At 62.6% G+C, this 115,343-nt stretch carries 96 protein-coding genes (2 of these 96 cut by a window edge); 36 read left to right on the top strand and 60 right to left on the bottom strand.

The genetic code is table 11. The features are described 5' to 3' along the window. From IFT76_RS18440 to IFT76_RS18430, 3 genes are all read left to right on the top strand, one after another. Positions 1-233: the 3' end of an aminotransferase-like domain-containing protein gene (locus IFT76_RS18440; protein ID WP_192059707.1), read on the top strand. 1,171 nt of this gene lie to the left of the window's left edge; the window shows 233 of its 1,404 coding nt (coding positions 1,172-1,404); its start codon lies beyond the left edge, outside the window; its stop codon occupies positions 231-233. Between the two features lie 84 nt (positions 234-317). Next, a complete protein-coding gene (locus IFT76_RS18435; RefSeq protein WP_192059705.1) occupies positions 318-1,970 on the top strand; it encodes a VRR-NUC domain-containing protein in 1,653 nt (550 codons plus the stop codon). After that, complete coding sequence (locus tag IFT76_RS18430) at positions 1,967-4,216, top strand: ATP-dependent DNA helicase (protein WP_192059704.1); 2,250 nt, start codon at positions 1,967-1,969, stop codon at positions 4,214-4,216. The genes IFT76_RS18435 and IFT76_RS18430 overlap by 4 nt, the downstream gene beginning before the upstream one ends. A 95-nt stretch (positions 4,217-4,311) precedes the next feature. Here IFT76_RS18430 and nuoN read toward each other — a convergent pair whose 3' ends face one another. The 23 genes from nuoN to cspD form a co-directional block, all read right to left on the bottom strand. Continuing rightward, positions 4,312-5,796: an NADH-quinone oxidoreductase subunit NuoN gene (gene nuoN / locus IFT76_RS18425; protein WP_192059702.1), complete on the bottom strand. Its 1,485-nt coding sequence runs from the start codon at positions 5,794-5,796 to the stop codon at positions 4,312-4,314. A 7-nt stretch (positions 5,797-5,803) separates the two neighbouring features. Next, complete coding sequence (gene nuoM / locus IFT76_RS18420) at positions 5,804-7,336, bottom strand: NADH-quinone oxidoreductase subunit M (RefSeq protein ID WP_185793200.1); 1,533 nt, start codon at positions 7,334-7,336, stop codon at positions 5,804-5,806. 39 nt (positions 7,337-7,375) lie between these two features. Then, positions 7,376-9,229, bottom strand: a complete 1,854-nt coding sequence (nuoL, locus tag IFT76_RS18415; protein ID WP_122477737.1) for an NADH-quinone oxidoreductase subunit L — start codon at positions 9,227-9,229, stop codon at positions 7,376-7,378. Continuing rightward, positions 9,226-9,534: an NADH-quinone oxidoreductase subunit NuoK gene (gene nuoK / locus IFT76_RS18410; RefSeq protein ID WP_043190115.1), complete on the bottom strand. Its 309-nt coding sequence runs from the start codon at positions 9,532-9,534 to the stop codon at positions 9,226-9,228. The genes nuoL and nuoK overlap by 4 nt, the downstream gene beginning before the upstream one ends. Before the next feature lie 4 nt (positions 9,535-9,538). Beyond that, positions 9,539-10,036 (bottom strand): NADH-quinone oxidoreductase subunit J, encoded by a 498-nt coding sequence (nuoJ, locus tag IFT76_RS18405; RefSeq protein WP_049860090.1) that lies wholly within the window; start codon positions 10,034-10,036, stop codon positions 9,539-9,541. 9 nt (positions 10,037-10,045) lie between these two features. Then, positions 10,046-10,594, bottom strand: a complete 549-nt coding sequence (gene nuoI / locus IFT76_RS18400) for an NADH-quinone oxidoreductase subunit NuoI (RefSeq protein WP_122477739.1) — start codon at positions 10,592-10,594, stop codon at positions 10,046-10,048. Between the two features lie 11 nt (positions 10,595-10,605). Then, positions 10,606-11,613 (bottom strand): NADH-quinone oxidoreductase subunit NuoH, encoded by a 1,008-nt coding sequence (gene nuoH / locus IFT76_RS18395; RefSeq protein WP_122477741.1) that lies wholly within the window; start codon positions 11,611-11,613, stop codon positions 10,606-10,608. Then, entirely contained in the window at positions 11,610-14,327 is a 2,718-nt protein-coding gene (gene nuoG, locus IFT76_RS18390; protein ID WP_192059700.1) for an NADH-quinone oxidoreductase subunit NuoG, read from the bottom strand. Before nuoG ends, nuoH begins: the two co-directional genes overlap by 4 nt. 130 nt (positions 14,328-14,457) lie before the next feature. After that, a complete protein-coding gene (gene nuoF, locus IFT76_RS18385) occupies positions 14,458-15,816 on the bottom strand; it encodes an NADH-quinone oxidoreductase subunit NuoF (RefSeq protein ID WP_122477744.1) in 1,359 nt (452 codons plus the stop codon). Then, on the bottom strand, positions 15,813-16,310 hold the full coding sequence (gene nuoE / locus IFT76_RS18380; RefSeq protein WP_122477746.1) for an NADH-quinone oxidoreductase subunit NuoE: 498 nt from the start codon (positions 16,308-16,310) through the stop codon (positions 15,813-15,815). Before nuoE ends, nuoF begins: the two co-directional genes overlap by 4 nt. A 2-nt stretch (positions 16,311-16,312) precedes the next feature. Next, the gene (gene nuoC / locus IFT76_RS18375; RefSeq protein ID WP_122477748.1) at positions 16,313-18,100 is read right to left on the bottom strand and encodes an NADH-quinone oxidoreductase subunit C/D; all 1,788 of its coding nucleotides are present in this window, start codon (positions 18,098-18,100) and stop codon (positions 16,313-16,315) included. A gap of 79 nt (positions 18,101-18,179) precedes the next feature. Beyond that, on the bottom strand, positions 18,180-18,854 hold the full coding sequence (locus tag IFT76_RS18370; protein ID WP_122477749.1) for a NuoB/complex I 20 kDa subunit family protein: 675 nt from the start codon (positions 18,852-18,854) through the stop codon (positions 18,180-18,182). Positions 18,855-18,864: 10 nt separating this feature from the next. Continuing rightward, the gene (locus tag IFT76_RS18365; protein WP_043190089.1) at positions 18,865-19,278 is read right to left on the bottom strand and encodes an NADH-quinone oxidoreductase subunit A; all 414 of its coding nucleotides are present in this window, start codon (positions 19,276-19,278) and stop codon (positions 18,865-18,867) included. 597 nt (positions 19,279-19,875) lie between these two features. After that, positions 19,876-21,201 carry an isocitrate lyase gene (gene aceA, locus IFT76_RS18360; protein ID WP_192059698.1) on the bottom strand — a complete coding sequence of 442 codons (1,326 nt, stop codon included), beginning with the start codon at positions 21,199-21,201 and terminating at the stop codon, positions 19,876-19,878. Positions 21,202-21,484: 283 nt separating this feature from the next. Further along, entirely contained in the window at positions 21,485-22,240 is a 756-nt protein-coding gene (locus IFT76_RS18355) for a secretin N-terminal domain-containing protein (protein WP_122477753.1), read from the bottom strand. A gap of 121 nt (positions 22,241-22,361) precedes the next feature. After that, on the bottom strand, positions 22,362-22,787 hold the full coding sequence (locus tag IFT76_RS18350; RefSeq protein WP_192059696.1) for a GNAT family N-acetyltransferase: 426 nt from the start codon (positions 22,785-22,787) through the stop codon (positions 22,362-22,364). Beyond that, on the bottom strand, positions 22,780-23,949 hold the full coding sequence (locus IFT76_RS18345; RefSeq protein ID WP_192055319.1) for a ribosomal protein uL16 3-hydroxylase: 1,170 nt from the start codon (positions 23,947-23,949) through the stop codon (positions 22,780-22,782). The genes IFT76_RS18350 and IFT76_RS18345 overlap by 8 nt, the downstream gene beginning before the upstream one ends. Before the next feature lie 84 nt (positions 23,950-24,033). Then, on the bottom strand, positions 24,034-25,404 hold the full coding sequence (purB, locus tag IFT76_RS18340) for an adenylosuccinate lyase (RefSeq protein ID WP_122477758.1): 1,371 nt from the start codon (positions 25,402-25,404) through the stop codon (positions 24,034-24,036). Positions 25,405-25,493: 89 nt separating this feature from the next. After that, a complete protein-coding gene (hflD, locus tag IFT76_RS18335; RefSeq protein WP_122477760.1) occupies positions 25,494-26,114 on the bottom strand; it encodes a high frequency lysogenization protein HflD in 621 nt (206 codons plus the stop codon). Then, positions 26,111-27,232 (bottom strand): tRNA 2-thiouridine(34) synthase MnmA, encoded by a 1,122-nt coding sequence (gene mnmA / locus IFT76_RS18330; RefSeq protein WP_192059694.1) that lies wholly within the window; start codon positions 27,230-27,232, stop codon positions 26,111-26,113. Before mnmA ends, hflD begins: the two co-directional genes overlap by 4 nt. Before the next feature lie 59 nt (positions 27,233-27,291). After that, entirely contained in the window at positions 27,292-27,732 is a 441-nt protein-coding gene (locus tag IFT76_RS18325) for an NUDIX hydrolase (protein WP_192059692.1), read from the bottom strand. A 186-nt stretch (positions 27,733-27,918) separates the two neighbouring features. Beyond that, positions 27,919-30,147, bottom strand: coding sequence for an NADP-dependent isocitrate dehydrogenase (locus IFT76_RS18320; RefSeq protein ID WP_192059691.1), 2,229 nt, complete (start codon positions 30,145-30,147; stop codon positions 27,919-27,921). Between the two features lie 437 nt (positions 30,148-30,584). Continuing rightward, positions 30,585-30,860, bottom strand: a complete 276-nt coding sequence (gene cspD / locus IFT76_RS20910; RefSeq protein ID WP_122478252.1) for a cold shock domain-containing protein CspD — start codon at positions 30,858-30,860, stop codon at positions 30,585-30,587. Positions 30,861-31,083: 223 nt separating this feature from the next. Here cspD and clpS point away from each other — a divergent pair, with 223 nt between their 5' ends. After that, the gene (clpS, locus tag IFT76_RS18310; RefSeq protein ID WP_043190060.1) at positions 31,084-31,446 is read left to right on the top strand and encodes an ATP-dependent Clp protease adapter ClpS; all 363 of its coding nucleotides are present in this window, start codon (positions 31,084-31,086) and stop codon (positions 31,444-31,446) included. A gap of 29 nt (positions 31,447-31,475) precedes the next feature. Further along, entirely contained in the window at positions 31,476-33,746 is a 2,271-nt protein-coding gene (clpA, locus tag IFT76_RS18305; RefSeq protein ID WP_122477768.1) for an ATP-dependent Clp protease ATP-binding subunit ClpA, read from the top strand. A gap of 140 nt (positions 33,747-33,886) precedes the next feature. Here the strand turns inward: clpA and infA are convergent, their stop codons facing one another. The 3 genes from infA to aat all read right to left on the bottom strand — a co-directional run bounded on the left by infA (position 33,887) and on the right by aat (position 35,651). Then, positions 33,887-34,105: a translation initiation factor IF-1 gene (gene infA / locus IFT76_RS18300; protein WP_002553999.1), complete on the bottom strand. Its 219-nt coding sequence runs from the start codon at positions 34,103-34,105 to the stop codon at positions 33,887-33,889. Between the two features lie 99 nt (positions 34,106-34,204). Further along, complete coding sequence (locus IFT76_RS18295) at positions 34,205-34,912, bottom strand: arginyltransferase (protein WP_122477770.1); 708 nt, start codon at positions 34,910-34,912, stop codon at positions 34,205-34,207. Positions 34,913-34,970: 58 nt separating this feature from the next. Further along, entirely contained in the window at positions 34,971-35,651 is a 681-nt protein-coding gene (gene aat, locus IFT76_RS18290; RefSeq protein WP_192059689.1) for a leucyl/phenylalanyl-tRNA--protein transferase, read from the bottom strand. 404 nt (positions 35,652-36,055) lie between these two features. On the opposite strand from aat, the gene IFT76_RS18285 reads away from it, so the two are divergent. The 6 genes from IFT76_RS18285 to cysG are packed head-to-tail and all read left to right on the top strand — an operon-like array spanning position 36,056 to position 43,614. Continuing rightward, positions 36,056-38,536 (top strand): DNA translocase FtsK, encoded by a 2,481-nt coding sequence (locus IFT76_RS18285; RefSeq protein ID WP_244647974.1) that lies wholly within the window; start codon positions 36,056-36,058, stop codon positions 38,534-38,536. 37 nt (positions 38,537-38,573) lie between these two features. Beyond that, on the top strand, positions 38,574-39,197 hold the full coding sequence (gene lolA / locus IFT76_RS18280) for an outer membrane lipoprotein chaperone LolA (RefSeq protein ID WP_122477774.1): 624 nt from the start codon (positions 38,574-38,576) through the stop codon (positions 39,195-39,197). A gap of 21 nt (positions 39,198-39,218) precedes the next feature. Continuing rightward, entirely contained in the window at positions 39,219-40,544 is a 1,326-nt protein-coding gene (locus tag IFT76_RS18275) for a replication-associated recombination protein A (RefSeq protein ID WP_122477775.1), read from the top strand. After that, positions 40,541-40,915 carry a fluoride efflux transporter CrcB gene (crcB, locus tag IFT76_RS18270; protein WP_122477777.1) on the top strand — a complete coding sequence of 125 codons (375 nt, stop codon included), beginning with the start codon at positions 40,541-40,543 and terminating at the stop codon, positions 40,913-40,915. Before IFT76_RS18275 ends, crcB begins: the two co-directional genes overlap by 4 nt. 26 nt (positions 40,916-40,941) lie before the next feature. Continuing rightward, positions 40,942-42,222, top strand: a complete 1,281-nt coding sequence (gene serS / locus IFT76_RS18265; RefSeq protein ID WP_185793212.1) for a serine--tRNA ligase — start codon at positions 40,942-40,944, stop codon at positions 42,220-42,222. After that, positions 42,223-43,614 (top strand): siroheme synthase CysG, encoded by a 1,392-nt coding sequence (gene cysG, locus IFT76_RS18260; RefSeq protein ID WP_122477780.1) that lies wholly within the window; start codon positions 42,223-42,225, stop codon positions 43,612-43,614. A gap of 43 nt (positions 43,615-43,657) precedes the next feature. Here cysG and IFT76_RS18255 read toward each other — a convergent pair whose 3' ends face one another. Next, entirely contained in the window at positions 43,658-43,960 is a 303-nt protein-coding gene (locus tag IFT76_RS18255; protein WP_122477782.1) for an RcnB family protein, read from the bottom strand. Positions 43,961-44,390: 430 nt separating this feature from the next. On the opposite strand from IFT76_RS18255, the gene IFT76_RS18250 reads away from it, so the two are divergent. After that, positions 44,391-46,814 carry an autotransporter outer membrane beta-barrel domain-containing protein gene (locus IFT76_RS18250; RefSeq protein WP_192059685.1) on the top strand — a complete coding sequence of 808 codons (2,424 nt, stop codon included), beginning with the start codon at positions 44,391-44,393 and terminating at the stop codon, positions 46,812-46,814. A gap of 84 nt (positions 46,815-46,898) precedes the next feature. Here IFT76_RS18250 and IFT76_RS18245 read toward each other — a convergent pair whose 3' ends face one another. The 3 genes from IFT76_RS18245 to IFT76_RS18235 form a co-directional block, all read right to left on the bottom strand. Then, the gene (locus tag IFT76_RS18245; protein WP_192059683.1) at positions 46,899-48,080 is read right to left on the bottom strand and encodes an acetyl-CoA C-acetyltransferase; all 1,182 of its coding nucleotides are present in this window, start codon (positions 48,078-48,080) and stop codon (positions 46,899-46,901) included. A 185-nt stretch (positions 48,081-48,265) separates the two neighbouring features. Beyond that, on the bottom strand, positions 48,266-49,270 hold the full coding sequence (moaA, locus tag IFT76_RS18240; RefSeq protein ID WP_192059681.1) for a GTP 3',8-cyclase MoaA: 1,005 nt from the start codon (positions 49,268-49,270) through the stop codon (positions 48,266-48,268). 163 nt (positions 49,271-49,433) lie between these two features. Further along, positions 49,434-50,156, bottom strand: coding sequence for a pirin family protein (locus IFT76_RS18235; RefSeq protein ID WP_122477788.1), 723 nt, complete (start codon positions 50,154-50,156; stop codon positions 49,434-49,436). Between the two features lie 269 nt (positions 50,157-50,425). On the opposite strand from IFT76_RS18235, the gene IFT76_RS18230 reads away from it, so the two are divergent. Genes IFT76_RS18230 through IFT76_RS18220 form a run of 3 tightly spaced genes read left to right on the top strand, consistent with a single transcriptional unit; the run spans position 50,426 to position 52,516 of the window. Continuing rightward, on the top strand, positions 50,426-51,211 hold the full coding sequence (locus tag IFT76_RS18230; protein WP_122477789.1) for a sulfite exporter TauE/SafE family protein: 786 nt from the start codon (positions 50,426-50,428) through the stop codon (positions 51,209-51,211). Positions 51,212-51,256: 45 nt separating this feature from the next. Continuing rightward, on the top strand, positions 51,257-51,760 hold the full coding sequence (locus IFT76_RS18225) for a GNAT family N-acetyltransferase (RefSeq protein WP_192059679.1): 504 nt from the start codon (positions 51,257-51,259) through the stop codon (positions 51,758-51,760). A 57-nt stretch (positions 51,761-51,817) separates the two neighbouring features. Continuing rightward, the gene (locus IFT76_RS18220) at positions 51,818-52,516 is read left to right on the top strand and encodes a dihydrofolate reductase family protein (RefSeq protein WP_192055301.1); all 699 of its coding nucleotides are present in this window, start codon (positions 51,818-51,820) and stop codon (positions 52,514-52,516) included. 17 nt (positions 52,517-52,533) lie between these two features. Here IFT76_RS18220 and prpF read toward each other — a convergent pair whose 3' ends face one another. The 10 genes from prpF to IFT76_RS18170 all read right to left on the bottom strand — a co-directional run bounded on the left by prpF (position 52,534) and on the right by IFT76_RS18170 (position 64,266). Further along, positions 52,534-53,718 (bottom strand): 2-methylaconitate cis-trans isomerase PrpF, encoded by a 1,185-nt coding sequence (gene prpF / locus IFT76_RS18215; RefSeq protein ID WP_192059677.1) that lies wholly within the window; start codon positions 53,716-53,718, stop codon positions 52,534-52,536. 10 nt (positions 53,719-53,728) lie between these two features. Then, complete coding sequence (acnD, locus tag IFT76_RS18210; RefSeq protein ID WP_192059675.1) at positions 53,729-56,344, bottom strand: Fe/S-dependent 2-methylisocitrate dehydratase AcnD; 2,616 nt, start codon at positions 56,342-56,344, stop codon at positions 53,729-53,731. Between the two features lie 162 nt (positions 56,345-56,506). Further along, the gene (gene prpC / locus IFT76_RS18205; RefSeq protein WP_122477797.1) at positions 56,507-57,634 is read right to left on the bottom strand and encodes a bifunctional 2-methylcitrate synthase/citrate synthase; all 1,128 of its coding nucleotides are present in this window, start codon (positions 57,632-57,634) and stop codon (positions 56,507-56,509) included. Between the two features lie 41 nt (positions 57,635-57,675). Then, positions 57,676-58,563, bottom strand: coding sequence for a methylisocitrate lyase (gene prpB, locus IFT76_RS18200; RefSeq protein ID WP_122477799.1), 888 nt, complete (start codon positions 58,561-58,563; stop codon positions 57,676-57,678). Continuing rightward, positions 58,560-59,312 carry a GntR family transcriptional regulator gene (locus IFT76_RS18195; protein WP_244646817.1) on the bottom strand — a complete coding sequence of 251 codons (753 nt, stop codon included), beginning with the start codon at positions 59,310-59,312 and terminating at the stop codon, positions 58,560-58,562. Before IFT76_RS18195 ends, prpB begins: the two co-directional genes overlap by 4 nt. A gap of 130 nt (positions 59,313-59,442) precedes the next feature. After that, positions 59,443-60,519: an alkene reductase gene (locus IFT76_RS18190; protein WP_192059673.1), complete on the bottom strand. Its 1,077-nt coding sequence runs from the start codon at positions 60,517-60,519 to the stop codon at positions 59,443-59,445. A 33-nt stretch (positions 60,520-60,552) separates the two neighbouring features. Then, a complete protein-coding gene (locus IFT76_RS18185) occupies positions 60,553-61,116 on the bottom strand; it encodes a type 1 glutamine amidotransferase domain-containing protein (RefSeq protein WP_192059671.1) in 564 nt (187 codons plus the stop codon). 147 nt (positions 61,117-61,263) lie between these two features. Next, a complete protein-coding gene (gene ggt / locus IFT76_RS18180) occupies positions 61,264-62,991 on the bottom strand; it encodes a gamma-glutamyltransferase (protein ID WP_192059669.1) in 1,728 nt (575 codons plus the stop codon). A gap of 76 nt (positions 62,992-63,067) precedes the next feature. Then, positions 63,068-63,790, bottom strand: coding sequence for a GNAT family N-acetyltransferase (locus IFT76_RS18175; RefSeq protein WP_192059667.1), 723 nt, complete (start codon positions 63,788-63,790; stop codon positions 63,068-63,070). A 50-nt stretch (positions 63,791-63,840) separates the two neighbouring features. After that, positions 63,841-64,266, bottom strand: a complete 426-nt coding sequence (locus IFT76_RS18170) for a 3-isopropylmalate dehydratase (protein ID WP_192059665.1) — start codon at positions 64,264-64,266, stop codon at positions 63,841-63,843. A 195-nt stretch (positions 64,267-64,461) separates the two neighbouring features. Here IFT76_RS18170 and IFT76_RS18165 point away from each other — a divergent pair, with 195 nt between their 5' ends. Next, entirely contained in the window at positions 64,462-65,346 is an 885-nt protein-coding gene (locus IFT76_RS18165; protein ID WP_197975811.1) for an EamA family transporter, read from the top strand. 31 nt (positions 65,347-65,377) lie between these two features. Then, positions 65,378-65,911, top strand: a complete 534-nt coding sequence (locus IFT76_RS18160; RefSeq protein ID WP_122477809.1) for a DUF4174 domain-containing protein — start codon at positions 65,378-65,380, stop codon at positions 65,909-65,911. A gap of 44 nt (positions 65,912-65,955) precedes the next feature. Here the strand turns inward: IFT76_RS18160 and IFT76_RS18155 are convergent, their stop codons facing one another. Beyond that, positions 65,956-66,777, bottom strand: coding sequence for an aldo/keto reductase (locus IFT76_RS18155; RefSeq protein WP_192059662.1), 822 nt, complete (start codon positions 66,775-66,777; stop codon positions 65,956-65,958). 74 nt (positions 66,778-66,851) lie between these two features. Continuing rightward, positions 66,852-67,748 (bottom strand): LysR family transcriptional regulator, encoded by an 897-nt coding sequence (locus tag IFT76_RS18150; RefSeq protein ID WP_192059661.1) that lies wholly within the window; start codon positions 67,746-67,748, stop codon positions 66,852-66,854. A gap of 129 nt (positions 67,749-67,877) precedes the next feature. Between IFT76_RS18150 and IFT76_RS18145 the strand changes: the two genes are divergently transcribed. From IFT76_RS18145 to IFT76_RS18130, 4 genes are all read left to right on the top strand, one after another. Further along, positions 67,878-68,576, top strand: coding sequence for a CoA transferase subunit A (locus tag IFT76_RS18145; protein ID WP_122477814.1), 699 nt, complete (start codon positions 67,878-67,880; stop codon positions 68,574-68,576). 38 nt (positions 68,577-68,614) lie between these two features. After that, complete coding sequence (locus tag IFT76_RS18140; protein ID WP_192059659.1) at positions 68,615-69,271, top strand: 3-oxoacid CoA-transferase subunit B; 657 nt, start codon at positions 68,615-68,617, stop codon at positions 69,269-69,271. Positions 69,272-69,331: 60 nt separating this feature from the next. Next, positions 69,332-70,750, top strand: a complete 1,419-nt coding sequence (locus IFT76_RS18135; protein ID WP_122477817.1) for a short-chain fatty acid transporter — start codon at positions 69,332-69,334, stop codon at positions 70,748-70,750. Between the two features lie 166 nt (positions 70,751-70,916). Then, a complete protein-coding gene (locus tag IFT76_RS18130; protein ID WP_163007557.1) occupies positions 70,917-71,147 on the top strand; it encodes a hypothetical protein in 231 nt (76 codons plus the stop codon). Positions 71,148-71,177: 30 nt separating this feature from the next. On the opposite strand, the gene IFT76_RS18125 is transcribed toward IFT76_RS18130, so the two are convergent. The 3 genes from IFT76_RS18125 to IFT76_RS18115 form a co-directional block, all read right to left on the bottom strand. After that, positions 71,178-71,405, bottom strand: coding sequence for a hypothetical protein (locus IFT76_RS18125; RefSeq protein WP_192059657.1), 228 nt, complete (start codon positions 71,403-71,405; stop codon positions 71,178-71,180). 34 nt (positions 71,406-71,439) lie between these two features. Beyond that, on the bottom strand, positions 71,440-71,775 hold the full coding sequence (locus IFT76_RS18120) for a hypothetical protein (RefSeq protein WP_122477822.1): 336 nt from the start codon (positions 71,773-71,775) through the stop codon (positions 71,440-71,442). Positions 71,776-71,910: 135 nt separating this feature from the next. After that, on the bottom strand, positions 71,911-73,206 hold the full coding sequence (locus tag IFT76_RS18115; protein ID WP_122715514.1) for an Nramp family divalent metal transporter: 1,296 nt from the start codon (positions 73,204-73,206) through the stop codon (positions 71,911-71,913). A gap of 209 nt (positions 73,207-73,415) precedes the next feature. On the opposite strand from IFT76_RS18115, the gene IFT76_RS18110 reads away from it, so the two are divergent. After that, a complete protein-coding gene (locus IFT76_RS18110; protein ID WP_446731108.1) occupies positions 73,416-73,958 on the top strand; it encodes a hypothetical protein in 543 nt (180 codons plus the stop codon). 52 nt (positions 73,959-74,010) lie between these two features. On the opposite strand, the gene IFT76_RS18105 is transcribed toward IFT76_RS18110, so the two are convergent. The 3 genes from IFT76_RS18105 to IFT76_RS18095 form a co-directional block, all read right to left on the bottom strand. Then, positions 74,011-75,399, bottom strand: a complete 1,389-nt coding sequence (locus tag IFT76_RS18105; RefSeq protein ID WP_122796998.1) for an MFS transporter — start codon at positions 75,397-75,399, stop codon at positions 74,011-74,013. A 662-nt stretch (positions 75,400-76,061) separates the two neighbouring features. Then, positions 76,062-77,477, bottom strand: coding sequence for a GntR family transcriptional regulator MpaR (mapR, locus tag IFT76_RS18100; RefSeq protein WP_192059655.1), 1,416 nt, complete (start codon positions 77,475-77,477; stop codon positions 76,062-76,064). A 99-nt stretch (positions 77,478-77,576) separates the two neighbouring features. After that, positions 77,577-77,750, bottom strand: coding sequence for a hypothetical protein (locus IFT76_RS18095; RefSeq protein ID WP_192059652.1), 174 nt, complete (start codon positions 77,748-77,750; stop codon positions 77,577-77,579). 208 nt (positions 77,751-77,958) lie between these two features. Here IFT76_RS18095 and IFT76_RS18090 point away from each other — a divergent pair, with 208 nt between their 5' ends. The 3 genes from IFT76_RS18090 (at position 77,959) to glgB (ending at position 85,645) form a co-directional block, all read left to right on the top strand. Beyond that, positions 77,959-79,986, top strand: coding sequence for an alpha-1,4-glucan--maltose-1-phosphate maltosyltransferase (locus IFT76_RS18090; protein ID WP_192059650.1), 2,028 nt, complete (start codon positions 77,959-77,961; stop codon positions 79,984-79,986). A 95-nt stretch (positions 79,987-80,081) separates the two neighbouring features. Continuing rightward, positions 80,082-83,405 (top strand): maltose alpha-D-glucosyltransferase, encoded by a 3,324-nt coding sequence (treS, locus tag IFT76_RS18085; protein WP_192059648.1) that lies wholly within the window; start codon positions 80,082-80,084, stop codon positions 83,403-83,405. Beyond that, the gene (glgB, locus tag IFT76_RS18080) at positions 83,402-85,645 is read left to right on the top strand and encodes a 1,4-alpha-glucan branching protein GlgB (RefSeq protein WP_192059646.1); all 2,244 of its coding nucleotides are present in this window, start codon (positions 83,402-83,404) and stop codon (positions 85,643-85,645) included. Before treS ends, glgB begins: the two co-directional genes overlap by 4 nt. A 72-nt stretch (positions 85,646-85,717) precedes the next feature. Here the strand turns inward: glgB and IFT76_RS18075 are convergent, their stop codons facing one another. The 9 genes from IFT76_RS18075 to glgA all read right to left on the bottom strand — a co-directional run bounded on the left by IFT76_RS18075 (position 85,718) and on the right by glgA (position 99,090). Further along, on the bottom strand, positions 85,718-86,326 hold the full coding sequence (locus IFT76_RS18075; RefSeq protein WP_192059645.1) for a class I SAM-dependent methyltransferase: 609 nt from the start codon (positions 86,324-86,326) through the stop codon (positions 85,718-85,720). After that, positions 86,323-87,081: a PIG-L deacetylase family protein gene (locus IFT76_RS18070; protein ID WP_122477836.1), complete on the bottom strand. Its 759-nt coding sequence runs from the start codon at positions 87,079-87,081 to the stop codon at positions 86,323-86,325. The genes IFT76_RS18075 and IFT76_RS18070 overlap by 4 nt, the downstream gene beginning before the upstream one ends. Beyond that, positions 87,078-88,085: an acyl-CoA dehydrogenase family protein gene (locus tag IFT76_RS18065; protein ID WP_192059643.1), complete on the bottom strand. Its 1,008-nt coding sequence runs from the start codon at positions 88,083-88,085 to the stop codon at positions 87,078-87,080. Before IFT76_RS18065 ends, IFT76_RS18070 begins: the two co-directional genes overlap by 4 nt. After that, positions 88,082-90,244, bottom strand: a complete 2,163-nt coding sequence (glgX, locus tag IFT76_RS18060) for a glycogen debranching protein GlgX (RefSeq protein WP_122477839.1) — start codon at positions 90,242-90,244, stop codon at positions 88,082-88,084. The genes IFT76_RS18065 and glgX overlap by 4 nt, the downstream gene beginning before the upstream one ends. A 222-nt stretch (positions 90,245-90,466) precedes the next feature. Next, positions 90,467-90,817: a DUF2934 domain-containing protein gene (locus IFT76_RS18055; RefSeq protein ID WP_192055273.1), complete on the bottom strand. Its 351-nt coding sequence runs from the start codon at positions 90,815-90,817 to the stop codon at positions 90,467-90,469. A 14-nt stretch (positions 90,818-90,831) separates the two neighbouring features. Continuing rightward, positions 90,832-93,621, bottom strand: a complete 2,790-nt coding sequence (locus IFT76_RS18050; protein ID WP_192059642.1) for a malto-oligosyltrehalose synthase — start codon at positions 93,619-93,621, stop codon at positions 90,832-90,834. Next, positions 93,618-95,702 (bottom strand): 4-alpha-glucanotransferase, encoded by a 2,085-nt coding sequence (gene malQ, locus IFT76_RS18045; RefSeq protein WP_192059640.1) that lies wholly within the window; start codon positions 95,700-95,702, stop codon positions 93,618-93,620. Before malQ ends, IFT76_RS18050 begins: the two co-directional genes overlap by 4 nt. Then, on the bottom strand, positions 95,699-97,492 hold the full coding sequence (gene treZ, locus IFT76_RS18040) for a malto-oligosyltrehalose trehalohydrolase (protein ID WP_192059638.1): 1,794 nt from the start codon (positions 97,490-97,492) through the stop codon (positions 95,699-95,701). Before treZ ends, malQ begins: the two co-directional genes overlap by 4 nt. Positions 97,493-97,527: 35 nt before the next feature. Then, a complete protein-coding gene (gene glgA / locus IFT76_RS18035) occupies positions 97,528-99,090 on the bottom strand; it encodes a glycogen synthase GlgA (protein WP_192059637.1) in 1,563 nt (520 codons plus the stop codon). A 457-nt stretch (positions 99,091-99,547) separates the two neighbouring features. Here glgA and gnd point away from each other — a divergent pair, with 457 nt between their 5' ends. From gnd to nudC, 5 genes are read left to right on the top strand one after another with little or no spacing between them, the layout of a single operon-like run. Beyond that, positions 99,548-100,708: a phosphogluconate dehydrogenase (NAD(+)-dependent, decarboxylating) gene (gene gnd, locus IFT76_RS18030; RefSeq protein ID WP_425311959.1), complete on the top strand. Its 1,161-nt coding sequence runs from the start codon at positions 99,548-99,550 to the stop codon at positions 100,706-100,708. Beyond that, positions 100,705-102,213, top strand: coding sequence for a glucose-6-phosphate dehydrogenase (gene zwf / locus IFT76_RS18025; RefSeq protein WP_192059635.1), 1,509 nt, complete (start codon positions 100,705-100,707; stop codon positions 102,211-102,213). Before gnd ends, zwf begins: the two co-directional genes overlap by 4 nt. Continuing rightward, positions 102,210-103,037: a Cof-type HAD-IIB family hydrolase gene (locus IFT76_RS18020; RefSeq protein ID WP_192059633.1), complete on the top strand. Its 828-nt coding sequence runs from the start codon at positions 102,210-102,212 to the stop codon at positions 103,035-103,037. The genes zwf and IFT76_RS18020 overlap by 4 nt, the downstream gene beginning before the upstream one ends. 57 nt (positions 103,038-103,094) lie before the next feature. Continuing rightward, positions 103,095-104,909, top strand: a complete 1,815-nt coding sequence (locus IFT76_RS18015) for a glycoside hydrolase family 15 protein (protein ID WP_192059631.1) — start codon at positions 103,095-103,097, stop codon at positions 104,907-104,909. A gap of 31 nt (positions 104,910-104,940) precedes the next feature. Beyond that, complete coding sequence (nudC, locus tag IFT76_RS18010) at positions 104,941-105,771, top strand: NAD(+) diphosphatase (RefSeq protein ID WP_192059628.1); 831 nt, start codon at positions 104,941-104,943, stop codon at positions 105,769-105,771. On the opposite strand, the gene IFT76_RS18005 is transcribed toward nudC, so the two are convergent. Together IFT76_RS18005 and tkt are read right to left on the bottom strand one after the other, a co-directional pair. Beyond that, a complete protein-coding gene (locus IFT76_RS18005; protein WP_192059626.1) occupies positions 105,739-106,530 on the bottom strand; it encodes a TSUP family transporter in 792 nt (263 codons plus the stop codon). The genes nudC and IFT76_RS18005 overlap by 33 nt on opposite strands. Before the next feature lie 303 nt (positions 106,531-106,833). Next, the gene (gene tkt, locus IFT76_RS18000) at positions 106,834-108,903 is read right to left on the bottom strand and encodes a transketolase (RefSeq protein WP_192059624.1); all 2,070 of its coding nucleotides are present in this window, start codon (positions 108,901-108,903) and stop codon (positions 106,834-106,836) included. 227 nt (positions 108,904-109,130) lie between these two features. Here tkt and hemB point away from each other — a divergent pair, with 227 nt between their 5' ends. Continuing rightward, positions 109,131-110,105 (top strand): porphobilinogen synthase, encoded by a 975-nt coding sequence (gene hemB, locus IFT76_RS17995; protein WP_192059622.1) that lies wholly within the window; start codon positions 109,131-109,133, stop codon positions 110,103-110,105. Between the two features lie 9 nt (positions 110,106-110,114). Here hemB and IFT76_RS17990 read toward each other — a convergent pair whose 3' ends face one another. Next, a complete protein-coding gene (locus IFT76_RS17990) occupies positions 110,115-110,537 on the bottom strand; it encodes a DUF4174 domain-containing protein (protein WP_192059620.1) in 423 nt (140 codons plus the stop codon). 127 nt (positions 110,538-110,664) lie between these two features. Here IFT76_RS17990 and IFT76_RS17985 point away from each other — a divergent pair, with 127 nt between their 5' ends. From IFT76_RS17985 to IFT76_RS17965, 5 genes are all read left to right on the top strand, one after another. Further along, on the top strand, positions 110,665-110,994 hold the full coding sequence (locus tag IFT76_RS17985; RefSeq protein WP_192059618.1) for a hypothetical protein: 330 nt from the start codon (positions 110,665-110,667) through the stop codon (positions 110,992-110,994). A gap of 214 nt (positions 110,995-111,208) precedes the next feature. Further along, complete coding sequence (locus tag IFT76_RS17980) at positions 111,209-112,147, top strand: hypothetical protein (RefSeq protein ID WP_192059616.1); 939 nt, start codon at positions 111,209-111,211, stop codon at positions 112,145-112,147. 318 nt (positions 112,148-112,465) lie between these two features. Continuing rightward, positions 112,466-113,386: an aldo/keto reductase gene (locus IFT76_RS17975; protein ID WP_192059614.1), complete on the top strand. Its 921-nt coding sequence runs from the start codon at positions 112,466-112,468 to the stop codon at positions 113,384-113,386. 12 nt (positions 113,387-113,398) lie between these two features. Beyond that, the gene (locus IFT76_RS17970; RefSeq protein ID WP_192059612.1) at positions 113,399-114,700 is read left to right on the top strand and encodes an NTP/NDP exchange transporter; all 1,302 of its coding nucleotides are present in this window, start codon (positions 113,399-113,401) and stop codon (positions 114,698-114,700) included. Between the two features lie 82 nt (positions 114,701-114,782). Beyond that, positions 114,783-115,343 carry the 5' portion of a putative bifunctional diguanylate cyclase/phosphodiesterase gene (locus IFT76_RS17965; RefSeq protein ID WP_192059610.1) on the top strand. The gene runs 1,419 nt beyond the window's last position, so only the first 561 of its 1,980 coding nucleotides appear in the window; the start codon lies at positions 114,783-114,785; its stop codon lies off the right edge, out of view.

The following is a 115,343-nucleotide window of genomic DNA, read 5'->3' as shown; positions in this document are numbered from 1 at the left end:
CACGCAGCGCCGGTGGCGCCTGCGTGTGGGCGCGGGCGCGCTACCCAGTGGACATGCGCGGCGTCCACGAGGACCTGCGCAGGCAGCGTCTGCTGATCGCCCCGGGTGACATCTTCAGCCTGCAGGGCCATTGCCATCAACACCTGCGCCTCAATGGTTGCGGGCACTCGGCGGTGCAGTGGGAGCGCTGCGCCGCAGCGCTGGCAGTGGCCCTGAAAGCGCACGAGGTGTAGTCCACCATCGGTCCATTTCCGATTGCCTTGGCTTTTTTCTGTATGTATAAACAGTGGCTTTCATGACACTGGTTTGGCGAAAACGTGGCATTTGCAGCGCTCGAAGACCCTTTTTATTACCTGGCCAATTTCCGTCGCGTACTGGCGTGGCTGGAGCAACGCTACCTGGACGTGCTGGATACCGAGGAGCTGAGCTTCATCCAGCGTTTCGACGCGCTGCCGCAGCCGTCCCAGGCGCTGTTGGTGCGCATGATCATGCGCAAGGGCGAGATGTTCCGCGCCAGTCGCCTCGAGTACGCCGAGATCGGTTGTCCAGACCAAGCAGCGCGACCGCTGCTGGCCAGCGGTTATCTCACCGATCAAGCCCCGCTGACGCTGCAGCAGGTGGGCGAGGTGCTGCTCAAGCCGGAAATCGTCAGCTGTTTCGCGACCCACCTCGCCAAGCCATCGTTGCCCAAGCCGCAACTGCTGCTGGCCCTTGCCGAACACGACTGGCCCGTGCAGCCGTTTCGGGGCTGGTGTCCAACGTTGGCCGACACGCTCTACTGCCTGACGGTGCAGGCGCTCTGTGACCGTCTGCGGTTGCTGTTCTTCGGCAATCTGCATCAAGGCTGGACCGAGTTCGTGCTGGCTGACCTGGGGGTGTATCGCTACGAGGCAGTACAGCTGGCGCCCGAGTCACGGGGGCTGACCCATCGCGACGACGTGGCGGCCGGGCTGGCGCTGCATGCATGCAGCGAAGCGATCGAAGCCGGGCTGCCGTGTGAAGACATTCATCGCCAACTGCTGGCGGTGACCACGGACAAATCCTGGTTGCAGAGCCGTCGGCAGAAGCTGCTGTTCCGCCTGGGCTATGCCTGCGAGCGTCAGCAGGATCTGCAGCAGGCCCTGGTGGTGTACCGCAGCTGCGCGTTTGCCCAGGCCCGTGCGCGGATCATTCGCGTCCTCGAGTTGCGCGGTGAATACAGCCAGGCGCTGGAATTGGCCGAGCAGGCCAGCCTGGCCCCGCTCAATCCGGCCGAGGCGCAGCAACTGCCGCGCATGCTGCCGCGCCTGCGTCGGCACTTGGGTTTGCCTGCGCAACCCAAGCGCCAGGCCGCAAAGGTCGCGCGCCTGGACCTGACTCTGGTGCTCTGCGAACAGCGCCTGAGCGTCGAGCGGCGGGTCGCCGCGTCGCTGCACAGTGAAGATGCGCCGGTGCATTACGTCGAGAACACCTTGTTCAACGCCTTGTTCGGCCTGCTGTGCTGGAAGGCGATTTTCGCGCCGTTGCCCGGGGCATTTTTCCACCCGTTCCAGAACGGCCCGGCCGACTTGCATCAGCCCGACTTCCGCCAGCGTCGCAGTGCGCTGTTCGACGCGTGCCTGGGCGAGCTGGACGATGGGCGCTACAAGCACACCATCCGCCAGACCTGGCAGGAAAAACGCGGCCTGCAATCGCCTTTCGTGCACTGGGGCATGCTCGACGAAACCTTGCTCGAACTCGCATTGGGCTGTATTCCCGCGCAGCACCTCAAACACTGTTTCGACCGGGTGCTGGAAGACGTCAAGGCCAACCGCACCGGCATGCCCGACCTCATCCAGTTCTGGCCAGCCGAAGGTCGCTACCTGATGATCGAGGTCAAGGGGCCCGGCGACCGCTTGCAGGACAACCAACTGCGCTGGCTGGAGTTCTGTGCCCGCCATGCACTGCCGGTGCAGGTCTGCTACGTGGAGTGGGCAGGACAGCCCGCGTGAGCTACACCGTGGCCGTACGGGCCTTGTGCGAGTTCACGGCCAAGGTGGGTGACCTCGACCTGCGCTTCACACCTTCGCCGTCGGCTCAGGAGGGCATGCTTGGCCATCGCCGGGTGACCCAGGGCCGCGAGGCCGGCTACCAGAGCGAAGTCACCCTCAGCGGCCAATACCATGAGTTGCAGGTGCGCGGCCGCGCCGACGGCTATGACCCGGCGCTGAACCGCCTGGAAGAGATCAAGACCCACCGCGGCGACCTCGATCTGCAGCCCGACAATCATCGCCAATTGCACTGGGCCCAGGCCAAGGTCTATGCCTGGCTGATGTGTCAGCAACTGCAGCTGACGCGCATGGACGTTGCCTTGGTGTATTTCGATGTCGATTACGACAAGCAGACGGTGTTCAGCCAGCAGTGCCAGGCGCAGGATCTGGAAGCACATTTCGAACGGCTGTGTTCGCGCTTCCTGCAATGGGCGCGTCAGGAACTGGCCCGTAGCGCCGAGCGCGACGCGGCGCTGCGTGCACTGACCTTCCCCCATGCGGCCTTTCGCGTCGGTCAGCGCGAATTGGCGGAAACCGTCTACAAGGCGGTCAGCACCGGGCGCTGCCTGATGGCCCAGGCCACCACCGGTATCGGCAAGACCCTGGCGACGCTGTTTCCGTTGCTCAAGGCGATGGTCCCGCAGCAACTGGACAAGATTTTCTTTCTCAGCGCCAAAAGCCCCGGTCGTACCTTGGCGCTGGAGGCCGTGGCGCAATTGCATCGCCAGCCGGGGCTGCCGCTGCGTACATTGGAAATGGTCGCGCGGGACAAGGCCTGTGAGCACCCGGACAAGGCCTGTCACGGTGAATCCTGCCCATTGGCCAAGGGCTTCTACGACCGCCTGCCGGCAGCTCGCGAAGACGCCGTGCGCTTGCAGATCCTGGATCAGGCACAGGTGCGCCAGACCGCCCTGGCGCACCGGATCTGCCCCTACTACCTGAGCCAGGAACTGGCCCGTTGGGCAGACGTGGTCATCGGCGACTACAACTATTATTTCGACCTCAATGCCCTGCTGTTCGGTCTGGCTCAAGAGCGGCAGTGGCGTGTGGCAGTGCTGGTCGACGAGTCGCACAATCTGGTCGAGCGGGCGCGCGGCATGTACAGCGCCACCCTCGACCAGCGCACGCTGCAGGCGGTACGCGCGGCGCCGCCAAGCAAGCTCAAGAGTCCGCTGCAACGTGTGAATCGGGAGTGGAACGCGCTGCACGCCGAGCAATCGGGGCCATACCAGGCGCACGCGCGTCTGCCGGACAAGTTGATCCTGGCGCTGCTGCGCTGCATCAGTCTGATTGGCGACGAGATGAATGCGCAGCCTCAGGGCATCGATCCGCAACTGCTGGACTTCTATTTCCAGGCGTTGCAGTTCACCCGCGTGGCGGAGCTGTTCGACGAGCACTATGTATTCGACGTGACTCGCCGCGACAGTTCGGGCAAGCGTGTGCAGTCGCAGCTGTGCCTGCGCAATATCGTCCCAGCGCCCTTGCTGGGGCCGCGCATCGCCGCAGCGCGCAGTGCCATTCTGTTTTCCGCCACGCTCAGCCCGCGACGCTACTATGCCGACCTGCTCGGGCTGCCCAAGGACCATGCGTGGATCGACGTGCAGTCGCCGTTCAGTGCCGAGCAGTTGGAGGTGCGCATCGTCGATGACATCTCCACGCGCTTCAACCATCGGCAGGCGTCGCTGGGGCCCATTGTGGAACTGATTGCCAAGCAGTACCTGGCGCAGCCGGGTAACTATCTGGCGTTCTTCAGCAGTTTCGATTACCTGCAGCAGGTCGAGGCACTGTTGGCCGAGCGCTACCCGAACATCGAGCAGTGGGCACAGGCACGTAAGATGGATGAAGGCGCACGGCGTGACTTTCTTGCCCGCTTCACCTCGACCAGTCAGGGCGTCGGTTTTGCGGTGCTTGGCGGTGCGTTTGGCGAGGGCATCGATTTGCCCGGCAAGCGCTTGATCGGCGCCTTTATCGCTACCCTTGGATTGGCCCAGTTCAACCCGGTCAACGAGCAGATCAAGGGACGCATGAATACCCTGTTCGGTTCGGGGTACGACTACACCTACCTGTATCCCGGTTTATGCAAGGTAGTGCAGGCGGCAGGACGGGTGATCCGTGGTCAGGACGACAGGGGGGTGGTAGTTCTTATCGACGACCGCTTTGCCGAGGCGCGGGTCAAGAGCCTGTTTCCGCGATGGTGGGCGGTTTAGTTTTCGGCTATGTGGGAGCGGGCTCTGCCCGCGAAGAGGCCGCCACGGATACATAAAAAAACCCGCCGAAGCGGGTTTTTTCATGCAGCCGATCTTCAGCCTTTCACAACCACCGAACCCAACTGGAACCCGGCATGCTGCACCAGCTCCAGCAGCGGTTGTGGGTACACGCCCAGGAGGAAGGCGAGGGCGGCGATGGCCAGCAGCATCACGCCACCAGTGCGCTGTTCCCACTTGAGCGGGGCATCGGTGCGACGCAGGTTCTTTTCCATCAGGAACAAGGTCACCATCACGCGCAGGTAGTAGAAGACGCCGATGGCGCTACCGATCACCAGCGCACCGGTCAGCCACCACAGTTGCGATTCCACGCCCGTGGCGATGATGTAGAACTTGCCGATGAAACCGGCGGTCAGCGGAATGCCCGCCAGCGACAGCATCATCACGGTCAGCACCGCCGTCAGGTACGGACGGCGCCAGAACAGGCCGCGGTACTCGTACAAAGCATCGGCGTCGCGGCCGTTGTACGGCGACGACATCAGGGTGATCACGCCGAACGCACCCAGGCTGGTGATCACGTAGGTCACCAGATAGACGCCGATGGCTTCCAGGGCCAGGCCCTTGCTCGCTACCAACGCGATCAGCAGGTAACCGAAGTGGGCGATGGACGAATAACCCAGCAGGCGCTTGAGGTTGCTCTGGGTCACCGCCAGCAGGTTGCCGATCAGGATCGACGCCACCGCAATCACCGCCAGCACATCGCTGAGCACACCGCTGCTGGCTGCCGGCGACAGCTGGAACAAGCGCACCACCACGGCAAACACCGCGACCTTGCTGGCAGTGGCCAGGAACGCAGCGACAGGCGCCGGGGCGCCTTCGTACACGTCGGGTGTCCACAAGTGGAAGGGCACCAGCGACAGCTTGAACGCCAGGCCCACCAGCATCATCGCCAGGCCCAGTTGCGCCAGCGCACTCGGCACGCCGGTGGCGGCCAGGGCCAGGCCGATGCCCGAGAAGCTCAGGCTGCCGGCATCGGCGTACAACAGCGCCATGCCGAACAGCAGGAACGCCGAGCCCGCGGCCGACAGCACCATGTACTTGATGCCGCCTTCCAGCGAGCGCTTGTTGAAGAAGGCGTAGGCAATCAGTCCGTACGTGGGTACCGAGAGCAGTTCCAGGCCGATAAACAGGCCGGCCAGGTGCTGCGCGCAAACCAGTACCAGGCCACCCAGCGCGGCCATCAGGATCAGCAGGTAAAGCTCTTCACGGTTGCCGGGATAGCCGGTGGCGCCATCACCCAGGTAGGCGTGTGCCAGGGTCACGCAAGCCAGCGTGGCCACCAGGATCAGCGCCATGTACAGCGCGGCGAAGTTGTCCACCTGCAGCAACGGCGTCACGGTCATGGGCGTCAGCTTGAGCACCGGCAGGATCGACAGCAGCGCCAGGTTCAAGCCCGCACACGAGAGCAGGAAGGTTTGCGAATGGTTGCGCCGCCAGGCGATCGCCAGCATCACCGCAACGACGGTGACGGTGGTGATCAGCAGCGGCGCAAGCGCAACAAAGTGTTGAATCGTCAGGTCCATAGCGCTCTTACCGGGCCGAAGCGAGTTGAGTGAAGGCGGTGCCGAACCACTGCTGCACACCGGTCATGGTGGCGGCGGAGGTATCGAGGAAAGGCTGCGGGTAGACGCCAAGCAGAATCAGCAGGCCCGCAAGGCCCAGCACCATGATCAGTTCGCGATTGTCCATGCCGGCCAGTACCGCGTCCGACTTGGAGGGACCGAAGTAGGCTCGGTGAATCATGATCAGCGAGTACACCGAACCGAACACCAGCCCGGAGGTGGCGATGGCGGTGATCCACGGGGCGACGGTGAAGCTGCCCAGCAGGATCAGGAACTCACCGACGAAGTTGCCCGTGCCCGGCAGGCCCAGCGAGGCAGCAGCGAAGAACAGGCTGATGGCCGGCAGGTAGGCAATGCGCGACCACAGCCCGCCCATTTCACGCATGTCGCGAGTGTGCAGGCGCTCGTACAACTGGCCGCTGAGGATGAACAGCGCCGCTGCCGACAGCCCGTGGGCGAGCATCTGGATCACCGCGCCTTGCAGGGCCTGCTGGGTGCCGGAGTAGATACCGATCAGCACGAAGCCCATGTGCGAGACGCTGGAGAAGGCGATCAGGCGCTTGATGTCGCTTTGTGCGAACGCCAGGAAGGCGCCGTAGAAAATGCCCACCAGACCGAGGGTCATGGCGATCGGTGCGAACTCTGCCGAGGCATTGGGGAACAGCGGCAGGGCGAAACGCAGGATACCGTAGGCGGCGGTTTTCAGCAGGATACCGGCCAGGTCCACGGAACCTGCGGTAGGCGCCTGGGCGTGAGCATCGGGCAGCCAGGAGTGGAACGGCACCACCGGCAGCTTCACCGCGAAGGCGATGAAGAAGCCGAGCATCAGCAGGTATTCGACATGTTCCGGCAACTGCGCCTTGAGCAGGTCGCTGTAGTTGAACGTCATCACACCGGTGTTGCTGTAGTTGAACAGCACCAGGCCCAGGATCGCCACCAGCATGATCAGGCCGCTGGCCTGAGTGAAGATGAAGAACTTGGTGGCGGCGTAGATCCGGGTCTTCTTGCCATCCGAGGAACTGTGACCCCAGAGCGCGATGAGGAAATACATCGGCACCAGCATCATTTCCCAGAAGAAGAAGAACAGGAACAGGTCCAGCGCCAGGAACACACCGACCACACCGCCCAGAATCCACATCAGGTTGAGGTGGAAGAAGCCGACATGGCGCTGGATCTCTTTCCACGAGCACAGTACCGAGAGAATACCCAGCAGGCCGGTGAGCAGGATCATCAGCAGCGACAGGCCATCCAGCGCCAGGTGCACGCTGATGCCGAAGCGCTGGATCCAGTTGAGCTTGAACTCGTAGGCCCAGACAGGTTCCGCGCCGGGTGCAGGCGCCAGGGTGTAGTCGCCATTGGCCCACAGCCAGAGGCCGAGCGCGAGTTCCAGGGACATGGTCAGCAATGCGATCCAGCGGGGCAGGGTAGCGCTGCTGCGCTCCGCTACCCAGCACAGAAGGCCGCCGATGAAGGGGATCAGGATCAGCCAGGGCAAAATCATGACGGGCTCGTTTCCTTTCGCAAAGTCACAGGATTCATATCAGACCGCCGCCAGCACGACGGCGCCGAGCACCAGCACGGCGCCAGCGGCCATCGAAGCGGCATACCAGCGCAACTGACCGGTCTCGGTACGGCTCATGGCGTTGTTGCCGCCCTTGGCCGTACGCGGGATCAAGCCAATCACCTGGTCAACCGGGTCCTTGCGCAACAGGTGGCTGATCAGCAGGTAGGGTTTGACGAACAGCTTGTCGTAGATCCAGTCGAAGCCCCAGGCGGCGAACCACCAAGCCGACAGCATCCGGCCGATGCCGCTGTTGGCCACGGCCGTGGCAACGCGGCGCTTGCCGAGGAACAGCATGGCTGCCAGCAGGATACCGGCCAGGGCAATGGCGCCCGAGGCGATCTCCAGGCTGTGCTTGGCCTCGCCTCCGGCATGACCGACGCTCTGCGGCAGCACGCCCGCCAATGGCGGATGGATCCAGGCACCGATAAAGGTCGACAGCACGATCAGCACGCCCAGCGGCAGCCAGTGGGCAACGCCGTGGCCGGCGTGCGCTTCGGTCTTGGCTTCGCCATGGAAGGTGATGAAGATCAGGCGGAAGGTGTACAGCGAGGTCATGAACGCACCGACCAGGCCGGCGTACAGCAAGCCGTTGTTGCCGCTGGCGAAGGCTTCCCAGAGGATCTCGTCCTTGGAATAGAAGCCGGCCGTCAGCAGCGGGAGGGCCGCGAGGGCAGAGCCGCCGACGATGAAGCTGGCGTAGGCCAACGGCAGCTTCTTCCACAGCCCACCCATCTTGAAGATGTTCTGCTCGTGATGGCAGGCGACGATCACCGCACCCGAGGCGAGGAACAGCAGCGCCTTGAAGAAGGCATGGGTCATCAGGTGGAAGATCGCGCCGTCCCAGGCACCGACGCCCAGGGCCAGGAACATGTAGCCGATCTGGCTCATGGTCGAATAGGCCAGGATACGCTTGATGTCGGTCTGCACCAGCGCAGCGAAGCCGGCCAGGACCAGCGTGACCCCACCGACCACACCGACCAGATGCAGGATGTCCGGGGCCAGGGCGAACAGCCCATGGGTCCGGGCGATCAGGTAGACACCGGCGGTCACCATGGTGGCGGCGTGGATCAGTGCCGACACCGGGGTAGGGCCGGCCATGGCGTCTGCCAGCCAGGTCTGCAGGGGCAGCTGCGCGGACTTGCCCACGGCGCCGCCAAGCAGCATCAGCGTGGCCAGCACGATCCAGAAGTCACCGACCTTGAAATGTTCCGGCGCCCGCACCAGCAGTTCCTGGATGTTCAGGGTACCCAGTTGCTGGAACAGGATGAACAGGCCGATGGCCATGAACACGTCGCCGATGCGGGTAACGATGAACGCCTTGAGCGCTGCGTTGCCGTTGTTGCGGTTGCCATAGTAGAAACCGATCAACAGGTACGAGCACAGGCCCACGCCTTCCCAACCGAAGTAGATGAACAGCAGGTTGTCGCCCAGGATCAGGAACAGCATGCTGGCAATGAACAGGTTGGTGTAGGCGAAGAAGCGCGAGTAGCCTTCTTCACCGCGCATGTACCAGGAGGCGAACAGGTGGATCAGGAAACCCACGCCTACCACCACGCCGAGCATGGTGATCGACAGGCCGTCCAGGTACAGGGTGAAGTTGGGTTCGAACCCGTCCACCGCCATCCAGCGCCACAGCAGTTGGGTGTACACGCCACCCTCGGGCGGCGCGACGTTGAACTGCCAGATGACGTAGGCGGCAACCACCGCCGACAGGCCGATGGAGCCGACGCCGATCAGCGCCGAGAGGTTTTCCGAGAAGCGCCCGCGCGAGAACGACAGCAGCAGGAAGCCGATCAGCGGGAATACGAAGGTCAGAAAGATCAGGTTCATCCGCGCATCTCACTGGCAGCGTCGATGTCGAGCGTGTGGAAGCGGCGATACAGCTGCATCAGGATCGCCAGGCCAATGGAGGCCTCGGCCGCGGCCAGGGTGATCACCAGGATGAACATGATCTGTCCATCGGGCTGACCCCAACGTGCGCCCGCCACGATGAACGCCAGGGCAGAGGCGTTCATCATGATTTCCAGACTCATCAACACGAAAAGAATGTTACGGCGGACCATCAGGCCGACCAGACCAAGGGTGAACAGGATGCCGGCGACAGCCAGGCCATGCTCGAGAGGGATAGCGGGCATCTGTTTACTCCTTTTCCGTACGGCCGAGGTGGAACGCCGTCACGGCTGCAGCCAGCAGCAGCATCGACGCCAGTTCAACCACCAGCAGGTAGGGGCCGAACAGACTGATGCCGACCGCCTTGGCATCGACCGTGGTCTGGCCGATACCGGCAGCGCTGGGGTTGGCGAACAGCACGTACAGCAATTCGAGCAGCAACAAGGCGCCGAGGAATACCGGGCCAGCCCAGATACCCGGCTTGAGCCACACGCGTTCCTGCTGCACCGAGGCCGGGCCCAGGTTGAGCATCATCACCACGAAGACGAACAGCACCATGATGGCGCCGGCGTAGGCGATCACTTCGAGCACGCCGGCGAACGGCGCACCCAGGGCGAAGAAGGTCATCGCCACGGCGATCAACGAGATGATCAGATAGAGCAGGGCGTGTACGGGGTTGGTATTGGTGATCACCCTGAGGGTGGACACCACCGCGATACCCGACGCGAAATAGAAAGCGAATTCCATCTTTCTTCCTTAAGGGAGCAAGCTCTTCACGTTGATCGGCTGGGCTTCGTTCTGCGCGGCGCCCTTGGGCTTGCCGGCTACGGCCATGCCGGCTACGCGGTAGAAGTTGTAGTCAGGATTCTTGCCGGGGCCGGAGATCAGCAGATCTTCCTTTTCGTAGACCAGATCCTGACGCTTGAACTCGGCCATCTCGAAGTCCGGCGTGAGCTGGATCGCGGTCGTCGGGCAGGCTTCCTCGCACAGGCCACAGAAAATGCAGCGCGAGAAGTTGATCCGGAAGAAGTCGGGGTACCAGCGACCGTCCTCGGTTTCTGCCTTCTGCAACGAGATGCAACCCACCGGGCAGGCCACGGCGCACAGGTTGCAGGCCACGCAGCGTTCCTCGCCGTCGGGGTCGCGGGTCAATACGATGCGGCCGCGATAGCGCGGCGGCAGGTACACCGCCTCCTCGGGGTATTGCAGGGTGTCGCGCTTACGGAAACCGTGGCCGAACACCATGATCAGGCTGCGCAGCTGCGTGCCCGTTCCTTTTACGATGTCACCGATATATTTGAACATGGGTCAATTCCTCACTGAACCGTGCCGGCGGGCGTGTTCAACAACACGATCGCGGCGGTCACCAGCATGTTGATCAGGGTCAGTGGCAGGCAGAACTTCCAGCTGAAATCCATTACCTGGTCGTAGCGAGGGCGCGGGATGGATGCGCGCAGCAGTACGAACAGCATGATGAAGAACGCGGTTTTCAGTGCGAACCAGACGAACGACAGTTGCGGCAGAATTCCGAACGGACCGTGCCAGCCGCCGAAGAACAGCGTCACCAGCAAGGCCGAGATCAGGATGATGCCGATGTATTCACCGACGAAGAACATGCCCCATTTCATGCCGGCGTATTCGATGTGGTAGCCGTCGGCCAGTTCCTGTTCCGCTTCCGGCTGGTCGAACGGATGACGGTGAGTCACCGCCACGCCGGCGACGAAGAAGGTACAGAAGCCGAAGAACTGCGGAATGATGAACCACAGGTTCTGCGCCTGGTACTCGACGATGTCGCGCATGTTGAAGGAACCGGCCTGGATCACGATGCCCATCAGCGACAGGCCCATGAACACTTCGTACGACACGGTCTGCGCGGAGGCCCGCAAGCTGCCCAGCAGGGCGTACTTGTTGTTGCTGGCCCAGCCGGCGAACAGCACGGCATACACCGACAGACCGGCCATGGCGAAGAAGAACAGCAGCCCGATGTTCAGGTCCGCAACACCCCAGGTGGGGGTGATCGGAATGATCGCGAAGGCGATCAGCAAGGCACTCATGGCCACCACCGGCGCCAGGGTGAAGATCACCTTGTCGACGAAGGGCGGGTTCCAGTCTTCCTTGAAGAACATCTTCAGCATGTCGGCGGCAATCTGGAACATGCCGAACGGACCGACCCGGTTCGGGCCGTAGCGATCCTGCCACCAGCCCAGCAGGCGACGCTCGACGAAGCTGAGCAACGCGCCGCAGACGACCACCGCCAGCATGATGACCAAGGCCTTGACCACACCGATGATGATGTCGATCACTTCAGGGGTGAACCAGGTCATTGTGCTGCCTCCTGCAGGCCTTCGACGGATGCGCCGGCAAACGCCGGCGGGATGCCCGCCAGGCCAGCGGGCAGACCCACCAGGCCTGCGCCCAGTTCTTCACTGATGCGCAGCGGCAGGCGCAAGGCCCGGCCGGCGACGGTGAGGCTCAGCAGCGCGCCATCGTTGACGCCCAGACGATCCGCCTCGGATTTGGCCAACGCGACGTAGGGAGCCGGAATCCGCTCCTGCACCGGTGCGGAGCGGGAAGAGTTTTCTTCGCTGCCGAACAGGTGATAGAACGGCACTGCCTGCCAGGTGCCGCGAGCGGGCGAGAAGGCCGCCGGTACGCTGGCGAACCAGCCCAGGCCGTCGCCCTGGCTTTCGATCAGGCGTGTGCCTGGGTCACCGGCACGCAGATGGCCGCCCACTTCGTCCTGGAACTTGTTCCAGGCCTGTGGCGAGTTCCAACCTGGCGACCAGGCGAAGGGCACCTGCTGGCGCGGCTCGACCGAGCCCGAGTAGCCTTCCATGGAGAACGAGAAGGCGGTATCGGTATCCTGCGATGTCCGTGGCTCGTGCACGCTGATGTTGGCGCGCATGGCCGTGCGGCCGCTGTAGCGCAACGGCTCACGGGCCAGCTTCAGGCCCTTGATGCGGAACGAGGCCGAAGGCGCGGCATCGACGATGCGCGCCAGTGGTGCAGCGCTGTTGGCCACGGCAGCGGTTACGTGGTCGAGTTGGGTCCAGTCCACCGGCTGGTTCAGCAGCGTGCTGCGCAGCGCGTGCAGCCAGCGCCAGCCTTCGTGGATCAGAATGCTGGAATCCAGGTAGACCGGATCGAACACCTGGAAGAACCGCTGGGCGCGGCCTTCCTGGCTGACCAGGGTGCCATCGCCTTCGGCGAAGCTGGCCGCCGGCAAGACCAGATGGGCGCGCTCGACGGTACGGGTGTGCTGGTGATCGGCAACGATGACCACCTTGGCGGCGTTCAGCGCAGCGTCCACCTTGGCGGCATCGACACGGGTGTACAAATCGTTTTCCAGGATCACCAGTGCGTCGGCGTGACCGTCGATCACGGCTTGCAGCGCGTCGTCCACCGACTCGCCGCCCAGCATCGCCAGGCCCATGCTGTTGGCTTCCGGCACGATCAGGCTCAGCGAGCCGGCCTTGTCGCGACCCTTCAAGGCCTTGGCGATGTTGCCCGCAGCTTCGATCAGGGCGTTGCAGCCCAGCGAAGTGCCGCTGACGACCAGCGGACGCTTGGCGGCCACCAGGGCATCGGCAATGCGCTGGGCCAGCTCGAGGGCGTCGCTGTCCAGGCCGCTGACGGCGGGTGCGCTGGGATCGATCGCATGGGCCACGGCGAAGCCGATGCGCGCCAGGTCTTCGGGCGCGGCGTGCACGCATTCTTCGGCGACATCGTCGAGCTTGGTGTCGGTCAGACTGGCGATGAACAATGGATGCAGCTCATGTTGACCGATGTTCTTAACGGCAGCGTCGAGCCACGGTTGAACGCGCATGGCCTCAGCCATAGCCTCTGCCTTGCCCTTCACCGATTGACGCAGTGCCAGCGCCATGCGCGCGGCGGTCTGGGTCAAGTCTTCGCCCAACACGAACACCGCGTCGTGGTCTTCGACCTCGCGCAGGCTCGGGATCGGCAACGGGCTGTTCTGCAGCACCTGCAAGGCCAGGCGGATGCGCGACAGCTCGCCGGCTTCGATGCCGCTGTAGAAGTGCTTGGCACCGACCAGTTCCAGCAGGGCGTAGTTGCTTTCCAGGCTGGCCCGTGGCGAGCCGATGCCGACGATGTTGCGGCCGCGCAACAGCTCGGCAGCCTTGTCCAGCGCCTCGTCGAGGCTCAGCTTGCGGTTGCCTTCGGCCAGCAGCGGTTGCCGTGGGCGATCGGTGCGGTTGACGTAGCCGTAGCCGAAGCGGCCACGGTCGCACAGGAAATAGTGGTTCACCGAACCGTTGTAGCGGTTCTCGATGCGGCGCAGCTCACCGTAGCGCTCGCCCGGGCTGATGTTGCAACCGCTCGAGCAGCCATGGCAGATGCTCGGGGCGAACTGCATGTCCCACTTGCGGTTGTAGCGCTCGGAGTGCGTCTTGTCGGTGAACACACCGGTCGGGCAGACCTCGGTGAGGTTGCCGGAAAACTCGCTTTCCAGGGTGCCGTCCTCGACCCGTCCGAAGTAGACGTTGTCGTGGGCGCCGAACACGCCCAGGTCGGTGCCGCCGGCGTAGTCCTTGTAGAAACGCACGCAGCGATAGCAGGCGATGCAGCGGTTCATTTCATGCGCGATGAACGGGCCCAGCTCCTGATTCTGGTGGGTGCGCTTGCTGAAGCGGTAGCGACGCTCGTTGTGACCGGTCATCACGGTCATGTCTTGCAGATGGCAGTGACCGCCTTCTTCGCAGACCGGACAGTCGTGCGGGTGGTTGGTCATCAGCCATTCGACGACACTGGCGCGGAATGCCTTGGATTCGTCGTCTTCGATGGAGATCCAAGTGTTGTCGGTGGCGGGTGTCATGCACGACATGACGATGCGACCACGGGTGTCGTTCTCGTCGGTGTACTGCTTGACTGCGCACTGGCGGCAGGCGCCGACGCTGCCCAGCGCCGGATGCCAGCAGAAATACGGGATGTCGAGGCCCAGCGACAGACAGGCCTGCAACAGGTTGTCTGCGCCATCGACCTCGAGCGCTTTGCCGTCTACGTGGATAGTGGCCATGGTTCAAGTTCTTCGTTGGCCCGTTGTCAGCGGGCGTGGCTAATGGAAATCTTGTCGTTCGCCCGGCGCAGCCGGAAAGGGCGCGTCAACGGGCGATACCGGCGGCACGGGCCGCCGGGCGTGCCGTGAGTCAGGCGCCGGCCATGGTGGGAGTTGCCACCTGGGTCAGGCTGCCCGGCGTGACGGGCTTGATGCCCGCCTCGAACTCGGCACGGAAATATTTGATCGCGCTGCCCAAGGGCTCCACGGCGCCGGGCGCGTGCGCACAGAACGTCTTACCGGGGCCGAGAAAACCGACCAGGCCCAGCAGGGTTTCGATATCCCCCGGCTGGCCGTTGCCGGTCTCGATGGCGCGCAGCAGCTTGACGCTCCACGGCAGGCCGTCGCGGCAAGGGGTACAGAAGCCACAGGACTCGCGCGAAAAGAACTCTTCCATGTTGCGCAGCAGGGACACCATGTTGACGCTGTCGTCCACGGCCATGGCCAGGCCCGTACCCATGCGTGTGCCGACCTTGCCGATACCGCCGGCGTACATCTGCGCGTCGAGGTGCTCGGGCAGCAGGAAACCGGTACCGGCGCCGCCTGGCTGCCAGCACTTGAGCGTGAAACCGTCGCGCATGCCGCCGGCATAGTCTTCGAACAACTCGCGGGCGGTGATGCCGAACGGCAGTTCCCAAAGACCGGGGTTCTTGACCTTGCCGGAGAAGCCCATCAGCTTGGTGCCGTGGTCTTCACTGCCCGGCATGGCCAGCGCCTTGTACCAGTCGATGCCGTTGCCGACGATGGCTGGCACGTTGCACAGGGTTTCTACGTTGTTCACGCAAGTCGGCTTGCCCCACACGCCCACGGCGGCAGGGAAGGGCGGCTTGGAACGCGGGTTGGCGCGGCGGCCTTCCAGCGAGTTGATCAGCGCGGTTTCTTCACCGCAGATGTAGCGGCCGGCACCGGTGTGCACGAACAGCTCGAAGTCGAAGCCCGAGCCCAGGATGTTCTTGCCCAGCAGGCCGGCGGCTTTCGCTTCCTGTACGGCACGATTCAGGTGCTTGGCGGCGGTGGTGTATTCGCCGCGCAGGAAGATGTAGCCACGGTAGGCCTTCAGCGCGCGCGCGGAAATCAGCATGCCTTCGATCAGCAGATGAGGCTGCTGCTCCATCAGCATGCGGTCCTTCCAAGTGTTGGGCTCCATTTCATCCGCGTTGCACAGCAGGTAGCGGATGTCCATGGATTCGTCTTTGGGCATCAGGCCCCATTTGACACCGGTGGGGAAGCCCGCACCGCCGCGGCCCTTGAGGCCGGAATCCTTTACCGTCTGCACGATGTCGTCCTGCGACATGTCGGCAAATGCCTTGCGCGCGGCGCTGTAGCCGTCCTTGGCCTGGTACTCGTCGAGCCAGATCGGCTCGCCGTCGTCACGCAGGCGCCAGGTCAGCGGATGGGTTTCAGCGGCGCGGGCAATGGTGTTGGCCGGGCCGAACGAGGTGAGCTTCATACGTAGCCCTCCAGCAGTTGGGCCACGCCAGCGGGCTGGACATCGCCAAAGGTGTCGTCGTCGATCATCAGCGCCGGGGCCTTGTCGCAATTGCCCAGGCAGCACACCGGCAGCAGGGTGAAGCGGCCGTCGGCGGTGGTCTGGCCCAGGCCGATGCCCAGCTTGCTCTGGATTTCGCTGACCACCGATTCATGCCCGCCGATGTAGCAGACCATCGAATCGCATACGCGGATGATGTGTCGGCCTACCGGCTGGCGGAATATCTGGCTGTAGAACGTGGCCACGCCTTCGACGTCGCTGGCCGGAATGCCGAGCAGTTCGCCGATTGCGTACAGCGCGCCATCAGGCACCCAGCCGCGTTCCTTCTGGACGATCTTGAGGGCTTCGATGGACGCCGCACGCGGGTCCTCGTAGTGGTGCAACTCGTGCTCGATGGCCGAGCGCTCGGTTTCGCTCAGGGCGAAACGGTCTGTCTGGATGAGCGTGCTGTTCATGCTTAACGGTCCACGTCGGCCATAACGAAATCGATGCTACCCAGGTACGCGATCAAATCCGCGACCATGCTGCCCTTGATCACCGAAGGGATCTGTTGCAGGTGCGGGTAGCTCGGGGTGCGTATGCGGGTACGGTAGCTCATGGTGCCGCCGTCGCTCGTCAGGTAATAGCTGTTGATGCCCTTGGTCGCTTCGATCATCTGGAAGGATTCGTTGGCCGGCATCACCGGGCCCCACGAAACCTGCAGGAAGTGCGTGATCAAGGTTTCGATGTGCTGCAGCGTGCGCTCCTTGGGCGGCGGCGTGGTCAGCGGGTGATCCGCCTTGTACGGGCCTTCGGGCATGTTGCGCATGCATTGGTCGATGATGCGGATGCTCTGGCGCATCTCTTCGACGCGGACCATGCAGCGGTCATAGGCATCGCCGTTGTGCGCGAGCGGCACTTCGAACTCGAAGTTCTCGTAGCCCGAATACGGACGCGCCTTGCGCAGGTCGAAATCGCAACCGGTGGAGCGCAGGCCGGCACCGGTGACGCCCCACTCCAGGGCTTCCTTGGTGTTGTAGGCGGCGACACCGATGGTACGGCCCTTGAGGATGCTGTTCTGCAATGCAGCCTTGGTGTATTCGTCGAGGCGCTTGGGCAGCCATTCGACGAAGTCCTTGACCAGCTTCTCCCAGCCGCGCGGCAGGTCGTGAGCCACGCCACCGATGCGGTACCAGGCCGGGTGCAGGCGAAAACCGGTGATGGCTTCGATCACCGTGTAGGCCTTCTGGCGGTCGGTGAAGGTGAAGAACACCGGGGTCATGGCGCCGACGTCCTGGATGTAGGTACCCAGGAACAGCAGGTGGCTGGTGATGCGGAAGAACTCGGCCATCATGATGCGGATGGTGTCGACCTTCTGCGGCACCTTGATGCCGGCCAGCTTCTCGACGGCCAGCACGTAGGGCAGGTTGTTCATCACCCCGCCCAGGTAGTCGATGCGGTCGGTGTAGGGGATGAAGCTGTGCCACGACTGGCGCTCGGCCATCTTCTCGGCACCACGGTGGTGGTAGCCGATGTCGGGCACGCAGTCGACGATCTCTTCGCCGTCCAGCTGCAGGATGATGCGGAATGCACCGTGCGCGGAAGGGTGGTTGGGGCCCAGGTTGAGGAACATGTAGTCCTCGTTGGTCCCGGAGCGTTTCATGCCCCAGTCCTCGGGCTTGAAGCGCGCGGCTTCCTCTTCCAGCTGCTGCTTGGCCAGAGTCAGGCTGTAGGGGTCGAACTCGGTCGCGCGCGCCGGGTAGTCCTTGCGCAGCGGGTGACCTTCCCAGGTCGGCGGCATCATGATGCGCGACAGGTGAGGGTGACCGGCGAAGTCGATGCCGAACATGTCCCAGACTTCACGCTCGTACCAGTTGGCGTTGGGCCAGATACCGGTGATGGTCGGCAGGTTCAGGTCGCCTTCGTTCAAGGCCACCTTGAGCATGACGTCGCTGTTACGCTCGACCGACAGCAGGTGGTAGAACACCGTGAAGTCGCCCGCGCCGGGGATGGCGCGGCGATGGGTGCGCAGGCGCTCGTCCACGCCGTGCAGGTCGTAGAGCATGCTGTACGGCTTGGACACGTTGCGCAGGAACGTGAGGATCTCGACCAGCTTGGCACGGGCCACCCACAGCACCGGCATGCCGGTACGGGTTTCCTGGGCGAGGAACGCCTCGGGGCCAAAGCGCTGGTTCAGTTCGACGACCACATCTTGGTCGTCAGCCTTGTAGGGCGGGATATACAGAGCGGTGTCCGCTGTTGTCATGGTCTCGGTCGCTATCGGTCAACTACGGTGTGAAGCCAGGGGTTCTCGGCCTGCATCGGCAGGCGTGACAAACGCTGGATCAGACTTCGTCGGGGCTGCGCAGGTGGGTTACCGCAATACGCTGTTCGCGGCGCTGTTCCTTCTGCGACGGCATCTCGGCGCGGTAGACGCCTTGATCACCGACGACCCAGGACAACGGGCGACGCTCCTGGCCAATCGACTCCTGCAACAGCATCAGGCCTTGCAGGAATGCTTCAGGGCGCGGCGGGCAGCCAGGCACGTAGACGTCCACGGGGAGGAACTTGTCGACCCCCTGGACCACCGAGTAGATGTCGTACATGCCACCGGAGTTGGCGCACGAACCCATGGAGATGACCCACTTGGGCTCGAGCATCTGCTCGTAGAGGCGCTGGATGATCGGCGCCATCTTGATGAAGCAGGTGCCGGCGATGACCATGAAGTCGGCCTGACGCGGCGAGGCCCGAATGACTTCGGCGCCGAAGCGGGCGATGTCATGGGGTGCCGTGAAGGCCGTGGTCATTTCCACGTAGCAGCACGAAAGACCGAAGTTGTACGGCCACAGGGAGTTCTTGCGACCCCAGTTGACCGCGCCGCTGAGGACGTCTTCGAGTTTGCCCATGAAGATGTTCTTGTGAACCTGATCTTCTAGGGGGTCGGAAACAGTTTCCCTGGTGCCGATGGGATACTGCTCGTTGGGAGCATCGGGGTCGATCCGGGTGAGATTGTATTGCATTGCCAAAGCCTCATTGTTTCAGCTTCGCCTGCCGCTTGCGACGAGCTTCCGGTGCCCAGTCAAGGGCGCCCACTCGGAACAGGTAGACAAGACCTGCCAACAGAATTGCTATGAAAACGAGAGCTTCGACGAATCCGGTCCAGCCGCTTTCGCGGACGGACACAGACCAGGCAAAGAGAAAAAGGGCTTCGATATCGAAGATCACGAACAGCATCGCGACCAGATAGAATTTGGCGGAAAGGCGCAGGCGGGCGCTGCCGACCGGCAGCATGCCGGATTCGAAAGGTTCGTTCTTGCTGCGTCCGAAGGCTTTGCTGCCCAGCAGGCTGGAGAGCCCGAGCATGAACGCACACAGACCGGCAACACCGAGAAGGAAGATGGCAAAGCCCCAGTTGTGGGCGATGAGTCCTGTCGAATCGGGCATGCTGGTTTCCTTGGCAGGGGCCGGGGCCTCTGGGTTGAATGAAGTGTCGCAGTGACGATATGTCGCAGCAGAATCAATCGCGATGATTTTATGGGTAAAAGCCGGGCAAGTAAATTTCGGATCGCAAATTAATTCGTATCATTACGCACATAGGCTTATTCAATGTAGCTCACTGGCAGGATTTAGGTGGGTGAAACACGAAAATATCAAGCAGGCCAAGCTTTTACCGTGAGTACGTGAATATCTTAATGATAACTAATATCATTTAGCGTCTTGGATTGACCGTGCAAGTTGGCTCAATTAACTGTGCGCAGTGTTTTACCCGCTTATTCGGTTGCCGGCATTGCGCTGGATCAATCGGACGCATAAAAAAGCCGCCGGCAACTGCATGCGGCGGCTTTGGATTCAACACCCATCCCTGTGGAAGCGACGGTGACCCTGTGGGAGCGGGTTCTACCCGCGAAGGCGACGCTGCGGTCTGGCGGGTACACCGCGCCGAGTTCTTCGCGGGCAGAGCCCACTCCCACAGTTACCTCGCCGCACAGGCACCTTGACCCACAGACGCTGCGCCCTCGCGAGAGCAGCTTGCCTGGGGGATCAGTGGAACTGCTCTTCCTCGGTCGAGCCGGTCAGGGCGGTGACCGACGAGGCGCCGCCCTGGATCACGGTGGTCATGTCGTCGAAGTACCCGGTACCCACTTCCTGCTGGTGGGCGACGAAGGTGTAGCCCTTTTCGGCATCGGCGAATTCCTGCTCCTGCAGCTTCACATAGGCCGTCATGTCGTTGCGCGCGTAGTCGTGCGCCAGGCTGAACATGCCATGCCACATGTTGTGGATCCCGGCGAGGGTGATGAACTGATGCTTGTAGCCCATTGCCGACAGCTCGCGCTGGAATTTGGCGATGGTTGCGTCGTCCAGGTTCTTCTTCCAGTTGAAGGAAGGCGAGCAGTTATAGGAAAGCAACTGGTCCGGGTACTCGCGCTTGATGGCCTCGGCGAAGCGACGCGCCTCATCAAGGTCCGGCTTGGCGGTTTCGCACCAGATGAGGTCGGCATAGGGCGCGTAGGCCAGGCCGCGGGCGATTGCCTGATCGAGGCCGGCACGTACCTTGTAGAAGCCTTCGGGTGTGCGGGTGCCGGTCACGAACGGCTGGTCGTAAAGGTCGCAGTCCGACGTCAGCAGGTCCGCAGCGTTCGCATCGGTGCGCGCCAGGATGATCGTTGGCACACCAGCGACATCGGCGGCCAGGCGCGCAGCGGTGAGTTTCTGCACGGCTTCCTGGGTCGGCACCAGTACCTTGCCGCCCATGTGCCCGCATTTCTTCACCGAGGCCAACTGGTCCTCGAAGTGAACGCCGGCGGCGCCCGCTTCGATCATGTTCTTCATCAGTTCATAGGCATTGAGCACGCCGCCGAAGCCGGCTTCGGCATCGGCCACGATCGGTGCAAAGTAGTCGATATAGCCTTGGTCACCAGGGTTCTTGCCGGCTTTCCATTGGATCTGGTCGGCACGTCGGAACGAGTTGTTGATGCGCTTGACTACGGTCGGCACCGAGTCCACCGGGTACAGCGACTGGTCGGGGTACATCGATTCGGCCGAGTTGTTGTCTGCTGCGACCTGCCAGCCGGACAGGTAGATGGCCTGGATGCCGGCCTTGACCTGTTGCACGGCTTGGCCGCCGGTAAGCGCGCCCATGCAGTTGACGAAATCCTTGTCGGGGCGGAATGAAGGCTTGGCGCCCTGGGTCACCAGGTTCCACAGTTTCTCTGCGCCCAGGCGGGCCAGCGTGTGTTCGGGTTGGACCGATCCGCGCAGGCGCACCACGTCGGCGGGCGAGTAGTTGCGCGTCACACCTTTCCAGCGCGGATTTTCGGACCAGTCTTTTGCAAGGGCCGCTTCTTGTTGTTCGCGTGTCAGTGCCATGGAGATAAACCTCGTGCATAGGTTCGATGATGGGGTTGCTGCGCCAGGCGCTGCTTGTGCCGAACTGCCGGTCGGCCTTCACCTTGCGGTGCGTTTGCCAGCGTGGCAAAGGCGCGGATCAGTGAAGGCGAGGCCATCATGCCCCATGGATTTTCTGCACGTCAAACGTTTTGTAGTGGAATCTACTAAGCACTACATAAAGGCCAATTTCGCGACTGTGGAGTCATTTTTCGAGGCTGCGGTCGACGATTCCCGACAGGGGTGGCGCTGTCGCGCCTCAGGCTCAGTCAAGGGTGTCGACCTTGACTCGAACGGTAGTGTCGTTACGCCCCTGAGTGCTGTATTGCCGGGCGATGCCCTGTTGGTTGATGCTCGAATGCTCGTTCATGCCGGCCACCGTGATCCACTCGCCGAGCCGGCCGCTGAGGGTCGATTGCGTACTTTGCACGTTGACCACGTCGGCCCTTTCCTGGCTCAATCGATCATTGTTTGTAGCGATGTTGAGGTGCACTACATCACCGGTCAGGCTGGCTGTTACGTAGAAACCCTGGGTGACATCGCGGTACTCGGTCTGCGCTTGCAGGCGACCGTACGCGTCGGTGCCTGCAGTAGTTAGGGGTACGCTTTGGCCGATCTGGATCAGTGCCGGGCTGCCTTCGCTGGCCTGAACCTGCTGCACTCCGCCGCTGCGGTTGTCGGTACCGTACTGGATGATGCGCGTAGTGCCACCGCCGTTGACGCGATAGCCGCGCTGGTTGGCGGTGTTGCTGTCGCTGGTGTCGACACTGATCAGCAGGCGTCGCGCCGGCTTGTCCAATTGCTCGAGCAGCGCCGTGAGCTCGTCGAGCTTGTCGGGCTCGGCGTTGACCACCAGTTGGTTGCCGTAGGCTGCGACGCTGCCGTCTCGTCCCACCAGTTGTTGGGCGATGGGCAGGATATCGGCACTGGTGCGATAGTGAAGGGGCATGACCTGGGTAGCCGCCTGGGCACTGGGCATCAGGCACAACAGCAGGCTGGCGAGCAGAAGGTGCAGCGGCATGTCCGTGATCTCCGCATTGGATGTGCGGACAAGTATGGCATGCGCGCTGAATGTACAGGATGCAGCATATCAGCCGAACCACGTCGCCGCTTTCGCGGCCGACGGTCACGCTCACACGTGGTCAGCTTGGACTGCGAACCATGTTTACATGGGGCAGGCCGGCTTCGAGAAACTCACCGCTGACGACGCGAAAGCCATGGTGTTCGTAGAACGCCGTGGCATGCACCTGAGCGCTGAGTTTCTGCTCGTGCAGGCCCAGTGCATTGGCATGGGCGATGACCGCTTGCAGCAACTTGTCGCCCACCCTCAGGCCGCGCCAGTCCTTGAGCACGGACACCCGGCCGATTTCACCGTCGGCGAGCAGGCGGGCAGTGCCCACCGCATAGTCGCCTTCGACAGCCAGGAAATGCACCGCGCTCAGATCGTCCTCGTCCCATTCCAGCTCGGCCGGAATCGCCTGCTCGGCGATGAACACCGCCTCGCGAATGCGCCGGATGTCGCGATTGTCCTTGTGCCAGTCAGCCACGCGCACGCCAATGCTATTCATCGATGGCGAACCCCAGGCTCCCTTGCTTCACCAGCTCGCAGAGCAGCGCGCGACCCTGTTCGTCGTGCATCCAGGGGCCCAGGTTGTCGATGTGCAAGGCGTCGGCCGCGCAGATCAGCTTCAACAGATCGCGCAGTTCGCCGGGCAACAAGCGGCTTTGGCCACTGGCGAACAGCAACAGGTCTGCGTCGACTTCCGACCAGGCCAGGCGGGCGCTCGGGTTACGCACCAGCAGCGCACCCTGTTCCAGTTCGGCAAGCAGATCGGCCTCGGCCATGTCTTCGCCGGCAACCAGCTCCGGATAGCGCGGCTCGGTCATGAATTGGCCAAACCAGGTCAGCAACAGGCGCTCGTCGCTCATGTGCTCGGCCAGCAGGCGCTTGAGCCGATCCAGGGCGTCGTGCTGGATCTGGTGCGGGTCGGCCGCAGGCACTGCATCGGCGTCGCTGTAGCGCTCTTCGTCCGGCAGGAACTGGCTGAGGAAGTCGGTGAAGTGGGTCAGCACTTCGGCAGCGCTCGGGGCACGGAAACCGACCGAATAGGTCATGCAATCGTCCACGGCAACGCCGCAATGGGCCAGGCGCGGCGGCAGATAGAGCATATCGCCGGGCTCCAGAGTCCACTCTTCGCTCTGCTGGAAGTCGGCCAGGATGCGCAGATCCGCGTGATCGAGCAGCGGGCTCTGCGAATCGCACATCTGCCCTACCTTCCAGTTGCGCTTGCCCAGGCCCTGCAGCAGAAACACATCGTAGTTGTCGAAGTGCGGGCCCACACCACCGCCTGGTGCGGCAAAGCTGATCATGACGTCATCGATGCGCCAGCTGGGCAGGAAGCGGAAGTGCTCGAGCAGCTCGGCGACTTCCGGAACGAACTGGTCAACAGCCTGGACCAGCAGGGTCCACTCGGTTTCAGGCAGCTTGCTGAATTCATCCTCGGCAAAGGGCCCACGGCGCATTTCCCACGGCTGGGCGCCGTGTTCGATGACGATCCGCGACTCGACTTCTTCCTCGAGCGCCAGGCCGGCGAGTTCATCGGCGCTCAGCGGATTTTCGAAATCGGTGAAGGCCTGGCGTACCAGCAGGGGTTTCTTCTGCCAGTAGTCGCGCAGGAATTCAGCGGCAGTCAGGCCGCCCAGTATTTGAAGTGGGGTATTAGCTTTCATGTGTAACCTGCTGAATTATATTGCTTTTATAACTGGAATAAAAACGCCCGGCGAGGCCGGGCGTCAAAGCGTCGGTGGCGAATGTCAGACGCGCTTGGCCTGCGCTGCTGCATTGCCTATGTAGTTCGCCGGGGTCAGTTGCTTGAGTTCGGCCTTGGCTTCTTCAGGCATGTCCAGCCCGTCGATGAAGGTCTGCAGAGCTTGTGGGCCGATGCCCTTGCCGCGGGTCAACTCCTTGAGCTTCTCGTACGGGTTCTCGATGTCGTAACGGCGCATGACCGTCTGGATGGGTTCGGCCAGCACTTCCCAGCAAGCGTCCAGATCTTCAGCTATTTTCTGAGTATTGATCTCTAACTTGCTGATTCCCTTGAGACTGGCTTCGTAGGCGATCACGCTGTGGGCGAAACCGACACCGAGGTTGCGCAGCACGGTGGAGTCGGTCAAATCGCGCTGCCAGCGCGAGATCGGCAGCTTGCTGGCCAGGTGCTGGAACAGCGCGTTGGCGATACCCAGGTTGCCTTCGGAGTTCTCGAAGTCGATCGGATTGACCTTGTGCGGCATCGTCGAGGAACCGATTTCGCCAGCGATGGTGCGCTGCTTGAAATAGCCCAGGGAGATGTAGCCCCAGATATCACGATCGAAATCGATGAGGATGGTGTTGAAGCGGGCGATCGCGTCGAACAGCTCGGCAATGTAGTCATGCGGCTCGATCTGCGTGGTGTAGGGATTGAAGCCCAGGCCCAGTTCGTCTTCGATGAAGGCGCGGGCATTGGCTTCCCAGTCGATCTGCGGGTAGGCCGACAGGTGCGCGTTGTAGTTGCCTACCGCGCCGTTGATCTTGCCCAGCAGGGGCACGGCTGCCACCTGCGCGATCTGCCGCTCCAGGCGGTACACCACGTTCGCCAGCTCCTTGCCCAGGGTCGTCGGCGAAGCCGGCTGGCCATGGGTGCGCGACAGCATCGGCACGTCGGCGAAGCGATGGGCCAGCTCGCGGATCGACCCGGCGATCTGGCGCATCAGCGGCAGCATCACATCGTCGCGGCCTTCGCGCAGCATCAGCGCGTGGGACAGGTTGTTGATGTCCTCGCTGGTGCAGGCGAAATGGATGAACTCGCTGACCTTGGCCAGTTCCGGCAGCTTGGCCGCCTGCTCCTTGAGCAGGTACTCGATGGCCTTGACGTCGTGGTTGGTGGTGCGCTCGATTTCCTTGACGCGCTCGGCGTGCTCCAGGGCGAAATCACTGGCAAGCACATCCAGTACGGCGTTGGCCTCTGCCGAGAAAGCCGGTACTTCGGCGATTTGCGGGTGCGCGGCCAGGCGCTGCAACCAGCGCACCTCGACCAGAGCGCGGAAGCGAATCAGGCCGTACTCGCTGAAAATGGTGCGAAGGGCCTGGGTTTTGCCGGCGTAGCGGCCGTCTACAGGGGAAACCGCAGTGAGCGAAGAAAGCTGCATGGGTATTCTCGGACAGTCGGGCTTTGAAAAGGGCGCGAATTATACATGAAAAAAGCCGGTTGGGCGGCCCGGGCCAACCCTCCGGTCGTTCATCCGCGCATCAGGGGGTACAGCTCTCGCAACAGCTTGCGGCGGCTGATCACCAGCTGCCAGCGATGCCCGCCCAATTGTCGCCACAGGCGTGCGGCACGGATGCCGGCCAGCAGCAGGGCACGAATCTTGGAAGCGTTGTTGGGCTGCTGCAGGTGGCGCGTATCGCCATGCACCTGGATGCGTTGGCGCAGCGTGCTCAGGGTGTCCTGGTACAGCGCACCAGTGGCGGCGATGACGTTCTCATGGCCCTGGCCGAAGTGCTCGACCTGGTTCTGGATCTGCGGAATGCGCTTGCCGATGATCTCCAGCATCTCGCCGCGCTTGGCCAGCTGCCGCTCCAGGCCCAGCATCGACAGCGCGTAGCGCAGCGGCTCGCGCTGCAGGCTGCCGGGGTCTCGCTCCAGCGCGCTGGACAGCGCGCCATAACCTTCGCGCAGATGGCTGTCGTCGCCACCGAACACTTCAAGCGTGTTCTGCGGATCGACCACCAGCAGGCTGCCCAGCAGGCAGGCGACGTCAGCCTCGGCGGCGGAACCGGTCTTGGCGATACGGTCGACCAGCACCGCCGCCTGGAACACCGCGCCCAGGGCTACCAATTGTTCCTGCAGGTTGTTCATGGCTGGCTCCAGGGCTCGGCGACTTCGATGACGCCGCCACCCAGGCAGATTTCGCCGTCGTAGAACACCACCGACTGACCTGGGGTGACAGCCCGTTGCGGCTCGTCGAATACCGCGCGATAGCCCTCGGCGGTGCGTTCCAGGGTGCATACCTGGTCGCTTTGACGATAGCGGACCTTGGCCGTCAGGCGCCGCGGCTCGGCCAGGTCCACCGGGTTCACCCAGTAGATTTCCGAAGCGAGCAGGGCGCCGGAAAACAGCAGCGGATGCTCGTTGCCCTGGCCCACGATCAATTCGTTGGCGACCAGGTCCTTGGCCAGCACGTACCACGGGTCGTCACCGGCGTCCTTGAGGCCGCCGATACCCAGCCCCTGGCGCTGGCCGATGGTGTGGTACATCAAGCCGTGGTGACGGCCGATGACCTCGCCGCTGGTGGTCTTGATCTCGCCTGGCTGCGCTGGCAGGTACTGCTTGAGAAAGTCGCTGAAGCGGCGTTCGCCGATGAAGCAGATGCCGGTGGAATCCTTTTTCTTGGCGGTCGCCAGGCCGTGCATTTCCGCGATGGCGCGCACTTCGGGCTTTTCCAGTTCGCCTACGGGAAACAGCGTGCGAGCGATCTGCTCACCGCCGACGGCGTGCAGGAAGTAGCTCTGGTCCTTGTTCGGGTCCAGGCCCTTGAGCAGTTGCGTCTGCCCGTCGCTGTCGCGGCGACGCACGTAGTGGCCGGTGGCAATCAGGTCGGCGCCCAGCATCAGTGCGTAGTCCAGGAACGCCTTGAACTTGATCTCGCGGTTGCACAGGATGTCCGGGTTTGGCGTACGGCCGGCCTTGTACTCCTCGAGGAAGTGCTCGAAGACGTTGTCCCAGTATTCAGCCGCGAAGTTGGCGGTGTGCAGCTTGATGCCCAGCTTGTCGCAAACGGCCTGGGCATCCGCCAGGTCCTCGCGCGCCGTGCAGTAGTCAGTTCCGTCGTCTTCCTCCCAGTTCTTCATGAACAGGCCTTCCACGTGGTAGCCCTGCTCCATCAGCAGAAGGGCGGACACGGACGAGTCGACGCCGCCGGACATGCCGACGATGACGCGCTGTTTTGCGCAGTGGCGGGGAGCTGGCTCACGCATAGGGATTCGATGGGGCCTCTGAAAAGGACGCGATTCTAACAGGGTGCGTCGGAAAACGCTCAGGTGCGAATCAGCTCGAGGCTGTGCAGGGGGCCTGTCAGGTAGTCGTCCAGGCACTGCATGACCAGCTCACTGCGCAGTCGATGCCCTTGGGCGGCAAGCTCGTCGCGGTTCAGCCAGGTGGTACCGCTGATGTCTGGATCCAGCTCGCGCTCGGGGTTCAGGTGCAAGGGGCGGGCACTGAAGCAGATGCGCTGGTAGGTCACGCCGTTGCTGGGCGCCGTATACAGGTAGATGCCGACCACGCCGGTCAGCTCGACGTCCCAGGCAGTTTCTTCGAGGGTCTCGCGCAGGGCGGCTTGCATGAGGTTTTCGCCCGGCTCGAGATGGCCGGCAGGCTGGTTGAGCACTAACCGCCCACCTTTCATTTCCTCGACGAACAGAAAACGCCCGCGGTCCTCGATGATGGTGGCGACAGTGATATGCGGTTGCCAGGTCATGATGGAATCTCCCATTGATGGACCCCTCGTAGGAGCGGTCAGTGGCCGCGAACTGGGCACCGCGGTGCATCAGACAATACGCGTTGCTCCTTTCGCGGCCGATGACCGCTCCTACAAGGGGTCGCCTGCGCTTAAAAAGTCAGCCCCGGCACAGGGCCAGGGCTGGGGGTGTTACCGGTTCAAACCTTACACCAGCGAAGCGATCGCGGCGTTCAGGGTTTCGCTGGGGCGCATGGCCTTGCGGGTCAGTTCGGCATCGGCATGGTAGTAGCCGCCGATGTCCACTGGCTTGCCCTGCACGGCGTTGAGCTCGGCGACGATCTTCGCCTCGTTCTCGGCCAGGGTCTTGGCCAGCGGCGCGAAATGTGCCTGCAAGGCAGCGTCCTCGTTCTGCTCGGCCAGGGCCTGGGCCCAGTACAGTGCCAGGTAGAAGTGGCTGCCGCGGTTGTCGATGTTGCCGACCTTGCGCGATGGCGACTTGTTGTTGTCGAGGAATTGGCCGGTGGCCTTGTCCAGGGTCGCCGCCAGTACCAGCGCCTTGGGGTTGTCGTAGGTGCTGCCCAGGTGCTCCAGCGAAGCGGCCAGGGCCAGGAACTCACCCAGGGAATCCCAGCGCAGGAAGTTTTCTTCGACCAGTTGCTGCACGTGCTTGGGCGCCGAACCGCCAGCGCCGGTTTCGAACAGGCCGCCGCCATTCATCAGCGGCACGATCGAAAGCATCTTGGCGCTGGTGCCCAGTTCCATGATCGGGAACAGGTCGGTCAGGTAGTCGCGCAGCACGTTGCCGGTCACTGAAATGGTGTCTTGCCCGGCACGAATGCGCTTGAGCGAGAAAGCCATGGCATCGACCGGCGACATGATCTGGATGTCCAGGCCATTGGTGTCGTGGTCTTTCAGGTATTTCTGCACCTTGTCGATCATCACCGCGTCGTGGGCGCGTGCCGGGTCGAGCCAGAACACGGCAGGGGTGCTGCTGGCACGGGCGCGGTTGACGGCGAGCTTGACCCAGTCCTGGATCGGCGCGTCCTTGGTCTGGCACATGCGGAACACGTCGCCAGTCTCGACCTTCTGCTCCATGAGCACGCGGCCATTGCTGTCGCTGACGCGGACCACGCCGTCGGCGGCAATCTGGAAGGTCTTGTCGTGGGAACCGTATTCTTCGGCTTTCTGCGCCATCAGGCCCACGTTGGGCACGCTGCCCATGGTGGTCGGATCGAATGCACCGTGCTTCTTGCAGTCTTCGATGGCGGCCTGGTAGATGCTGGCGTAGCAGCGATCCGGGATCAGGGCCTTGGTATCCTGCAGCACACCTTCGGTGTTCCACATCTTGCCCGAGTCGCGGATCATGGCCGGCATCGAGGCATCGACGATGACGTCGCTGGGCACGTGCAGGTTGGTGATGCCCTTGTCGGAGTTGACCATGGCCAGGGCAGGGCGCGTGGCATAGACGGCCTGGACGTCGGCTTCGATCTGCGCCTGCTGCTCGGCGGGCAGCGACTTGATGCGCGAGTACAGGTCACCGATGCCGTTGTTCAGGTTGAAACCTACGTGCTCCAGCACGTCGGCGTGCTTGTCCAGCGCCTCCTGATAGAACTCGGCAACGATCTGGCCGAACATGATCGGATCGGAGACCTTCATCATGGTGGCTTTGAGATGAACGGAGAACAGCACGCCCTGTTTCTTGGCGTCCTCGATCTCGGCGGCCACGAAAGCGCGCAGGGCTTTTTTGCTCAGCGCGGCGCAGTCGATGATCTCGCCAGCCAGGACCTTGGTCTTTTCCTTCAATACGGTGGTGCTGCCGTCGCTGCCGACCAGCTCGATCTTGACGCTGCCGTCGGCTTCGATCAGGGCACTTTTCTCGCTGCCGTAGAAATCGCCGCTGCTCATGTGCGCAACGTGGGACTTCGAGTCGGCGGCCCAGGCGCCCATCTTGTGCGGGTGCTTGCGCGCATAGTTCTTGACCGACAGTGGTGCACGGCGGTCGGAGTTGCCTTCACGCAGTACCGGGTTCACGGCGCTGCCCTTGACCTTGTCGTAGCGGGCGCGGGTGTCCTTGTCGGCATCCGACTCGGCGCTGTCTGGGTAGTCGGGCAGGTCGAAGCCTTGGTCCTGCAGCTCTTTGATCGCCGCCTTCAATTGCGGTACCGAAGCGCTGATGTTCGGCAGCTTGATGATGTTGGCTTCAGGCGTGGTGGCCAGGGTGCCCAGCTCGGCGAGATCGTCCGGCACGGGTTTGCCGGCCTGCAGACGCTCGGGAAAGCTTGAAAGGATGCGCGCCGCCAGGGAGATGTCGCGGGTCTCGACGGCGATGTCCGAAGAAGCGGTGAAGGCTTCGATGATCGGCAGCAGCGAATAGGTGGCCAGGGCTGGCGCTTCGTCGGTGAAGGTGTAGATGATCTTTGAGCGGGTGGGCATAATCGAATTAACTCTCTTCTTTGCTGAGCGTGCACAGAATCTCGAGATGCGCAGGATAGGCGCTTTCGCTCGTTGTCATCAATGAGGCGAAAAATCGAGCATTGGTCGCGGTGATGTGGGATGCATCAGTAGAGCGTCAAGCGGTCGACCGGCAACAACGGCCCTCTCGCGACTCGCATGGGCGGTGCACGCGGGCGGACCGGTCCGACCAAGGTGACCCTGCGGTCACTGCGGCAGTATACCACTGGTCGCGGCGATGAATACTGTGTAGGGGGCACAAAGCTGGGCGGGTCGGCAACAGCCTGAAACGAAACAGGCCATCCGTGTGGATGGCCTGTCCGGGTGCACATTCGCAGCAATGACGGCGAGCAAGCGCTCACGTTGCCCGGCATGCGCCCGAGGAACGCTTGCTCGCGATCACTGTTCCTGCGCCGCGATCATGCGTTCGCGGACTCCCTTGCCTCTTCTTTGGTCGTCGCAGCGCTTGCTTGCGTGACTTCGGCCTCTACCGTCTTGATGGCCACGGCGTGCAGCCCCTTAGGTCCCTGTGAGATCTCGAAGGAAACGGCCTGGCCAGCCTTCAGCGTCTTGTAACCCTCCATGGCGATGGCGGAGAAATGGGCGAAAAGATCCTCGGTCTGACCGTCTTCGATAATGAAGCCGTAGCCCTTGGCATTGTTGAACCACTTGACTTTACCACTGCGCATACCCATATCCCTCTGCAAAGGACTCCAGCTCTGGAGTATCATCCACTTCGTGCGCAACACAACCGATTGAAAAAATTTGGTTGACTGCGCGGACCTTTCTTCCCCAATGTGGGTTCTACTGTTTGTAACACCGTTTTGCCGATAGTCAAGGTCATGCGGCGACCGAGTCAAAATTCGGTCACAAGGTCAACCCACCACTTCTATTCGCTCAACGATGAATCTTCTTTCCATGCATGCATTCAGTCAGATTCGACTAACCTTCAATCAAGACCGCCCGCAGTCGCACGAGGACGATTCGGCAGGCATTGCCGTCCAGGAATCCAAGCCTGCATTGCAGGCCCCACCGATGTATAAGGTGGTTCTGTTCAACGACGACTACACCCCGATGGATTTCGTCGTCGAGATCCTCGAGGTTTTCTTCAATCTGAATCGTGAGCTGGCGACCAAGGTCATGCTGGCCGTCCATACAGAAGGACGGGCAGTATGCGGATTGTTTACCCGAGACATCGCCGAAACCAAGGCCATGCAGGTCAACCAGTACGCCAGGGAAAGCCAGCATCCGCTACTCTGTGAAATCGAGAAGGACGGTTAACGCCGACCACTTGGGTATGAGGTGAAGCTATGTTAAACCGCGAGCTCGAAGTCACGCTCAATCTTGCCTTCAAGGAAGCGCGCTCCAAGCGTCATGAGTTCATGACCGTGGAACACCTTCTTCTGGCGCTATTGGACAACGAGGCAGCCGCCACCGTATTGCGCGCGTGCGGCGCCAATCTCGAAAAACTCAAACACGACCTGCAGGAGTTCATCGACTCCACCACGCCGTTGATCCCCGTGCATGACGAGGATCGTGAAACCCAGCCGACGCTGGGCTTCCAGCGTGTGCTGCAGCGTGCCGTGTTCCATGTACAAAGTTCGGGCAAGCGAGAAGTCACCGGCGCCAACGTGCTGGTGGCGATCTTCAGCGAGCAGGAAAGCCAGGCCGTGTTCCTGCTCAAGCAGCAGAGCGTGGCGCGCATCGATGTGGTCAACTACATCGCGCACGGTATTTCCAAGGTCCCTGGTCACGGTGACAGCTCCGAAGGCGAGCAGGAAATGCAGGACGAAGAAGGCGGTGATACCTCTTCGTCGAGCAACCCGCTGGATGCCTATGCCAGCAACCTCAACGAGCTGGCTCGCCAGGGTCGCATCGATCCACTGGTCGGTCGCGAGAGCGAAGTCGAGCGCGTCGCGCAGATTCTCGCTCGTCGCCGCAAGAACAACCCGTTGCTGGTAGGCGAAGCAGGCGTGGGCAAGACGGCGATTGCCGAAGGCCTGGCCAAGCGCATCGTCGATAGCCAGGTGCCTGATCTGCTGGCGAACAGTGTCGTGTATTCCCTCGACCTGGGCGCGCTGCTGGCCGGTACCAAGTACCGCGGCGATTTCGAGAAGCGCTTCAAGGCATTGCTCGGCGAGCTGAAGAAGCGTCCGCAGGCGATCCTGTTCATTGACGAGATCCACACCATCATCGGTGCGGGTGCTGCGTCGGGCGGGGTGATGGATGCGTCCAACCTGCTCAAGCCGCTGCTGTCCTCCGGTGATATCCGCTGCATCGGTTCGACCACCTTCCAGGAATTTCGTGGCATCTTCGAGAAAGACCGCGCCCTGGCACGTCGTTTCCAGAAGGTCGACGTGTCCGAGCCTTCGGTGGAAGACACCATCGGCATCCTGCGTGGCCTCAAGGGGCGGTTCGAGCAGCACCACAACATCGAATACAGTGACGAGGCCCTGCGTGCGGCCGCCGAGCTGGCGTCGCGCTACATCAATGACCGACACATGCCCGACAAGGCCATCGACGTCATCGACGAGGCAGGTGCCTACCAGCGCCTGCAGCCTGAAGCCAATCGAGTCAAGCGTATCGAAGTGCCTCAGGTCGAAGACATCGTGGCCAAGATCGCGCGGATTCCGCCGAAGCACGTAACCAGTTCCGACAAGGAGCTGCTGCGTAACCTGGAGCGTGACCTCAAGCTCACTGTGTTTGGCCAAGACGCTGCCATCGACTCGCTGGCCACGGCCATCAAGCTGTCGCGCGCCGGGTTGAAAGCGCCGGACAAGCCCGTGGGTTCGTTCCTGTTCGCCGGCCCTACCGGTGTCGGCAAGACCGAGGCTGCGCGCCAGCTGGCCAAGGCCCTCGGCGTGGAGCTGGTGCGTTTCGACATGTCCGAGTACATGGAGCGTCACACCGTATCGCGTCTGATCGGTGCGCCACCGGGTTATGTCGGGTTCGACCAGGGCGGTCTGTTGACCGAAGCCATCACCAAGCAGCCGCATTGCGTGCTGCTGCTCGATGAAATCGAAAAGGCTCACCCCGAGGTCTTCAACCTGCTGCTGCAGGTCATGGATCACGGCACCCTGACCGACAACAACGGACGCAAGGCGGATTTCCGCAACGTGATTCTCATCATGACCACCAACGCTGGTGCCGAAACAGCTGCGCGGGCCTCGATCGGGTTTACCCATCAGGACCACTCATCCGACGCCATGGAAGTGATCAAGAAAAGCTTCACGCCGGAATTCCGCAACCGCCTGGACACCATCATCCAGTTCGGTCGCCTCAGCCACGAAGTCATCAAGAGCGTGGTCGACAAGTTCCTCACCGAATTGCAGGCGCAGCTGGAAGACAAGCGTGTGCAGCTTGAAGTCACCGATGCCGCGCGCGGCTGGCTGGCGGCAAGTGGCTACGATGTGCAGATGGGCGCGCGTCCCATGGCGCGCTTGATTCAGGACAAGATCAAGCGGCCGTTGGCGGAAGAGATCCTGTTCGGCGAGTTGGCCGAGCATGGCGGGGTGGTGCACATCGACATCAAGGACGGCGAGCTGACCTTCGATTTCGAAACCACGGCTGAGATGGCATAACGGCTCGACGCGGCTTGCGCCGCTGCTACAGGGGTTTGTACGGTCTCTGCAGCAGCGGCGCAAGCCGCGTAGCTTTTGGTGTCCAAATCCCACGCACACAAAAACGCCCGGCAATGCCGGGCGTTTTCATGTGTCTCGGTTCAGCGAGCGCGGTAGGTGATGCGCCCTTTGCTCAAATCATAGGGCGTCAGTTCAACACGCACCTTGTCACCGGTGAGAATACGAATGTAGTTCTTGCGCATCTTGCCGGAGATATGCGCGGTTACGACGTGCCCGTTTTCCAACTCCACGCGAAACATGGTGTTGGGCAGGGTGTCGACGACAGTGCCTTCCATTTCGAAGCTGTCTTCTTTCGACATGCAGTAAAACCCTCGGTATCCAGTTGATGGCCCGGTGCAACTGCGCCAGGCAAAAGCGGCGTGCATTGTGCCCGAAAAAGGGGGCTCAAGCCAAGGGGTTCAGTTAAGTGTTACCCATCTCTGGTTGATAAGCAGCTCGATGGGTCGATATTGCGTCTTGTAATTCATCTTCTGGCAGTTCTTGATCCAGTAGCCCAGATAGACCGCATCCAGGTTCAATCGCCGTGCTTCCTCGATCTGCCACAGGATCGCCAGACGGCCCAGGCTGCGCCGCTCTTCGGTCGGCTCGTAGAAGGTGTACACGGCGGACAGCCCGTTGGGCAGCAGGTCGGTCACGGCCACCGCCAGCAGCCGGCCTTCCAGGCGAAATTCGTAGAAACGCGAAAACGGCAGGTCTCGGACCAGAAATGTCGAAAACTGATCACGGCTGGGCGGAAACATGTCGCCATCGGCGTGGCGCTGCTCGATGTAGCGCTGATAGAGGTCGAAATACTCTTCGCTGAAGCGGGGGGTGGCACTCGTCACCTGGACGTCGTGATTGCGCTTGACGATGCGTTTCTGCTGGCGCGAGGGGGTGAAGCCTGCCGTGGGAATGCGTGCCGGCACGCACGCGTTGCAGCGCTGGCAGTGCGGCCGGTAGAGGTGGTCACCGCTGCGGCGGAAACCCATTTCCGAGAGGTCGGCGTAGACGTGGACGTCCATCGGCTGGCTCGGATCGAGAAACAAGGTCGTGGCTTGCTCGTCGGGCAGGTAGCTGCACGAATGGGGTTGAGTGGCATAGAACTTCAGGCGCGCCAACTCAGTCATGATGAACCCTCGGAATGAAACCATTGCATCAAGTGTAAGCCAGTGCCGGAGAACTCGCCTAGCGCTGCCATGTCGCGCTATTGGGTTGGTCGAGGTATTGGCTCAGATAACCGGCGAACTGATCTCGGGCGATGCTTCGTGCGCCCAAGCTGTGCAAGTGCTCGGTGGGCATCTGGCAGTCGATCAGCACGAAACCGGCCTGCTGCAGATGCTCGACCAAAGTCACGAAGCCGACCTTGGAGGCGTTGTCGGTGCGGCTGAACATGGATTCGCCGAAGAACAGTTGGCCCATGGCCAGGCCATAGAGCCCACCTACAAGCGTCTCGCCGTCCCACACCTCGACCGAGTGCGCGTGCCCTTGCTCGTGCAGGGTGAGGTACGCGCGTTGCATGTCGCTGGTTATCCAGGTGCCGTCGGTGTAATCGCGCGGCCCTGCGCAGGCAGCGATGACAGCGGAAAAGTCCTGGTCGAAGGTTACCGTGAAGCGTTGCTGGCGCAGTACCTTGCGCAGGCTGCGTGACACGTGCAGTTCGGCGGGCATCAGCACGGTACGCGGATCCGGCGACCACCAGAGAATCGGCTGACCGTCCTCGAACCAGGGGAAGCAGCCGTGCCGGTAGGCCTGCACCAGCCGCTCGGGGCTGAGGTCACCACCGGCTGCCAGCAGCCCATTGGGCTCGCGCATCGCCTTGCTCAGGGGAGGAAAGACCAGTTCGTTTCGTTTGAGCCACGTCAGCATGGTTGTTCGCTACGGCAGGGGAGGGTGGTACCGGGGGCAGTGAGTTCATCCTGCCACGATCCGGTCGGCACGCCAATGCACGGCAGCAAGGCCGGGCAGTCAGGGCGACCGAGCTTTCATGTAACTTTTTCGGGCAATTGCAGTCCCATGTCACTGTTCTTCAAGATTGGCTCGTAAGGCCTTGTCGGCAAACACAAAGCACCGCTGAATCACATTTCGTGCGTCGCCTGATCCGAAGCTGAATGGCGCACGGCAAGCGACGCTTATATTGCAGATGCGCGAATTGCCGACAAAGCCGTACAATGCGATCTTTGCAGGGCCTGTTGTCCACCGATAGTGGCCATTTGCTGTATTTTTGTCATCCATCAGTTGCGCGCTTCGACAGGCGCAGGAAATCAAGCGTTTTGAAGAAATCCACTGCCTCATCCGCTCCCGCATCGGTGCCCGTCTGGCGCCAGCAAATGCATTATCGCCTCAAGGAAGGCGCACTGATCGCCATGGGCGCGCTGTGCCTTTATCTGTGGATGGCGTTGTTGACCTACGATCAGACCGATCCCGGCTGGAGCCACACCAGCAGCAACATGGACCAGGTGCAGAACGCGGCCGGCCGTGCCGGTGCGTTCGCCGCCGATATTCTGTTCATGGTGCTGGGCTATTTCGCCTATATCTTTCCCCTGCTGCTGGCGGTCAAGACCTGGCAGATCTTCCGTCAGCGCCACGAGCCCTGGCAGTGGAGCGGCTGGTTGTTCTCCTGGCGCCTCATCGGGCTGGTGTTCCTGATTCTCTCCGGCGCGGCCCTGGCTCATATCCATTTCCATTCCGCCGGCAGCCTGCCGGCGTCCGCCGGCGGCGCGCTGGGCCAAAGCCTGGGCAACCTGGCGCTCAACGCCTTGAACATCCAGGGCAGCACCCTGTTGTTCATCGCACTGTTTCTGTTCGGCCTGACCGTGTTCACCGACCTGTCCTGGTTCAAGGTAATGGACATGACCGGCAAGATCACCCTCGATCTGCTCGAGCTGATGCAGGGCTCGGCCAGCCGCTGGTGGGCGGCACGTGCCGAACGCAAGCAACTGGTTGCCCAACTGCGGGAAGTGGACGAACCGGCCTACGCTGCGCCCAGGGTCAGCGAGCCGCGCGATGTCGCCAAGCCCAGGCCGGTGCGGCCTGCGCCGGTGGAACCGACCCTGCAGAGCCGTCCGGTAGCACCCATCGCGCCGGCTGCAATGGCGGCGCCGGTCGCGGCCATTCAGCCCCTGCGGCCTGCGGTCCCGATCAAGCCGTTGAGTGAGGAAAGCACCCAGGGTGCGCCGAACGGCAAGCCGCCTGAGCAAAGCGCGCGGGTGCAGAAGGAGAAGCAGGCGGCGTTGTTCGTCGACAGCGCCGTGCAGGGCACCTTGCCGCCGATTTCCATTCTCGATCCCGCCGAAGAGAAGAAGGTCAACTATTCGCCAGAGTCGCTGGCGGCGGTAGGCCAGTTGCTGGAGGTGAAACTCAAGGAATTCGGCGTGGAAGTGACCGTTGACTCCATTCACCCCGGCCCGGTGATCACCCGTTACGAGATCCAGCCGGCGGCCGGCGTCAAGGTCAGCCGCATCTCCAACCTGGCCAAAGACCTGGCGCGTTCGCTGGCGGTGCTCAGTGTCCGTGTGGTCGAAGTCATTCCCGGCAAGACCACCGTCGGTATCGAGATTCCGAACGAAGACCGGCAGATCGTGCGTTTCTCCGAAGTGCTGTCCTCGCCCCAGTACGACGAGGCCAAGTCGCCTGTGACCATGGCGCTAGGCCACGATATCGGCGGCAAACCGGTGATCACCGACCTGGCCAAGATGCCTCACCTGCTGGTTGCCGGTACCACCGGTTCCGGCAAGTCGGTGGGGGTCAACGCGATGATTCTGTCGATCCTGTTCAAGTCGGGCCCGGAAGACGCCAAGCTGATCATGATCGACCCGAAGATGCTCGAACTGTCCATCTACGAGGGCATCCCGCACCTGCTTTGCCCCGTGGTCACCGATATGAAGGACGCGGCCAACGCGCTGCGTTGGAGCGTTGCCGAGATGGAGCGACGCTACAAGCTGATGGCGGCCATGGGCGTGCGCAACCTGGCGGGCTTCAACCGCAAGATCAAGGACGCCGAAGAGGCCGGGACGCCCCTCAGCGACCCGCTCTACAAGCGCGAAAGCATTCACGACGAGGCGCCGCTGCTCAAGACCCTGCCGACCATCGTGGTGGTCGTGGACGAATTCGCCGACATGATGATGATCGTCGGCAAGAAGGTCGAAGAGCTCATCGCGCGTATCGCGCAGAAGGCCCGTGCCGCCGGTATCCACCTGATCCTCGCTACCCAGCGACCTTCGGTGGACGTCATCACCGGCCTGATCAAGGCCAACATCCCCACGCGCATGGCGTTCCAGGTATCGAGCAAGATCGACTCGCGTACCATCATCGACCAGGGCGGTGCCGAACAACTGCTGGGTCACGGTGACATGCTCTACATGCCGCCGGGCACCAGCCTGCCGATTCGCGTGCACGGCGCCTTCGTTTCCGACGAAGAGGTGCATCGCGTGGTCGAGGCGTGGAAGCAGCGTGGTGTGCCCGACTACAACGAAGACATTCTGGCCGGCGTCGAGGAAGCCGGCAGTGGCTTCGAGGGCAGCAGTGGTGGCGGCGATGGCGACGACAGCGAAAGCGACGCGCTCTACGACGAGGCAGTGAACTTCGTGCTGGAAAGCCGTCGTGCGTCCATCTCGGCGGTACAGCGCAAGCTCAAGATCGGCTACAACCGCGCGGCGCGCATGATCGAGTCCATGGAAATGGCCGGTGTGGTCACGCCGATGAACACCAATGGCTCGCGCGAAGTGATCGCGCCGGGCCCGATGCGCGACTGATGCAACGCTCGCGCCTTACCTTAGAACGAGGATTCCCATGCGCCTGATTCGCATGCTGTTGGTTTCTGCCCTGGCCCTGGCCAGCCTGTCGGTACACGCCGACCAGAAGGACGTGGCGCGCTTGACGCAATTGCTGGAGAAATCCCAGACGCTGACCGCGCGTTTTTCCCAGCTGACCCTGGACGGCAGCGGTACCCAGTTGCAGGAGACCGCCGGGCAGATGGCCCTGCAGCGGCCTGGCCTGTTCAACTGGCACACCGACGCGCCGCAGGAGCAGCTGATGGTCTCCGACGGCAAGAAGGTTTCGCTGTGGGACCCGGACCTGGAGCAGGTCACCATCAAGACCCTCGACCAGCGCCTGACCCAGACCCCGGCGCTGCTGTTGTCCGGTGACGTGTCGAAGATCAGCCAGAGCTTCGACATCAGTGCCAAGGAAGCCGGCGACGTGATCGATTTCGTGCTCAAGCCCAAGACCCGCGACACCTTGTTCGATTCGTTGCGCCTGTCGTTCCGCAAGGGTGTGATCAACGACATGCAACTGATCGACAGCGTGGGCCAGCGCACCAATATCCTGTTCATGAACGTCAGGGCCAACGAGCCGATCGCCGCGAACAAATTCAAGTTCGACATCCCCAAAGGGGCGGACGTGATCCAGGAATAATTCGAGGTCGATTGCCGCCCCATGGACCTGTTTCGCAGTGATCCCATTGCCCAGCCGCTGGCCGCGCGTCTGCGCGCCAGCAACCTGGACGAATACGTCGGCCAGGAGCATCTGCTCGCCCGCGGCAAGCCGCTGCGCGAGGCACTGGAGCAGGGCGCCCTGCACTCGATGATCTTCTGGGGGCCACCGGGCGTGGGCAAGACCACCCTGGCACGGCTGCTGGCGAAGGTGTCCGATGCTCACTTCGAAACAGTGTCGGCGGTACTCGCCGGGGTCAAGGAGATTCGCCAGGCGGTCGAGGTGGCCAAGCAGCAGGCGGGCCAGTATGGCCGTCGCACGATTCTGTTCGTCGATGAAGTGCACCGTTTCAACAAGTCCCAGCAGGATGCGTTTTTGCCCTACGTGGAAGACGGTACGCTGATCTTCATCGGCGCCACCACCGAAAACCCTTCGTTCGAGCTCAACAACGCCTTGCTCTCGCGAGCCCGCGTGTATGTGCTCAAGAGCCTCGACGAGGCGGCGCTGCGGCGTCTGGTCGACCGTGCGCTGAACGAGGAACGCGGCCTGGGCAAGCGCCGACTGCGCCTGGGCGACGAGGCCTTTGCCATGCTCATGGCCGCTGCCGACGGTGACGGACGCAGGATCCTCAACCTGCTGGAGAATGCCTCCGACCTTGCCGAGGACGGCGAGGAAATAGGCGTCGAGCTGTTGCAGAGCCTGCTCGGCGATACCCGCCGACGCTTCGACAAGGGCGGCGAGGCGTTCTACGACCAGATATCGGCCTTGCACAAATCGGTGCGCGGCTCCGATCCGGATGCGTCGCTGTACTGGTTCGCACGCATGCTCGACGGCGGTTGCGACCCGCTCTATCTGGCGCGGCGGGTGGTGCGCATGGCCAGCGAAGACATCGGCAATGCCGATCCGCGGGCGCTGCCGCTGTGCCTGTCGGCGTGGGATGTGCAGGAGCGCCTGGGCAGCCCCGAAGGCGAGCTGGCGGTGGCCCAGGCCATCGTTTACCTGGCGTGTGCACCCAAGAGCAATGCCGTGTACATGGGCTTCAAGGCGGCGATGCGCGAGGCGGCCGAACATGGCTCGCTGGAAGTACCGCTGCATTTGCGCAACGCCCCGACCAAACTGATGAAGCAGCTGGGCTACGGCGACGAGTACCGCTATGCCCACGATGAACCCGACGCCTATGCGGCCGGCGAAGACTACTTCCCCGAGCAACTGAGTCCACGCCACTACTATCGCCCCGTGCCGCGCGGCCTGGAATTGAAGATAGGCGAAAAGCTCAAGCACCTCGCCAGTCTGGACGACAGCAGTCCGCGGCGACGGAGAAAGGCGTGATCCCGACCATTGTCGCGGTATCCCTGGGTGGGGTGGTCGGCACACTGCTGCGCCTGTTCACCGCGACCTACATCAATGCGAACTGGCCACGTCTGTTCTATACCGGTACGCTGGCCGTCAATATCATCGGTTGCCTGATCATCGGCTACCTGTATGGCCTGTTCATGATTCGCCCGGACATTCCGGTCGAGATCCGTTCGGGATTGATGGTGGGGTTCGTGGGTGGCCTGACCACCTTCTCGTCATTTTCGCTGGACACCGTGCGCCTGCTCGAAAGCGGCCAGGGACTGGTTGCCATGGGCTACTGCGCTGTGAGCGTATTCGGCGGCCTGCTGGCCACCTGGGCCGGCCTGGCACTGACTAAAATCTGACCAATACTGATAAACGAGAGACCGACATGCTCGATTCCAAACTGTTACGTAGCCAGCTTCAGGACGTAGCGGATCGCCTTGCCAGCCGTGGCTATGTCCTGGATGTGGCGCGCCTCGAGGCGCTGGAAGCCCAGCGCAAGACCGTGCAGACCCGCACCGAACAACTGCAGGCCGAGCGCAATGCGCTGTCCAAGTCCATTGGCCAGGTGATGAAAAGCGGCGGCGATGTCGACGCGCTGAAAGCGCAGGTCGAGTCCATCGCCGAGGAGCTGGGGCGCGGCAAGGCGGAGCTGGAACAGCTGCAGGGCGAGCTCGACGGTATTGCCCTGGGCATTCCCAACCTGCCCCACGAATCGGTGCCGATCGGCGAGGACGAAGACGGCAACGTCGAGGTCCGCCGCTGGGGAACGCCGACCACCTTCGATTTTCCGGTGCAGGACCACGTTGCCCTCGGTGGCAAGTCGGGTGGCCTGGATTTCGAGACGGCTGCCAAGCTGTCCGGTGCACGTTTTGCCATCATGCGTGGGCCGATTGCGCGCCTGCATCGCGCACTGGCGCAGTTCATGATCAACCTGCACGTCAGCGAACACGGCTACGAAGAAGCCTACACCCCGTACCTGGTGCAGGCCCCGGCCTTGCAGGGCACCGGTCAGTTGCCCAAGTTCGAGGAAGACCTGTTCAAGATCAGCCGTGAAGGTGAAGCCGATCTGTACCTGATCCCCACAGCCGAAGTGTCGCTGACCAACATCGTGGCCGGCGAAATCCTCGATGCCAAGCTGCTGCCACTCAAGTTCGTCGCCCACACGCCGTGCTTCCGCAGCGAAGCCGGCGCGTCGGGCCGCGATACCCGCGGCATGATCCGTCAGCACCAGTTCGACAAGGTCGAGATGGTCCAGGTGGTCGAACCGTCGAAATCCATGGAAGCCCTCGAAAGCCTGACTGCCAACGCCGAGCGCATCCTGCAGGCGCTCGAGTTGCCGTACCGGGTACTGGCCCTGTGCACCGGCGACATGGGCTTCAGTGCGGTGAAAACCTACGACCTGGAAGTCTGGGTGCCGAGCCAGGACAAGTACCGCGAGATATCCTCGTGCTCCAACACCGGGGATTTCCAGGCGCGGCGCATGCAGGCACGCTTCCGCAACCCTGAAACAGGCAAACCCGAGCTGGTTCATACCTTGAACGGTTCGGGCCTGGCAGTCGGTCGCACCTTGGTGGCCGTGCTGGAGAACTACCAGCAGGCCGACGGCAGCATCCGCGTGCCCGAAGTACTCAAGCCCTATATGGGCGGCCTCGAGGTCATCGGCTAAATGGAGTTTCTGCCGCTGTTCCACAAATTGCGCGACAGCCAGGTGCTGGTGGTAGGCGGGGGCGAGATCGCCCTGCGCAAATCGCGCCTGCTGGCCGAGGCTGGCGCGGTGTTGCGCGTGGTCGCTCCGAGCATCGACCCGCAGCTTGCCGATCTGGTGCGCGGCAGCGGCGGGCAGATGCTCGACAGGGGTTACCTGAGCAGCGATCTGGACGGCTGCGTGCTGGTGATCGCCGCCACCGATGACGAACCGCTCAACGCCCAGGTGTCGGCCGATGCCCGCGCGCGCTGTGTGCCGGTCAATGTGGTCGATGCGCCAGCACTGTGTACGGTGATCTTTCCGGCCATCGTCGACCGCTCACCCTTGGTGGTGGCAGTGTCCAGTGGCGGCGACGCACCGGTCCTGGCGCGGCTGATCCGCGCCAAGCTGGAAACCTGGATTCCATCCACCTATGGCGAGCTGGCCGGCCTGGCAGCGCGCTTTCGGCAGAAGGTCAAGGCGCTGTACCCGGATGTTACCCAGCGCCGTGCGTTCTGGGAGGAAGTGTTCCAGGGCCCGATCGCCGATCGCCAGTTGGCCGGGCAGGGCGCCGAGGCCGAGCGCATGCTCCAGGCGAAGGTCGACGGTGCACCGCCCCATGCCCCCGGTGAGGTCTATCTGGTGGGCGCTGGGCCCGGTGACCCGGACTTGCTGACCTTCCGCGCCCTGCGCTTGATGCAGCAGGCCGATGTGGTGCTCTACGACCGCCTCGTCGCGCCGGCGATCCTCGACCTGTGTCGTCGGGACGCCGAACGTGTGTATGTCGGCAAGCGTCGCGCCGAGCATGCCTTGCCGCAAGACCAGATCAACCAGCAACTGGTGGCCTTGGCCAAGCAGGGCAAGCGCGTGCTGCGTCTCAAGGGCGGCGATCCGTTCATATTCGGCCGGGGCGGCGAAGAAATCGAGGAATTGGCGGCCCACGGCATCCCATTCCAGGTGGTACCGGGCATCACCGCAGCCAGCGGCTGTGCGGCGTATGCCGGCATTCCCCTGACCCACCGCGACTATGCGCAATCTGTGCGTTTCGTCACCGGGCACTTGAAGAACAACACCAGTGATCTGCCGTGGCACGATCTGGTGTCCCCAGGGCAAACGCTGGTGTTCTACATGGGCCTGATCGGCCTGCCGATCATCTGCGAACAGCTGATTCGCCACGGTCGCGGCGCGGATACACCGGCGGCGTTGATCCAGCAGGGCACCACGGTAAACCAGCGGGTGTTCACCGGCACCCTGGCGGACCTGCCGCGGATGGTCGCCGAGCATGAGGTGCATGCACCTACGCTGGTCATCGTTGGCGAAGTGGTGGTGCTGCGCGAGAAGCTCGCCTGGTTCGACGGCGCGCAGTATCGCTGACGAGCACAGACCGGCGCCGACTGTCGCTGACAGGCGACAGCCATTACTTGGGAATGGGCTGGATGTCCTGAATCACCGCGTTGCTGCGTCGGACCAGTACGAAGTTGTCGCCGATCTGCACCCACTGGCTGTCCGGGTCGGGTTGCTTGAGCCCCGAGGATTTCCACCCGATGAAAGCTGAATCGGGTTGGGCATAGGCTGCCGGAACACGGTCGCCCTTGCCCAGGGAAACCAGCTCGGTGGCGTCGCCGGGCGGGCGGAATACCTCGATGGCAAGCGTGACAGGCGATGCGGCCGACAACAGCGCGCCGGTGATGCACAGCGAAGCGAACAGCATGCGGGTCATGGGGGAACTTCCTTTAATCAACCTATTGGCCAAGCTGCAACGATCAACGCGGAACCAGAGGCCACGCAATGTGGTGCACAGGTTCCGAAGAGACGGCTAGGCTTGACGTCTGCCAGTCTGAGATCTCGATTTTTCAACCGAATCGACCGTAGTATGCCAATTGTACAGCATGCCAAGCGTATTTGAAAAAGCTTCGACGGCAAGTAAGAAACTGCGCAAAGGCAACGTACGCAAGCTCCCATCTGTTCCAAAAATGTAACTTTGCATTGCATTGGCGAAGCATGGGAAATTTCCTCTATTTTTCTCCGCCTTGCGACGATTAAAGTTGTTGAAAAATAAATGCGTCATTTTGCGTGCGTGTCATGTATGGAATACAGGATGCCAGTGAGTACTGAATTTCGTCGGTTTTAAATATTGGTGGGCGGTTGAAATGGCTATAAAAAACAAAATTCTACAATGCTCTGGGCTGGCGTGGATGTTTGTGATGCCGCAGGATGTTATTGCTCTATCTGTCAATGGCCCTGATCCGTTGAATTTTAATATTCCCTTTAGTCCGACTATCGGGAATGGGTTGAATGTCGGTACGTATGGGTACGGACGAGTGAATATTACAAACGGCGCAAAAGTGACAAGTCATTCAGTGGGAGCTGGATCTGGTCAGCTGGGTGTTGACGCCGGTTCTGAGGGAGTGGTGGTTGTTTCCGGATCAGGTTCTCGCTGGAATAGTACAGGAGACACCAAAGTGGGGGTCAATGGTAAAGGCCTCCTGGTTGTAGATAGCGCGGCGCGTGTTTCTGTAGGTGAGTCGCTCGAGGTCGGAGTAGAAGGGAATTCGATCGGTAGCGTAGTGGTAAGTAATGGCAGCTCTCTATCTGTCGAGAACACGCTAGATGTCGGTGGGGAAGACTTTTCGCAGGGTAGCGTAAGCGTTACTGGAGGGAGCGTTATAAATGTTGTGGGGGCAGGTGTAGGCTCTATAACGCTCGGTAGAGCAAGCAACTCGGCTGGGGAGTTACTTGTTTCGGGGGGCGGCTCGTCCGTGAATGCGGCTGAAGTTACGGTTGTGGGTAAAGGTGGCAGTGGCATGCTCACGCTTCAGAATAAAGGTGAGCTAAACACCAATAAGCTGGTTTTGGCAGATGCCGCTGGTTCAAGCGGAGTGCTTTACATAGGTTCTTCAAACACTGACGCTCCGGCCGAAGCGGGTTCGCTGAACTCAACCGAGGGCGTTTGGCTCGGTGCCGGCGATGGCAGTATTGTTTTTAACCACACTGCATCGGATTATGAGTTTGCATCGGCTATTAAAGGAGGCGGTTCAGCGTTGATTGCAAATGGCCGAACGATATTGACCGGTGAGAGCACATACAGTGGGTTGACTAAATTAGTGGGTGGAGTGCTTGAGGCAGGAGGTATGAGTGTCTTCAGTAAGAACTCTGATTACACTGTATTTGAAGGCGGGGCCTTATCGCTCAATGGATACGGTCAAACGTTGGGAGGGTTGACCAATAGTGGTGTTGTTTCGTTGCAAGGGCCGCGTGCTGGTGCGGTACTCACAATTGATGGGGATTATACAGGAGGCAATGGATTGTTGATTTTCAACTCAGTGCTAAATGGCGATGAATCCGTGACGGATCGCTTGGTAGTCTTGGGGGATACTTCTGGTCTTACAAAAGTTAGCGTCAATAATTTGGGCGGATCAGGTGCCTCGACACTGAACGGGATAGAATTTATCACCGTCCAGGGCAAATCTTTAGCTCAGTTCGAGCAGGCCGGCCGAATCGTAGCCGGGGCTTATGATTATCGTCTCGTAAGGGGGGAAGGCGCCAATAGTGGGAATTGGTATTTGGACAGTGGAACTTCTGAGGTGCCAGAAATACCTCAGTCGCAAACTATTCGGCCTGAGGCGGGGTCTTACTCTGCAAATCTCGCGATGGCAAATGCTTTGTTTGAAATCAGGTTGGAGGATCGGCCCGGCTCGCGAGATTACACTGATCCACTGAGTGGCGAGCAAAAGACAACGCGTTTGTGGATGAAAACTATCAGGGGGTATGCCCATGGCGTAGATGTCAGCGGTCAGCTGAGTACTCACTCCGACCGTCAGGCTGTGATGATAGGTAGTGATATTGCATCAGGCGCGACAGGGAAAGGAGGAGGGTGGCGAGTAGGCGCATTGGCAGGTTATGGCAGCGGCACCAACGACACTGCATATAAACTTAATTCATACGACTCAAAAGGGCGAGTTTCAGGCTACTCAATAGGCGTTTATAGTACTTGGTACGAAGATGTCGTAGATGAAATGGGTGCTTATATCGACGGTGTATTTCAGTACAGTTGGTTCGATAATTCGGTAAAAGGTGAGGGTCTAAGTGGCGAGCAGTACAAGTCTCGTGGTCCCGTTGCTTCGGTAGAAGTTGGCCGTGTGATGGAAGTTTCCAAGTTTCGCGGTTTTTCATTTTATATTCAGCCCAAGGTGAAATTGGCTTGGTCCAGCATAAAAGCTGAAGATCACATTGAGCGGAATGGAACCGTGGTGAGATTTGGTAATGAGAGCGGTATTTCCACTCATTTGGCAGTGAGAGCATTTCTGAAAAATATAGATCGCGGCTCATCAGCAGGGACTGAGATCAAGCCCTACGTAGAGGCGGGATGGATTCACAGTGACAAGGTATATAGTGTCGATATGGATCGTGTGAAAATCTCCCAGGATGGGTATCGGGATGTCGGAGAAATAAAGCTGGGTGTGGAGGGTGAGGTAACTTCTCGACTTGGCCTGAGCGGGGCAGTTGGCCATCGATTCGGTGGCCGAAATTACAGTGACAGTGTTGCCGAGGTGAGTTTGACCTACGGGTTTTAGGTCGGTCGAACTACACCGAGGCTGAGCTTGCCAGTTTCCATCCATTCACCACACGCTGGCCAGTGCGTGTTGCCTGCTGCCGGGTCAGTCTCGCGCCAGAGCCAGGGCTACACCTTGCCCACCGCCAATGCACAGGGTGGCCAGCCCCTTGCTGGCATCGCGACGCAGCATCTCGTGCAGCAAGGTGACCAGTACCCGGCAGCCGGACGCCCCTATCGGGTGACCCAGGGCAATGGCGCCGCCGTTGACGTTGACCTTGTCGGCGTCCCAGCCCAGCACTTGGCCAACCGACAGCGCCTGCGCCGCGAAGGCTTCGTTGGCTTCGATCAGGTCCAGTTGCTCGAGGCTCCAGCCGGCCTTCTCCAGGCAGCGGCGAGTGGCCGACACCGGAGCGATGCCCATCACCGCCGGATCCACGCCGGCATTGGCATAGGCGGCAATGCGCGCCAGCACCGGCAGGCCCAGTGCCTGGGCCTTGGTCGCACTCATCAGTAGCACGGCCGCAGCGCCATCGTTGAGCGACGAGGCATTGCCAGCGGTGACGCTGCCGTCGGCTTTGAAGGCAGGCTTGAGCTTGCCCAGGCTTTGCGCCGTGGTGTCGGCACGGGGCTGCTCGTCTACAGCGAACTGCACGGGCTCGCCTTTGCGCTGGGGCACGGCAATGGGGGTGATTTCATCGACGAAACGACCCGCTTCGATGGCCGCCACGGCCTTTTGCTGGGACTGCGCAGCGAACGCATCCTGGGCTTCGCGGCTGATGCCGTACTGTTCGGCCAGGTTTTCTGCGGTAATGCCCATGTGATAGTCGTTGAAGACATCCCACAGGCCGTCCTTGATCATGCTGTCGACCAGCGCGGCATTGCCCATGCGCAGACCGGTGCGTGCGGCCGGCAGCAGGTAGGGCGCCAGGCTCATGTTTTCCATGCCGCCGGCGATGATCACCTCGGCGTCGCCGCAGCGGATGGCCTGGGCGGCCAGGTGCACGGCCTTGAGCCCTGAACCGCAGACCTTGTTCAACGTCATGGCCGGCACGGCGCTGGGCAGGCCGGCGAACATCGCCGCCTGGCGCGCGGGGTTTTGCCCGGCGCCCGCGGTAAGCACCTGCCCAAGAATGACCTCGTCGACCTGTGCAGGATCCAGATCGGTCTGTGCGATCAGTCGGCGAATCACCGCAGCGCCCAGCTCGACGGCGGGTACGCTCGCCAGCGAGCCCTGGAAACTGCCGACGGCGGTGCGTGTGGCGGCAACGATAACGACGTCTTGCATGAAGGAGTCCTCGGTAGGGCGGCCGGTGGCCTTGTTCTTGTAGGAAGCGGATGGCACCGCTCAACGTACCGGACACACAGCGACGGCACAGAGTGATTGTCGGCCCTGTGCACTGATTTGATAAGTTGCATTTTCAAACGGGTTTATAAGAAAAGCAGAACAATGCCACAGACCAGCGCCCGCACTCAGCCGCCAGTCATGTTCATGAAGCGCACTACCTGCACGTCATCGTCGAGGCGGAAGTTGTGGCTCCACGGCTTGAGCTGCATGGCCTGGATGATCGCCTGTTCGAGCACTTCCGGCTGGCCGGGATGATCACGCAGGACTTGCTTGAGGTCCGCCGAATGCTCGTTGCCCAGGCACAGCAGAAGGCGCCCTTCGACGGTCAGGCGCACGCGGTTGCAGGTCGCACAGAAGTTGTGGCTGTGCGGGGAAATGAAACCGATGCGCGTGCCCGGCGCCTGGGGGATGCGCCAGTAGCGCGACGGGCCCTGGGTGGAGTCGGCGGACGGCAGCAGCTCGTAACGCTCGGCGATGCGTGCGCGTACCTGATCACTCGAGTAGAAGGCTTCGGCGCGGCTGTGCTCGCTGATGGCCCCCAGGGGCATCTCCTCGATGAAGGAAATGTCCAGGCCGCGGTCGATGGCAAAGCTCACCAGGTCGACGACTTCGTCGTCGTTGCGACCCTGCATGACCACGCAGTTGAGCTTGGTATGGTGGAATCCGGCCGCGTTGGCCGCGTCGATGCCGGCAATTACCTTGTTCAGGTCGCCGGTACGAGTGAGCTCGCGAAAACGCGCTGGATCGAGGCTGTCCAGGCTGATGTTCAGGCGCTTGACGCCGGCGTCGAACAACGGCTGGGCCAAGGTTTCCAGGCGCGAGCCGTTGGTGGTCATGCACAGTTCCTGCAGGCCGGGCAGGGCAGCGATGCGTCGGCACAGGTCGACGATGCCCGAGCGCACCAAGGGTTCACCCCCGGTCAGGCGAATCTTGCGAGTCCCCAGGGCGACGAAGCTTGCGGCCACCTGCTCGAGTTCCTCGAGGCTGAGAATCTGCTGGCGCGGCAGAAACGTCATGTCTTCGGCCATGCAGTACACGCAGCGAAAATCGCAGCGATCGGTGACCGACAACCTCAGGTAATCGACTTTGCGGGCGAAGCCATCGTGCAGGGTGCGCTCAGGGGTGTGCATCGGGGGTACCAGTAAAGGGCATGACCATTTCGACTGCCAACGCCATGCAGGCGTTGCAAAAAAAATACAGACCTTGAAGGTACGCGCCACACCGGGGTCAAGCCAATCGCTTTTTTCAATGCGGTCATCGACAGGATTGATCGGCCCCCGGTGCACTGCCCGATCATGGCATCTGCGGCAACTCGTTGGGGCGCAGGTCGAATACCAGCACCTCGGCGTCGACCCCGTTGGTCAACCGCAGCACGGTTTCCTCGCGCAGGCGCACGCCATCCCCTTCATTCAGACGCTGGCCGTTGAGTTCGACGCTGCCCGTGGCGACGTGCACATAGGCGTAGCGGTTGTCCGCCAGCGTCAGCGTGGCCTGTTCCGCGCCGTCGAACAGGCCGGCGTAGACCCGCGCATCCTGGCGCACTTCAAGCGAGCCTTGCGCGCCATCGGGCGAGATGATCAGTTGCAGGCGGCCACGTTTCTGCTCGGGCGAGAAGTGTTCCTGCTGGTAGCGAGGCTCGGCGCCTGCTTGCTCGGGTACGATCCAGATCTGCAGGAAATGCACGGGGTCGACATCGCTGTGGTTGAACTCGCTGTGGGCCACGCCATGGCCAGCACTCATCAACTGCACGTCCCCTGGGCGAATGACCGAGCCGGTGCCCAAGGTGTCCTTGTGCGCCAGCGCGCCTTGCAGCACGTAGGAGAAGATCTCCATGTCGCGGTGCGGGTGCTGACCGAAGCCCTTGCCGGCGCTGACCCGGTCGTCGTTGATCACCAACAGGTCGGAGAAGCCCTGCTCCTGTGGGTTGCGGTAGTGGCCGAAGGAAAAGGTATGGAAGGATTGCAACCAGCCATGGTTGGCGAGACCGCGGTCCGAAGCTTTGCGAAGTGCGAGCATGGTGTTCTCCCGATTCTGGTGGGGGCGCAGCGTTGGAGGTGCTGTGCGATGGGTAAAGATTATGCGTTCGCCGCGCCGGGATAAATCGTTCCGGCAGCGCAGCACTGTCGCGCTCAGGTTGACAGTCATGAAGTGCAGGCTTGCTATGCGTGATCGAGTGGCGGTTATAAGCTAATGCTGCATAGTTATAATTGGCTATATCAGAAATTGTTATCCTGCCGCCCGGCTACCGCTCCCGCGATGCTGAATCTGATGTGTAGGACGTAAGAATGGACGTAGGTACCTGGGGTTTCACCGTGGCCGGGCTGGTGGTCGGTTTCATCGTCGGCATGACGGGTGTGGGCGGCGGCTCGCTGATGACGCCCATCCTGCTCTGGTTCGGCATCAATCCGGCCACGGCCGTCGGCACCGACCTGTTGTACGCCGCCATCACCAAGGCCAGTGGCGTCTGGGTGCATGGGCGCAACAAGAACATCGACTGGAAGATCACCGGCTGGCTGGCGCTGGGCAGCGTGCCCGCAGCGGCGCTGGTGCTCTGGTATCTGAAAAGCCTGGATGCCGAACCGCAGGCCATGGGCGCGGTGATCAAGCAGGCATTGGCTGCGGTGCTGTTCCTGACCGCGTTCGCCATCCTCTTCAAGAAGCGCCTGCAGGCCTTCGCCAGCCGCCATGCCGGCGACCGCTACAACCTCAGTGCCAGCACCCTCAACGGGCTGACGGTGATCACCGGCGTGGTCCTTGGTGTGATGGTTTCGCTCACGTCCATCGGCGCCGGTGCGCTGGGCACCGTGGCCCTGTTCCTGCTGTATCCGTTCCTGGCGACGCGGCGCCTGGTCGGCACCGAGATCGCCCACGCCGTGCCCCTGACCCTGGTGGCGGGCATGGGCCACGCCAGTATGGGCAACATGGACTGGTCGTTGCTTGGCCATTTGCTGCTTGGCTCGCTGCCGGGCATCTGGCTGGGCAGTCATCTGTCCGGGCGGGTGTCGGACGACATCCTGCGGCCTTGCCTGGCGGTGATGCTGCTGCTGATCGGTTTCAAGCTTGCTTTCTGAGCCCCTCCCACTGGCGCGGGTTATCTCATGTGCAGAGCAGATTCCATGAACGCGATAGACATTCGCCCAGTGCGATCGGATGAGGTCGCTGCAACCCTGGATTACGTCATGGCTGCGCGGGCCTCGATCTTTCCGCAGCTGGATGCCACGCAAGTGCCGGATGACCTGGCGCGCTTTGCCGAGGTTTACCTGGGCTCCGCCCAAGGCTGTTTTCTGCTGGCCTGGCAGGCGGGTCAGATCGTAGGCAGCATCGGTTACCTGCCCTACGACCAGCGCTTCAATCAGCTGCAGCTGCCGCTCGAAGCCACCGTCGAGGTCGTCCGGTTGTTCGTTTCGCCCAGCTGTCGTGGCGCCGGCGTGGCCAAGGCGCTGTATGCAGCGCTGCTGGCGCAGGCGCGTGCGGCAGGTGTGCGAACCCTGTACCTGCACACTCACCCATTCCTGCCCGGAGCCATCGCCTTCTGGCAGAAACAGGGGTTCGAGGTGCTCGACGTCGAGTCCGATCCCGTGTGGCAGACGACTCACATGCGCTGCGCCGCTTCAAGCTGAACCAACGGCCAGGGGCGCCGGTCGGTGATAGACATACCGAACGCCTTGGAGCCGCCAATGAAGCCTTATGTAATCTGCCACATGATGTCTTCCGTCGATGGTCATGCGCTGACCGACGGTTGGGCGCGGCCGTTCAAGAACGCCGCAGGTGAGCTGTACGAGCAGTTGGCCAAACAGTTCGAGTTCGATGCCTGGGCCTGTGGCCGGGTGACCATGCAGGAGATCGCCCACGACGAGGGTTATCCGTCCGGCCTGGCCACCGGGCCGATTGCGCGTACTCCGTATTTTGCCGATCGCGCGGCGAGCGCCTATGCCATTTCCATCGACCCGAAGGGCAAGGTCGGTTGGAAATCCAACACGGCGCTGGACTCGCACATCGTCGAAGTACTGACCGAAGGCGTCAGCGACGACTACCTGGCCTATCTGCAGTCGATCCAGGTGTCCTACATTTTTGGCGGCCAAGACACCCTGGACTTGAGTCGAGTGCTGGACATTCTCGGCCGTGAATTGGGCATCAAGCGCCTGGTCGTCGAAGGCGGACCGCACGTCAGTGGCTCCTTCGTGAATGCAGGGCTGGTCGATGAAATCAGTGTCCTGCTGCTGCCCTTGGTAGACGGCCGCGGCGAGCACCCGGCGTCGTTCGAGATCGACGCCGGGCAATGGCAGCAGCCGACCTACCTGGCCCTGGACAGTGCCGAAGTGCAGGAGGGCGGTGCGGTGTGGCTGCGCTACCGGCAGCAAGCACTGCCGGGCTGAAGGCCGGACGCGCTTAGCTAGGCCAGGGTCTGAGCGGGGACGCGTACCCAGCCCTCCATCAGGACTCGCGCGCTGCGGCTCATGATCGCCTTGGTCACTTGCCACTGGCCCGCGACTTCGTTGGCCTGGGCGCCGACACGCAAGGTGCCCGAGGGATGGCCGAAACACACCGTACTGCGCACGCCACCCCCGGCCGCGCGGTTGACCACGGTGCCGGGGATGGCCGCGGCGGTACCGATGGCCACCGCCGCAGTGCCCATCATCGCGTGGTGCAGCTTGCCCATCGACAGGGCGCGTACGGTCAGGTCGATATCGGCCGCGGCAACGGGTTTGCCGCTGGACGCGAGGTAGTCGGCCGGTGGCGCGACGAAAGCGACCTTCGGCGTGTGCTGGCGGGTCTTTGCATCCTCCAGGCGACTGATCAGGCCCATGCGCAGCGCGCCATGGGCGCGGATGGTTTCGAAGCGAGCGAGGGCCTGTGGATCGCCGTTGATCGCCTCCTGCAGTTCGCAGCCGTTGTAGCCCAGGGCGGCGGCGTCGATGAAGATGGTTGGAATGCCCGCGTTGATCAGGGTCGCCTCGAAACGACCCACGTTCGGCACGTCCAGCACATCGATAAGGTTGCCGGTGGGAAACATCGCCCCCGCCGCGCCCTCGGCCTCGGCAGCCGGATCGATGAACTCCAGTTGCACCTCGGCGGCCGGGAACGTCACGCCGTCGAGTTCGAAATCACCGGTTTCCTGCACCACACCGCCGCTCATGGGCACGTGGGCGATGATCGTCTTGCCGATGTTGGCCTGCCACACGCGAACCGTAGCGATGCCGTCGTGGGGGACGCGGGAAGGATCGAGCAGGCCAGTACTGATGGCAAAGGGGCCGACGGCGGCGGACAGGTTGCCGCAGTTGCCGCTCCAGTCGACGAACGCGCTGTCGATGGACACCTGGCCGAACAGATAGTCGACGTCATGCCCCGGCTGGCTGCTCGGGCTGACGATCACCGTCTTGCTGGTGCTCGAGGTGGCACCGCCCATGCCGTCGATCTGCTTGGCGTACGGGTCCGGGCTGCCGATCACCCGCAGCAGCAGGGCGTCACGCAGTGGCCCTGGCTGGCGCGCAGGCTCGGGCAGGTCGGCGAGGTTGAAGAACACGCCCTTGCTGGTGCCGCCGCGCATGTAGGTGGCGGGAATGCGAATCTGCGTCATGGAGCTGTCCTCAGTGAGCGCCGGCGGCATGGGGAGCAGGCGCGGTGGCCTGCAGGAAATCCTGGGCGAAGCGCTGCAGCACACCACCGGCTTCGTAGATCGAGACCTCTTCGGCAGTGTCCAGTCGGCAGGTCACCGGCACTTCCAGGCGCTCGCCATTGCGCCGTTCGATGATCAGCGTCACCTGCGCCTGGGGTGTCAGTCGGCCGATCACGTCGAACACCTCGGTGCCGTCGATACCCAGGGTCTTGCGGTCGGTGCCGGCAGCGAACTGCAGCGGCAGCACACCCATGCCCACCAGATTGGTCCGGTGGATGCGCTCGAAGCCCTCGGCGGCAATTGCCTCGACCCCGGCCAGGCGTACGCCTTTGGCCGCCCAGTCGCGCGAGGAACCCTGGCCGTAATCGGCCCCGGCAATGATGATCAGCGGCTGCTTGCGCAGCATGTAGGTTTCGATCGCTTCCCACATGCGCATCACCTGGCCTTCGGGTTCCAGGCGGGTCAGCGAACCTTGGCGAACCTTGCCGTTTTCCACCACCATTTCATTGAACAGCTTGGGGTTGGCGAACGTCGCGCGCTGGGCAGTCAGGTGGTCGCCGCGGTGGGTGGCGTAGGAGTTGAAGTCTTCTTCGGGCAGACCCATTTTGGCCAGGTATTCGCCCGCAGCGCTGTCGAGCATGATCGCGTTGGATGGCGACAGGTGATCGGTGGTGATGTTGTCCGGCAGCACGGCCAGGGGGCGCATGCCCTTGAGCGTGCGCTCGCCGGCCAGGGCGCCGTCCCAGTAGGGCGGACGACGGATGTAGGTGCTCGCCGGGCGCCAGTCGTAGAGAGGCGCGACCTTCGGCCCGGTGTTCTCGTGAATGGCGAACATGGGGATGTACACCTGGCGGAACTGCTCCGGTTTCACCGACGACTTGACCACGGCGTTGACTTCTTCGTCGCTGGGCCAGATGTCCTTGAGCCGAATGGGTTGACCCTGCGGGTCGAACCCGAGCACGTCTTTTTCGATGTCGAAGCGGATGGTGCCGGCGATGGCATAGGCGACTACCAAAGGCGGTGAGGCGAGGAAGGCCTGCCGGGCATACGGGTGGATGCGCCCGTCGAAGTTGCGGTTGCCCGAGAGCACCGCCGTGGCATACAGGTCGCGTTCGATGATCTCCTGCTGGATCACCGGGTCCAGCGCGCCGGACATGCCATTGCAGGTGGTACAGGCGAACGCCACGATGCCGAAGCCCAGGGTTTCCAGTTCCTCGGTCAGGCCGGCTTCGTCCAGGTACAGCGCCACGGTTTTCGAGCCCGGTGCCAGGGATGACTTCACCCAAGGCTTGCGGGTCAGGCCCAGGCGGTTGGCATTGCGCGCCAAGAGGCCGGCGGCGATCACGTTGCGCGGGTTGCTGGTGTTGGTGCAGCTGGTGATGGCGGCGATGATCACCGCGCCGTCCGGCATCTGCCCTGGCACGTCGGTCCAGGGGCCGGCGATACCTTGGGCGGCAAGGTCGCTGGTCGCCACCCGCGCGTGGGGGTTGCTCGGGCCGGCCATGTTGCGCACCACGCCCGACAGATCGAAGCTCAGGTCGCGTTCGTAGACGGCGGCGTCCAGGCTGTCGGCCCACAGGCCGGTAAGGCGCGCGTAGTCTTCGACCAGCTGCACTTGCTGCTCCTCGCGGCCGGTCAGGCGCAGGTAGTCGATGGTCTGCTGGTCGATGGCGAACATCGCCGCCGTGGCGCCGTATTCCGGGGCCATGTTGGAGATTGTGGCGCGGTCGCCCAGAGTCAGCTCGCGCGCGCCTTCGCCGAAGAATTCCAGGTAGGCACCGACGACTTTCTGCTGGCGCAGGTATTGGGTCAGGGCCAGCACCATGTCGGTGGCGGTGATGCCGGGTTGCAGCTGCCCGGTCAGTTCGACGCCGACGATCTCGGGCAGGCGCATCCACGAGGCGCGACCGAGCATGACGCTTTCGGCTTCCAGGCCGCCGACACCGATGGCAACCACCCCCAGCGCGTCGACGTGGGGCGTGTGGCTATCGGTACCGACACAGGTGTCGGGGAAGGCCACGCCTTCGCGAACCTGAATGACCGGCGACATCTTCTCCAGATTGATCTGGTGCATGATGCCGTTGCCCGGTGGGATGACGTCGACGTTCTTGAAGGCCTTGCGCGTCCAGTCGATGAAATGGAAGCGGTCTTCGTTGCGACGGTCTTCGATGGCGCGGTTCTTCTCGAACGCCTGGGGGTCGAAGCCGGCGCTTTCTACCGCCAGCGAGTGATCGACGATCAATTGGGTCGGCACCACCGGGTTGACCAGCGCCGGGTCACCGCCCTGGGAGGCAATCGCGTCGCGCAGGCCGGCGAGGTCGACCAGCGCGGTTTGGCCGAGGATGTCATGGCACACCACGCGCGCCGGGTACCAGGGGAAGTCCAGGTCGCGCTTGCGCTCGATCAGCTGGCGCAGCGAGGCGTCGAGTGTGGTGGGGTCGCAGCGTCGCACCAGGTTCTCGGCGAGTACGCGGGAGGTGTAGGGCAGGGTGGCGTAGGCGCCAGGCTGGAGGGCTTCGACGGCTTCTCGGGCGTCGTAATAGTCCAGTGGCGAGTTCGGCAGGGACTTGCGGTGTTGTGTGTTCATCAGGTCGGCTCACGGTGCAAGGCATGGTCAGGCATGGCAAAAGTTCGGCGGGGCGGCCTTCGCGGGCAGAGCCCGCTCCCACATAAAACCCAGCTCCAGATTCGGAGGATTGTGGGAGCGGGGCGGGCGGCGAGCCATCTACCCGCGAAGAGGCCCGCCAGGTCAGCGACGATCCAGGGGCACGAATGCGCGCTGTTCCACGCCGACATACTCCGCGCTGGGCCGGATGATCCGGTTGTTCGCGCGCTGCTCGAATACGTGCGCCGCCCAGCCCGTCACCCGCGAGCAAACGAAGATAGGTGTGAACAGTTCGGTGGCGATGCCCATGAAGTGGTAGGCCGAGGCATGGTAGAAGTCGGCGTTGGGAAACAGCTTCTTCTGTTCCCACATGGTCTTGTCGATGGCCTCGGACACCGGGTAGAGCACCTTGTCGCCGGCTTCTTCGCTCAGCTTCTTCGCCCAGCCCTTGATCACCTCGTTGCGCGGATCGTTGTCCTTGTACACGGCATGGCCGAAACCCATGATCTTGTCCTTGCGCTCCAGCATGGCCAAGGTGCCGCGCACCGCCTCCTCGGGCGAAGCGAACTTCTGGATCATCGCCATCGCCGCCTCGTTGGCGCCGCCGTGCAGCGGGCCGCGCAACGAGCCGATGGCGGCGGTCACGCATGAATACATGTCCGACAGGGTCGATGCGCAGACGCGGGCGGTGAAGGTCGAGGCGTTGAATTCGTGCTCGGCGTAGAGAATCAGCGATACGTCCATCACCTTGCTGTGCAATTCACTCGGCGACTTGCCATGCAGCAGGTACAGGAAGTGCCCGGCGAACGTCTCTTCGTCGCTGCTGCAGCTGATACGCACGCCATGGTGGCTGTAGCGGTACCAGTAGCACATCATCGCCGGGAAAGCCGCCAGCAGGCGGTCGCTCACGTGTTCCTGCTGGCCGAAGTTGCGCTCAGGCTCCAGCGTGCCGAGGAACGAACAGCCGGTGCGCATCACGTCCATCGGATGGGTGCTCGACGGAATGCGTTCGAGCACTTCCTTCAACGGCTGCGGCAGGTCGCGCAGGCTGCGCAGCTTGCCCTGGTAGGCAGCCAGTTCGGCAGGCGTGGGCAGCTCGCCATGCAGCAGCAGGTAGGCGACTTCCTCGAACAGGGCATGTTCGGCCAGTTCGCGCACGTCATAGCCACGATAGGTCAGCCCGGCACCGGGCATGCCGACGGTCGACAGGGCGGTCTGTCCGGCCACTTGGCCACGCAGGCCAGCGCCACTGAGTACTTTTGCTTCGGCCATGGGTTTTCTCCGATCTTGGATTTGTTATTGGAATGCAGTGATCATTTTTTCTGCGCAAACAGTGCGTCCAGCTTGCGCTCGAAGTCGTGGTAATCGATTGCCTCGTACAGCTCCATGCGAGTCTGCATGGTGTCGATGACATTCTGCTGAGTGCCGTCGCGGCGTATCGCGGTGTAGACGTTCTCGGCCGCCTTGTTCATGGCGCGGAACGCAGACAGTGGGTAAAGCACCAGGCCCACGCCAACGCCACCCAGTTGCTCGGTGGTGAACAGCGGGGTGGCGCCGAACTCGGTGATGTTGGCCAGAATCGGCGCCTTCACCCGGCTGGCGAACAGCTGGTACATCTGCAATTCGGTGATGGCTTCGGGAAAGATCATGTCCGCACCCGCCTCGATGCAGGCGGCGGCGCGGTCCAGGGCGGACTCCAGTCCTTCCACCGCCAGGGCGTCCGTGCGCGCCATGATCACGAAGCTGTCGTCGGTGCGGGCGTCCACGGCCGCCTTGATGCGATCGACCATCTCCTGCTGTGAGACGATTTCCTTGTTCGGCCGATGGCCGCAGCGTTTGGCGCCCACTTGGTCCTCGATGTGCATGGCCGCCGCGCCGAACTTGATCATCGACTTGACGGTGCGCGCAACGTTGAACGCCGACGAGCCGAAACCGGTGTCGACATCGACCAGCAACGGCAGCTCGCAGACGTCGGTGATGCGGCGCACATCGGTCAGCACATCGTCCAGGCCGGTAATGCCCAGGTCGGGCAGGCCCAGCGAACCCGCCGCGACGCCGCCTCCGGAGAGGTAGATGGCCTTGAAGCCGGCCCGCTGCGCGAGCAGTGCGTGGTTGGCGTTGATGGTGCCGACCACCTGCAGGGGTGACTCTTCGGCGAGTGCCTGGCGGAAACGTTGGCCGGGGCTGGACGGCTGATTCATGGTTGGGCTCCTGGGGTGTTGTTGTGGTTGGGTTCCAGGTAATGGCGCTCGATGTTGCGCTTGGACGCGGCGATGTGCCTGCGCATGAGCAACTCGGCCAATTCGCCATCGCGCTCGGCGATGGCGTCGAGAATACGGTGGTGTTCGGCAAAGGCCTGATGGGGGCGGTTGGGCGTGGCCGAGAACTGGATCCGGTACATGCGCACCAACTGGTAGAGGTCGTCGCACAGCATCTGCACCAGCGTGCTGTTGCCGCTGCCCTGGATGATCCGGTAGTGGAAGTCGAAGTCGCCTTCCTGTTGGTAGTAGCCGACGCCGGCCTGGAACGCGGCATCGCGCTCATGGGTGGCCAGCACCTCGCGCAGTTCGTCGATCTGCACCTGGCTCATGCGCGTGGCGGCCAGCCGGCAGGCCATGCCTTCAAGCGATTCGCGGATTTCGTAGAGTTCGATGAGTTCGGCGTGGTTGAGCGATACCACCCGCGCACCGACGTGCGGAATGCGCACCAGCAGGCGTTGGCCTTCGAGGCGGTGGATGGCTTCACGCAGGGGACCGCGGCTGATGCCGTAGGTGCGTGCCAGTTCGGGCTCGGAAATCTTGCTGCCAGGGGCTATTTCGCCGTTGACGATGGCCGCCTGGATACGTCGGAAGACGTTTTCCGAAAGCGTCTCGGTTTCACCCGCAACACTGGAAACGTGCGGAGCGTCATTGTTGGGCAGGACGTGCAACGAAACAGACGTGGCAGACATATTGTCGACACCTGGGCAGGTAGTGACAAAAAAATAGCCCTGTTTAAGCGGCTAGTCAATACGTCATAGGCGAAGTGTCGACAATCCTTGGTAGTGATCGGGGGCACTGGCCCCCGATACCGTGCTGCGCTCACTCGGCTGTGGGGTAGTCCACGTAGCCTTCGGGCCCCTGGCTGTACCAGGTTTCCATCACGTCCTTGTTTAGCCGCAAGCCTTCGGCGAACCGATGGGGCAGGTCAGGGTTGGCCAGGAACGGTCGGCCGAAAGCGATGGCGTCTGCTTCACCGGCGTCCAGCGCGGCCTGCGCTTTCTCATGGGTGTAATCGGAGTTGAGCACCAGTGTGCGGCTGAAGGCCTTGCGGATGACCGGATGCACGGGCGGGCGGTCGGCCTTGCCGAAGGTACCGTCGAGCGGTGGCTCACGCAGTTCCAGGTAGGCGATGCCGATCGTGTCCAACGCAGCGGCAGCAGCGGAGAACAGGGTTTCCGGATCGCTGTCGTTGACCCCTTGCGAATCACCATTGGGTGACAGGCGCACACCGGTACGTTCGGCACCGATGGTGTCGACAACCCGCTGTGTGACCTCTGTCAGCAGGCGGATGCGGTTTTCTACCGAACCGCCGTAGGCATCGTCACGGAAGTTGCTGTTGTCGCGCAGGAACTGATCGATCAAATAACCATTGGCCGCATGGATCTGCACGCCATCGAAGCCGGCACGCATGGCGTTCTTCGCGGCATGCTCGTAGTCGTCGAGCAACCGTGGAATTTCGTGGATGCCCAACGGACGCGCCTGCACATAGGGCTGCTTGCCATCGTAGGTATGGGTCTGACCTGGCGCAGTGGTTGCCGATGAGGAAACCGGCTGCGCGCCACCTAGGAAGCTGGGGTGAACAATGCGGCCCATATGCCACAGCTGCAGGTCGATGCGGCCACCGACCTCATGCACCGCAGCGGTGATCTTCTTCCAGCCCTCGACCTGCTCGTCGCTCCAGATGCCGGGCGCGTATGGCCAGCCCAGGCCTTCCTGAGTGATTCCGGTGGCTTCGGTGATGATCAACCCGGCGCTCGCACGCTGGGTGTAGTACTCGATCATCAAGTCGGTGGGTACATGGTTGCGCGTGGCACGGCCGCGGGTCAGCGGCGCCATCAGGATCCGGTGGGGCAGTTTCTGCGCGCCGACCTGGATCGGGTCGAATAAAGAAGGCATCTGGTCTCCCTGGTCTGTGGGTTGAAAGGCGGCTCAGGCGGTGGCGAGGGCTTTGATGATGGCGTCATTGAAGGCCGGGATATCCTTCGGGTTGCGCGAGGTGATCAAGGTCCAGCCGTTGGCCCCGCACTGCTTGACCTCTTGATCCACCCAGCCAGCGGCACCGGCGTTGGTCAGGTCGAGGCTGACGCTGGGGTACGAGGTCAGGGTTTTGCCGGGGATCACGCCAGCATTGATCAGCAGCCATGGACCATGGCAGATGGCGGCCACGACCTTGCCGGCATCGGCGAATGCCTTGACCAGTTGCTGGGCATCGGTGTCCTGGCGCAGGGTGTCGGCATTTACGGTGCCGCCGGGAATCACCAGGGCGTCGAAGTCGCTGGCGTTCAGGCCCTGGATCTTGCCGTCGGATTCAACGGTACGGTCTTTCTCGGTGTCCTGCTGGAAGGTCTGCACGGTGCCGCCTTCGCTCGAAGCGTGGGTCACGGTGGCGCCTGCTTCGCGCAGCGCTTCGAGAGGCTTGAGCAGTTCATCGCGTTCGATGCCGGTGTTGGCAGTGATGAACAGGACTTTCTTGCCTTGCAGTTGGGTACTCATGAAGGTCTTCCTCGGCTCAGTGGGTGCCTGGCACGCCAGGCGATCAGGAAATCTGAGCGCGGAGGAAAATGGAAAGTTCAGGCGGATTCTTCTTCGGTGCGGCGGGCGGGCAGGCCCGATTGCAGGCCTGCCTTTGCGTTTGCCGGCTCAGTAGCCTGCGGCAAGACCAGTGTTGCGGCGGGGATCGTTGGCGCCGTAGAAACGGTTGTTGGCCACCGGTTTGGCGCCCAGTGCCGGCGCGCCTACCAGGATCGCGGCCAGGTGATTGGCGTCCTGGGGCTCACCGAACTTGTGCCCCCAGCTTTCAAGAATCTTGCGGGTGTCAGGGCTGATGGCGAAGTTTTCCAGGTTGGTGACGTCGGGCATCCACTGCTGGTGGAAACGCGGCGCATTGACCGCCTGCTGGATGTCCATGCCGTAGTCGATGACATTGAGCATGGTCAGCAGGGTGGCAGTGATGATCCTGCTGCCGCCGGGCGTGCCGAGCACCATGACTGGCTTGCCGTCCTTGGTGACGATGGTCGGGCTCATGGAGGACAGCGGCGTCTTGTACGGCGCGATGGCGTTGGCCTCGCCCTGGACCAGCCCGTACATGTTGGCCACGCCGACCTTGGAGGTGAAGTCGTCCATTTCGTCGTTGAGCAGGATGCCGGTACCGCTGGCCATGACCCGCGCGCCGAACCAGCCGTTGAGGGTGTAGGTCACCGACACCGCGTTGCCCCATTTGTCGACGATGGAGTAATGCGTGGTGTTGCTGCCCTCATGGGGCGCCACACCCGGCTTGATTTCGGCGGAAACCCCAGCCTTGTTCGGTGCGATGCTGTCGCGCAGCTTGGTCGCGTAGTTGGCGTCGAGCAGGTGCGCGATGGGGTTCTTGACGAAATCCGGGTCGCCCAGGTAGCTGTTGCGGTCCACATAGGCGTGGCGCATGGCTTCGATCTGGTAGTGCATGCCCTGCGCCGAGCCATAGCCCAGCTCGGCCATCGGGTAACCCTGAAGGATGTTCATGATCTGGCAGATGACCACGCCGCCGGAGCTGGGCGGTGGCGCGGAAACCACATGGTAGCCACGGTAGTCGCACTCGATCGGGTCCAGTTCGCGGGTCTTGTACTTGTCGAGGTCGGCCTGGGTGATGATGCCCTTGCCCGCCTGGCTCGAATCGACGATGGCCTTGGCCACCCAGCCTTGGTAGAACCCGGCGTTACCCTTCTCGGAGATTTCCCGCAGGGTCCGCGCCAGGTCCTTCTGCACCAGCTTCTCGCCGGCCTTGAACGGCTGGCCCTGCTTGAGAAAGATCTTTGCCGAATCCTGGCTGTCCTTGCGGAAGTCCTCGGTGGCGGTTTCCAGCAGATCGATGTCGCCCTGGGCCAGGGTGAAACCTTCGTCCGCCAGTTTGATGGCCGGCGCCAGCAGATCGGCGCGTTTGAAGGTGCCGTACTTCTGCAACGCCAGCTCCATGCCCGACACTGTGCCGGGTATGCCTACCGACAAATGGCCATCGGTGCTCAGGCCCTCGATGACATTGCCGGCCTTGTCCAGGTACATGTCGGCGGTGGCGGCCAGCGGTGCCTTCTCGCGGAAGTCGAGGAAGGTCTTGCGGCCATCGGCCATCTGCAGGGTCATGAAGCCACCGCCGCCGATGTTGCCCGCAGCCGGGTAGACCACGGCCAGGGCATAGCCTACGGCCACGGCGGCATCGACGGCATTGCCGCCGTCCTTGAGCACATCCACGCCAATGTGGGTGGCCAGTTGCTGCGCGGTGACCACCATGCCGTTTTCGGCAGCGACGGGGGCGGGAGAGGAGGCGAACGTACAGGCGGGCACCAGCGCGAACGCAAGGGCGATCAGCGACTTGGGCAAGGGTTCGAGTTTCAAGAGGTGGCTCTCTTCTTCTGCGGATGGGGAGCAAAAAAGCGAATGGCTTCGCCAATCGCAAGAATAGCCGTGTTTCTCAATGTTGCTGGCGGCCGGCGGCCAACGCCGTCAGCTGCTGGCCGGCAGCATCGAAGTTATCCGTCGCCAGCCACCGCTCGAAGGCTGCGCGCAGCGCCGGCCATTCGCTGTCGATGATGGAAAACCAGGCCGTATCGCGGTTGCGACCCTTGTACACCAGCGCCTGGCGGAAGATGCCTTCGAAGCTGAAGCCAAGCCGTGCCGCGGCCTTGCGCGAGGGCTCGTTGAGGGCGTCGCACTTCCATTCGTAGCGGCGGTAACCCAGTTCGTCGAACACCCGGCGCATCAATAGGTACTGGGCTTCGGTCGACAGCGGGGTGCGTTTCATCAGCGGCGAGAACGTCACATGGCCGACCTCGATGACGCCATTGGCCGGGTCCATGCGCATCAAGGCCAGGGTGCCCACCGCGCGCTGGGTGCGCAGGTCGATCACCGCCCAGTGTTGCGGATCCTGGCTGGCTGCCGCGTGTTGCAGGTGACTGCGGTAGCTGTCCAGGTCGGCAAACGGGCCGACCGGCAGGTAGGTCCAGTCGCTGCCATCGGTCTGTTGGCAATAGCCGCTGAACAGGTCTCCGGCGTGGGCCGCAGCGTTCAGTGGCTCGAGCCGGCAATAGCGTCCTTCGATGACGTCGTGGGCCGGGCGAGCGCGGGGGCTCCACTCGGGAAGGGCGTGACCGACAGGCTGGTGGTGCTCGTTGCGGCTGTTATCGTTGCTGGGCATGACGACTCCTGATGAAGTGAGCGGGGAGAGGCAGAAGGGTGGCGCCGAACTCAGCGTGGGTCCAGGACGATGCCGAAGCCGCTCTTGGCTTCGCTGACGATACGCAGGTGCTGGCGCTCGCCGGGCTGCGCCTGCAGGCGCAGTTCGCGGTTCAGGCGGCCTTTGCTGCACAGCAGGCCACCCTGCTTGTCGGTGGTGATGCCGACGATGTGTTCGCCCGGTGGCAGGTGAAAGGTCGCCACTTCACCCACGGCCAGCAGCGCGGCGGGTTCACGGTCGATCAGCAGTGCCACGTAGCAGCCGCCGCCCAGCATGCCGATATCACGGTCCACCACCAGCTCGCTCGATGGCGACAGCGTTTGTTGCCAGGCCGACAGCCGTTCGGCCGGCACGGCTTTCAGGTGCTCCGAATCAGCGCGAAACGAGGTACAACCCGACAGGCTTGCCGCGGCCAGCATCATCCAGAACACACGCATCGTTCGATTCCTCATAGGGCACTGTGCTCCCACTCTAGCTCAAGCGAGAAGGGGTGCCGAACACTCGCAACGTGGCCAGCTTTAGAAAAGTTTTGAAACAGGTTCCCGCCAGGGTCCGCGATGGGCAAGAATGGTTGGGCTTATCCGTACGGACTGACCTGAACCTGTGGAGGTACCGTGGCACCTAGAGACCTGATGTTGGCCCTGGTCGTGATCGTTGTCTGGGGTTTGAATTTCGTGGTGATTCGCTACGGTCTCGATGGCTTGCCGCCGATGCTGCTGGGCGGCCTGCGCTTCACTTTGGTGGCGATTCCCGCGGTGTTCTTCATCCGCCGGCCGAACCTGCCACTGCGCTGGCTGATTGCCTATGGCGCGACCATTTCCCTGGGCCAGTTCGCGTTTCTGTTCGAGGCCATGGCCAATGGCATGCCCGCCGGCCTGGCCTCGCTGGTGCTGCAATCCCAGGCCTTCTTCACCTTGTTCTTCGCTGCGCTGTTCATTGGCGAGCGCCTGCGCGCCGCCAGCGTGGTGGGCTTGCTGGTGGCGGCTGGAGGACTGGCGATGATCGGCCTGGAAAGCGATCAGGCCACGCCGTTGATGGCGGTCTTGCTGACCCTGTGCGCAGCGTCGATGTGGGCGATGGGCAATGTCATCACCCGCCGCTTCGGCAACATCGACCTGGTCGCTCTGGTGATCTGGGGCGCATTGATTCCGCCCTTGCCGTTCTTCGCCTTGTCGCTGTGGCTGGAAGGTCCGGCACTGATCCAGCAATCGCTGTTGGGCATCGGCTGGAAATCCATCGGTAGCCTGGTCTATCTGGCTGCCGTGGCTACGGTGCTTGGCTACAGCTTGTGGAGCAAGCTGTTGTCGCGCTATCCGGCCGGCAAGGTAGCGCCGTTTTCATTGCTGGTGCCGGTGGTGGGCTTGAGTTCTTCGGCCTGGATCCTGGGCGAGCGCCTGGGTGCCCTGCAGTGGTGGGGTGGAGCGCTGGTCATGGTCGGGCTGTTGATCAACGTGTTCGGCAGCAGCCTGTTCAGCCGCCTGGGCACGGGTCGCACCGAGGCGAAATCTCTGCAATGATGAGGCCATCGATACGTCAAGGAGATGCAGCATGATGATCCGGTCGCTGACCCTCGCCACACTGTTCGCGTTCGCGGCGCCCTTGCTGGCCGCCGATGGCGACAGCCCTCTGGCCCAGGACCGCGGGAGGGCCCGGCCGCTGGTGGTCATTGCTCCCAGCTCGGTGGATCCCAACCTGCTGAAGCTGCGCAAGGCGCTGGAAGAACCCGCCAACCGCGACGGCTTCAAACAGCGCGGCATGGTCCTGTACACCGTGATCAATACCATCGGCCAGCGTGACGGCAAGGATCTCGACCCACAGGCCACCATGTCGCTGATCCGCGACTTAAAACTGGGTGCCGGGTCCAGCCAGAAGTTCGTGCTGTTGGGCAAGGATGGCGAGAAGAAGCTCGAACAGGCGGGTTACGTCGAGCCTTCACAGCTGTTCAGCACCATCGACCAGTTGCCGGCAGCGGAAAAGGACGCCAGTGCACCCGCGGCGGCAGTGCCTGCTGCACAGGAGCCCGCCAGCAAGCCGGGCAAGGCGGCCAAGCCGAGCAAGGCGCCGCAGCCGCTCGACGATTGATCCGTCAGCGCTCTACGCCGCGTTGCGGCCTCGGATTCCTGCGTTCAAACCATGTTGAGGCGCTGCTTGCGCAGGGGTGGTGGGTAAGCGGCATCCAGCGAGGCTAGATCTGCTTCGTCGAGCTTCACCTGCAGTGCCCCGGCATTCAGCCTTACATGCTCGGGCGTGGAAGCCTTGGGGATCGCGATCACGTTGTCGTGGCGCACCACCCAGGCCAGGCATGCCTGGGCCGGCGTGATGCCGTGACGCTCGGCTACCTGGCGCAAGGCGGGTTGGTCTAGCAGGCGACCGCCCTGGGCAATCGGACAATAAGCCATCAATGGCATCGCCTGCTTCGCGCACCACGGCAACAGATCGAACTCTATGCCGCGCTCTTCCAGGTTGTACAGCACCTGGTTGGTCGCGCATCCGGCGTCGTCCAGCTCGGTCATGTCATCGACATCGAAATTCGACACGCCCCAACGGCCGATCTTGCCCTGGGCCTGCAGCCGCTCGAACGCTTCCACCGTTTCGCTCAGGGGATACTGGCCGCGCCAGTGCAGCAGATACAGGTCGATGCGTTCGGTGTTCAGACGCTGCAGGCTGCGCTCGCACGCCTTGATCACGCCCTGGCTGCTGGCGTTGTGCGGGTAGACCTTGCTGACCAGCATGACTTCGTCACGACGCCCTTGGATGGCTTGCCCGACGATTTTTTCGGCGCCGCCTTCGCCGTACATTTCAGCGGTGTCGAGCAGGGTCATGCCCAGGTCGATACCTTGCTGCAGCGCGGCGATTTCCTGTTGCGCACGGGCAGGATCCTCGCCCATGCGCCAAGTGCCTTGGCCGATTCTCGCGACCGGCCTGCCGGCCAGGCTGATGCTGTTCATCGCAATGCTCCGTGGTTGATAACATGGTAAACGCGCCATCGCTGCAGGATTGGGCAGTGCGATGAAGCTGCGGTTCAACCCAGTCGGCGCTGCGCCGTGTGCTCCAGCAGCACCTCCATCAACGCGTGCGCGGCGGCCGACAGCTTGTGATCGGGCAGGCGCATCAGGCCGATGCGCCGTTCGATGCGCGGTGACTCCAACGGCACGCAGCGCGCACCCAGTTCATGCATCTGCTCGACACACAATGCCGGCACCGCGCTCACCCCCAGGCCGTGGGCAACCATGCGGCCGATGGTGCTTAACTGGTGGCTCTCGAATGCCACCGCAAGCTTGCCGTGCTGCTCGCTGATGGCGCTTTCCAGCAGCAGGCGAACCGCAGAAGGGCGCTGCAGGGCAATGAAATCATGAGCGAGCAGGGTCTCCCAGGTGAGCATCGGTTGCTCGGCCAGCGGTGAATCGGCCGCCACCACCGCCACGAACCGATCGGTGTAGAAGGGGGTGAACACCAGCGACGAGGTGCTTTCCGGCTCGAAGCCTATGCCCAGTTCGACCCGCCGATGGCGGACCATCTCCACCACGTGCTCGTTGATCACATCATGCACGGCAACATTGACCCTCGGGTGCCGGTCGCGAAAGATCCGCAGTGCTGCCGGCAGCAGGTTGCCGGCGAACGACGGCATGGCCGCGATGGACACTTTGCCCAACTGCAGGGTGAAGTGCTGGCGCAGCAGCTCTTCGGTATTGTCCCAGTCCGCCAGCAAGCGGCGGGCCAGTGGCACCAGCACCTCGCCTTCCGGCGTCAGGCTGACGCTGCGCGTGGTGCGGATCAGCAGCGCGCCGCCCAGGTCTTCTTCCAGGCCTTTTATCGTCAAGCTCAGGGCAGGCTGCGAGAGATGCAGTTTTTCACCAGCCTGGGCAAAGCTCAGGGCTTGGGCGACGGCGAGAAAAGCGCGCAGTTGTTTGACGTTCATCTATTTGCAAAACCAATCAATCCCCAAGAAAAACAAAATTAACAAATTACCACCGTGGGGAGAAGATACCGTCACGCTTGCCGTTGCCGACGTGACGGCGCCATAACAAACAAAACAAGGCGAACAATCATGGCTGGACTCGATAAACGAGTGGCAACCTATGCCCAGGCACTCGAAGGCCTGCGTGATGGCATGACCGTACTGGCCGGTGGGTTCGGCCTGTGTGGCATTCCGGAAAACCTCATTGCCGAAATCAAGCGACTGGGTGTCCGCGACCTTACGGTGGTGTCCAACAACTGCGGCGTCGACGGCTTTGGCCTTGGCGTGCTGCTCGAGGACCGGCAGATTCGCAAGATGATCGCCTCCTATGTCGGCGAAAACGCCTTGTTCGAGCGGCAGTTGCTCGATGGCGAGCTGGAAGTCGAACTCACCCCTCAAGGCACCCTGGCGGAAAAGATGCGCGCAGGCGGCGCCGGCATCCCCGCGTTCTTCACGGCTACCGGCTACGGCACACCGATAGCGCAAGGCAAGGAAATACGTGAATTCAATGGCCGCCAGTACATTCTCGAGCAGGCCATTACCGGCGACTTCGCCATCGTCAAGGGCTGGAAGGCCGACCATTTCGGCAACGTCATCTATCGTCACACCGCCCAGAACTTCAACCCGCTGGCGGCAAGCGCCGGGCGCATCACCGTGGTCGAGGTCGAAGAAATCGTCGAACCCGGTGTGCTCCTGCCCGAGCATATCCACACGCCAGGCATCTACGTCGACCGGGTGATCCAGGGCACCTTCGAGAAGCGCATCGAAAAGCGCACCCTCAAGGCCTGAGTCCTCCCATCTGCTCCGCTCCACAAGAGGTTTTCCAAATGGCACTTACTCGCGAACAGATGGCCCAGCGCGTGGCGCGCGAACTGCAAGACGGTTTCTACGTGAACCTGGGGATCGGCATACCTACCCTGGTGGCCAACTACGTGCCGCCCGGCATCGACGTCATGCTGCAGTCGGAAAACGGTCTGCTGGGCATGGGCGAATTTCCCACCGAGGCTACCGTCGACGCCGACATGATCAACGCCGGCAAACAGACCGTGACGGCCCGTGCCGGCGCGTCCATCTTCGACTCTGCGCAGTCGTTCGCGATGATCCGCGGCGGCCATGTCGACCTCACTGTGCTCGGTGCTTTCGAAGTGGACGTACAGGGCAACATTGCCTCGTGGATGATCCCCGGCAAGCTGGTCAAGGGTATGGGGGGGGCGATGGACCTGGTGGCCGGCGCAGAGAACATCATCGTCACCATGACCCATGCCTCCAAGGATGGCGAGTCGAAGCTGCTGCCGTTGTGCACGCTGCCGCTGACCGGTGCCGGGTGTATTCGCAAGGTACTCACGGACCTGGCCTACCTGGAGATCGAAAACGGCGCGTTCATTCTCAAGGAGCGTGCGCCCGGTGTCAGTATCGATGAGATCAAGTCGAAGACGGCCGGCAAGCTGATCATCGCCGACGACGTCGTTGAAATGAGTTTCTGATTACGTTCCACCACTGCCTTCAGCCGATCTCATACCTATAAGAACAAGGGAAACACCACCATGTCTGCACAACTTGAAGAGAGCCGCTACGCTCGCTTCGCCCTGCGTTGTTCGAGCTGGGCCGAGCGCTGGTTCCCTGATTCCTACGTATTCGCCGCCGTTGCGGTGTTGCTGGTGGCACTGGGAGCACTGGCCATCGGCGGCACGCCGACCGCAACGGCAACAGCCTTTGGCGACGGATTCTGGAGCCTGATCCCGTTCACCATGCAGATGGCCTTCGTGGTGATTGGTGGCTACGTGGTCGCCAGTTCGCCACCTGCGGTGAAGCTGATTGATCGCCTCGCGCGCATCCCTCGCAATGGCCGCTCGGCCGTGGCCTGGGTGGCGCTGATATCGATGGTGGCGTCGTTGCTCAACTGGGGGCTGTCGCTGGTATTCGGCGGGCTGCTGGTGCGGGCATTGGCCCGACGGACCGACCTGCGCATGGACTACCGTGCGGCCGGTGCGGCGGCCTACCTGGGGTTGGGGGCGGTATGGGCGCTCGGGTTGTCGTCGTCGGCGGCGCAGTTGCAGGCCAACCCCGCCAGCCTGCCACCGTCGATTCTGTCGATCACCGGTGTGATTCCGTTCACCCAGACGATTTTCCTCTGGCAGTCGGGTGTATTGCTGCTGGCACTGGTGCTGGTTTCGCTGGTGGTGGCCTACGCCACGGCCCCGGGCCCCAACTCTGCCCGGGACGCCGAGGCCTGTGGCATCGACCCGGCTTTCAGTCTGCCGCCCCTGAACAAGCGCAGTCGACCTGGCGAATGGCTGGAATACAGCCCGCTGATCACCATCTTTCTGGTATTGCTGGCCGCGGGGTGGCTGTTCCACGAGTTTTCCACCAAGCCGGCGATCACCGCCATCTCTGGGCTCAATACCTACAACTTCCTGTTCATCATGCTGGGCCTGCTGCTGCATTGGCGTCCGCGCAGCTTTCTGGATGCGGTGGCGCGTGCAGTGCCGACCACCACGGGGGTGCTGATCCAGTTTCCCCTGTACGGCTCGATCGCCGCGATCATGACCACGGTCAAGGGTGGCGATGCGCAGACCCTGGCCCACCACATCTCCACCTTCTTCGTACAGATCGCCTCGCACGATACCTATGCGCTGTTGATGGGCGTCTATTCGGCAGTGCTCGGGTTCTTCATTCCGTCGGGCGGTGGCAAGTGGATCATCGAGGCGCCCTACGTCATGCAGGTGGCCAACGAGCTGCAATATCACTTGGGCTGGGCCGTGCAGATCTACAACGCTGCCGAAGCCTTGCCGAATCTGATCAATCCGTTCTATATGCTGCCTCTGCTCGGCGTGCTGGGCTTGAAGGCGCGCGATTTGATCGGTTTCTCGTTCGTGCAGCTGCTGGTGCATGCGCCTTTGGTGCTGTTCCTGCTTTGGGCGCTGGGCACGACCCTGGCCTATGTGCCTCCCGTTGCACCCTGAGACAGGCGTGATCTGCGCGCGACGTTGATCGGGAATATGCTCCCGCCGAGCGATTGTTTGCGTAGTGGCTATTGCGAAGTAGCCAGCGCTCGGGGTACACATCTAGGTTGAATGGGATATGGGCTGGACGCCCACCCATCGTGAACCGATGAAGGGAGATCTTGAAATGCTTGATAACGGCGCGGGCGGGGGTCCGGACCAGGGTGAACAGGTCAGTCGGATCATTTCCCAGGAAATACGCAACCTGCATACCGCAGCGTCCAGGGACCTGGATCAGGCAGCGGTGCAGATCATTGGCAAGGTCGAGGGTTTCAGGGAGCAGGGTCTGATCAGTTCGGAGGTCGCTCGGCAGCTGATATTCGACGTGCGCAATGAGCGCAGCCGTATCAGCCGCTGAGCGAACGGTCAGCCGAGGTGGCGGCGTGGGTCAGCCGCCTGCTGTGTCGATATCGGCGTCGGTTTCTTCGTCGTCCGCACTGCCGGGGTCGACTTCAGGGTCCGATTTGAAATCGGGACTGAAGCGATTGCCTTCAGGGGTGGTTGGATCCCCGGCATCGTCAGGCTTGGGGTCGAGTGCCGGGTCGTTGGGGTGGTTGTTCTGCGAATCGTCGGTATCACGCTCGACCGTATTCGGTGCAGGTGTGTGTTCGCTCATGGTGTTCTCCCGAGGTGGCTGGATGCGTGGCCGATCAGCGCTTGCCGCCTTCGGACCCGGTGCCGTCGCCACCGTCCATGGTGCCCGAACCAGGCTTGGTCACCGCGCCGCCCATCGAACTGCCTTCGGGGTTGCCGGTGTTCTGCGGCTTGATGTCGGTGCTGGTGCCGTTTCGCGGCGCGGCAGTGCCGTCGGTATTACGATTGGTCATACCGCTATCGGTCCCCGCCGGCACGCCTACCGCTGAAGGTACGGTGCCCTTGGCGGCTGGGTTGGTCGGACCGGTGCTGTTGTCGGCCATGGCCGGTACGGCTGCAGCAGCCAACAAGCCTGCGAGCAACGCTGTGGTGATGTATTTCTGGCTTTTCATGGAGCTCTCCTTGTTCGTGAATGCTTCATGCATTGGGCTATGAGGGAGGCCAGGAGGTGCCCGCATGCCGACGAACGGCATGCGGCCAAACTTGGTGGGGGCGGCCGTCGGCCGCTCACAGGGGGGAAGGGGCGATCAAGCCAGCAATTGCATGCCCAGTTGGAACGCGACCCATACGGCCAGGATGGTGGCGAAGCCCAGCGCGATGTTTTCGAACCAGTTGTTGCGATATTTACCGAGCAGCTTCTTCTGGTTGGACATGATCAGCAGGCCAAGGGAAATCACTGGCAGGCCAATGATGTTCAGTGCATTCACGCCAATGGTCAGGGTCACGAAGTCGGGCATGCCGGGCAGCGACCACACCAGCGGCGTAACCAGGATGAACAGCATGAACCATTTGTGCATCGGGTCATGATGGAACTCCTTGCCATATTTCTCGCGACGCTCCGGACGGATGTGCTGGAAGGCATCGGTGATCAGCATCGGGAAGGCAGTGGTCTTGCCAGCGATGCTGGCGAACAGCGTGGCGAACACGCCGACGAAGAAGATCAGCCAGCCGCCGGTGCCGAAGAACATCTGCAGTGCCGAGCCCAGGTCATCCAGGGTTTTCACTTCGATGCCGTTGGGACGCAGGATTTCCGCACCCACCACCCAGATGGCCAAGTTGATGATGATGCCGACGAATACCGCGAACAGCAGGTCGTTACGCTGGATGCGTTTGTGTTCCGGGCCTACCCAGCCTTTCTGGCGCATCACGTAGGGGTGGACGAAGTTGGCGATCGAGCCGGCCACCGCACCGATCACCGATACCGCGACCAGCAGCGCGCCATGCACGCCTTCATCAGGTGGAATGCTGAAGCCGATAGTCCCGGCCAGGATGCCGCCCACGTCCGGTTTGGACATGATCGCCAGCGCCATGAACGCCAGGGTCATCAGGGCCAGCAGACCTTTCATGACGCCTTCGATGAGCGAATAGATGTTGCGCCCCACCAGCAGCCACACACCCAGTACCACGGCAAAGGACGCCAGCAGTGGCTGATTGATGTGGAGCAGGGTGGCCAATGCTTCGCCAGCGCCCTTGATCATGTAGGCGTTGGTCAAGTGGCCCATGATCAATGCGTAGCCCAGCATGAACCAGGCGAAGAATGGGTGCAGTTGTGCATAACCCTGCAGGATGGTCATGCCCTGGTTGTTGCACAGCTGGAAGCGGGCAATGATGTTGACGATGAGGAATCTGAGCAGCAGCGACACTGCCAGCACCCACATCATGGCATAGCCGTAGTTGGCGCCCGCTACGGAGGAGGTGATCAAGTCACCGGCGCCCAGCCATGACAACACGGCGATAATGCCCGGTCCGATGATCTTGGCAAGGCGGCCCATGCGAGTCGTGGGAGCGGCCGCCTTTTTTTCGAGCGAGTGGGTACTCGTCATTGGGTGAATTCCCTTTGTTGTTTTTGTGGATGGATCAGGGGGTCATTCAATCATGAGTTAGGATGTCATATGACCTGACAAGTTGCAAAAAGGTGTAAGGGGATATTTCACATTTTTACGCTTTTAGTGACCGTACCCGCCGGTCGGTTGCGCTGAACCAATCCCGCCGCAGGCTTTCCGATGAGCCTTACCGCAAAAGGAATGCAGCCATGTCGCAGATCATCGTCGATGACGTTCAGACGCCTGCCAAAGCCGACGCGGCAGCCGATGTGCTGATGTTCGGCAGCCCCAAGGATCGCCTGGACTTCTACCGCAAGGAGATCCAGTACGAAACCTCCATTCTTTCCAACCGCACCGACGCCTATCTGTCCGCACAGTCTTTCCTGGTCATTGCCTATGCCTCGTCCATGGCCAACCTGAACCCGGAGTGGGGCAAGCTGTTCACCTTGGTCGTGCCGCCGCTGCTGGCGCTGTTCGGCCTGGTCAGCTCGCTGCATGCCTGGCCGGGCATCCGCTCGGCCTACGACATCATCGACCATTGGCATTTCAAGCAGAGCCAGTTGTTGGACAGCGAGCCGGCGATGGGCGCGGCCTATGACGAGTCGCCGCTGTTCAGCGAGCGCGAGTCGAGTGAAAAGCGCTGGCGCGGAGCGTTGCTGTTCTCCATGAGATCGCCGTTCCTGTTCAGTGTGCTGTGGGTGTTGCTGGGTGTGTTCGCGGTGTATGCGCAGTACACCAATCCGGGCGGTTAGAACGAAAAAGGCCCCTGCATGTGCAGGGGCCTTCGGGTGATGCGGGGGTAGATCAGCGCACTGAACTGAAAGCCTCCTGGCGACTGCGCTCATACGCCTGCGAGTCCACTGCAGCGGCGCCTGGCTTGCCCAGCTCGTTCAACGGGATGCGATAGGTCTCCTTGGCACAGAACGCTGCCAACGCTGCGATGCAGCACACACCCAAGGCCAGTGAACCCACTACCATGGGAATGTTGGCGGAGCCCGGTGGAGCCATCGCGGCGAACAGCACCGGAAGCATGGCGGTGATCAGCGTGCCGACATTCTGCGAAATGGCCATGGCCGAGACGCGGTAGCGGGTTTCGAAAAGCTCAGGGTAGAAACTTGGAAACACCGCGTTGTAGCCCTGGTAGAACACGCCCCACATCAGAATCGACATGCCGATGGCCAGCGGTACGTTATGCACGCTGATCGCATACAGGTAGAAGAACGACAGGATGCCGGAGCTCAGTGCGCCACCGATGATCATCGGACGGCGACCGATCCGGTCCGAGAGGTTACCCACGAACGGGATCACGCATACCGCCACGATGTTGCCGATCACCGGGATCCACAGGTACACGCTCTTCGCGAAACCGATGCCGTAGGCCGGTTGCACCGCGTACGCGGCGCCGAAGATGGTCGCGACCACCGGGATCACGTTCATCAGCGCCATGCACATGACCAGCCCCATGTTCCGCCAGCTGTGCTTGAAAGCCTCCAGGACCGGCGACTTGGTGATGGTGGCGCGCGCTTCCTGAGTTTCGAAGGCTGGGGTTTCATTGACCTCGCGGCGAATGATGTAGCCGGCGATCAGCACCACGGCACTGAGCAGGAACGGAATACGCCAGCCCCACGAGTTGAACGCTTCGTCTGGCATGAAATAGGCCAACGGCAGGAAAATCGCTGCGGCAAAGATTTGTCCGGCCTGCACGCCCTGCAAGGTGAAACTGGCGTAGAAACCTCGCCGTCCGAACGGCGCGTGTTCCAGGACCATGGAACTGGCTCCGGATATCTCCCCTGCGACCGCGAAGCCCTGGATCAAGCGCAGCACCACCAGCATGGCCGGTGCCCAGAGGCCGACCTGGCTGTAGGTCGGCAGCAGGCCGACGGCCATGGTGGCGAAGCCCATCAGGAACATGCACAACAGCAATACGTTCTTGCGGCCGCGGGTATCGCCCCAGTGGCCGAGGAAGAACGCGCCGATGGGGCGTGCAACGTAGCCTACGCCGTAGGTGGCCAGGGAGGCGACGATGGCGACCTTGGGGTCGGTGTTGGGAAAGAAGATTTGCGGAAAGATCAACGCCGCGGCCTGGGCATAGATGAAGAAGTCGTAGTATTCCAGAGCGGAACCGACCCAACCGCTGGCGGTGGCCTTCTTGGTTTGCTGCGAGCCGTGCGATTCTGACTGAGCATGCGCCATGCTGTGTCTCCGTTGTTTTTATTATGAAGCATTGGAACCGTTGGCTTCGTTTTCACCCCGGTGCAGGCGACGCTGCGTGCGCTGGAGTGAGGCAAAACTAACTGGGTAGTTAATGTTTAGCAGTGGTGCCGAATGGGTGTCAATACGGCTGCATGCCAGGGTTGGAGCGGTCCGTGGGCCGGGCTGCATGCAAGACTGCCCCAAGTGGGTTCGGGTTTCAACCGACAGTGCCGGAATAGAGCGCTGCGCAGGCGCATGGAACGGGTTGCGCGCGGGCGTGATCGTTGCCTAGCTTGCTTGCTATTGTAGCCGCTGATCGCACACATTTGGTTTTGATTCAGCCCGATCTGCAGTGCTCCCGGACGCGGCTTGCGCCGCTGCTACAGGATCCGGGTTCCACCGCATCCCCGATCGGCCAAGAACCCGAATCCCCCGTAGGAGCGGTCAGCGGCCGCGAAGAGAGCGCCGCAGTACGTCTGTCAGGCCGAGACCCCAAATCCCCCGTAGGAGCGGTCATTGGCCGCGAAGAGAGCGCCGCGGTGCGTCTGTCAGGCCGAGACCCCAAATCCCCCGTAGGAGCGGTCAGCGGCCGCGAAGAGAGCGCCGCGGTGCATCTGTCAATGCACGGTGTGTCATTCGCTGCAGCTGCTTGCGCGCCCGGCTCAGGCCAACTCGCGGACCAGATTGCCCAGCGTCTGCATGGCGGCCAACTGAACCTTGCCCATCGGCGAGCCGTAGTTCAAACGAATGCAGTTGCCGAATCGGCCGCTGGCGGAAAAGATCGGGCCCGGCGCAATGCTGATGCCTTGCGCCAACGCCAGGCGAAACAGCTGCAGCGAATCGACTCTCGTCGGCAATTCGAGCCACAGGAAGTACCCGCCCTCGGGACGACTCACCCGGGTGTCCTCGGGAAAATAACGCGCGATGGCTGCCATCATTGCGTGCTGCTGGCCCTGCAGTGCACCGCGCAACCGATGCAGGTGTCGATCATAGCCGCCGTGTTGAAGGTAGTCGGCAATGGCCGCCTGACCCGGCACCGAAGCGCAGATCGAGGTCATGATCTTCAGGCGCTCGACCTTCTGCGCAAAGCGTCCGGCAGCGACCCAGCCGATCCTGTACCCGGGTGCCAGGCTTTTGGCGAACGATCCGCAATGCAGCACCCAGCCATCGCTGTCATAGGCCTTGGCCGGGCGCGGCGCGTGCTGGCCGAAGTACAGCTCGGCGTACACGTCGTCTTCGATCAAGGGCACCTGGTGTTCATGCAGCAGCGCTACCAGTTGACGCTTGCGCGCCTCTGGCATGCTTGCACCGATCGGATTCTGGAACGTCGGCATGCACCAGCACGCCTTGATCGGCAGGCGCTGCAGGGCCTTCGCCAAGGCATCCACGTCCAACCCGTCGCGCGGATGGGTGGGAATCTCCACCGCCTTGAGCTTGAGCCGCTCCAACACCTGCAGGCAGGCGTAGAACGCCGGTGCCTCGATGGCCACCATGTCACCTGGCTCGGTCACCGCCTGCAGGCACAGGTTCAGGGCTTCCAGTGCACCGTTGGTGATCAGCAGTTCGTCGACCGGCAGGTTGATGCCGGCGATGTTGTAGCGCAAGGCGATCTGCCGGCGCAGCTCGGGGCTGCCCGGCGACAGATCGGTGACCGTTTCGCGCGGGTGCATGGCTCGGCTGGTACTGGCCAGCGAGCGCGCCAGGCGCGGCAATGGAAACAGGTCAGGGCTGGGAAAGGCAGACCCCAGTGGCACCGTGTTCGGATCCTTGATCGAATCGAGGATGGAAAACACCAGCTCACTGACGTCGACATCGGTCGACTCGGCCAGCATCTGCGAGGTCGCCGAGGGCTCCTCCAGCGATCGTTCGGCCAGCGCATTGACGAAGTACCCGGAACGCGGCCGGGCGCGGATCATTCCGCGTCGCTCGAGCAGGTAATAGGCCTGGAACACGGTAGAGGGGCTGACACCCTGAGTCTGGCTGGCATGCCGCACGGAGGGCACGCGCTCGTCGGGCTTCAGCACGCCGGTGCGAATGAGCTCGGCGATGTGGTGGGCAAACTGCTCGTAGCGTTTCATGACCGGCCTGGGTCCATGGGCGAGGGCCGCACTATGCCACAGCGGTGCGCACAGCCGGCAGGCCATGCGCACATGGCTTGCCGGTGATGCGTGCCGGGTTCAGGCCTGGATCGGCGCAGGGTCGATGGGAGGATCGACAATCGGAGTGGGTGGCACGGTCGGTTGCACCGGGACACCGTCCGGATCGTCTTGAGGCACCGTGGGTGGCACGTCCGGCAGGGGAGGTTCGTCGATGTTCGGATCCGTTGATTCAGGCGGAAGAGGAAGGTTCATGGGGCGGCCTCTGGTAGGTAATGGACATATGCCTGTGGTAGACATCGTTTACAACGATTTCGGTCCGTCCAAGCGCGTTGCAACGTGTAAAAGCATATGAACTTTCCCTCGAGGCTTGGCTCCGAACCTAAGCGAAAGACAAACCCGGTTCACTTCACCGCTTGCACAAGCACAACAGCGTCCAGGTGACGCACAGGAGCGAGGCTCGATGACGGCTGATCAGACTTTCCAAGCGGACCAGAACGCGACCGACGAACAGACGCCAGACCACGTGCTGAGCCTGTCCCAGGCGCTGCTGCTGCCTCGGATCGTGATCGAAGACACGCAGCCTGTCATTGACGGTGGTCAGTTTGCCGTCAAGGCCATCGTCGGCCAGACGGTCACGGTCAGCACCAAGGTCTACGCCGACGGTCATGACAAGCTGGCCGTGGTCCTGCGCTGGCATGAGGCGGGCACCGACACCTGGCACAGCACTGCCATGCGCGAGCTGGGCAACGACAGCTGGGAAGCCGAGCTGGTCGTCGACAGCGTCGGCACCCATGCCTATTGCATCGACGCCTGGATCGACCAGTTCGCCAGCTACCGCTACGAACTGGAAAAGAAGTACGCCGCTGGCGTGACCATCGACCTGGAACTGGAAGAAGGCCGCGTGCACCTCGAGCAGGCCGCCAGCCGCAGCCAGGATACCCTGGCACGCCAACTGCGCCAGTTGCACGACGAATTGCAGGGGCTGGATCAGGACGCCAAGGTCGCGCTGCTGTTGCAGCGTGACACCCAGGCCCTGATGTCCCTGGCGGACTCGCGCGCGTTCCTCTGCTCCAGTGTCGAATATGCCCTGGACGTAGAACGCGAACTCGCGCAGTTCGCCAGCTGGTACGAGTTGTTTCCGCGCTCGATCACCGATGACAAAGCTCGTCATGGCACCTTCAATGACGTGCACAGCCGTCTGCCGATGATTCGCGACATGAACTTCGACGTGCTGTACTTCCCGCCGATCCATCCAATCGGACGCGCTCACCGCAAGGGCCCGAACAACTCCCTGACCGCCGGCCCGGACGATCCAGGCAGCCCTTATGCCATCGGCAGCGCCGAGGGTGGGCACGAGGCCATTCACCCGCAGCTGGGCACGCGGGAAGACTTCCGCAGGCTGGTGGCCGCGGCGGCCGAGCACGGTCTGGAAATCGCGCTGGACTTCGCCATCCAGTGCTCCCAGGACCACCTGTGGCTCAAAGAGCACCCGGGCTGGTTCAGCTGGCGCCCGGACGGCACCATCCGCTATGCGGAAAACCCGCCGAAGAAATACCAGGACATCGTCAACGTCGACTTCTACGCTGCCGACGCAGTGCCGGGCCTGTGGACCGAGCTGCGCGACGTGGTGTGGGGCTGGGTCGAGGAAGGTGTGAAGATCTTTCGCGTCGACAACCCGCACACCAAGCCGCTGCCATTCTGGCAATGGCTGATCGCCGATATCCGCAGCAAGGACCCAAGCGTGATGTTCCTTGCAGAGGCGTTCACCAAGCCAGCCATGATGGCGCGCCTGGGCAAGGTCGGTTACTCGCAGAGCTACACCTACTTCACCTGGCGCAATACCAAGCCGGAGCTGACCACCTATTTCACCCAGCTCAACCAGGCACCGTGGGCGCACTGCTACCGGCCGAACTTCTTCGTCAACACGCCGGACATCAACCCGTTCTTCCTGCACGACAACGGCCGCGCCGGGTTCCTCATCCGCGCGGCGCTGGCGACCATGGGCTCCGGCCTGTGGGGCATGTATTCGGGTTTCGAACTGTGTGAATCGGCGCCCATCCCTGGCAAGGAAGAGTATCTGGACTCGGAGAAGTACGAGATCCGCCCGCGTGACTTCACCGCCCCCGGCAACATCATTGCCGAGATCGCCCAGCTCAACCGGATTCGCCGTCAGAACCCGGCGCTGCAAACACATCTGGGCGTCGAGTTCTTTCAGTGCTACAACGATAACGTCCTGTATTTCGGCAAGCGGACCGCTGACCGCAGCAACTATGTGCTGGTCGCCGTGAGCCTCGATCCATACAACGTCCAGGAAGCCCATTTCGAGCTGCCGCTGTGGGAGTTGGGCCTGGACGACGATGCGGCCACCAACGGCGAAGACCTGATGACCGGGCATCGCTGGACGTGGCACGGCAAGAATCAGTTCATGCGGATCGACCCTGCCTATCAACCGTTCGGTATCTGGAGGATCACCCGCGTACAGCCGTAGGCAAGCGCCACGTTGTACGCCGCACTCGGTGTCTTACGCTGCTCCAGGCGATGTCCAGCCGCTCCAGACACGCTGCTCACTACAGGGAATCCACAATGGCGAAAAAGCCTCGGTCGCAAGCGTTCATCGATGATCCGCTCTGGTACAAGGATGCGGTTATCTATCAGGTCCACGTCAAGTCGTTCTTCGACTCCGACAACGACGGCATCGGTGACTTTCCGGGGTTGATCGCCAAACTCGATTACATCGCCGATCTGGGCGTCAATACCATTTGGCTGCTGCCGTTCTACCCGTCGCCACGTCGCGACGACGGCTACGACATCGCCGAGTACAAGGCGGTGCACTCGGACTACGGCACATTGGCCGATGTTCGCCGTTTCATCAGCGAGGCGCACAAGCGCGGCTTGCGTGTGATCACCGAGCTGGTGATCAACCACACTTCCGACCAGCACCCCTGGTTTCAGCGCGCGCGCAAGGCCAAGAAGGGCTCCAAGGCTCGCGATTTCTACGTGTGGTCCGATAGCGATGAGAAATACGACGGAACGCGAATCATCTTTCTCGATACCGAGAAGTCCAACTGGACCTGGGACCCCGTCGCAGGCCAATACTTCTGGCACCGTTTCTATTCGCACCAGCCGGATTTGAATTTCGACAACCCGCAAGTGATGAAAGCGGTCATCGACGTCATGCGCTACTGGCTGGACATGGGCATCGACGGCTTGCGCCTGGATGCCATCCCGTACCTGATCGAGCGCGACGGCACCAACAACGAAAACCTGCCCGAGACCCACCAGGTGCTCAAGCAGATCCGTGCCGAGATCGATGCCAATTACCCGGACCGCATGCTGCTGGCCGAGGCCAACCAGTGGCCAGAGGACACCCAGCTGTACTTCGGCGATGCTCACGGCGACAACGGCGACGAGTGCCACATGGCGTTCCATTTCCCGTTGATGCCACGCATGTACATGGCACTGGCGCAGGAAGACCGCTTTCCGGTCACCGACATTCTGCGCCAGACGCCTGCCATTCCAGCCAACTGCCAATGGGCGATCTTCCTGCGCAACCACGATGAACTGACCCTGGAAATGGTCACCGACCGTGAGCGCGATTACCTGTGGAACTACTACGCGGCCGACAGCCGCGCGCGGATCAACCTCGGCATTCGTCGTCGCCTGGCGCCGCTGCTCGAACGTGATCGCCGCCGGGTCGAATTGCTCAACAGCCTGCTGCTGTCCATGCCCGGCACACCGACCCTGTATTACGGTGACGAAATCGGCATGGGCGACAATATCTACCTGGGTGACCGCGACGGTGTGCGCACGCCCATGCAGTGGTCGATCGACCGAAACGGCGGCTTCTCGCGCGCCGACCCGGCCAGCCTGGTGCTGCCGCCGATCATGGATCCGCTCTATGGCTACCAGTCGGTCAACGTCGAAACCCAGGCCAACGACCCGCACTCGCTGCTGAACTGGACCCGGCGCATGCTCGCCGTGCGCCGTCAGCAGAAAGCGTTCGGCCGCGGTACCCTGACCATGCTCACGCCGACCAACCGCCGCATCCTGGCCTACGTGCGTGAATACACCGGCAGCGATGGCAAGACCGAGATCGTGTTGTGTGTCGCCAACGTCTCGCGTGCCGCCCAAGCGGCTGAATTGGATCTGTCCCCGTACGCCGGCATGGTGCCGGTAGAGATGCTCGGCGGCAGCGCCTTCCCACCCATCGGTCAGCTGAATTTTCTGCTGACCTTGCCACCCTACGGCTTCTATTGGTTCCTGCTGGCCAGCGAAACCCAGATGCCGAGTTGGCACGTCGAACCGGCCCAAAGCATGCCTGACTTCCAGACCCTGGTTTTGAAACAACGGATGGAGGAGTTGCTCGACGAGCCGTCGCGCAGCACTCTGGAAAACACCTCTCTGCTGCAGTACCTGCCCAAGCGGCGCTGGTTCGGCGGCAAGGATGTCGCCATCGACAACCTGCGCATCGCTTACGGCGTGCGCTTCGGCACGCCGCAAAGCCCGGTGCTCCTCAGTGAGCTGGAGGTCACTGCTGGTGGCCAGACCAGCCGCTACCAGTTCCCGTTCGGCTTCATTCCCGAGGAGCACAGCGGCTCGCCGCTGCCCTTGCAACTGGCGCTGTCGCGTGTTCGGCGCGGCCGTGAAGTCGGCCTGATCACCGACGCCTTCGTCCTGGAAAACTTCATCCACTCGGTGATCGAAGGGCTTCAGGTCGAGAAGACCCTGGCGACCGGCGAAGGCGAGATCCGCTTCCAGGCCACCGAGCATCTGACGGCCCTGAATCTCGACCAGACTTCGGTGATCCGCTACCTGTCGGCCGAGCAGTCCAACAGCTCGGTCGTGGTTGGCGGTAGCCTGGTGCTGAAGATGATTCGCCGCGTCAGCGGTGGCATCCATCCAGAGCTGGAAATGGGTGCCTACCTGACCGCCGCGGGCTACGCCAACATCTCGCCGCTGATGGGGTCCGTCAGCCGTGTGGATGCCAGCGGAACACCGCACTTGCTGATGATTGCCCAGGGTTACCTGAACAATCAGGGCGACGCCTGGGAATGGACCCAGAACAACCTCGAGCGCGCGATTCGCGACGAGATGGCCTTCGCCCATTCCGAACAAGGCCAGCGCTACGACGCACTGGGCGAGCTGGCAGACTTTGCCGGCATGCTCGGCCAGCGCCTGGGCGAGATGCACGTCGCCCTGGCGGCGTCCGGCGCCCAGGCCGATTTCCTCGCCCGGGTGAGCAACGAGAAAGATGCCCAAGGCTGGGCTACAAGCATCGTCAGCCAGGTCGAGCGGGCGCTGGGCCTGCTCGAGCAGCGCCGCGCCGAATTTGCCGAGCAGGACCAGGCTTTGGTGGCCGAACTGCTGGGCCGACGCGAAGAGTTGCTGGCCCAGGTCGAGCGCCTCAGCGCGCAGGCCACTGGCGGCCTGATCATGCGGGTTCATGGTGACCTGCACCTGGGCCAGATGCTGGTGGTGCAGGGTGATGCCTACCTGATCGACTTCGAGGGCGAGCCTGCACGGCCACTCGAAGAGCGCCGCGCGAAATACAGTCCTTACAAGGATGTAGGGGGCGTATTGCGTTCGTTCGACTACGCTGCGGCCATGGCGATCCGCAATGTACAAAGCACCGATGCCTCGGAGGAAGCGGCATCGGCGCGCCAGCGCGTGGCCCAGCGCTACCTGGCCGAGGCCCGCCATGCGTTCATCGGCGCCTACGACCTGGCGACCCAGGCCGTGCCACATCAGTGGCAGGACCCGGACGGCGCGCGCGCGGCACTGGATTTGTTCAGCCTGGAAAAGGCTGCCTACGAGATCGCTTATGAAGCGGAGAATCGCCCGAGCTGGTTGGCCGTGCCCTTGCACGGACTGTTCGGGCTCTTGAGTACGAGGGAGAATAAGCAATGAGTGCGCACAGCGAACATGGCAAGCGCGATTCCGGCGCGTTGCCGGCAAAAGCCGATATCGAGGCGCTGATCCGTGCCGACCATTCCGATCCGTTCTCGGTTCTGGGTGCCCATAGCGATGGCGGCACAGGCAGCTACATCCGTGCCTACCTGCCGACGGCCCTGAGCGTGCAGGTATTGGCCAAGGACGGGGGGCATCCACTGACGACCCTCGACCAGGGCGACGTGCCCGGGTTGTTTACCGGCCGTATCGAGCAAAGCCAACCCTACCTGCTGCGCGTGCAGTGGGCCGGGGGTGTGCAGGTCAGCGAAGATCCGTACAGCTATGGCAATCTGCTCGGCGACATGGACATCTACCTGTTTGCAGAGGGCAAGCATCGCAACCTGGGCAGCGTCTTCGGCGCCCAGTTCATTGAAATCGAAGGCGTGCAGGGCGTGCGCTTCGCCGTCTGGGCACCGAACGCCAAGCGGGTTTCGGTGGTCGGTGACTTCAACGTCTGGGACGGTCGCCGTCATCCAATGCGCCAACGCTTCCCGGCCGGCGTCTGGGAGTTGTTCATCCCCGGCCTGCAGCCTGGCGAACCGTACAAATACGAGATTCTTGGCCAGCACGGCATTCTGCCGCTCAAGGCCGACCCGATTGCCCTGTGCACCGAGTTGCCGCCGTCCACCGCCTCGCGGGTGGCCAAGCCGATGCAGTTCGCCTGGGACGACAACGCTTGGCTGGATATCCGCGCCGAGCGCCACGCCCTGGGTGCACCACAGTCGATCTACGAACTGCATGCCGGTTCTTGGATGTGCGAGCTCGACGAAGCAGGCGAGGTGGTTCGTCCCTACAACTGGCATGAACTGGCCGAGCGCCTGATTCCGTACGTACAGAAGATGGGCTTCACCCACATCGAGCTGCTGCCGATCATGGAGCACCCATTCGGCGGTTCGTGGGGTTATCAACCGCTGTCGCAATTCGCGCCGTCGGCCCGCTATGGCACGCCGGAGGACTTCGCGGCGTTCGTCAATGCCTGCCACAAAGCTGAAATCGGTGTGATCCTGGACTGGGTCCCGGCGCATTTCCCCACCGACGAGCATGGCCTGGCGCGTTTCGACGGCACTGCGCTGTACGAATACGACAACCCGCTGGAGGGCTTCCATCAAGACTGGAACACGCTGATCTACAACCTGGGCCGCACTGAAGTGCATGGCTTCATGATTGCCTCCGCGGTTCACTGGCTCAAGCAGTTCCATATCGACGGCCTGCGCGTCGATGCCGTGGCGTCGATGCTGTACCGCGACTATTCGCGCAAGTCAGGGGAATGGGTGCCCAACGAGTACGGCGGCCGTGAGAACCTGGAAACCATCGCGTTCCTGCGTCACCTCAATGACGTGGTGAAACAGGAAGCACCGGGGGCCATGGTGATAGCCGAAGAGTCCACCGCATGGCCGGGCGTGACTCAGCCCACACAGGAAGGCGGCCTGGGTTTCGACTACAAGTGGAACATGGGCTGGATGCATGACACGCTCAACTACGTCCAGAACGATCCGATCCACAGGCCGCATCATCACGGGCAGCTCAGTTTTGGTTTGGTGTATGCCTATTCAGAACATTTCGTGCTGCCGATTTCCCATGATGAGGTCGTGCATGGCAAACACTCGCTGATCGACAAGATGCCCGGTGACCGCTGGCAGAAGTTTGCCAACCTGCGTGCCTACCTGAGTTTCATGTGGACTCATCCGGGCAAGAAGCTGTTGTTCATGGGTTGCGAGTTCGGCCAATGGCGGGAGTGGAACCACGATCATCAGCTGGATTGGTACCTCACCGAGTACTCCGAACACAAGGGTGTTCAGCAGTTGGTCGCCGACCTCAACAGGCTGTACCGCGAAGTACCGGCACTGCACCAGCAGGACTGCCAACCCGAGGGCTTCCAGTGGTTGATCGGCGACGACGCCACCAACAGTGTCTTTGCCTGGCTGCGCTGGAGTGCCAATAACGAGCCGGTGCTGGTGGTTGCCAACTTCACGCCGGTTCCGCGCGAGGCCTACCGCGTAGGCGTGCCGTTCGGTGGCGAGTGGGAAGAGCTGCTCAACAGCGACGCCGAGCAGTACGCTGGCTCCAACTACGGCAACGGCGGCAAGGTCTTCGCCGAAGAGGAGGGCAGCCATGGCCAACCTCACGCCATCAGCCTCAACCTGCCACCGCTGGGTGTATTGATCCTGCGTCCTACGCGGGCCGATATCCAGGGCTGACGGTAATGAAAAGGGGCTCCTTCACGGAGCCCCTTTTTTTCGACTGAGTATCAAGTCTGCGTGTTCCAAGGGTCAGCGCAATCCCTCGTGCTGAGCGACGGTCGTCGACTCGCAGCTCCACAGTTCCAGTAGAAAATCACCCTCCCTGTGTTCCACCAGCCGGTGCATGCCCAATTCCGCGTGCAGCTGTTCGTGGACCTGCGTGGCCGTCTGCGGCGCACCCTCGATGCTCGCCAGCCAGTGACAAGCAACCACTTGGCCTCCGGGGTTCAAGCAAGCACGAGCTTTCTCGATGACCTGGCTGAGGTCGGTGCGACTCAGGTAGTAACCCAGTTCATTGAGCACGATGAGGTCGAAGCGCTCGCTTGGCCAGTCGGCGGGCAGGGCGGCCTGTCGCGCCTGGGCGTGGGCGATGTCGCTCAGGCGCGCCTGGGTCAGGCCCACCGCGCGGGTGTTCATGTCGCAGCTGAGCAGGGCGTCGCAGCGCGTGGCCAGTGCCAGGCTGGTCTCGCCGTTGGCACAACCGGGCTCGAAGATCGCGCCATAGCGCTCCTTCGGCAGGCAGGCGAGCAGCAATGCCCGCTTGCGCCGCTCGTACCAGCGATGACGCATGGCCCAGGGGTCGTCGTTGCCCTCGTAGAGCTTGTCGAAATACTGGTTGTCGACACTTTGTCCGCTCATAGAAACACCACCTCGAACGGCTGCAGCAACCGCTCCAGTACGTAGGGGGGCAGCACAGGCGCCAGGCCTATCTGTGGATCGCCTTCCAGCTGACTGGCGAAGGCATGCACCGCATGGCTCTTGCGCGCCACCATCACCTTGTCCAGCGGCAGCTTGCGCGCGCGCGACCACGGGATCCGATCGTCTTCGGGCTGCGCCCAGTGCCAGGTCCAGATCGGCAGTTCATGATGGCTCGCGCCAGCAGCCGCGGCCGCCGTTGCGCCCGCACGGCCTACCGCCTCATGGTCGGTGTGGCCATCGTTGCACCAAGTGCTGAACACCACATCGGTGGGCTTGAGGTAGCGCTGAATGAACTCGGTCAGGCGTTGCTCCTCGTGCGCCACACCGCTGTCGGCGAAGCCTCCGCGAATCCATTGCAGGCTGTGCAACGGCAAGCCCAACCGGTGCAGCGCCTCGGCGCTCTCCTGCGGCCGCACGGCGCTGAGGCGTTCGGCCGGCCACGTCTGCGAGCCCGGATGGCTGGCGCTCCCGTCGGTGACGGAGATGATCAGGATCTGCCGATCCAGCCCTGCCAGCAATTGCAAAAGCCCACCACAGCCGAGCACTTCGTCGTCCGGATGCGGGGCGATGATCACCGCCCGCGAGCCGGCCGGTACCAGGGTCTGGGCGTCGATCAATGGCAGTTCGGCCAAGTGCCGCGAGCCGCGCCAGGCCTGCAGGGGCGTGCCCTGGCCTACGATAGGGTTTTCTTTCATAAACTCCAGGTCCGCGTCGTGGGGGCGCCGAGCAACTGGCCCAGCGCAGCGAGGTCGCGCTCGGCATGGCTCTGTCGCAGGTATACCGGCAGATCGGCGATCAACCGGGCGAAATGAGGATCCTTGCAGTACGGGCCCGCGCCCAGGGCTCGGCCGACATGGCTGATGACGGTGACGGCGGTCTGTTCAGCCACCGCGCGGCACAGTCGCGCCGAATGCTCGAAGTGGCCATCGGGCTGCAGGTCGGCAGCAATGGCGGCCTGGCGCAGGACGGCAATGCAGGCCGCCAATGCCCGGTCCACTGCGCCCAGGTGCGCCAGTGCATGAGGTTCGGGCCGGGCATGGCAGTGCTCGGCCAGATAGCGCCCAAGCTCACGGGCAGCACCGAACCAGCACGCGGCGATGCCGATGCCGCCCAGCCAGAAACCGGGGCGGTTGAGGTAGCTTCCTGCGATTCCGACGTACCAGCCCTCGGCATTCTCCAGCAGGATCTCGACGCTGCCGGTGTTGGCCATGCCCACGGCGTTCCAGCCGTCGTCGGTGACGCACAGGTTGGCTTGGTCCATCGGCACCGCGACCAGTTGTTGCTGGCCATCGTCATCCCATGCCGTAAGCAGGCCATGGGTGACGACGCTGGCGCCCGAACACCAGGCCTTGCGGCCGCTGAGCAGCACGCGCTCACCTTCGTGGCGAACCATCACCCGTGCCTGGGGCGGCTCCGAGGCCCAAGTGCCCCAGATCGAGCCCTCGGGCGCGGGATCGGCGCCCAGTTCCTGCATGATGGCCAACGCGTCAGTGTGGCCTTCGTACAGTTTGCACAGGCCCAGATCATGCCCGGCCACGGCCGCCAGGCACTGCCAGCGCTGCAAAGTGTCGCCACCGGCGGGCAGCGGCAGGCTGTCCAGGCCCGAGGCGCACAGCCGCCGCAGTTCCTTGCCCAGCGCTGCAGTGTCGGCGTAACCCTGCGCCGGCCAGGTCAGAGCCTCGGTCAGGGTCGGTTTCATTCTTCGACATCCCGGTGCAGTTCGAACATCAGCATCGAGCGACCGGTCACCTGGAATTCGCTGCCGAATTCCAGACGCTCATGCTCGCCCAGGTCCGGGCGGTTGGTGTCGATGCGGCAATTCCAGTATTCACCTTCCGGTACTTCGGGAAGGGTGAAGTTGACGACGTCATGGTGAGCATTGACGATCAGCAGCAGGGTCGCATCGGCGCCCGGTTTGCGAATGCCACTGGGCTGCGCGCGGCCATCGAGCATCATCCCCAGGCAGCGGCCATGGGCGTCTTCCCATTGCTCGGCGGTCATCTCGTTGCCCAGCGGGTCAAGCCAGGTCACGTCCTTGACGCCGATGGCTTCGTTGTACTCGCCGACCAGAAAGCGATTGCGGCGCAGGATCGGGTAGCTGTTGCGCAGCTTGATCAGGCGTTTGACGAAACGCAGCAGGCCCTTGCCGTCTTCGTCGAGCTCCCAGTTGACCCAGCCGATCTCGCTGTCCTGGCAGTAGGCATTGTTGTTGCCACCCTGCGTGCGCGAGAACTCGTCGCCGGCGACGATCATCGGCGTACCCTGGGAGAACAACAGGGTGGTAAAGAAGTTGCGCATCTGGCGCAGGCGCAGTTCGATGATTTCCGGATCGTCACTGGGGCCTTCGACACCGTGGTTCCAGGAGACGTTGTTGCTGGTGCCGTCCTGGTTGTCTTCGTCGTTGTCTTCGTTGTGCTTGTCGTTGTACGACACCAGGTCGCGCAGGGTAAAGCCATCGTGCGCGGTGATGAAGTTGACCGAAGAATAGGGCCGGCGACCGCGCTGGTTGAACATGTCGCCCGAGCCGGTCATGCGCGCGGCGAAGTCGGCAAGCTGGCCGTCGTCACCTTTCCAGAACGCCCGTACGGTGTCGCGGAAGCGATCGTTCCATTCGGCCCAACCCGGCGCGAAGCCGCCCACCTGATAGCCACCGGGGCCACAGTCCCACGGCTCGGCGATGAGCTTCACCGAGCGCAGCACCGGGTCCTGGCGACAGGCGACGAGGAAGCTGTGCCGTTCCGAGAAGCCGTCGTGGTAGCGGCCGAGGATGGTTGCCAGGTCGAAGCGGAAGCCGTCGACGTGCATTTCCGAGGCCCAGTAGCGCAGCGAGTCGGTGACCATCTGCAACACGCAGGGATGGCTCAGGTCCAGCGTGTTGCCGGTGCCTGAGTCGTTGATGTAATAGCGCTTGTTCTCGGGCATCAAGCGATAGTACGAGGCGTTGTCGATGCCGCGCATCGACAGCGTCGGCCCTTGCTCGTTGCCTTCGGCGGTGTGGTTGTAGACCACGTCGAGAATGACTTCCAGGCCGGCGTCGTGTAGGTGCGCGATCATCTCCTTGAACTCGGCGATCTTGCCGCTGGCGATGTAGCGCGAATGCGGCGCGAAGAACGCGATGCTGTTGTAGCCCCAGTAGTTGTTGAGGCCTTTCTGCAACAGGTGCTGGTCGTTGACGAAGCCATGGATCGGCAGCAACTCGATCGACGTCACCCCCAGGTTCTTCAGGTGGTCGACCACTTCCGGCACGGCGAGGCCGGCGAAGGTCCCGCGCAGGGACTCAGGCACGGCAGGGTGCTGCATGGTCAGGCCGCGCACATGTGCCTCGTAGAAGATGGTCTTGTCCCACGGCACACTGACGCGATGGTCGCGGCCCCAGGTGTAGGCCGGGTCGATGACTTTGCTCTTCGGCACGAATGGAGCGCTGTCGCGTTCGTCGAAACTGAGGTCACCATCGGGATGGCCGATGGTATAGCCGAACAGGGCCTCGGACCACTTGAGTTCGCCTACCAGCTGCTTGGCGTAGGGGTCGATCAGCAGCTTGTTGGGGTTGAAACGGTGGCCGTTCTCGGGATCGTAAGGGCCATGCACACGGTAGCCGTAGATCAGCCCTGGGTGGGCGTCGGGCAAGTAGCCGTGGTAGATCTCGTCGGTGTACTCGGGCAACTCGATGCGCTCGATTTCCTCTTCGCCACTGGCATCGAAGATGCAAAGTTCGACCTTGGTGGCATTGGCGGAAAACAGCGCGAAGTTCACACCCAGACCGGTCCAGGTGGCGCCAAGCGGGAAGGGCAGGCCTTCGCGAATACGCGACGGTTCGGTCGGTTCTGGCGCGGGTGCAGCTTTCTTGTGCGGACTCATGGTCGATCCTTGCTCTTGGTTTGCACACATACGGCGCAGGCAGATGTCATAGCATCATCGGTGTCTTCAGAGTCGGGAGGTGCTGAGGCAGGCAACGGGTCGGTGAACGTGCCGTCCGGGTGACGGGCACGTGAAGTTCGGTAACTGCAGTCATCCAGCCCTGGGGCTGGACCGACGGAAGATGTGCCCGCGTGCCAGGTAGCGGCAGTACGCGGGCGGGTGTCACTTTGCAGCGGGCTTTTTCGGTGGACGCGGCTTCTTCGGTGCCGGTGGCTTGCCAGCACCGTCGGCCTTGGCGGCGGGATCCGCTGCTGCATCGGCTGGCTCAGCAGCCTTGCCCGGGGCCTTGGGTTTGGCAGCAGGACCCTCGCCAGCTGGCTTGGGCTTGGGCTGAGCGGCCGCCTTGGGCTTGGCCGCAGCTTTGCCCTTGGCCGGCTTGGAAGGCGCTAGCGCCTCGGCCTCGGCCAGTTTGCGTGCCATCTCCCAATGGCGCTCGTCCTGCCCTTCGGGCTGACCTTCGGATTCCCAGATCTGATAGGCGAATTCGCGGACTCGTTTATCGTCGGCACTCATTTCAACGCTCCTTATTACAGCTCACTTTGTAGGAAGAGATTGACGGGAAACTCTTTCAGCGCAGTGCTCACCAACAATTCCTTCTCTGCTGTGACTGCGTGGTCGGAGAAAAGTCCCTTCAATGTAGCCCCGGATTGCACCGATGGCAAAACGACACGGGTGTCGCCCCAAGCGCTGGCATTGATCAAAGGCGTCTGGGCATCGGCCAACAGGCCGCTGGCCAGACGGGGCACGATCACTATGGCCGTCGTGCCGTCCAGTACGCGAGCGAACGCGTGAATGCGATCGGCATGCACACCCTGGACGTCGAGCTTCTGGTAGCTGCCGTCCCGGAATAGCGCCGGGTGTGCGGCACGCGCCTGAAGCGTGCGCTGGATCATGGCCTGCTTGATGCGACCATCGTGCCAGTCTTGCAGCAATTCGCTGACCGCAGGGCGGGCATCGAGCGAATGTTCGCGTGCGGCGTAATCCACCGGACGACGATTGTCCGGATCGACCAGGCTGAAATCCCAGTACTCGGCGCCCTGATACAGATCGGGGATGCCTGGCACGGTCATGCGCAGCAGGGTTTGCACCAGGCTGTCCAGCGCGCCGCTGGGCGCAATGGTGCGACTGGCGGCGGCAATGGCATCGCGCAGCGGGCGACCCTTGTCGCTCAGCAGCAATTGCTCGAGAAAGTCGCGGCAGGCTGTTTCGTAGGCTTCGTTTGGCGCACTCCAGCTGCTGATCAGCTTGGCTTCGCGCAACGCCTTCTGCTGCCATTGGTACAGGCGCTCGGCGTAGGCGGTCAGGCCTTCGACGTCGTCACTGCGCAAGTCCAGCGGCCAGCTGCCCAGCAGTGCCTGGTAAAGCATCAGCTCGTCGCCACCACTCGGTGCATGGCCGTCGCCGAAGGCACTGCGCAGGGGCGCAGCCAGCTCCAGCCATTGCTGCACTTGCTCGACGTACCAGGGTGCGCGCTCGCTGAGCACGGCCAGGCGCGTACGGGTGTCTTCGCCACGCTTGTGGTCGTGGGTGGCAGTGGCCAGCAGATTGTCCGGGAAATGCTCGAGGCGCCGCTGACAGGCCTGGTCGAACGCTTCCGGGGTGCCGGCGAACAGTTCGGTCTCGAAACCGACGTCGTTGCGCGAAAGCAATACGGCAGAGCGGTAGAATGCAGTGTCCTCGACAGCCTTGGCCGCCGCTGGCGATGTCAGTTGCTGGAAGCGCACGCAGGCGTGGCGAATCAGCTTGCGTCGACGCCCGATGGGCAGCGCGCGCCAGCGTTCGCCTCCCAGCCAGCGCTGCAGGTAATCGAGTACCGGCCAGTCGGCCTCGCCCAAGGTGCCGCGTGCGCCGTCCATGGCCTTCTGGAAGAAGGCTTCGTCTTCAGCCGGGCGTCCGCACGGGTTGATATAGGTACGGTACACCGGGAAGTGCACGATCAGTTCTTGCAGCGCTCGGCGGATGGCGCCCAGGGTCAGGTCGCGGCTCATCAAGTCGCCGCGGGCCACTTGCAGCAAGGCCTGGGCCACGGACTCGAAATCGCCGGCGAGGGAACCGTTGAGTACCAGGTTGCGAGCCACGTGGGCTTCTTCGATGAACTCGCTGGGGCGGCCACTGACGCGGCTCCACAGCTCGCCCAGTGGCTGCTCGCCGTCAGGGTCATGCTGCAGCAACGACACCTGGTTCATGAACTCGTAGCCGGTGGTGCCATCTACCTGCCAGTCACGGTGCAGTGTTTCGCCTGCACCCAGAATCTTCTCGACGTAGATCGGTACGTGATCGATGCGCGCGGACTCCGGGCGCTGCTGCAACAGGGCGTTGACCCGACGTCGCAGTTTGCGCGAATAGCCACGCGGGTCGGCCAGGCCGTCGATATGGTCGATACGCAAGCCGTCCACCAGGCCTGCGCCGATCAGTTCGAAGATCTTCGCATGGGTCGCTTCGAACACCGCCGGCCGCTCGACACGCAGGCCGCCCAACTCGTTGACGTCGAAGAAGCGCCGCCAGTTGATGTCGTCACCGGCGGTGCGCCAGCTTGCCAGGCGATAGGATTGTCGCTCCAGCAGCTCGTGCAGGCGGTTGAAGCCTTCGTCGCTGGTAGCATCGAACTGGGCCAGGGAGGCTTTAATGCCATCGTTCAGGCCGCCGCTGGCGACACGGGTCGCCAGATCGGCTTGCAGCGCGCGAGCCTCGCCGTACGCGTCGTCGCTGCCATGCAGGTTGGCGAAGCGCGCGCCCAACTCGCTGACCGGTGCATTGCCCGACGCCGCCAGGATGTGCGGGTAGTCGATCGGGCAGATCGGAAAGCGATGCTCGTAGTGCTCGACGAAAAAGCTGCCTTGCTCGGCGTCGAACTTGAGCACCAGTTCACCGCCCTGCAGGGCCGCGCCGTAGTCACTGCCCAGAAAGGGCAACAGCAACTGGCCTTCGAGCAACGGGTCGGGCGAGTGCCACTGAATGTCGAAGAACTCCGAATACGGGCTGCGACGCCCCCACTCGAGCAGGTCGAGCCACCACGGGTTGTGCGCACCGCCCACGGCCATGTGATTGGACACGATGTCCAGAATGAAACCCATGTCCTGCTCGCGCAGCGCTGCGATCAGCCGCTCCAGCGCGGGCTGGCCACCCAGTTCGGGGTTGACCTGGGTCGGGTCGACGACGTCGTAGCCGTGCATCGAGCCGGGGCGGGCCTTGAGAATGGGAGACGCGTACACGTGGCTGATGCCGAGCCGGGAAAAATACGGCACCAGGCGAGCGGCATCATCCAGGGTGAAATCCTTGTGCAACTGCAGCCGAACGCTGGCCGTCATTTTTTTCATCGGTAACGCTCACTGGCTTGTTGGCGGGCGCAGGCCAGCAGCTCTAGGCGTCTGGCAGCGTCTTCATCGTCGAGAAGATTCTGGGCATGGGCGCTGTAGCGGCGGCGCCAATTGGGATGACTGTCTATGGTGCCCGGCAGGTTGGCCTGTTCCTCGATACCCAAGGCATCGTCGATCGGCAGCAATACCAGCGGAGCAGGGGTCTGGCCAAGGAAGCGGGTACTGGCGTCGATCATCGCATCGATGTTGTCCACGCCCTCCACCTGGCTCTGCTGCAGTTCGTGTGCAAGCACCTGGCGCAACGCGCGACGCTCGTGTTCGCGGGTCTCGCGCCAGTGTTTCTCGGTCGGCTCGTCGATCAGTTCCAGGTCGCGGTTCCAATCGATGTCACGCCCGCGCCACCAACCGTTGAGGGTCGGCAGGTCGTGGGTGGTCGAGGTGGCCAGGGCGTTGTCTGGCCACGCTTGATTCTCGATGAACACGCCGTCGTTCTGTTCGAACAGCAGCACGCGCATCCCCAGCATCTGCCGGGCTGCCAGCTTCTCACGCAAGCCATCGGGCACCGTGCCGAGGTCTTCGCCCAGCACCACGGCCTGGTGACGGTGGGATTCGAGCGCGAGCAGGCGCAGCATGTCGTCGATGGGAAACTGCAGGTAGGCACCTTCGCCGGGCTTGGCGTCGGCCGGAATCAGCCACAGGCGCTGCAGGCCCATGATGTGATCGATGCGCAGGCCACCGGCATGGGCGAAATTGGCCCGCAGCATCTCGATGAATGCGCGGAAGCCATTGCGCTGCAGACCCTCGGGCGAGAATGCCGAGATGCCCCAGCTTTGCCCCGAGCGATTCAGAATGTCAGGCGGCGCGCCCACGGTCAGGTCGGCGAGCAACTCGTCCTGACGGCTCCAGGCCTGGCTACCGGCGCCGTCGGCACCCACGGCAAGGTCGGCGATCAGACCGATCTTCATGCCGCTGCTGCGCGCCGCTTGCTGCACCTTGGCCAGGCAGCGGTCGATCAGCCATTGGCAGAATGCATGAAAGGCGATCTCATCGCTGTGGGCTGCAGCGAACTCGGCCACGGCCGTGCCGCGTGGGTCATGCCACTGCTGGGGCCACTGGCGCCAGTCCAGGCTTTCACCGCGAGCCTTGAAGTCGGCCTGCAAAGCCTCGTAGCGGCAGTGATTCTCCAGCGCTTCGCCACCGGTGTGGCGGAACGCGTTGAAATCCGCATTGAGGGGGTGTTCGTTCTGGCAGAAGCTGTCATAGAGCGCACGCAGCAAGCGCTGCTTGGCCCCGGCGGCAGCTGGCCAGTCGACCAAAGGCAAGGCTTCCAGCGCGTGCAGGGTATCGCCCAACCCGGAAGTTTCGATAGCGGTGCGCACGGCGTCTTCACCGAGCACCGCGGCAGGTGCCGCGTACAGGCTGTTGAGAAACAGCCGGCTCGAAGGCGAGTAGGGGCTGTAGCGCGTGTTGTCGCTGCTGCTCATGGCGTGCATGGGGCTGATCGCCAAGGCATCGGCACCGCGCTCGCCGGCACTGCGCACCAGCGTTTCCAGGGCTTGGGTATCGCCGAAGCCGCCATCACCGCTGCGGCGCACTGCGTACAACTGAACACCCAGCCCCCAGGCGTGGGCGGTGTCCTGGCCATAGGCGTCGGCGACGCTGAAGCAGCGTGGTGGCGCTACAGCCAGGGTGAAATGCTGCTGCTCGATGTGCACGTCCTGATAACCGACGGGCAACAGGCCGGGCAGTGCGCCGTTTTTGTCCAGGCTCAGCGACAGCGTGCTGCCGTCTTCCAGCTTGACTTCGCAGGCCGTACCCGGCTCGAAGAACCGCGCAAGATCGAGCGGCTGGCCGTGTTCGACCGTCAACAGTGGAGGCAGGCGATGCGACTGTGCCGTCTTGCGCAACTCGTCCAGGCTTTGCTCGACCTCTTGCACTGAATCGGCAGGATGGCCCAGGCCACGCAGCACCTTGCGCAGGACACCGTCGGCAACCGTCTGCGGCTTGCCATTGGCATCGGTCCAGTCGACGGCGATGCCGGCGCGCTCGGCAAGATCGTGGAGTTGGCGTTGTTCGGTCATACCGCTGTCTCCGAGTCACCCGCCGGAATCAAGCTGACCAGAGCGGTAAAGGCGGGCAGTCCTTGGGTCAGTACGGTGGTGGTGTCGTTCTGGGGCCGGCTGTCGAACAGCAGGTGTTCGGTCTGCAGATGGGCCGGCACGGTCGCCTCGCTCAGGTTCAGATCGATGCGCAACACGCTGCCATCGCCCATTCGCCATTTTGCCGTCACCGCCTTGTCGGCCAATACCTGCGCACCCAGTGACTGGGCACCATCGAGCCGCGGCACGATCTCGTCGCGGCGCAAGGCCAGCAACTGGCGATACAACTGCACCCAGGCCCCGTCCTGGCGGAACTGGAATTCGGCGAAGTCCGGCCGCGACGCTTCGAACGTGCTGGCAGCGTTCGGATCGGGAATCTTCGCCCGGGTTGCTTCGTTGGCGAAGGCGTCGAACGCGGCAAACTCGGCGCGACGCCCCTCGCGGACCGCTCCGGCCAATTCGCCGTGGTGATCGGTGAAAAACAGGAACGGCTCGTCGGCGGCCCACTCGTCGCCCATGAACAGCATGGGAATCATCGGCGACAGCAACAGCAAGGCAGTGGCGGCGCGCAGGGCCGGTTCGCTGCACAGCAGACTCAGGCGCTCACCCATGGCGCGGTTGCCGATCTGGTCGTGGTTCTGCAGAAACAGCACGAAGGCAGTGGGCGGCAGATGACCGCTGGGTTCGCCACGCGATTCGCCCTTCTGGTTGGTATCGCCCTGATAGATGAAACCCTGACTCAGGCACCGCGCCAGCTTTTCGGTCGACTGTTCGCTGAAGTCGGCGTAGTACGCCTCGTCTTCACCGGTCAGCAGTGCATGCAGCACGTTATGACCGTCGTCGTTCCACTGCGCGTCGTAACCCTGCTCGAGCAGATGAGCCTGGTTGTGCTCGTTCTCCAGCATCAGCCAGACGTGTCGATCGGCGCCGACCTGCTCGCGCAGGGTGGTGGCCATCTCCTGCAGGAAGGTCGGGTCCTGAATGGCATGCACGGCGTCGAAGCGCAGGCCGTCGAAACGGTATTCGAGCAGCCACATGGCCGCGTTATCGATGAAGAAACTTCTTACCTCATCACGACGGAAGTCGATGGCATCGCCCCACGGGGTTTTCTTGTCGTGGCGGAAGAAGCCCTTGGCGTAGCGGCCAAGGTAATTGCCATCGGGGCCGAAGTGGTTGTAGACCACATCGAGGATTACCATCAGGCCATGGCCATGGGCGCAATCGATCAAATGCTTGAGCTGTTCGGGTGTGCCGTAGGAGGCTTCCGGAGCATACGGCAGGACGCCGTCGTACCCCCAATTGCGTTCGCCGGGGAATTCGGCGATGGGCATCAACTCGATCGCGGTGACGCCCAGGGCTGCAAGGCGTGCCAGGTGGGACTCGACACCGGCGTAGCCGCCCAGCGCACCCACGTGCAGTTCATAGATGACCGCCTGGGACCATGGCCGGCCCAGCCAGCTGGTGTTCTGCCAACTGTAGGCCAGCGGGTCGACTACAAGGCTGGCTGAATGCACGTCGTCCTGCTGGGCGCGGGACGCCGGGTCAGGCACTGCCATCTCGCCATCGATATCGAAACGGTAGGCGGTACCGGCCGCGCACTTGTGTTCCAGGGTGAACCAGCCGTCGTTGCCGGCGAGCATGGGCAACGATTCGCCGTCGGCGATCTGCAGCCCGACCGAGAAAGCGTCCGGTGCCCACAATGCAAAGTGAGTGAGCCCGGAGTCCTGCATTACTGCACCGTGGGACCAGGTTTCAGTTTTCCGTGAAGGCATCGATGAAACCTCTTCCATTTATTGATTGATCGCCGTTATTTATGATTCGCAGAAGTCTTGCTGCCATGAACCAGCGCCTGATAAAGCTCGGCGTAAGGCTCCACCGCCTCGCTCCAGTTGAAAGGCTGGGTCATCGCGCGGCAGCGCATGGCGTTCAGCAGTTCGGGCTTGCCGAAGACATAAAAGGCGCGCGCCAGGGCGGCCTTGTAGCTCTCGATGGTCGACTCGCCGAACAGAAAACCGGTTACCCCGTCCTCGATGGTGTCGGCCAGGCCGCCGGTGTTGCGCGCCACGGGCAGCGAGCCGAAGCGTTGTGCATACATCTGGCTCAGGCCGCAGGGCTCGTAGCGTGACGGCATCAGCAGGAAGTCGCTGCCGGCGAACATGCGCCGGGCATCGGTTTCGTTGAAGCCGATGCGTACACCCACGCGACCCGGGAAGCGCAGGGCGAGCTCGCGCATGGCCTGCTCTTCCTCGGGCTCGCCGCGGCCGATGATGATCACCTGGCCGCCGTTTTCGACGATGAACTGTGTCACGCCTTCGGTAAGGTCCAGGCCTTTCTGGTAGACCAGGCGGGACACCACCGCGAACAGGGGACCATCAGATTCTTCGATTTCGAACAGCTTGCGCACGTGGGCCGCATTGACCGCCTTGCCTTCCCAGTCGTTCAGGCTGAACGGGCAGACCAGGTGCGGGTCGGTGGCCGACTCCCAGCTGGCGTCGATGCCGTTGGGAATGCCGCTGAGTTTGCCTTGCTGCGCCTTGCTGCTGAGGAAGCCTTCCAGGCCGCAACCGAATTCGGGTGTGGTGATCTCTTCGGCATAGGTGGCGCTCACCGTGGTGATGTGGTTCGCGTAGGCCATGCCGGCCTTGAGAAACGACAGCTTGCCGAAGAACTCCATGCCGTCCTGCTGCATCGCATGGTTGGGAACGCCCAGCTCCGGGCAGCAGCCGCGGCTGAACACACCCTGGTAGGCCAGGTTGTGGATGGTGAACAGGGTAGGCGTACGCAGACCACGCCAGTGCATGTAGGCAGGCGCCAGGCCGGCTGGCCAGTCGTGGGCGTGCACCAGGTCGGGCTTCCAATGCACCATGCCCTGGCCTGCGGCGATGTCGGCGGCTGCCAGGCCCAGGCGGGCGAAGCGGATATGGTTGTCCGGCCAGTCACGACCGTTGTTGGCGCCGTAGGGGGTGCCATCTCGCTCATATAGTTCTGGGCAGAGCAACACGTAGATGACCAGCCCGTCGGGCATGTCCATGCGGCCGATCTTGCACGGTGGCAGGGCGGCATGGCCGCTGAGTTCGCCGACCACGTGGATCGGGTTGTCGCTGTTGAGCACTTGCGGGTAGCCGGGAATCAGTACGCGAACGTCATGTACCTGACTCATGGCGCGTGGCAGCGCCGCCGACACGTCACCCAGGCCGCCGGTCTTGACCAGGTCGGCAATTTCCGATGTCACGAAAAGAACTTTTTGTTTGTGGACGCCAGACGGCGTCTGCAGTGCTTTGCTGGTAGGCGTGGGAACCTGCAAGTGGGCAGGTTCCGCCGCTTGCCTGTTGAAACGCTCTCCGTGGTTTTCGACAGCGGCACTGATCATTGTTCTCTCCCGTGCATTACGTACTTGTATGGCAGATCCTGACTCTAAAAAAAGCGCTGATCGATTAGCGCTTCCCGCTGACACACGCACAGGCGCCGCAGGCAACGGCGTTCCTGCCGCAGGCTGCAATGATTCACGGGATGGCAGGCTTGGCGGACAAGAAACATCAAATAACCTGCTCCCTATCCTGACCTGTCTGATTTGCAAAAAGTTTCGAGTTTTTTGCATCGGATTTCCAAGCGATACATCGCCTGTGGCCTGAGTGTAGGAGATCCGCCATTTTTTTGGGCCAGGCGCGCGACTGACGGCCGATAATTATTGGCACACTCGTACTACAGGCCTCTGCCAGAGGGCTTCCAGCGCACTTTGGCTGTGCGCCGAAAGCGCTTTTGCGCGGTCGTCCATGCCGGCCTCGCAAACCGTTGCGATTTGTGTCGGATCCCAGGTATGAACGTTGATGAAATCGACAAAAAAAGCCAAGTTTTGCCCAGCGTCGCAATCGACCAAAGGTATACTCGGAAACTTACCGGTATCGTCCGGGACTAACTTGGAAGCTCGATCGGGCAATACCCGTACAGGCTTTCAGGACAACACCGTTCAAGAAATATCTTCTTCAAGCAACATAGAGTGGAGCTCTCGCATGCAACTGGGAATCATTGGGCTGGGCCGCATGGGCGGCAACATCGCCAGAAGGTTGATGCGCGCGGGTCATCAAACGGTGGTCTTCGATCGTAATCAGGATTCAGTGCATGGCCTGGCCGGTGAGGGCGCCATCGGGGCCGCCGATCTAGCCGATCTGGTGAGCAAGATGGACACGCCGCGCGCGGTCTGGGTCATGCTGCCCGCCGGCGCTCCGACCGAGGCGACCATCGCCCAGCTGGGCGATCTGCTCGAGCCGGGCGACGTGATCATCGACGGGGGCAACACCTTCTACAAGGATGACATCCGTCGCGCACGCGAGCTGGCGGCACGCCAGTTGCACTACGTCGACGTCGGCACCTCTGGCGGCGTGTGGGGCCTGGACCGTGGCTATTGCATGATGATCGGCGGCGAGCCGGACATCTTCGAACGCCTCGACCCACTGTTCGACTGCCTGGCGCCGGGCATGGGCGACATCCCGCGTACCCGTGATCGCAACAGTTCGGACGATCGTGCCGAGCGTGGCTACATCCATGCAGGTCCGGCCGGTTCCGGGCACTTCGTCAAGATGATCCACAATGGCATCGAGTACGGCATGATGCAGGCCTTCGCCGAGGGCTTCGATATCCTCAAGACCAAATCCAGCAGCGAGTTGCCGGAAGATCAGCGTTTCGACCTCAACCTGGCCGATATCGCCGAAGTCTGGCGTCGCGGCAGCGTGGTGTCGTCGTGGTTGCTCGATCTGACGGCCGATGCCCTGGCCAGCGATCAGCAGCTGAGTCAATATTCCGGCGTCGTGTCGGACAGTGGTGAAGGCCGCTGGACCATCGACGCAGCGGTCGAGCAGGCCGTTCCGGTACCGGTGTTGTCCAGCGCCTTGTTCGCGCGTTTCCGCTCGCGTCAGGACGCGACCTACGGTGACAAGATCCTCTCGGCGATGCGCTTCGGCTTCGGCGGTCACGTCGAGGTTCCCAAATGAGTAGAGCGACCTCGAAAGTAGATGCCGCTCCACCGTCAACCCTGTTTCTGTTCGGCGCCCACGGCGACCTTGTCAAACGCTTGCTGATGCCGGCCTTGTACAACCTGAGCCGGGATGGACTGCTGGACAACGGCCTGCACATTGTCGGGGTCGATCACAACGAGGTGAGCGACGCGGACTTCGCCGCCAAGCTCGAAGCTTTCATCATCGAACAGGCGCGCGCCAAGGGCATCGACGAGCCGGAAAAAGTGCTGGATCCGGCGCTCTGGGCCAAGCTGCGCAAGCGCATCAGCTACATTTCCGGCGACTTCCTCGACGACGCCACCTACCAGGCGATTGCCGAGCGCATCGAAGTCAACGGTACCGGCAATGCCATGTTCTACCTGGCCACCTCGCCGCGCTTCTTCAGTGAAGTCGCGCAGCGACTGGGCAGCAGCGGGTTGCTCAAGGAGCAGCCTGACGCCTTTCGCCGGGTGGTGATCGAAAAACCCTTCGGTCACGACCTGGCGTCCGCCGAAGCGCTCAACGCCTGCCTGTTGAGCGTGATGAGCGAGAAGCAGATCTATCGCATCGATCATTACCTGGGCAAGGAGACGGTGCAGAACATTCTGGTCAGCCGTTTCTCCAACGGTATTTTCGAAGCGTTCTGGAACAACCACTACATCGACCACGTGCAGATCACTGCCGCCGAAACGGTCGGGGTTGAAACCCGTGGCAATTTCTACGACCAGACCGGCGCGTTGCGCGACATGGTCCCCAATCACCTGTTCCAGCTGTTGGCGATGATTGCCATGGAGCCCCCGGCGGCCTTCGGCGCCGACGCGGTCCGCGGCGAGAAGGCCAAGGTGATCGGCGCCATTCGCCCCTGGTCCAAGGCCGATGCCTTGAAGAATTCGGTCCGTGGCCAGTACACCGCGGGGCAGGGCGACAAGCCCGGCTATCGCGAGGAGCCCAAGGTCGACCCGCAGAGCAGCACCGAAACCTACGTGGCGCTCAAGGTCATGGTCGACAACTGGCGCTGGGTCGGTGTGCCCTTCTATCTGCGCACCGGCAAGCGCATGAGCGTGCGCGACACCGAGATCGCCATCTGCTTCAAGCCAGCGCCCTATGCGCAGTTCCGCGACACCGAAGTAGACCGGCTTAAATCCAACTACCTGAAGATCCAGATCCAGCCCGACGAGGGCATGTGGTTCGACCTGCAGGCCAAACGCCCCGGCCCGGCAATGGAGCTGGAGAACGTCAAGCTGGGCTTCGCCTACAAGGACTTCTTCCAGATGCAGCCGTCCACGGGCTACGAGACGTTGATCTACGACTGTCTCATCGGCGACCAGACCCTGTTCCAGCGCGCCGACAACATCGAAAATGGTTGGCGCGCCGTGCAGCCGTTCCTCGACGCCTGGCGCGAGGGCGGCAGCATTGCCACCTACGCGGCGGGCGAAGACGGTCCGGAGGCGGCGGACGAGTTGTTGGCACGCGATGGCCACCACTGGCATCGACTGGGATGAGTGCGGCTTCGGAACACCTCATCCAGTTCGTCCTCAGCGACATGGACGGCACCCTGCTGATGCCCGATCACAGCCTGAGCCCCGCGGTTATCGAAGCGGTGGCGCAGCTGCGCGAGGCAGGGGTGCGGTTTACCCTGGCGAGCAGCCGCCCGCCGCGGGCCATGCGCCAACAGATCCAGACCTTGGGAATCGACCTGCCGACCGCTGCATTCAACGGTGGCGTATTGGTCAATCCCGACGGCAGTGAGCTGCAGTCCCACTGGGTGGAGCGCGCGGCGGTCGATATTTGCCTGGCGTTGTTTGCCCAGCACCGGCTGGACGTCTGGGTGTTCGCCGACGACCAGTGGCTGGCACGCGACCGCGACGCTCACTATTTTCCCAAGGAGCTGCACGCTCTGGGCTACGAGCCGTTGATCGTCGACGATTTCACGCCCTATCAGGACCGCGTGCACAAGATGGTCGCCACCTCCAGCGACTTCCAACTGCTGATCGATCTGGAACGGCAGCTGCAGGGGCCGCTGAGCGGCAAGGCGATTGCGGCACGCTCGCAGCAGTATTATCTGGACATCACCGCGGTGTTGGCCAACAAAGGCGAAGCCCTGGCAACCTTGGCTGCCGGTTTGAGCATCGACCTGGCCAACACCGCCGTATTGGGTGACGGCGCCAACGATGTGGCCATGTTCAAGCGGGCCGGTTTTTCCGTGGCCATGGGCCAGGGCGAGCAGGCGGTGCGCGACCAGGCCGATGCAGTGACCGCCAGCAATGCGGCAGACGGCGTGGCGCAAGCCATTCATGAGCTGATATTGCCCCGCGCTCGACGTTGATACAGTTTTCCGGCGTGGCACCGACTTCCGGTCCGCGCCCGTGGTCATGAGGGTTCCATGCCGGCACTGATCGAAGACTATGCCCTGTTGGGCAACTGCCGTACCGCTGCTCTGGTTGACAAGTCGGGTTCGCTGGATTGGTTGTGCTTTCCTCGTTTCGATTCCCCTGCCTGTTTCTCGGCCCTGCTGGGTGACAGCGAAAACGGCCGCTGGCGTATCTGCCCCAGCGATGCCTTGACCGCTACCGAGCGCCGCTACCGCGACAGCACGATGATCCTGGAGACGGTGTTCCATACCGAAAACGGCAGCGCCATGCTCGTCGACTGGATGCCGGTGGGTGACCAGGACTGCGTAGTGCGCACTGTGGTCGGCCTGAGCGGGAAGGTCGCTTTCGACATGGAGCTGGTCATGCGCTTCGACTACGGCAGCAGCGTGCCCTGGGTCGAGCAGGCCCATCCCCGGACCCTCACTGCGGTGGCCGGCCCCGACATGCTGGTGTTGCGCAGCGCGTCCGACCTGCACGCGGTGGACCACCGCACCGGCAGCCGCTTCACGGTCGCCGCCGGCGAGCGGCTGTGCTATCGCCTGAGTTTCCAGGCCTCGCACCTGCCGCTCCAACCGGCCGTGGATGCCGACCGCTGCCTGGCCGAAACCGAGCGCTACTGGCATGAGTTCGCCGAGCGCTGCCCCGACGTGGGGGCATGGACGCCGCTGGTCAAGCGCTCGCTGTTGACCCTCAAGGCCATGACCTATGTCCCCACGGGCGGCATCGTCGCTGCGGTCACCACCTCGCTGCCTGAGCAGTTGGGCGGCGAGCGCAACTGGGATTATCGTTACTGCTGGCTGCGCGATGCCACCATGACCTTGCTGGCCTTCATGAACCTGGGCTACTACGAAGAAGCCGCTGCCTGGCGCAAGTGGTTGATGCGTTCGGTCGCTGGCAACCCCGAGCAGATGCAGATCATGTACGGCCTGGCCGGCGAGCGCCGATTGCCCGAGCAGACCCTGCCATGGCTGGCGGGCTACGAGGGTTCGGCGCCGGTGCGCATCGGCAACGGCGCCGCGACCCAGCGGCAGCTGGATGTCTACGGCGAAGTGGCCGACGCCATGAGCCAGGCCATCCGCGCCGGGCTGCCGCGACACCCGCGTGGCGCCGCGATTTTCCGCGTCATACTGCCGTACCTGGAAAGCATCTGGGAGCAGCCGGACGAGGGGATCTGGGAGATTCGCGGTGCGCCGCAGCACTTCACCCACTCCAAGGTCATGGCCTGGGTAGCTTTCGACCGTGCGGCGAACCTCGCCGAGCCCACAGAGGAGGGACGGGAGCAGGCCGCGCGTTACCGCGCCGTCGCCGACCGCATCCATGCCCAGGTCTGCAGCCGAGGCATCGATGCGCAGCTGGGGCATTTCGTTCAGGCCTATGGCTCGACCCACACCGATGCCAGCCTGCTGCAGATTGCCTTGACCGGTTTCCTGCCGCCGGACGATCCGCGGGTGGTGGCGACCGTGGCACGTATTGAGAGCACGTTGATCCGCGACGGCCTGCTGCTGCGTTACGACACCGCCCACGGGGTCGATGGCCTGAACCCTGGCGAAGGGACTTTTCTGGTGTGCTCTTTCTGGCTGGCCGATGTCTATGTGCTGCAAGGCCGCATGGCCGACGCCGAACGGCTGTTCGAGCGCCTGGCTGGTCTGTGCAACGACGTTGGCCTGCTGGCCGAGCAGTACGACCCACAGGCGGGGCGCATGCTGGGGAATTTTCCCCAGGCGTTCAGCCAGTTGGGCATCATCAATACCGCGCTCAACCTGTACCGCGCGCAGAACCCGGCCCAGGCCCGCGCTGCCGCCGCAGTGGGCGCGCGCGTGGAATGATCGCGCGGCTGCAAAACGAGGATTCGATTCGATGAGTGAACGCTGGACCACAGCGGTGCTCGATACCGCACAACCCGGTGGCTGGGCCGTGGCTCGCAGCAGCCAGGGATTTCTCTGCAACGCCCAAGGCGTACTGTTCGAGCGTGACTGGCTCAGGCAGCAACCCATCGATGTCCTGACCGAACACGGCATCGGGCATTTCGACGGCCGGCCGGTGTACCTTCTGGAGCTGCGCAGCCCGGACGCACCGGACGGCTGTCACTGGCAGGGCCTGCGGCAGTTCATGCTCGAAGGCGATTTCCAGGTCTACCGCATGCTCGGCTATGCCGCGCAGATCGGCACCTGGGCGCGTGAGCATCGGTTTTGCGGCAGTTGCGGCGGCCCGACGTTGCAGGTGCCAGGTGAACGTGCGATGCATTGCGCGCGCTGCGAGTTGCGCAGCTATCCGCGGATCTCGCCGAGCATGATCGTACTGGTCACCCGCGGCGATGAAGTCTTGCTGGCTCGCTCTCCACGGTTCGTGCCGGGTGTCTACAGCACGTTGGCCGGCTTTGCCGAGCCGGGCGAGTCTGCCGAAGACTGCCTGCGCCGTGAGGTGATGGAAGAGGTGCAGGTGAGCGTACGCAACATCCAGTACATCGGCAGCCAATGCTGGCCGTTTCCGCATTCGATGATGCTGGGTTTCCATGCCGAATACGCCGCCGGCGAGATCGTGCCGCAGCTCGACGAAATCGAAGACGCCCAGTGGTTTCGCATCGATGCATTGCCGGCCCTGCCGGCCGGGCGCTCGATTGCCCGGCACCTCATCGACCTGTACGTGGCGCGCCGCTCAGGCCTGCCCGAACCAGTGCTGCCAGGCTAGCCGCACGGTCAGGGCCAGCACGATGGTAATGAACACCGGGCGGATGAACTTGGCGCCGCCGCCGATCGCCGTGCGTGCGCCGAAGAACGCACCCACCGTCACTGCCAGGCCCATGCTCAGGCCGATCAGCCAGTCGACCTGACCGCTGATGATGAACACCGTGAGTGCGGCGATGTTGCTGACGAAGTTCATGCTGCGCGCCACGCCGCTGGCGCGGACCAGGTCCAGTGGGTACAGCAGCATCGTGCTGACGGTCCAGAAGGCCCCGGTGCCGGGGCCTGCCACGCCATCGTAGAAGCCCAGCGTCAAGCCTTGGGGCAATTGCCATTTGCGCTTGATCGGCGCGTGGCTGTCCAGCGGCGCCTTGGGTGTGCCGCCGAACAGCAGGTACAGGCCGCAAGCGAAGACGATCACCGGCAGCATCCGGTTCAGCCATTCGGCGGGCATGTAGTGCGCCGCACCCGCACCGAGAAACCCGCCGACCAGGGTGCCCAGCAGGGCATTCTTCCATTGCCGCGGATGGAACAGCTTGCGTTTGTAGAAGGTATAGCTTGCAGTCGCGGCGCCAAAGGTCGAGCTGAGCTTGTTGGTGCCCAGCACCAGGTGCGGTGGCAAGCCTGCAGTGAGCAGGGCCGGCGTGGTGAGCAGGCCACCACCGCCAGCGATGGCGTCGATGAACCCGGCCACGAATGCGACCAGCACGAGAATGAGCAGGATGCTCGGCGTGACGCTGAGATTGGACAGAAGATCGAAAGACATGGGGTCGGCTTCACGGCAGGGTGCATGCGAAAGGCGCAGGCGAATGCAGCCATTCTAGCCGGTGCGCGGCGCTGCATGCATCCGTAGGAGCGGTCTTTGGCCGCGAATGGGACGCCGCGGAGCCGCCGATGGACGGCGCCGCCCGTTTCGCGGCCAAAGACCGCTCCTACACGGAAGCCTGATACCGTAGGAGCGGTCAGCGGCCGCGAAAGCAACGCCGCGGAGTTCCAGACTCGCCGCGCCGCTCATTTCGCGGCCACGGACCGCTCCTACAGGGTGTCCGGCCGCGCCGCCGAGATAGGGCTAGCCGATCTGCTCTTTCGCCAGCTTCACCACATTGTCCACGGTGAACCCGAACTTGGCCTGCAACTTGTCGATCGGCGCCGAGGCCCCGAAGCTGTTCATCACCACCTTCGCACCGGTGGCACCCACGTAGCGATCCCAACCCAGCGGTCCGGCCTGCTCGATGGCCACGCGCGCAGTCACCGCAGCCGGCAGCACCTGTTCGCGATACTGCGCATCCTGCTCCTCGAACAACTCCCAGCACGGCAGGCTGACCACGCGGGCCGCGATACCTTGCTCGTGCAACTGCTCATAAGCCTGCACGGCAAGGCCCACTTCACTGCCAGTGGCGATCAGAATCACCTGCGGATTCTCGCTGTCGGCCAACACATAGCCGCCACGGGCGACGCCCTCGGCACTGCCGAAGCGTTCGCGATCCAAGGTCGCCATAGGCTGACGCGACAACACGATGCACGACGGCCGATCAGTCTGCGCCAAGGCAATCTTCCAAGCCTGGGTGGTTTCGTTGGCATCGCCTGGGCGCAACGTCAGCAGCCCTGGGGTGGCACGTAGCTGGGTCAGGTGCTCGATGGGCTGATGGGTAGGGCCGTCTTCACCGACACCGATGGAATCGTGGGTAAAGACGAACACCACCGGCAACTCCATGATCGCCGCCAGGCGAATCGGCGGTTTCATGTAGTCGCTGAACACCAGAAAGGTCGAGGTGTACGGACGGATGTAGCACAGCGCCAGGCCATTGGCGATCGCGCCCATGGCGTGCTCGCGGATGCCGAAGTGCAGATTGCGCCCCCCAGGCTGGGTTGCCGAAAAACTGCCTGCACCGTCGAACGTCAGGTTGGTCTTGGTCGACGGCGACAGGTCGGCCGAACCGCCCAGCAACCAGGGAATCTTCTTGGCGAACGCGTTCAGCACCTTGCCGCCCGCGGCACGCGTCGCCACACCCTTGGCGTCGGTGTCGAAGGCTTCCAGTTCGGCGTGCCAACCTTCGGGCATTTCCCCAGCGCGCATGCGCCGCAGTTCCTCGGCCAGGTCGGGTTCGCGTTCTGCCAGTGTCTGCAACTGCCGTTCCCACTGCGCATGGCGTTCACCATGGCTGTTCAGCAAAGTGTCACGCAGATGATGGGCCACGCTGTCAGGCACCGAGAAGCTGCTGTTCTCATCCCAGCCGTAGGCTTTCTTGGCCAGCTTGATTTCATCGTCACCCAGCGCTTCACCGTGGGCAGCGGCGGTGTTCTGTTTGTTCGGCGCGCCGTAGCCGATCACGCTGTCGACCATGATCAAGGTCGGCGCGTCGCGGTTCTGGGTGAACTGCTCGAAGGCTTTGGCCAACGCTTCGGTATCGTTGGCGTCGGTAACGTGCAAGGTGTTCCAGCCGTAGCCCTTGAACCGGGTCAGCACGTCTTCGCTGAACGCCAGTTCGGTGTGGCCTTCGATGCTGATCGTGTTGTTGTCGTAGATCCAGCACAGGTTGGCCAGCTTCAAATGGCCGGCCATCGACGCGGCCTCGCTGCTGACGCCTTCCATCATGTCGCCGTCGCCGCAGATCGCGTAAACGTTGTAATCGAACAGCTTCAGGTCGTCGCGGTTGAAGCGCGACGCAAGCCAGTGCTGAGCCATGGCCATGCCAACGCTGTTGGCGCAACCTTGGCCCAGCGGCCCGGTGGTAGTCTCGACACCGGTAGTGAAACGGTATTCGGGATGCCCGGGAGTCTTGGAGTCCATCTGCCGAAACTGCTTGATGTCGTCCAGGCTGACTGCAGGCTGGCCGGTCTTGGTCCCGTGCTCGTCGATTTCTTCGACGCCCGCTAAGTGCAACAGCCCGTACAGCAGCATGGAAGCATGGCCGGCGGAAAGCACGAATCGGTCGCGGTTGGGCCAGTCGGGATGCTCGGGGTGGTAGCGCAGGAAGCGGCTCCACAGGGTATAGCCCACCGGCGCCAGGGCCATGGGTGTGCCGGGATGCCCGGAATTGGCTTTCTGCACGGCATCCATGGCCAGCGTGCGCAGGGTATTGATGCACAGCTGGTCGGTGGCGGTGGAACTGGCTGGATTGGAAATCTGATTTGTCATATTGATTCGATCCCACATTGAGTTCGCGAGGAAATCGCGGTGAAGATGTCGTCAGGGTTGACCCTTGAGCGGCCGGGTAAGTTGCGTTGCAAGGCCGTGCTCTGCACTTCAACCAATTGTTACCTGCCGTGCAACTCAGCTTTATCGAAATCCGGTTTGCCCGGCGCCCGTCTCCCGGCCTAAGCTTGCCCGTTCGATGCCGTACGCCCTTATCAGTGGAATCCATGATGCCCAGCCAGTTTCCTTCCGCCAGGCCGCGCCGCCTGCGCCGCAACGCTTCTTTCCGCGACCTGTTCCAGGAAGCCGAATTCAATCTTGGCGACCTGGTGCTGCCGATTTTCGTCGAAGAAGAGATCGACGACTTCGTGCCCATCAACAGCATGCCGGGAGTCATGCGCATTCCCGAGTCGAAGCTTGCGGGTGAGATCGAGCGCTACGCGCGTGCCGGCATCAAATCGGTGATGACGTTCGGTGTATCCCACCACCTAGACGCCGATGGCAGCGACACCTGGAACGAAGACGGCCTGGTGGCGCGCATTGCCCGTATCTGCAAGGACACGGTTCCAGAGATGGTGGTCATGGCCGACACCTGTTTCTGCGAATACACCTCCCATGGCCATTGCGGGGTTCTGCACGGTGATCATGTCGACAACGACGCGACCCTGATCAACCTTGGCAAGCAGGCCGTGGTTGCGGCGCGCGCCGGTGCCGATTTCATTTCACCGTCGGCGGCCATGGACGGCCAGGTGCAGGCGATCCGCAGCGCACTGGACGAAGCCGGTTTCTTCGACACGTCGATCATGGCCTATTCGACCAAATTCGCGTCGTCGTTCTACGGCCCGTTCCGCGAAGCCGGTGGCACGGCCCTCAAGGGTGATCGCAAGACCTACCAGATGAACCCTATGAACCGTCGCGAAGCCGTGCGCGAATCGCTGCTCGACGAGCAGGAGGGCGCGGACGCCTTGATGGTCAAGCCTGCAGGGGCCTACCTCGACATCATTCGCGATATCCGCGAGGCGTCGCGCCTGCCGCTGGCTGCGTACCAGGTCAGTGGCGAATACGCGATGATCAAATTTGCCGGCCAGGCAGGCGCGGTGGACGAGCAGCGTATCGTGCGCGAGAGCCTGGGCGCGATCAAGCGCGCCGGTGCCGACCTGATCTTCACTTACTTCGCCATGGACATCGCCCGCGAAGGCATCTGACTCGTCTATTCACTCGCCCTGGCGCATCGGCATGCGGTCGATGGTGCTGAACAAAGCCTGCGGATCGACGGGCCCCGGTTGGTCGACCTTGATGCCGCCGTCCTTGCCCACCAGCAAGACCCGGGCCTGGGCATCGGCCGGGTGCCTGAGCGCCTTGAGCAGCGCCGCGCTTGCCTCATTGCCCAACGGCTGGCCATTGCGGCTGGCCCGGCCGCCGACGATTTCGTAGAGCACCATCTCACGTTCGACGAACGCCTCGCGGTTGACCGGCCTGGCCAGCGCGGTGCGCAGGTCGACCAGGGTGGCATCGCGTGCATCAGGCGCAATGACGATCAGTGGACGACTCTGCCAGCGTTCGGCAACCAGCGGGTTGCCGTCGCTGGCATGGGCCAGCGACGCGCCCAGCGCCAGGGCTGTGATCAGGTTTTTCATGTTCCATCTCCTTTCAACGAGCAGGGTCTGGCCCGACAGGGGCATTCTCGACAATGGCATTCCCGGTAGAACTTGGGCATGTGCGGTGGGTTCCAAGCCGTATCGCTCCTGCGCAATGGGTAATGCAATGCCACTTAGAATCCAGCATCACGATATAGAACAAACCAATCTGCGCACCGTCAGTGAAATATGGCTAGCGGGCCCGGCGTGTACGTTCAGTGCAGAAAGCGAGATCGACACCCTGTGTTTCTGGCGTGGAAGGCCCGTTGTCAGCCACGAAATGCTCAGTGAGGGCACTCACGAGCAGAACCTGCAGCGGCTGTGGCTGGTCGTCGCTGACATTTGCGACAACCCTGCCGTTGCGACACTGGAGGCCAGGCTGCGTACCGCGCTGGACAAGCAGAACATGGAAGGTGAGTTCTATCCTGCGGAGCAGAAAAATACCACTAGTCACTAGTCAAGCTCGTTTGCGTTACAGAACAATGCAGAAAGCCCGGTCAAGCGTTGACGGTTCGGGCAAATTGCATGAGTCCAAGTTTAGGTTAGTTACCTAAACTTATGATTTTAAAAGCTATTATTTTTATCCTGCGTGGCACGTGTGGTGCAGTGTTCTCCCCGCAAGCATTTCGTGAGCGATCACACACGTTGAACCTGCTAGGAGCACGACAATAATGATGACCCCTGCTGACCACCTTCCTCCTGCCGCGCTGTCCGCTTCGACGGACAGTTCCAATCACTCCGGTGTATCCTGGGCCGCGATTTTCGCCGGCGCAGCGGGTGCCGCCGCCTTGTCGATGATCCTGGTTGTGCTGGGCTTCGGCCTCGGATTTTCAGCCATATCGCCTTGGGCCGACAAAGGGGTCAGCGCAACGACCCTGGGCGTCTCCACAGTAATCTGGCTGACATTCACGCAAATCGTCGCTTCCGGAATGGGCGGTTATCTGGCCGGCCGCCTGCGGGTGAAGTGGGCCAACATGCACGGCGACGAAGTGTACTTCCGCGATACCGCGCACGGCTTCCTGGCGTGGGCAGTGGCCTCGCTGGTCACTGCGATGCTGGTGTTGGGTTCGGTCGGCAGTGCGATCGGCGGCGGCGTGCAGGCCGGTGCCAGCGTTGCCTCCGGTGCCGCCGTGGCAGCGGGCAGTTCCGCGAATGACAACGCCAGCGACCCGTACGGCTACTTCGTCGACATGCTGTTTCGCGACAACCGCCCGGTAGCGGTCAGCGACGACGCGGCCCATGCCGTGGTGACCCGCATCTTCGCCCGGACTGTGAGCAACGACGGCCAGCTCGCCGGTGAAGACCGCGCCTATCTGGCGCAACTGGTCAGCCAGCGTACCAACCTGACCCAGGCTCAGGCCGAGCAGCGCGTCGATCAGGTCTACGGTCAGGCGTTGAAGTCGGTCGAAGACGCTGAAATGGCCGCCCGCCAGGCTGCCGATACCGCCAAGAAAGTTGCTGCCGCCACGGCGCTGTGGACGTTCGTCGCCTTGCTCTGCGGCGCGTTCTTTGCCAGCTTCGCGGCGACCTTCGGTGGCCGCAGCCGGGATGCCGTAGTCTGGCATGAACGCGACCGCACCCGCACTCACGCACCCACTTCGATTCGCTGATCAAGGAGTACTGCCATGCGCTCGATTCTCTTGTTTTTCCTCGGTGTGCCTATCCCGATCATCATCTTGATCGCGCTATTCATGCACTGATTCATCCAGCAGTTGCATGACAAAAAACGCCCCCGGCGCAATTCCATTGCCCGGGGGCGTGTCGTTTGAGCCTGGTGTAATGCGATCTCGCGGTCGAAAATTTGTTGTCCTGATGTTTCATTTGTCATCGATGGCGCCCCGAATCCTGTGTGCTTGGCCATACTGGGGTCTGCCATCTTCGTGGGAAATGTCTTCCCGACTCGCGTGAAAACCCTGAGGGGCTACTCCATGCCGACCCGCCGCCAATTCGTTCAGTACACCGCCATGTTGAGCGCAGCCGCCAGCTGGGGCTCGCTCATGTCACCCCTGGCATTTGCCGCACAACCCTTGTTGCAGCGCAAGATTCCCGCCTCCGGTGAACAGCTTCCGGCCATCGGCCTGGGTACCTCGCAAACATTCAACGTCGACCCTGCTTCGGCAGACATGGCGCCGCTGCGCGATGTGCTCAGGGCCTTCGTCGACGGTGGCGCCAGGGTGATCGACACGGCGCCCAGCTATGGTCGCGCCGAGCAGGTGACCGGCGACCTGGTGAACCAGGCCGGCGTGCGCGACAAGGTGTTTCTCGCAAGCAAGGTATCTGCGACCGGACGCGAGGCCGGCATGCGCCAGATCGAAGCCAGCTTCAAGGCGCTGCAGACCGACAGGATCGACCTCATCCAGGTCCATAACCTGCAGGACACCCGTACCCAGTTGGCATTGCTGCGTGAACTCAAGGCCCAAGGCCGTATTCGCTACATAGGCGTGACGCATTACGTGGAATCGGCCCACGACGAGCTGCTGGCCGTGCTGAAGAAAGAGCCGGTCGATTTCGTCCAGGTCAACTACTCGATAGGCGCGCGCAACGCCGAGCGTACCCTGTTGCCGTACTGCGCCGATCACGGCATAGCCACCTTGATCAACCGCACGTTCGAAGCTGGCCGGCTGTTCGCAAAGGTCAAAGGCCGCGCTCTTCCCGAGTGGGCTGCGGCCGAGCTGGATGCCAGTTCATGGGCCCAGTTGATGCTCAAGTTCGTGCTGGCCAACCCTGCGGTCACCACGGTGATTCCAGCCACCTCGCAGCCGCGCTATGTCCTCGACAACCTGTTGGCCGGCCAGGGCCGCCTGCCCGATGCCGGCCAGTTGCAACGCATCGCCGCCGAATTCGCCTGAGGTGCGCTACCTATGATCAGCGTCAGTGCGCGTCTGCGTCAGGCGATCAATGCCCGACCCGATGAAGGGCGGGCAGCGCTGGCCGCGTTCGCGTTGTTTTTCTGCCTGTTCTGCGGCTATTTCATGCTGCGGCCGATCCGCGAATCCATGGGCATCCAGGGCGGTGTGGAAAACCTGCAATGGTTGTTCACGGCCACCTTCGTCGCGATGCTGGTTGCCGTGCCGCTGTTCGGCTGGCTCAACTCCAGGGTGCCCAGGCTTCACTACATCGACTGGGTATACGGATTCTTCGGCGGCAACCTGTTGCTGTTCGCCGCCGCCTTCGCTGCTGCCGAGCAGGGCATCTGGCTGGCGCGAATCTTCTACGTATGGATCTCGGTCTATAACCTGTTCGTCATCTCGGTGGCATGGAGCCTGATGGCCGATGTGTTCGATGGCGCCCAGGCCAAGCGCCTGTTCGCGTTCATCGCCGCTGGAGCCAGCGTCGGCGGCCTGGCGGGGCCGGCCACGAGCGCGCTGCTGGTCGGCGCCATCGGCGCCAGCGGGCTGTCGATACTGGCGGCAGCATTGCTTGGCGTCGCGATCTTGCTGAAACACCGATTGATGAGCTGGCGTGCCGAGCACGGGGCAGGGCGGCCGGGTGCCGCGCACGCCGAAAGCCCGCGCAAGCCGGTGGCCGGCAACCCGTTCAGTGGGCTGACGCGTGTGCTGCAATCGCGCTACCTGCTGGGCATTTGCGCCTTCGTCGTGCTGTTGGCCACGGTCAGCACCTTTCTTTATTTCGAACAGGCCCGTCTGGTCGCCGAACGCTTCCCCGGTCGCGAGGAACAGGTGAGGGTATTCGGCATCATCGATTTCGTGGTCCAGGCCGGTGCGCTCATCGCGCAGTTGTTCATCACCGGCCGGCTGGCGCAACGGCTGGGAGTGAAGACCTTGCTGGCGCTGGTGCCGGCGCTGGTCTGCCTGGGCTTCATCGGCCTGGCGCTGGCACCCACTTTCGCCATGCTGGCTGGGCTGATGATCGTGCGCCGCATCGGCGAATACGCCTTCGTACGTCCCGGTCGCGAAATGCTCTTCGCCCCATTGGACGCCGAAACCAAATACAAGGCGAAGAACTTCATCGACACGGTGGTCTACCGCGGCGGCGATGCCTTCAGTGGCTGGGTGAAGAGCCTGCTCGACCTGCTCGGACACGGCGTGTTGCTGATCGCCCTGGTGGGCGCTGCCTGCGCGGCGCTGTGGGGAGCGGTGGGCTGGTACCTGGGTGGCAAAGCGGATGCAGCCTCTGCAGAACATTCGGACGCTCGCAAATAAACTGCCTGGATGACCCACGGTTGGCTACAGTAAAGCTGAGTTCGGCCGACAACTTCTGATTACACCCATACGTTCGGACATGATGTCTACGACCAGACGCTTCACCTGCACCGGCCTGTTCGCGCTGATCAAACGGTTGTGCAGCGTACCTCAAGGCAATTCGCGTCTGCTGGCGGCCCAGTACCAGGCCCTGGCCAGGCAGATTCCCCTGATGTACTTCATCCTGCTCATCAACAGCTGGGCGCTGGCCTTCACCCACATGGCCAGCTCGCCCGTGTGGATGACCGTGCACATACCGCTGGTACTGACCCTCATCAGCCTGGTACGAGCGCTGGCCTGGCGCCGCGGTTGGCAGCACCAGCCAGACGACGTCGAAGTCGCCCAGGCGCTGGCACGGACCAACCGCATCTGTTGCGTGGTAGCCATCGGTTTCACCGTGTGGGCGCTGGCCCTGTTTCCCTATGGCGACAGCTACGCCAAGGCCCATGTGGCGTTCTACATGGCCATCACGGTGATCGGCTGCATTTTCTGCCTGATGCACCTGCGCTCCGCCGCCCTGATGACGGCCGCCGTGGTCAACGTGGCCTTCATTGCCTTTTTCGCCTCCACCGATAACCCGACGTTCATCGCCACCAGCGTCAAC

It is taken from the genome of Pseudomonas sp. CFBP 13727, from assembly GCF_014841915.1.
GTDB lineage: Bacteria > Pseudomonadota > Gammaproteobacteria > Pseudomonadales > Pseudomonadaceae > Aquipseudomonas > Aquipseudomonas baltica.
Note: the sequence above shows the minus strand (reverse complement) of the source record. Positions and strands in the feature narration are given on the sequence as shown.

Bases quoted from the DNA above. Each gene is read 5' to 3' on its own strand.
- nuoN (WP_192059702.1), bottom strand. From the start codon at position 5,796: ATGGACCTGACGATTCAACACTTTGTTGCGCTTGCGCCGCTGCTGATC.
- nuoM (WP_185793200.1), bottom strand. From the start codon at position 7,336: ATGATTTTGCCCTGGCTGATCCTGATCCCCTTCATCGGCGGCCTTCTG.
- nuoL (WP_122477737.1), bottom strand. From the start codon at position 9,229: ATGAACCTGATCTTTCTGACCTTCGTATTCCCGCTGATCGGCTTCCTG.
- nuoK (WP_043190115.1), bottom strand. From the start codon at position 9,534: ATGCCCGCTATCCCTCTCGAGCATGGCCTGGCTGTCGCCGGCATCCTG.
- nuoJ (WP_049860090.1), bottom strand. From the start codon at position 10,036: ATGGAATTCGCTTTCTATTTCGCGTCGGGTATCGCGGTGGTGTCCACC.
- nuoI (WP_122477739.1), bottom strand. From the start codon at position 10,594: ATGTTCAAATATATCGGTGACATCGTAAAAGGAACGGGCACGCAGCTG.
- nuoH (WP_122477741.1), bottom strand. From the start codon at position 11,613: ATGACCTGGTTCACCCCTGAAGTGATCGACATCATCATCGGTGTGGTC.
- nuoG (WP_192059700.1), bottom strand. From the start codon at position 14,327: ATGGCCACTATCCACGTAGACGGCAAAGCGCTCGAGGTCGATGGCGCA.
- nuoF (WP_122477744.1), bottom strand. From the start codon at position 15,816: ATGAAGCTCACCTCGTTCGGCCCGGCCAACACCATTGCCCGCGCCGCT.
- nuoE (WP_122477746.1), bottom strand. From the start codon at position 16,310: ATGAACAGCACGCTCATCCAGACAGACCGTTTCGCCCTGAGCGAAACC.
- nuoC (WP_122477748.1), bottom strand. From the start codon at position 18,100: ATGACAACAGCGGACACCGCTCTGTATATCCCGCCCTACAAGGCTGAC.
- IFT76_RS18370 (WP_122477749.1), bottom strand. From the start codon at position 18,854: ATGCAATACAATCTCACCCGGATCGACCCCGATGCTCCCAACGAGCAG.
- IFT76_RS18365 (WP_043190089.1), bottom strand. From the start codon at position 19,278: ATGCCCGATTCGACAGGACTCATCGCCCACAACTGGGGCTTTGCCATC.
- aceA (WP_192059698.1), bottom strand. From the start codon at position 21,201: ATGGCACTGACACGCGAACAACAAGAAGCGGCCCTTGCAAAAGACTGG.
- IFT76_RS18355 (WP_122477753.1), bottom strand. From the start codon at position 22,240: ATGCCGCTGCACCTTCTGCTCGCCAGCCTGCTGTTGTGCCTGATGCCC.
- IFT76_RS18350 (WP_192059696.1), bottom strand. From the start codon at position 22,787: ATGAATAGCATTGGCGTGCGCGTGGCTGACTGGCACAAGGACAATCGC.
- IFT76_RS18345 (WP_192055319.1), bottom strand. From the start codon at position 23,949: ATGAAAGCTAATACCCCACTTCAAATACTGGGCGGCCTGACTGCCGCT.
- purB (WP_122477758.1), bottom strand. From the start codon at position 25,404: ATGCAGCTTTCTTCGCTCACTGCGGTTTCCCCTGTAGACGGCCGCTAC.
- hflD (WP_122477760.1), bottom strand. From the start codon at position 26,114: ATGAACAACCTGCAGGAACAATTGGTAGCCCTGGGCGCGGTGTTCCAG.
- mnmA (WP_192059694.1), bottom strand. From the start codon at position 27,232: ATGCGTGAGCCAGCTCCCCGCCACTGCGCAAAACAGCGCGTCATCGTC.
- IFT76_RS18325 (WP_192059692.1), bottom strand. From the start codon at position 27,732: ATGACCTGGCAACCGCATATCACTGTCGCCACCATCATCGAGGACCGC.
- IFT76_RS18320 (WP_192059691.1), bottom strand. From the start codon at position 30,147: ATGCCCACCCGCTCAAAGATCATCTACACCTTCACCGACGAAGCGCCA.
- cspD (WP_122478252.1), bottom strand. From the start codon at position 30,860: ATGGGTATGCGCAGTGGTAAAGTCAAGTGGTTCAACAATGCCAAGGGC.
- clpS (WP_043190060.1), top strand. From the start codon at position 31,084: ATGCATGCATTCAGTCAGATTCGACTAACCTTCAATCAAGACCGCCCG.
- clpA (WP_122477768.1), top strand. From the start codon at position 31,476: ATGTTAAACCGCGAGCTCGAAGTCACGCTCAATCTTGCCTTCAAGGAA.
- infA (WP_002553999.1), bottom strand. From the start codon at position 34,105: ATGTCGAAAGAAGACAGCTTCGAAATGGAAGGCACTGTCGTCGACACC.
- IFT76_RS18295 (WP_122477770.1), bottom strand. From the start codon at position 34,912: ATGACTGAGTTGGCGCGCCTGAAGTTCTATGCCACTCAACCCCATTCG.
- aat (WP_192059689.1), bottom strand. From the start codon at position 35,651: ATGCTGACGTGGCTCAAACGAAACGAACTGGTCTTTCCTCCCCTGAGC.
- lolA (WP_122477774.1), top strand. From the start codon at position 38,574: ATGCGCCTGATTCGCATGCTGTTGGTTTCTGCCCTGGCCCTGGCCAGC.
- IFT76_RS18275 (WP_122477775.1), top strand. From the start codon at position 39,219: ATGGACCTGTTTCGCAGTGATCCCATTGCCCAGCCGCTGGCCGCGCGT.
- serS (WP_185793212.1), top strand. From the start codon at position 40,942: ATGCTCGATTCCAAACTGTTACGTAGCCAGCTTCAGGACGTAGCGGAT.
- cysG (WP_122477780.1), top strand. From the start codon at position 42,223: ATGGAGTTTCTGCCGCTGTTCCACAAATTGCGCGACAGCCAGGTGCTG.
- IFT76_RS18255 (WP_122477782.1), bottom strand. From the start codon at position 43,960: ATGACCCGCATGCTGTTCGCTTCGCTGTGCATCACCGGCGCGCTGTTG.
- IFT76_RS18250 (WP_192059685.1), top strand. From the start codon at position 44,391: ATGGCTATAAAAAACAAAATTCTACAATGCTCTGGGCTGGCGTGGATG.
- IFT76_RS18245 (WP_192059683.1), bottom strand. From the start codon at position 48,080: ATGCAAGACGTCGTTATCGTTGCCGCCACACGCACCGCCGTCGGCAGT.
- moaA (WP_192059681.1), bottom strand. From the start codon at position 49,270: ATGCACACCCCTGAGCGCACCCTGCACGATGGCTTCGCCCGCAAAGTC.
- IFT76_RS18235 (WP_122477788.1), bottom strand. From the start codon at position 50,156: ATGCTCGCACTTCGCAAAGCTTCGGACCGCGGTCTCGCCAACCATGGC.
- IFT76_RS18230 (WP_122477789.1), top strand. From the start codon at position 50,426: ATGGACGTAGGTACCTGGGGTTTCACCGTGGCCGGGCTGGTGGTCGGT.
- IFT76_RS18225 (WP_192059679.1), top strand. From the start codon at position 51,257: ATGAACGCGATAGACATTCGCCCAGTGCGATCGGATGAGGTCGCTGCA.
- IFT76_RS18220 (WP_192055301.1), top strand. From the start codon at position 51,818: ATGAAGCCTTATGTAATCTGCCACATGATGTCTTCCGTCGATGGTCAT.
- prpF (WP_192059677.1), bottom strand. From the start codon at position 53,718: ATGACGCAGATTCGCATTCCCGCCACCTACATGCGCGGCGGCACCAGC.
- acnD (WP_192059675.1), bottom strand. From the start codon at position 56,344: ATGAACACACAACACCGCAAGTCCCTGCCGAACTCGCCACTGGACTAT.
- prpC (WP_122477797.1), bottom strand. From the start codon at position 57,634: ATGGCCGAAGCAAAAGTACTCAGTGGCGCTGGCCTGCGTGGCCAAGTG.
- prpB (WP_122477799.1), bottom strand. From the start codon at position 58,563: ATGAATCAGCCGTCCAGCCCCGGCCAACGTTTCCGCCAGGCACTCGCC.
- IFT76_RS18195 (WP_244646817.1), bottom strand. From the start codon at position 59,312: ATGTCTGCCACGTCTGTTTCGTTGCACGTCCTGCCCAACAATGACGCT.
- IFT76_RS18190 (WP_192059673.1), bottom strand. From the start codon at position 60,519: ATGCCTTCTTTATTCGACCCGATCCAGGTCGGCGCGCAGAAACTGCCC.
- IFT76_RS18185 (WP_192059671.1), bottom strand. From the start codon at position 61,116: ATGAGTACCCAACTGCAAGGCAAGAAAGTCCTGTTCATCACTGCCAAC.
- IFT76_RS18175 (WP_192059667.1), bottom strand. From the start codon at position 63,790: ATGCCCAGCAACGATAACAGCCGCAACGAGCACCACCAGCCTGTCGGT.
- IFT76_RS18170 (WP_192059665.1), bottom strand. From the start codon at position 64,266: ATGCGTGTGTTCTGGATGATGCTGGCCGCGGCAAGCCTGTCGGGTTGT.
- IFT76_RS18165 (WP_197975811.1), top strand. From the start codon at position 64,462: ATGTTGGCCCTGGTCGTGATCGTTGTCTGGGGTTTGAATTTCGTGGTG.
- IFT76_RS18160 (WP_122477809.1), top strand. From the start codon at position 65,378: ATGATGATCCGGTCGCTGACCCTCGCCACACTGTTCGCGTTCGCGGCG.
- IFT76_RS18155 (WP_192059662.1), bottom strand. From the start codon at position 66,777: ATGAACAGCATCAGCCTGGCCGGCAGGCCGGTCGCGAGAATCGGCCAA.
- IFT76_RS18150 (WP_192059661.1), bottom strand. From the start codon at position 67,748: ATGAACGTCAAACAACTGCGCGCTTTTCTCGCCGTCGCCCAAGCCCTG.
- IFT76_RS18145 (WP_122477814.1), top strand. From the start codon at position 67,878: ATGGCTGGACTCGATAAACGAGTGGCAACCTATGCCCAGGCACTCGAA.
- IFT76_RS18140 (WP_192059659.1), top strand. From the start codon at position 68,615: ATGGCACTTACTCGCGAACAGATGGCCCAGCGCGTGGCGCGCGAACTG.
- IFT76_RS18135 (WP_122477817.1), top strand. From the start codon at position 69,332: ATGTCTGCACAACTTGAAGAGAGCCGCTACGCTCGCTTCGCCCTGCGT.
- IFT76_RS18130 (WP_163007557.1), top strand. From the start codon at position 70,917: ATGCTTGATAACGGCGCGGGCGGGGGTCCGGACCAGGGTGAACAGGTC.
- IFT76_RS18125 (WP_192059657.1), bottom strand. From the start codon at position 71,405: ATGAGCGAACACACACCTGCACCGAATACGGTCGAGCGTGATACCGAC.
- IFT76_RS18120 (WP_122477822.1), bottom strand. From the start codon at position 71,775: ATGAAAAGCCAGAAATACATCACCACAGCGTTGCTCGCAGGCTTGTTG.
- IFT76_RS18115 (WP_122715514.1), bottom strand. From the start codon at position 73,206: ATGACGAGTACCCACTCGCTCGAAAAAAAGGCGGCCGCTCCCACGACT.
- IFT76_RS18110 (WP_446731108.1), top strand. From the start codon at position 73,416: ATGTCGCAGATCATCGTCGATGACGTTCAGACGCCTGCCAAAGCCGAC.
- IFT76_RS18105 (WP_122796998.1), bottom strand. From the start codon at position 75,399: ATGGCGCATGCTCAGTCAGAATCGCACGGCTCGCAGCAAACCAAGAAG.
- mapR (WP_192059655.1), bottom strand. From the start codon at position 77,477: ATGAAACGCTACGAGCAGTTTGCCCACCACATCGCCGAGCTCATTCGC.
- IFT76_RS18095 (WP_192059652.1), bottom strand. From the start codon at position 77,750: ATGAACCTTCCTCTTCCGCCTGAATCAACGGATCCGAACATCGACGAA.
- IFT76_RS18090 (WP_192059650.1), top strand. From the start codon at position 77,959: ATGACGGCTGATCAGACTTTCCAAGCGGACCAGAACGCGACCGACGAA.
- treS (WP_192059648.1), top strand. From the start codon at position 80,082: ATGGCGAAAAAGCCTCGGTCGCAAGCGTTCATCGATGATCCGCTCTGG.
- glgB (WP_192059646.1), top strand. From the start codon at position 83,402: ATGAGTGCGCACAGCGAACATGGCAAGCGCGATTCCGGCGCGTTGCCG.
- IFT76_RS18075 (WP_192059645.1), bottom strand. From the start codon at position 86,326: ATGAGCGGACAAAGTGTCGACAACCAGTATTTCGACAAGCTCTACGAG.
- IFT76_RS18070 (WP_122477836.1), bottom strand. From the start codon at position 87,081: ATGAAAGAAAACCCTATCGTAGGCCAGGGCACGCCCCTGCAGGCCTGG.
- IFT76_RS18065 (WP_192059643.1), bottom strand. From the start codon at position 88,085: ATGAAACCGACCCTGACCGAGGCTCTGACCTGGCCGGCGCAGGGTTAC.
- glgX (WP_122477839.1), bottom strand. From the start codon at position 90,244: ATGAGTCCGCACAAGAAAGCTGCACCCGCGCCAGAACCGACCGAACCG.
- IFT76_RS18055 (WP_192055273.1), bottom strand. From the start codon at position 90,817: ATGAGTGCCGACGATAAACGAGTCCGCGAATTCGCCTATCAGATCTGG.
- IFT76_RS18050 (WP_192059642.1), bottom strand. From the start codon at position 93,621: ATGAAAAAAATGACGGCCAGCGTTCGGCTGCAGTTGCACAAGGATTTC.
- malQ (WP_192059640.1), bottom strand. From the start codon at position 95,702: ATGACCGAACAACGCCAACTCCACGATCTTGCCGAGCGCGCCGGCATC.
- treZ (WP_192059638.1), bottom strand. From the start codon at position 97,492: ATGCCTTCACGGAAAACTGAAACCTGGTCCCACGGTGCAGTAATGCAG.
- glgA (WP_192059637.1), bottom strand. From the start codon at position 99,090: ATGATCAGTGCCGCTGTCGAAAACCACGGAGAGCGTTTCAACAGGCAA.
- gnd (WP_425311959.1), top strand. From the start codon at position 99,548: ATGAAATCGACAAAAAAAGCCAAGTTTTGCCCAGCGTCGCAATCGACC.
- zwf (WP_192059635.1), top strand. From the start codon at position 100,705: ATGAGTAGAGCGACCTCGAAAGTAGATGCCGCTCCACCGTCAACCCTG.
- IFT76_RS18020 (WP_192059633.1), top strand. From the start codon at position 102,210: ATGAGTGCGGCTTCGGAACACCTCATCCAGTTCGTCCTCAGCGACATG.
- IFT76_RS18015 (WP_192059631.1), top strand. From the start codon at position 103,095: ATGCCGGCACTGATCGAAGACTATGCCCTGTTGGGCAACTGCCGTACC.
- nudC (WP_192059628.1), top strand. From the start codon at position 104,941: ATGAGTGAACGCTGGACCACAGCGGTGCTCGATACCGCACAACCCGGT.
- IFT76_RS18005 (WP_192059626.1), bottom strand. From the start codon at position 106,530: ATGTCTTTCGATCTTCTGTCCAATCTCAGCGTCACGCCGAGCATCCTG.
- tkt (WP_192059624.1), bottom strand. From the start codon at position 108,903: ATGACAAATCAGATTTCCAATCCAGCCAGTTCCACCGCCACCGACCAG.
- hemB (WP_192059622.1), top strand. From the start codon at position 109,131: ATGCCCAGCCAGTTTCCTTCCGCCAGGCCGCGCCGCCTGCGCCGCAAC.
- IFT76_RS17990 (WP_192059620.1), bottom strand. From the start codon at position 110,537: ATGAAAAACCTGATCACAGCCCTGGCGCTGGGCGCGTCGCTGGCCCAT.
- IFT76_RS17985 (WP_192059618.1), top strand. From the start codon at position 110,665: ATGCCACTTAGAATCCAGCATCACGATATAGAACAAACCAATCTGCGC.
- IFT76_RS17980 (WP_192059616.1), top strand. From the start codon at position 111,209: ATGATGACCCCTGCTGACCACCTTCCTCCTGCCGCGCTGTCCGCTTCG.
- IFT76_RS17975 (WP_192059614.1), top strand. From the start codon at position 112,466: ATGCCGACCCGCCGCCAATTCGTTCAGTACACCGCCATGTTGAGCGCA.
- IFT76_RS17970 (WP_192059612.1), top strand. From the start codon at position 113,399: ATGATCAGCGTCAGTGCGCGTCTGCGTCAGGCGATCAATGCCCGACCC.